Source organism: Bradyrhizobium sp. 18BD (assembly GCF_054185225.1).
Window position 1 is genome coordinate 56,551 of sequence record NZ_JAVAYL010000015.1, and the last position, 111,512, is coordinate 168,062.

General features: G+C 64.7%; 109 protein-coding genes and 2 pseudogenes (2 of these 111 only partly in view). 31 read left to right on the forward strand and 80 right to left on the reverse strand.

The features are described from left to right. Positions 1–538, forward strand: partial view of an NAD(P)/FAD-dependent oxidoreductase gene (locus RAD16_RS25525; protein WP_458160602.1) — the final stretch only. The gene continues 566 nt to the left of window position 1, outside the view; only the last 538 of its 1,104 coding nucleotides appear in the window; its start codon lies beyond the left edge, outside the window; the stop codon is at positions 536–538. 171 nt (positions 539–709) lie between these two features. On the opposite strand, the gene RAD16_RS25530 is transcribed toward RAD16_RS25525, so the two are convergent. Further along, on the reverse strand, positions 710–889 hold the full coding sequence (locus RAD16_RS25530) for a YdcH family protein (RefSeq protein ID WP_025034152.1): 180 nt from the start codon (positions 887–889) through the stop codon (positions 710–712). A 329-nt stretch (positions 890–1,218) separates the two neighbouring features. Here RAD16_RS25530 and RAD16_RS25535 point away from each other — a divergent pair, with 329 nt between their 5' ends. From RAD16_RS25535 to RAD16_RS25545, 3 genes are all read left to right on the forward strand, one after another. Next, on the forward strand, positions 1,219–1,425 hold the full coding sequence (locus tag RAD16_RS25535) for a YdcH family protein (RefSeq protein ID WP_008131174.1): 207 nt from the start codon (positions 1,219–1,221) through the stop codon (positions 1,423–1,425). A gap of 189 nt (positions 1,426–1,614) precedes the next feature. Next, entirely contained in the window at positions 1,615–1,833 is a 219-nt protein-coding gene (locus RAD16_RS25540; protein WP_458160603.1) for a hypothetical protein, read from the forward strand. 22 nt (positions 1,834–1,855) lie between these two features. Next, positions 1,856–2,107, forward strand: a complete 252-nt coding sequence (locus tag RAD16_RS25545) for a hypothetical protein (protein WP_128918215.1) — start codon at positions 1,856–1,858, stop codon at positions 2,105–2,107. Positions 2,108–2,121: 14 nt separating this feature from the next. On the opposite strand, the gene RAD16_RS25550 is transcribed toward RAD16_RS25545, so the two are convergent. Further along, the gene (locus RAD16_RS25550; protein ID WP_458160604.1) at positions 2,122–2,835 is read right to left on the reverse strand and encodes a GGDEF domain-containing protein; all 714 of its coding nucleotides are present in this window, start codon (positions 2,833–2,835) and stop codon (positions 2,122–2,124) included. 142 nt (positions 2,836–2,977) lie between these two features. Here RAD16_RS25550 and purE point away from each other — a divergent pair, with 142 nt between their 5' ends. Then, entirely contained in the window at positions 2,978–3,466 is a 489-nt protein-coding gene (gene purE, locus RAD16_RS25555) for a 5-(carboxyamino)imidazole ribonucleotide mutase (protein ID WP_458160605.1), read from the forward strand. Then, on the forward strand, positions 3,463–4,569 hold the full coding sequence (locus tag RAD16_RS25560) for a 5-(carboxyamino)imidazole ribonucleotide synthase (RefSeq protein ID WP_458160606.1): 1,107 nt from the start codon (positions 3,463–3,465) through the stop codon (positions 4,567–4,569). The genes purE and RAD16_RS25560 overlap by 4 nt, the downstream gene beginning before the upstream one ends. A gap of 66 nt (positions 4,570–4,635) precedes the next feature. Here RAD16_RS25560 and aqpZ read toward each other — a convergent pair whose 3' ends face one another. Then, the gene (gene aqpZ, locus RAD16_RS25565; protein ID WP_458160607.1) at positions 4,636–5,358 is read right to left on the reverse strand and encodes an aquaporin Z; all 723 of its coding nucleotides are present in this window, start codon (positions 5,356–5,358) and stop codon (positions 4,636–4,638) included. 260 nt (positions 5,359–5,618) lie between these two features. Here aqpZ and rpsU point away from each other — a divergent pair, with 260 nt between their 5' ends. Together rpsU and RAD16_RS25575 are read left to right on the forward strand one after the other, a co-directional pair. After that, on the forward strand, positions 5,619–5,921 hold the full coding sequence (rpsU, locus tag RAD16_RS25570; RefSeq protein ID WP_092227201.1) for a 30S ribosomal protein S21: 303 nt from the start codon (positions 5,619–5,621) through the stop codon (positions 5,919–5,921). A gap of 141 nt (positions 5,922–6,062) precedes the next feature. After that, the gene (locus RAD16_RS25575; RefSeq protein WP_458160608.1) at positions 6,063–6,716 is read left to right on the forward strand and encodes a tetratricopeptide repeat protein; all 654 of its coding nucleotides are present in this window, start codon (positions 6,063–6,065) and stop codon (positions 6,714–6,716) included. Positions 6,717–6,740: 24 nt separating this feature from the next. Here RAD16_RS25575 and RAD16_RS25580 read toward each other — a convergent pair whose 3' ends face one another. The 10 genes from RAD16_RS25580 to RAD16_RS25625 all read right to left on the reverse strand — a co-directional run bounded on the left by RAD16_RS25580 (position 6,741) and on the right by RAD16_RS25625 (position 18,717). Next, positions 6,741–7,658 (reverse strand): hypothetical protein, encoded by a 918-nt coding sequence (locus RAD16_RS25580; RefSeq protein WP_458160609.1) that lies wholly within the window; start codon positions 7,656–7,658, stop codon positions 6,741–6,743. A gap of 94 nt (positions 7,659–7,752) precedes the next feature. Then, the gene (locus RAD16_RS25585; RefSeq protein ID WP_458160610.1) at positions 7,753–8,037 is read right to left on the reverse strand and encodes a cupin domain-containing protein; all 285 of its coding nucleotides are present in this window, start codon (positions 8,035–8,037) and stop codon (positions 7,753–7,755) included. A 20-nt stretch (positions 8,038–8,057) separates the two neighbouring features. Further along, on the reverse strand, positions 8,058–9,155 hold the full coding sequence (locus RAD16_RS25590; protein ID WP_458160611.1) for a calcium:proton antiporter: 1,098 nt from the start codon (positions 9,153–9,155) through the stop codon (positions 8,058–8,060). A 60-nt stretch (positions 9,156–9,215) separates the two neighbouring features. Further along, positions 9,216–10,016 (reverse strand): alpha/beta hydrolase, encoded by an 801-nt coding sequence (locus tag RAD16_RS25595; protein ID WP_458160612.1) that lies wholly within the window; start codon positions 10,014–10,016, stop codon positions 9,216–9,218. 208 nt (positions 10,017–10,224) lie between these two features. Beyond that, positions 10,225–11,625, reverse strand: coding sequence for an NAD(P)(+) transhydrogenase (Re/Si-specific) subunit beta (locus tag RAD16_RS25600; RefSeq protein WP_458160613.1), 1,401 nt, complete (start codon positions 11,623–11,625; stop codon positions 10,225–10,227). A gap of 39 nt (positions 11,626–11,664) precedes the next feature. Then, on the reverse strand, positions 11,665–11,982 hold the full coding sequence (locus tag RAD16_RS25605) for a proton-translocating transhydrogenase family protein (protein ID WP_014492434.1): 318 nt from the start codon (positions 11,980–11,982) through the stop codon (positions 11,665–11,667). Positions 11,983–12,003: 21 nt separating this feature from the next. Beyond that, complete coding sequence (locus RAD16_RS25610) at positions 12,004–13,134, reverse strand: Re/Si-specific NAD(P)(+) transhydrogenase subunit alpha (protein ID WP_458160614.1); 1,131 nt, start codon at positions 13,132–13,134, stop codon at positions 12,004–12,006. Between the two features lie 137 nt (positions 13,135–13,271). Then, positions 13,272–13,424: an aa3-type cytochrome c oxidase subunit IV gene (locus tag RAD16_RS25615; protein WP_008136857.1), complete on the reverse strand. Its 153-nt coding sequence runs from the start codon at positions 13,422–13,424 to the stop codon at positions 13,272–13,274. A gap of 149 nt (positions 13,425–13,573) precedes the next feature. Next, entirely contained in the window at positions 13,574–16,534 is a 2,961-nt protein-coding gene (locus tag RAD16_RS25620; protein WP_458160615.1) for a cell division protein, read from the reverse strand. Positions 16,535–16,761: 227 nt separating this feature from the next. After that, positions 16,762–18,717 (reverse strand): M3 family oligoendopeptidase, encoded by a 1,956-nt coding sequence (locus tag RAD16_RS25625; protein WP_458160616.1) that lies wholly within the window; start codon positions 18,715–18,717, stop codon positions 16,762–16,764. Positions 18,718–18,844: 127 nt separating this feature from the next. Between RAD16_RS25625 and RAD16_RS25630 the strand changes: the two genes are divergently transcribed. From RAD16_RS25630 to RAD16_RS25640, 3 genes are all read left to right on the forward strand, one after another. After that, a complete protein-coding gene (locus RAD16_RS25630; protein ID WP_458160617.1) occupies positions 18,845–20,341 on the forward strand; it encodes a sigma-54-dependent transcriptional regulator in 1,497 nt (498 codons plus the stop codon). Between the two features lie 345 nt (positions 20,342–20,686). After that, complete coding sequence (locus RAD16_RS25635) at positions 20,687–22,903, forward strand: L,D-transpeptidase scaffold domain-containing protein (protein WP_458160618.1); 2,217 nt, start codon at positions 20,687–20,689, stop codon at positions 22,901–22,903. Between the two features lie 274 nt (positions 22,904–23,177). Beyond that, a complete protein-coding gene (locus RAD16_RS25640; protein WP_458160619.1) occupies positions 23,178–24,806 on the forward strand; it encodes a DUF882 domain-containing protein in 1,629 nt (542 codons plus the stop codon). A gap of 129 nt (positions 24,807–24,935) precedes the next feature. Here the strand turns inward: RAD16_RS25640 and RAD16_RS25645 are convergent, their stop codons facing one another. From RAD16_RS25645 to RAD16_RS25655, 3 genes are all read right to left on the reverse strand, one after another. Beyond that, positions 24,936–25,361, reverse strand: a complete 426-nt coding sequence (locus tag RAD16_RS25645; protein WP_458160620.1) for a DUF1801 domain-containing protein — start codon at positions 25,359–25,361, stop codon at positions 24,936–24,938. A 180-nt stretch (positions 25,362–25,541) separates the two neighbouring features. Then, a complete protein-coding gene (locus tag RAD16_RS25650) occupies positions 25,542–25,814 on the reverse strand; it encodes a DUF2312 domain-containing protein (RefSeq protein ID WP_018641571.1) in 273 nt (90 codons plus the stop codon). A gap of 196 nt (positions 25,815–26,010) precedes the next feature. Further along, on the reverse strand, positions 26,011–26,316 hold the full coding sequence (locus RAD16_RS25655) for a DUF1244 domain-containing protein (protein WP_458160621.1): 306 nt from the start codon (positions 26,314–26,316) through the stop codon (positions 26,011–26,013). 167 nt (positions 26,317–26,483) lie between these two features. Here RAD16_RS25655 and RAD16_RS25660 point away from each other — a divergent pair, with 167 nt between their 5' ends. Together RAD16_RS25660 and pyk are read left to right on the forward strand one after the other, a co-directional pair. After that, positions 26,484–27,065 carry a DUF1036 domain-containing protein gene (locus RAD16_RS25660; protein WP_458160622.1) on the forward strand — a complete coding sequence of 194 codons (582 nt, stop codon included), beginning with the start codon at positions 26,484–26,486 and terminating at the stop codon, positions 27,063–27,065. Beyond that, positions 27,062–28,498, forward strand: coding sequence for a pyruvate kinase (gene pyk / locus RAD16_RS25665; protein ID WP_458160623.1), 1,437 nt, complete (start codon positions 27,062–27,064; stop codon positions 28,496–28,498). Before RAD16_RS25660 ends, pyk begins: the two co-directional genes overlap by 4 nt. 165 nt (positions 28,499–28,663) lie before the next feature. Here the strand turns inward: pyk and RAD16_RS25670 are convergent, their stop codons facing one another. Next, entirely contained in the window at positions 28,664–29,344 is a 681-nt protein-coding gene (locus RAD16_RS25670; RefSeq protein WP_458160624.1) for a TetR family transcriptional regulator, read from the reverse strand. A gap of 278 nt (positions 29,345–29,622) precedes the next feature. On the opposite strand from RAD16_RS25670, the gene RAD16_RS25675 reads away from it, so the two are divergent. Beyond that, positions 29,623–30,600 (forward strand): phosphatase PAP2 family protein, encoded by a 978-nt coding sequence (locus RAD16_RS25675; protein WP_458160625.1) that lies wholly within the window; start codon positions 29,623–29,625, stop codon positions 30,598–30,600. 558 nt (positions 30,601–31,158) lie between these two features. On the opposite strand, the gene RAD16_RS25680 is transcribed toward RAD16_RS25675, so the two are convergent. Next, positions 31,159–31,323 (reverse strand): Flp family type IVb pilin, encoded by a 165-nt coding sequence (locus tag RAD16_RS25680; protein ID WP_130363127.1) that lies wholly within the window; start codon positions 31,321–31,323, stop codon positions 31,159–31,161. Between the two features lie 289 nt (positions 31,324–31,612). On the opposite strand from RAD16_RS25680, the gene RAD16_RS25685 reads away from it, so the two are divergent. Continuing rightward, positions 31,613–33,103 carry a hypothetical protein gene (locus tag RAD16_RS25685; protein ID WP_458160626.1) on the forward strand — a complete coding sequence of 497 codons (1,491 nt, stop codon included), beginning with the start codon at positions 31,613–31,615 and terminating at the stop codon, positions 33,101–33,103. Positions 33,104–33,198: 95 nt separating this feature from the next. On the opposite strand, the gene RAD16_RS25690 is transcribed toward RAD16_RS25685, so the two are convergent. Both RAD16_RS25690 and RAD16_RS25695 read right to left on the reverse strand, forming a co-directional pair. Further along, a complete protein-coding gene (locus RAD16_RS25690; RefSeq protein WP_458160627.1) occupies positions 33,199–34,200 on the reverse strand; it encodes a hypothetical protein in 1,002 nt (333 codons plus the stop codon). A gap of 373 nt (positions 34,201–34,573) precedes the next feature. Then, positions 34,574–34,888 (reverse strand): BA14K family protein, encoded by a 315-nt coding sequence (locus RAD16_RS25695; RefSeq protein ID WP_458160628.1) that lies wholly within the window; start codon positions 34,886–34,888, stop codon positions 34,574–34,576. 277 nt (positions 34,889–35,165) lie between these two features. Between RAD16_RS25695 and RAD16_RS25700 the strand changes: the two genes are divergently transcribed. Then, the gene (locus RAD16_RS25700; protein WP_458160629.1) at positions 35,166–36,020 is read left to right on the forward strand and encodes an alpha/beta fold hydrolase; all 855 of its coding nucleotides are present in this window, start codon (positions 35,166–35,168) and stop codon (positions 36,018–36,020) included. Between the two features lie 312 nt (positions 36,021–36,332). Here the strand turns inward: RAD16_RS25700 and RAD16_RS25705 are convergent, their stop codons facing one another. Further along, entirely contained in the window at positions 36,333–37,538 is a 1,206-nt protein-coding gene (locus tag RAD16_RS25705) for an ABC transporter substrate-binding protein (RefSeq protein WP_458160630.1), read from the reverse strand. A gap of 149 nt (positions 37,539–37,687) precedes the next feature. Here RAD16_RS25705 and RAD16_RS25710 point away from each other — a divergent pair, with 149 nt between their 5' ends. The 3 genes from RAD16_RS25710 to RAD16_RS25720 all read left to right on the forward strand — a co-directional run bounded on the left by RAD16_RS25710 (position 37,688) and on the right by RAD16_RS25720 (position 40,322). Next, positions 37,688–38,020: a hypothetical protein gene (locus RAD16_RS25710; protein ID WP_458160631.1), complete on the forward strand. Its 333-nt coding sequence runs from the start codon at positions 37,688–37,690 to the stop codon at positions 38,018–38,020. 343 nt (positions 38,021–38,363) lie between these two features. After that, the gene (locus tag RAD16_RS25715) at positions 38,364–40,016 is read left to right on the forward strand and encodes a hypothetical protein (RefSeq protein WP_458160632.1); all 1,653 of its coding nucleotides are present in this window, start codon (positions 38,364–38,366) and stop codon (positions 40,014–40,016) included. Between the two features lie 135 nt (positions 40,017–40,151). Further along, entirely contained in the window at positions 40,152–40,322 is a 171-nt protein-coding gene (locus RAD16_RS25720) for a hypothetical protein (protein WP_458160633.1), read from the forward strand. 134 nt (positions 40,323–40,456) lie between these two features. On the opposite strand, the gene ftsH is transcribed toward RAD16_RS25720, so the two are convergent. The 14 genes from ftsH to RAD16_RS25790 form a co-directional block, all read right to left on the reverse strand. Then, the gene (gene ftsH / locus RAD16_RS25725) at positions 40,457–42,379 is read right to left on the reverse strand and encodes an ATP-dependent zinc metalloprotease FtsH (protein ID WP_458160634.1); all 1,923 of its coding nucleotides are present in this window, start codon (positions 42,377–42,379) and stop codon (positions 40,457–40,459) included. A 266-nt stretch (positions 42,380–42,645) separates the two neighbouring features. Next, positions 42,646–43,716, reverse strand: coding sequence for a tRNA lysidine(34) synthetase TilS (gene tilS / locus RAD16_RS25730; RefSeq protein WP_458160635.1), 1,071 nt, complete (start codon positions 43,714–43,716; stop codon positions 42,646–42,648). Positions 43,717–43,780: 64 nt separating this feature from the next. After that, positions 43,781–44,839 carry a tol-pal system protein YbgF gene (ybgF, locus tag RAD16_RS25735; protein ID WP_458160636.1) on the reverse strand — a complete coding sequence of 353 codons (1,059 nt, stop codon included), beginning with the start codon at positions 44,837–44,839 and terminating at the stop codon, positions 43,781–43,783. A gap of 189 nt (positions 44,840–45,028) precedes the next feature. Further along, entirely contained in the window at positions 45,029–45,517 is a 489-nt protein-coding gene (pal, locus tag RAD16_RS25740; protein WP_458160637.1) for a peptidoglycan-associated lipoprotein Pal, read from the reverse strand. Between the two features lie 260 nt (positions 45,518–45,777). Continuing rightward, positions 45,778–46,503: an N-acyl amino acid synthase FeeM domain-containing protein gene (locus tag RAD16_RS25745; RefSeq protein ID WP_458160638.1), complete on the reverse strand. Its 726-nt coding sequence runs from the start codon at positions 46,501–46,503 to the stop codon at positions 45,778–45,780. A gap of 178 nt (positions 46,504–46,681) precedes the next feature. After that, positions 46,682–49,012 carry a putative bifunctional diguanylate cyclase/phosphodiesterase gene (locus RAD16_RS25750; protein WP_458160639.1) on the reverse strand — a complete coding sequence of 777 codons (2,331 nt, stop codon included), beginning with the start codon at positions 49,010–49,012 and terminating at the stop codon, positions 46,682–46,684. A gap of 235 nt (positions 49,013–49,247) precedes the next feature. Next, entirely contained in the window at positions 49,248–50,588 is a 1,341-nt protein-coding gene (gene tolB / locus RAD16_RS25755; RefSeq protein ID WP_458160746.1) for a Tol-Pal system beta propeller repeat protein TolB, read from the reverse strand. 41 nt (positions 50,589–50,629) lie between these two features. After that, positions 50,630–51,589, reverse strand: a complete 960-nt coding sequence (locus RAD16_RS25760) for a protein TolA (protein ID WP_458160640.1) — start codon at positions 51,587–51,589, stop codon at positions 50,630–50,632. 4 nt (positions 51,590–51,593) lie between these two features. Then, a complete protein-coding gene (tolR, locus tag RAD16_RS25765; protein ID WP_027545581.1) occupies positions 51,594–52,046 on the reverse strand; it encodes a protein TolR in 453 nt (150 codons plus the stop codon). 43 nt (positions 52,047–52,089) lie between these two features. Then, the gene (tolQ, locus tag RAD16_RS25770; RefSeq protein WP_018641591.1) at positions 52,090–52,806 is read right to left on the reverse strand and encodes a protein TolQ; all 717 of its coding nucleotides are present in this window, start codon (positions 52,804–52,806) and stop codon (positions 52,090–52,092) included. A gap of 602 nt (positions 52,807–53,408) precedes the next feature. Next, complete coding sequence (locus RAD16_RS25775) at positions 53,409–54,119, reverse strand: SDR family NAD(P)-dependent oxidoreductase (RefSeq protein ID WP_458160641.1); 711 nt, start codon at positions 54,117–54,119, stop codon at positions 53,409–53,411. Positions 54,120–54,146: 27 nt separating this feature from the next. Further along, the gene (locus RAD16_RS25780; protein WP_458160642.1) at positions 54,147–54,914 is read right to left on the reverse strand and encodes a serine O-acetyltransferase; all 768 of its coding nucleotides are present in this window, start codon (positions 54,912–54,914) and stop codon (positions 54,147–54,149) included. 121 nt (positions 54,915–55,035) lie between these two features. Next, on the reverse strand, positions 55,036–56,769 hold the full coding sequence (locus tag RAD16_RS25785) for an outer membrane protein (protein WP_458160643.1): 1,734 nt from the start codon (positions 56,767–56,769) through the stop codon (positions 55,036–55,038). A 165-nt stretch (positions 56,770–56,934) separates the two neighbouring features. After that, complete coding sequence (locus RAD16_RS25790) at positions 56,935–57,903, reverse strand: AraC family transcriptional regulator (protein WP_458160644.1); 969 nt, start codon at positions 57,901–57,903, stop codon at positions 56,935–56,937. 382 nt (positions 57,904–58,285) lie between these two features. On the opposite strand from RAD16_RS25790, the gene RAD16_RS25795 reads away from it, so the two are divergent. Beyond that, positions 58,286–59,449: an acyl-CoA desaturase gene (locus tag RAD16_RS25795; protein WP_458160645.1), complete on the forward strand. Its 1,164-nt coding sequence runs from the start codon at positions 58,286–58,288 to the stop codon at positions 59,447–59,449. Positions 59,450–59,526: 77 nt separating this feature from the next. On the opposite strand, the gene RAD16_RS25800 is transcribed toward RAD16_RS25795, so the two are convergent. The 7 genes from RAD16_RS25800 to RAD16_RS25830 all read right to left on the reverse strand — a co-directional run bounded on the left by RAD16_RS25800 (position 59,527) and on the right by RAD16_RS25830 (position 63,225). Continuing rightward, on the reverse strand, positions 59,527–59,694 hold the full coding sequence (locus tag RAD16_RS25800) for a hypothetical protein (protein WP_458160646.1): 168 nt from the start codon (positions 59,692–59,694) through the stop codon (positions 59,527–59,529). Positions 59,695–59,953: 259 nt separating this feature from the next. After that, positions 59,954–60,445 (reverse strand): DUF2852 domain-containing protein, encoded by a 492-nt coding sequence (locus RAD16_RS25805; RefSeq protein ID WP_008546357.1) that lies wholly within the window; start codon positions 60,443–60,445, stop codon positions 59,954–59,956. 121 nt (positions 60,446–60,566) lie between these two features. After that, a complete protein-coding gene (locus RAD16_RS25810) occupies positions 60,567–61,304 on the reverse strand; it encodes a TetR/AcrR family transcriptional regulator (protein ID WP_458160647.1) in 738 nt (245 codons plus the stop codon). A gap of 139 nt (positions 61,305–61,443) precedes the next feature. After that, positions 61,444–61,809, reverse strand: a complete 366-nt coding sequence (locus RAD16_RS25815) for a YciI family protein (RefSeq protein ID WP_458160648.1) — start codon at positions 61,807–61,809, stop codon at positions 61,444–61,446. 59 nt (positions 61,810–61,868) lie between these two features. After that, positions 61,869–62,273, reverse strand: a complete 405-nt coding sequence (locus tag RAD16_RS25820; protein ID WP_458160649.1) for a YciI family protein — start codon at positions 62,271–62,273, stop codon at positions 61,869–61,871. A 31-nt stretch (positions 62,274–62,304) separates the two neighbouring features. Beyond that, complete coding sequence (locus RAD16_RS25825) at positions 62,305–62,721, reverse strand: YciI family protein (protein ID WP_458160650.1); 417 nt, start codon at positions 62,719–62,721, stop codon at positions 62,305–62,307. Between the two features lie 138 nt (positions 62,722–62,859). Next, positions 62,860–63,225, reverse strand: coding sequence for a nuclear transport factor 2 family protein (locus RAD16_RS25830; RefSeq protein ID WP_458160651.1), 366 nt, complete (start codon positions 63,223–63,225; stop codon positions 62,860–62,862). 343 nt (positions 63,226–63,568) lie between these two features. Between RAD16_RS25830 and RAD16_RS25835 the strand changes: the two genes are divergently transcribed. The 4 genes from RAD16_RS25835 (at position 63,569) to RAD16_RS25850 (ending at position 66,352) form a co-directional block, all read left to right on the forward strand. Continuing rightward, positions 63,569–64,357, forward strand: a complete 789-nt coding sequence (locus RAD16_RS25835) for an SDR family NAD(P)-dependent oxidoreductase (RefSeq protein WP_458160652.1) — start codon at positions 63,569–63,571, stop codon at positions 64,355–64,357. Between the two features lie 128 nt (positions 64,358–64,485). After that, positions 64,486–64,923: a hypothetical protein gene (locus tag RAD16_RS25840; protein WP_458160653.1), complete on the forward strand. Its 438-nt coding sequence runs from the start codon at positions 64,486–64,488 to the stop codon at positions 64,921–64,923. Positions 64,924–65,215: 292 nt separating this feature from the next. Next, positions 65,216–65,557 (forward strand): hypothetical protein, encoded by a 342-nt coding sequence (locus tag RAD16_RS25845; protein ID WP_458160654.1) that lies wholly within the window; start codon positions 65,216–65,218, stop codon positions 65,555–65,557. A gap of 444 nt (positions 65,558–66,001) precedes the next feature. Beyond that, complete coding sequence (locus RAD16_RS25850; protein WP_458160655.1) at positions 66,002–66,352, forward strand: hypothetical protein; 351 nt, start codon at positions 66,002–66,004, stop codon at positions 66,350–66,352. An 88-nt stretch (positions 66,353–66,440) separates the two neighbouring features. Here RAD16_RS25850 and RAD16_RS25855 read toward each other — a convergent pair whose 3' ends face one another. The 4 genes from RAD16_RS25855 to RAD16_RS25870 all read right to left on the reverse strand — a co-directional run bounded on the left by RAD16_RS25855 (position 66,441) and on the right by RAD16_RS25870 (position 69,181). Further along, on the reverse strand, positions 66,441–66,854 hold the full coding sequence (locus tag RAD16_RS25855) for a VOC family protein (protein ID WP_458160656.1): 414 nt from the start codon (positions 66,852–66,854) through the stop codon (positions 66,441–66,443). 34 nt (positions 66,855–66,888) lie between these two features. After that, positions 66,889–67,425: an SRPBCC family protein gene (locus tag RAD16_RS25860; RefSeq protein WP_458160657.1), complete on the reverse strand. Its 537-nt coding sequence runs from the start codon at positions 67,423–67,425 to the stop codon at positions 66,889–66,891. 89 nt (positions 67,426–67,514) lie between these two features. Next, the gene (locus RAD16_RS25865; RefSeq protein WP_458160658.1) at positions 67,515–68,816 is read right to left on the reverse strand and encodes an RNA polymerase sigma factor; all 1,302 of its coding nucleotides are present in this window, start codon (positions 68,814–68,816) and stop codon (positions 67,515–67,517) included. Beyond that, positions 68,813–69,181 carry a YciI family protein gene (locus RAD16_RS25870; RefSeq protein WP_458160659.1) on the reverse strand — a complete coding sequence of 123 codons (369 nt, stop codon included), beginning with the start codon at positions 69,179–69,181 and terminating at the stop codon, positions 68,813–68,815. Before RAD16_RS25870 ends, RAD16_RS25865 begins: the two co-directional genes overlap by 4 nt. Positions 69,182–69,323: 142 nt before the next feature. Between RAD16_RS25870 and RAD16_RS25875 the strand changes: the two genes are divergently transcribed. Further along, positions 69,324–70,289 carry a 2-hydroxyacid dehydrogenase gene (locus RAD16_RS25875; protein WP_458160660.1) on the forward strand — a complete coding sequence of 322 codons (966 nt, stop codon included), beginning with the start codon at positions 69,324–69,326 and terminating at the stop codon, positions 70,287–70,289. A gap of 107 nt (positions 70,290–70,396) precedes the next feature. After that, a complete protein-coding gene (locus RAD16_RS25880) occupies positions 70,397–72,364 on the forward strand; it encodes a cache domain-containing protein (protein ID WP_458160662.1) in 1,968 nt (655 codons plus the stop codon). A 2-nt stretch (positions 72,365–72,366) separates the two neighbouring features. On the opposite strand, the gene RAD16_RS25885 is transcribed toward RAD16_RS25880, so the two are convergent. Beyond that, a complete protein-coding gene (locus tag RAD16_RS25885; RefSeq protein ID WP_458160663.1) occupies positions 72,367–73,029 on the reverse strand; it encodes a TetR/AcrR family transcriptional regulator in 663 nt (220 codons plus the stop codon). A gap of 129 nt (positions 73,030–73,158) precedes the next feature. Between RAD16_RS25885 and RAD16_RS25890 the strand changes: the two genes are divergently transcribed. After that, entirely contained in the window at positions 73,159–73,803 is a 645-nt protein-coding gene (locus RAD16_RS25890) for a glutathione binding-like protein (protein WP_458160664.1), read from the forward strand. Positions 73,804–73,877: 74 nt separating this feature from the next. Here RAD16_RS25890 and RAD16_RS25895 read toward each other — a convergent pair whose 3' ends face one another. From RAD16_RS25895 to RAD16_RS25945, 11 genes are all read right to left on the reverse strand, one after another. Further along, positions 73,878–74,645 (reverse strand): substrate-binding periplasmic protein, encoded by a 768-nt coding sequence (locus RAD16_RS25895; protein WP_458160665.1) that lies wholly within the window; start codon positions 74,643–74,645, stop codon positions 73,878–73,880. Between the two features lie 37 nt (positions 74,646–74,682). Next, positions 74,683–74,961: a c-type cytochrome gene (locus RAD16_RS25900; protein WP_458160747.1), complete on the reverse strand. Its 279-nt coding sequence runs from the start codon at positions 74,959–74,961 to the stop codon at positions 74,683–74,685. A 152-nt stretch (positions 74,962–75,113) separates the two neighbouring features. Next, positions 75,114–76,832 (reverse strand): outer membrane protein assembly factor BamB family protein, encoded by a 1,719-nt coding sequence (locus RAD16_RS25905; protein WP_458160666.1) that lies wholly within the window; start codon positions 76,830–76,832, stop codon positions 75,114–75,116. A gap of 307 nt (positions 76,833–77,139) precedes the next feature. After that, positions 77,140–78,444, reverse strand: coding sequence for a TRAP transporter large permease (locus tag RAD16_RS25910; protein ID WP_458160667.1), 1,305 nt, complete (start codon positions 78,442–78,444; stop codon positions 77,140–77,142). A 31-nt stretch (positions 78,445–78,475) separates the two neighbouring features. Beyond that, positions 78,476–79,069, reverse strand: a complete 594-nt coding sequence (locus RAD16_RS25915; protein ID WP_458160668.1) for a TRAP transporter small permease subunit — start codon at positions 79,067–79,069, stop codon at positions 78,476–78,478. A gap of 10 nt (positions 79,070–79,079) precedes the next feature. Next, positions 79,080–80,078 (reverse strand): TRAP transporter substrate-binding protein, encoded by a 999-nt coding sequence (locus RAD16_RS25920; RefSeq protein ID WP_458160669.1) that lies wholly within the window; start codon positions 80,076–80,078, stop codon positions 79,080–79,082. 33 nt (positions 80,079–80,111) lie between these two features. After that, the gene (locus RAD16_RS25925) at positions 80,112–81,770 is read right to left on the reverse strand and encodes a hydantoinase B/oxoprolinase family protein (protein WP_458160670.1); all 1,659 of its coding nucleotides are present in this window, start codon (positions 81,768–81,770) and stop codon (positions 80,112–80,114) included. 2 nt (positions 81,771–81,772) lie between these two features. Next, the gene (locus RAD16_RS25930; protein WP_458160671.1) at positions 81,773–83,857 is read right to left on the reverse strand and encodes a hydantoinase/oxoprolinase family protein; all 2,085 of its coding nucleotides are present in this window, start codon (positions 83,855–83,857) and stop codon (positions 81,773–81,775) included. A 141-nt stretch (positions 83,858–83,998) separates the two neighbouring features. Next, a complete protein-coding gene (locus RAD16_RS25935; RefSeq protein ID WP_458160672.1) occupies positions 83,999–84,820 on the reverse strand; it encodes an NAD-dependent protein deacetylase in 822 nt (273 codons plus the stop codon). A 130-nt stretch (positions 84,821–84,950) separates the two neighbouring features. Continuing rightward, positions 84,951–85,787 (reverse strand): SDR family oxidoreductase, encoded by an 837-nt coding sequence (locus RAD16_RS25940; RefSeq protein WP_458160673.1) that lies wholly within the window; start codon positions 85,785–85,787, stop codon positions 84,951–84,953. A 73-nt stretch (positions 85,788–85,860) separates the two neighbouring features. After that, the gene (locus RAD16_RS25945; RefSeq protein ID WP_458160674.1) at positions 85,861–87,180 is read right to left on the reverse strand and encodes a solute carrier family 23 protein; all 1,320 of its coding nucleotides are present in this window, start codon (positions 87,178–87,180) and stop codon (positions 85,861–85,863) included. Positions 87,181–87,322: 142 nt separating this feature from the next. Between RAD16_RS25945 and RAD16_RS25950 the strand changes: the two genes are divergently transcribed. After that, complete coding sequence (locus tag RAD16_RS25950) at positions 87,323–88,657, forward strand: dicarboxylate/amino acid:cation symporter (RefSeq protein ID WP_458160675.1); 1,335 nt, start codon at positions 87,323–87,325, stop codon at positions 88,655–88,657. A 176-nt stretch (positions 88,658–88,833) separates the two neighbouring features. On the opposite strand, the pseudogene RAD16_RS25955 reads toward RAD16_RS25950, so the two are convergent. From RAD16_RS25955 to RAD16_RS25965, 3 genes and pseudogenes are all read right to left on the reverse strand, one after another. Then, positions 88,834–89,107, reverse strand: a pseudogene (locus tag RAD16_RS25955) (oxidoreductase); the annotation flags it as partial. Positions 89,108–89,191: 84 nt separating this feature from the next. Further along, positions 89,192–89,386: pseudogene (locus tag RAD16_RS25960) on the reverse strand (hypothetical protein); the annotation flags it as partial. After that, positions 89,341–90,081 (reverse strand): SDR family oxidoreductase, encoded by a 741-nt coding sequence (locus tag RAD16_RS25965; protein ID WP_458160676.1) that lies wholly within the window; start codon positions 90,079–90,081, stop codon positions 89,341–89,343. The gene RAD16_RS25965 and the pseudogene RAD16_RS25960, both read right to left, overlap by 46 nt. A gap of 121 nt (positions 90,082–90,202) precedes the next feature. Here RAD16_RS25965 and RAD16_RS25970 point away from each other — a divergent pair, with 121 nt between their 5' ends. After that, complete coding sequence (locus RAD16_RS25970) at positions 90,203–91,096, forward strand: LysR family transcriptional regulator (RefSeq protein WP_458160677.1); 894 nt, start codon at positions 90,203–90,205, stop codon at positions 91,094–91,096. Here RAD16_RS25970 and RAD16_RS25975 read toward each other — a convergent pair. The 10 genes from RAD16_RS25975 to RAD16_RS26020 all read right to left on the reverse strand — a co-directional run bounded on the left by RAD16_RS25975 (position 91,091) and on the right by RAD16_RS26020 (position 101,007). Beyond that, positions 91,091–92,695 (reverse strand): ABC-F family ATP-binding cassette domain-containing protein, encoded by a 1,605-nt coding sequence (locus tag RAD16_RS25975; RefSeq protein ID WP_458160678.1) that lies wholly within the window; start codon positions 92,693–92,695, stop codon positions 91,091–91,093. The genes RAD16_RS25970 and RAD16_RS25975 overlap by 6 nt on opposite strands. A 170-nt stretch (positions 92,696–92,865) precedes the next feature. Beyond that, positions 92,866–93,213 (reverse strand): RidA family protein, encoded by a 348-nt coding sequence (locus RAD16_RS25980; protein WP_458160679.1) that lies wholly within the window; start codon positions 93,211–93,213, stop codon positions 92,866–92,868. 12 nt (positions 93,214–93,225) lie between these two features. Further along, positions 93,226–94,347, reverse strand: coding sequence for an NAD(P)/FAD-dependent oxidoreductase (locus tag RAD16_RS25985; RefSeq protein WP_458160680.1), 1,122 nt, complete (start codon positions 94,345–94,347; stop codon positions 93,226–93,228). Beyond that, on the reverse strand, positions 94,344–95,762 hold the full coding sequence (locus tag RAD16_RS25990; protein WP_458160681.1) for an FAD/NAD(P)-dependent oxidoreductase: 1,419 nt from the start codon (positions 95,760–95,762) through the stop codon (positions 94,344–94,346). Before RAD16_RS25990 ends, RAD16_RS25985 begins: the two co-directional genes overlap by 4 nt. Then, entirely contained in the window at positions 95,759–96,055 is a 297-nt protein-coding gene (locus RAD16_RS25995) for a (2Fe-2S)-binding protein (RefSeq protein ID WP_212298280.1), read from the reverse strand. Before RAD16_RS25995 ends, RAD16_RS25990 begins: the two co-directional genes overlap by 4 nt. 28 nt (positions 96,056–96,083) lie before the next feature. Next, on the reverse strand, positions 96,084–97,220 hold the full coding sequence (locus RAD16_RS26000) for an NAD(P)/FAD-dependent oxidoreductase (RefSeq protein WP_458160682.1): 1,137 nt from the start codon (positions 97,218–97,220) through the stop codon (positions 96,084–96,086). An 8-nt stretch (positions 97,221–97,228) separates the two neighbouring features. After that, entirely contained in the window at positions 97,229–98,035 is an 807-nt protein-coding gene (locus RAD16_RS26005; protein ID WP_458160683.1) for an ABC transporter permease, read from the reverse strand. Next, entirely contained in the window at positions 98,032–98,907 is an 876-nt protein-coding gene (locus RAD16_RS26010) for an ABC transporter permease (RefSeq protein ID WP_458160684.1), read from the reverse strand. The genes RAD16_RS26005 and RAD16_RS26010 overlap by 4 nt, the downstream gene beginning before the upstream one ends. Beyond that, positions 98,904–99,944, reverse strand: coding sequence for an ABC transporter ATP-binding protein (locus RAD16_RS26015; RefSeq protein WP_458160685.1), 1,041 nt, complete (start codon positions 99,942–99,944; stop codon positions 98,904–98,906). The genes RAD16_RS26010 and RAD16_RS26015 overlap by 4 nt, the downstream gene beginning before the upstream one ends. Positions 99,945–99,969: 25 nt before the next feature. After that, a complete protein-coding gene (locus RAD16_RS26020; protein ID WP_458160686.1) occupies positions 99,970–101,007 on the reverse strand; it encodes an ABC transporter substrate-binding protein in 1,038 nt (345 codons plus the stop codon). 272 nt (positions 101,008–101,279) lie between these two features. On the opposite strand from RAD16_RS26020, the gene RAD16_RS26025 reads away from it, so the two are divergent. After that, positions 101,280–102,203: a LysR substrate-binding domain-containing protein gene (locus RAD16_RS26025; protein ID WP_458160687.1), complete on the forward strand. Its 924-nt coding sequence runs from the start codon at positions 101,280–101,282 to the stop codon at positions 102,201–102,203. Here RAD16_RS26025 and RAD16_RS26030 read toward each other — a convergent pair. Genes RAD16_RS26030 through RAD16_RS26070 form a run of 9 tightly spaced genes read right to left on the reverse strand, consistent with a single transcriptional unit; the run spans position 102,193 to position 110,989 of the window. Then, positions 102,193–103,566 (reverse strand): amidohydrolase family protein, encoded by a 1,374-nt coding sequence (locus RAD16_RS26030; RefSeq protein WP_458160688.1) that lies wholly within the window; start codon positions 103,564–103,566, stop codon positions 102,193–102,195. The two genes, RAD16_RS26025 and RAD16_RS26030, sit on opposite strands and share 11 nt — an antisense overlap. Continuing rightward, positions 103,563–105,146: an ABC transporter substrate-binding protein gene (locus RAD16_RS26035; protein WP_458160689.1), complete on the reverse strand. Its 1,584-nt coding sequence runs from the start codon at positions 105,144–105,146 to the stop codon at positions 103,563–103,565. The genes RAD16_RS26030 and RAD16_RS26035 overlap by 4 nt, the downstream gene beginning before the upstream one ends. Before the next feature lie 18 nt (positions 105,147–105,164). Next, the gene (locus tag RAD16_RS26040) at positions 105,165–105,821 is read right to left on the reverse strand and encodes an aspartate/glutamate racemase family protein (protein WP_458160690.1); all 657 of its coding nucleotides are present in this window, start codon (positions 105,819–105,821) and stop codon (positions 105,165–105,167) included. 8 nt (positions 105,822–105,829) lie between these two features. Next, entirely contained in the window at positions 105,830–106,714 is an 885-nt protein-coding gene (locus RAD16_RS26045; RefSeq protein WP_458160691.1) for a polysaccharide deacetylase family protein, read from the reverse strand. Further along, on the reverse strand, positions 106,701–107,516 hold the full coding sequence (locus RAD16_RS26050) for an ABC transporter substrate-binding protein (protein WP_458160692.1): 816 nt from the start codon (positions 107,514–107,516) through the stop codon (positions 106,701–106,703). Before RAD16_RS26050 ends, RAD16_RS26045 begins: the two co-directional genes overlap by 14 nt. A 16-nt stretch (positions 107,517–107,532) precedes the next feature. Then, positions 107,533–108,297: an amino acid ABC transporter ATP-binding protein gene (locus RAD16_RS26055; protein WP_458160693.1), complete on the reverse strand. Its 765-nt coding sequence runs from the start codon at positions 108,295–108,297 to the stop codon at positions 107,533–107,535. Further along, complete coding sequence (locus tag RAD16_RS26060) at positions 108,294–109,151, reverse strand: amino acid ABC transporter permease (RefSeq protein WP_458160694.1); 858 nt, start codon at positions 109,149–109,151, stop codon at positions 108,294–108,296. Before RAD16_RS26060 ends, RAD16_RS26055 begins: the two co-directional genes overlap by 4 nt. Beyond that, positions 109,148–109,972 (reverse strand): ABC transporter substrate-binding protein, encoded by an 825-nt coding sequence (locus tag RAD16_RS26065; protein ID WP_458160695.1) that lies wholly within the window; start codon positions 109,970–109,972, stop codon positions 109,148–109,150. The genes RAD16_RS26060 and RAD16_RS26065 overlap by 4 nt, the downstream gene beginning before the upstream one ends. 60 nt (positions 109,973–110,032) lie before the next feature. After that, positions 110,033–110,989, reverse strand: coding sequence for an N-carbamoyl-D-amino-acid hydrolase (locus RAD16_RS26070; protein ID WP_458160696.1), 957 nt, complete (start codon positions 110,987–110,989; stop codon positions 110,033–110,035). A 151-nt stretch (positions 110,990–111,140) separates the two neighbouring features. On the opposite strand from RAD16_RS26070, the gene RAD16_RS26075 reads away from it, so the two are divergent. Further along, positions 111,141–111,512, forward strand: the 5' end (the start) of a protein-coding gene (locus tag RAD16_RS26075; RefSeq protein ID WP_458160697.1) for a LysR family transcriptional regulator. Its footprint extends 555 nt past the window's final position; only the first 372 of its 927 coding nucleotides appear in the window; it begins with the start codon at positions 111,141–111,143; the stop codon falls past the right edge of the window.

A 111,512-nucleotide genomic window follows, 5' to 3' on the forward strand; every position in this document is an offset into this window, starting at 1 on the left:
GGCGCCGATGACGCTGCAATGCAGCCTCCTCGTCAACGCCGCGGGGCTCGCGGCGACGACGGTGGCGCGCAACATCGACGGCATGCCGCTGGACCGGATTCCGCCGGCCTATCTCGCCAAGGGAAACTATTTCAGCTGCAACGCCAAGGCGCCGTTCTCGCGCCTGATCTATCCGGTGCCCGAGCCCGGCGGTCTCGGCGTGCATCTGACGCTGGACATGGCGGGCCAGGCGCGCTTCGGCCCGGACGTCGAATGGATCGAGACGATCAACTACGAGGTCGATCCGTCGCGCTCGGAGCGTTTCTATCCTGCGATCCGCAAATACTGGCCGACGCTGCCCGATGGCGCACTGATGCCGAGTTATTCAGGCATCCGCCCGAAGATCGTGCCGCCAGCGGTAGCCACGCAGGACTTCCTGATGCAGGGCCCGCGCGATCACGGCGTTGAAGGCCTGATCAACCTGTTCGGCATCGAATCGCCGGGACTGACGTCGTCGCTCGCGATCGCCGATCACGTCGCCGAACTCGCAGAGATCTAGAGCGTTTTCGAGCGAAGTGGATACCGGTTCGCATCAAGAAAACGCGTCAAGACAAGAAACGCCGCAGAGCCACAGCCGCGCGGCGTTCGCACCTTCCTGCAGGGACGAGCGCAACAGCTCTCATCCCTGCGTGAAAGGGTGCGGCCAAACTCTACGCTGTTACGGGGGTTACTAGTGGAGCGTGTCGCCTTGCTTCAAACGCTCGATCTGGTCCTTGACCATCAACTTGCGGCGCTTCAACTCAACAATTTGCAGGTCGTCTGTTGAAAGGTGCACGAGAGCTTCGTGCAATTCGTTTTCGAGAAGTTTGTGCTTCCGCTCCAATTCAACCAGATGTGCCTGAATTGTCATTCGAAACCTCCTCGGTAGGATTGAGCCTTAGGATTCGATCCGGACAGCGAAGTCTACATCACCGATTCGTTCTGTCGATACGTATCCGTCGTCGCAGCGGCATTTTTGAAAATTCATATGTAATTAAGCGTGACTAAGGAACCGCGCCGGAAAAATTCATGATATCAATGCGCTTGCGAACCGCCGCGGCGGCCCGCAGAAATATGTTGCGGGAGATTGGCGCGCGAGGGTCGCAGATCGCTTGCGATCACGCCGCGCAAGGACGATAATTTCCACAGGGCATCCACAGCCTTAATCTCACGCCTATCGGTTTTTCGGCCACCGCAGACATGACCAATGAAGACGAGCGTGAACTCGAATCCGAGCTCACCCGGTTGCAGCAGGAACACCGAGATCTCGATGCGGCGATCGATGCACTGCATCAATCGCCCGCCCCCGACCTATTGCGGTTACAGCGGTTGAAGAAGCGCAAGCTCTTGTTGCGCGACCGTATCGCCTTCATCGAAGACCAGATCACGCCTGACATCATCGCCTGAACGGCGAACCGTTTTTCGTGGCACCTCGCCGCGCGTGAATCCGCTTGACTCGAAAAGAACAAAGAGAGAACATTCGACCGCCCAACGGCCCAGGAAACGCCCAAGGAACGCCCTCAAAGAACGCGCCCAAGAAATATCCCGAGGAAAACTCCAAGAAGCCCCCGAGAAAAACCCGCAAGGACAACGCAGATGCCGGCAACCGCCCTTTTGGACAACAGCTATTACGAACAAGCCTGCGATCAGGCGATCGCGATGTGCGACGGCAATCTGCGCAGCACCATCAAGGCGCTGATCATGGCGAACGAATATCTGGAGGCCGAACTGGAAGAGCTGCAGGCGGCGATTTCCGCCGGCTGCATTCCCGAGACCTCGCGCAGCTGGACGCGGGGCAAGAACAGCACCGCCTAGTTTTGATCACCGGAGCAACGCCATGTCGGATGTGACCTATTACGTTGCAATGCCTTTTCTGATCGATGCCGACGGATCGCCTGTCGCGGGCGCCGCCGAGGAATGCCAGAGCTCGACGGCCGCGCTGCGACGCGCTGAGGCCTTGTCGCGCGGTGCCGGCCACATCGGCGCGGTCGCGTTCAGCCGTAGCGGCGATCCCATGACCGGCGAATTCGGTGATGCCACGCTGCTGCGCAAGTTCGGCAACGTGCCGGAAGATCTCGCCACGCTCTAACTCTAGCTGCAACTCTAGCTGCCGACGAGCCTGATCCGCGGCTCATGCCGCCGGCATGCCTTGCGCACATACATGGCGGCGTCGGCCTCCTCCAGCGCGCGGCTTGAATCAGACTGCGCGCCGAGCAGCGCGACCCCGGCGGAAGCGCCCGCGGCCACGTGCTGCCCGCGAAAGACGAAAGACAATTCGTCGATCGCCTGCTCGAAGGCCGCCGCTTTCGCCTTGGCATCGGTCTCGCTGAGATTCCACAGCAGCAGCGCGAACTCGTCGCCGCCGAGCCGGCCAACCACATCGGAGGCGCGGACCTGCCGCGTCAGCGCGGCCGCGATTGTCTTGAGCACCTCGTCGCCGGCGGCATGGCCGAAGGAATCGTTGATCGGCTTCAACCGATCGACGTCGAGCACGATCAGGGCGCCGCTGGCGCGGTAGCGCTTCATGTAGGCGATGGCGCGCGTGAGCTCGCGCTCGAAGCCGCGCCGGTTCGGGATCTCGAGCAGGAAATCGGTGTCGGCGGCGGCCTCCAGTTCCGCAACCCGCCGCTCCGCCGCCTTGAGCTTGTTGCGCAGGCCCCGGATGATGGCCTTGGTGACGTCGGCGGCTGAGGCTCCGCGCCGCGACGGCGTGGTCGGATGCTTCGACACCCGTTTGGCGGCGGGTTTGGACCGGCTGGCGCTGATTTTCCGGCCCTTTTTGGCCTTCGCAGCGCGCGCCCTTTTTGGTTTCTTCATGGGCATCCTGCTCAATTGAAGGCTTGCGGGGATTCACCAAGACAGGATAGTGCATTCCCTTCTCCTTGCCACCGCCTTGCGAGCCGCCGGCCGGAACCATTAATCTGGCCTATCTTCCTGTTTTCCGAGCACAATTGACGTCATGACCGCGCCGATCGCCATCATCATGGGAAGCCAGTCGGACTGGGAAACGATGCGGCATGCCGCCGAGACGCTTGCCGCGCTCGGCGTCGCCGCCGACACCCGCATCGTTTCGGCCCACCGCACCCCCGACAGGCTGTTTGCGTTCGCCAAAGGAGCCAAGGCGGCGGGTTACAAAGTCATCATCGCCGGCGCCGGCGGCGCGGCGCATCTGCCCGGCATGGCCGCGGCACTGACGGAACTGCCGGTGTTCGGCGTTCCCGTCGAATCGAGGACGCTCAAGGGCATCGATTCGCTCTATTCGATCGTGCAGATGCCCGCGGGCATCCCGGTCGGCACCCTCGCCATCGGCAAGGCCGGCGCGATCAATTCGGCGCTGCTTGCAGCCGCCGTCCTGGCGCTGTCCGACTCGGCCCTGTCCGACCGCCTTGCCGCCTGGCGCAAGGCGCAGACCGAGGCCGTTGCCGAGCGCCCGGAGGACAAGGCGTGACTGACGCAAAGCAGGTGACGCTGAAGCCCGGCGACACCATCGGAATTCTCGGCGGCGGACAACTCGGGCGGATGCTGGCCATGGCCGCGGCGCGGCTAGGCCTGCGCTGCCAGGTGTTCTCGCCCGATCCGGACTCGCCGGCCTTCGACGTCGTGCTGAACGCGACCTGCGCCGAATATGCCGATGTCGAAGCGCTGGAGATGTTCGCCAACGACGTCGACGTCATCACCTACGAATTCGAGAACGTGCCGTCGGCGGCCGCGATGGTGCTGAATGCGCGCCGCCCGGTGCTGCCCAACCGCAAGATCCTCGAGACCACCCAGGACCGCCTCGCCGAGAAGGACTTTGTGACGAAGCTCGGCATCGGCACGGCCGCTTACGCCGACGTCATCTCCGTCTCCTCGCTGCGCGAGGCGATCGTCAGGATCGGCCTTCCAGCGGTGCTGAAAACCCGCCGCTTCGGCTATGACGGCAAGGGCCAGGCCATCATCCGCGAGGGCGACGACATCGCCAAGGTGTGGACCAGCCTCGCCACCAAATCGGCGATCCTGGAAGCCTTCGTGCCGTACGAGCGCGAGATCTCGGTGATCGCCGCACGCTCGGCCACCGGCCAGGTCGAGTGCTTCGACGTCACCGAGAACGAGCACCGCGACCACATCCTGAAGATCTCGCGCGCGCCCGCCCAGATCCCGGACGCGCTCGCCGAGGAAGCCCGCAACATCGCCGGGAAGATCGCCAGCGCACTCGATTATGTCGGCGTGCTCGCCGTCGAGATGTTCGTGCTCGCCAACGGCACCGGACCGAAGGTGTTGGTCAACGAGATCGCCCCGCGCGTCCACAATTCCGGACACTGGACGCTCGACGGCGCCTCCGTCTCGCAGTTCGAGCAGCACATCCGCGCCATCGCCGGCTGGCCGCTCGGCAAGCCGGTGCGCCACGGCGAGATCGTCACCATGACCAATCTGATCGGCGACGAGATCCACGATTACGAGAAGTGGCTGAGCGTGCCGGGCGCGACCGTGCACATCTACGGCAAGGGTACGCCGCGCCCCGGCCGCAAGATGGGCCATGTCGTCGAAGTCAGGCCATCCAAGAGCAACTAAGCCAAGAGAACTAAGCCAAGAGCAAGTGAGGGGGACCGCAGCACGGGCTGCGATCCCGCTTGGCGATCACGCCGTCTTCGCGCCCGCGACCACGCCCGTGGGCTCCTCGCTGAGCCAGCGATAGATCACCCCGCCCAGCGCGCCGCCGATCAGCGGGGCAACCCAGAACATCCAGAGCTGCGCCATCGCCCAGCCGCCGACGAACAGTGCGGGACCCGTGCTGCGCGCAGGGTTCACCGACGTGTTGGTTACGGGGATGCTGACGAGATGGATCATCACCAGCGCAAGCCCGATCGCGAGCGGGGCGAAGCCCGCCGGTGCGCGGCCGTGGGTGGCGCCCATGATGACGAACAGGAACATCATGGTCATCACGACCTCGGTGATGAAGCACGCGACCATGCTGTACTGACCCGGCGAATGCGCATCGTACCCGTTCGACGCAAAACCTTTGCTGACGTCGAAGCCGGGGGCGCCGCTGGCGATGATGTAGAGCAGTTGCGCGGCCACGATCGCACCACAGACCTGCGCGATCACGTAAGGCAGAATCTGGCCGACCGGAAAGCGCCCGCCGGCGGCAAGGCCGACCGTGACGGCCGGATTGAGATGGCAGCCCGAGATGTGGCCGATCGCATAGGCCATGGTGACGACGCTCAATCCGAAGGCCAGGGACACGCCGACGAGGCCGATCCCGACCTGCGGAAAGCCGGCCGCGATCACGGCGCTGCCGCAGCCTGCGAATGTGAGCCAGAACGTGCCGATGGCCTCGGCTGCGTATTTCCTCATGTCCATGTGAAGTCTCCCCTGATTTCAAAGATTCCGGAACAAAAGTCCGCTACGGCCCTTCTTAGCGCCGATTCTCCCAAATCAGGGCCGCAAGGGAGCATTTTCGCCGCATTTGATGGCTGAACTTGGCCCGAAAAGCCGGTTGGCAGGTGGACATCCCAGGTTTTGTCTGATACATCCGCGCGCTCAAGGTTAAGGGCTTGCGCGTTTTGCCATCCCCTTTGACTTACCAGAATTCAAATCCGATCCACTGAAGAGGATGCCGCGTGCAGGTTCTCGTTCGCGATAACAATGTCGACCAAGCCCTCAAGGCGCTGAAGAAGAAGATGCAGCGCGAGGGTATTTTCCGCGAGATGAAGCTCCGCGGTCACTACGAAAAGCCCTCCGAGAAGAAGGCCCGCGAGAAGGCCGAAGCCGTGCGCCGCGCGCGCAAGCTGGCCCGCAAGAAGCTGCAGCGCGAAGGCCTGCTGCCGATGAAGCCGAAGCCGGTGTTCGGCGCTGGCCCCGGCGGTGATCGTGGCGGCCGTGGCGGCCCCGGCGCAGGTGCAGGTCCGCGCGGACCGCGCTGATCTTGCCGAACTTGTAAGACCTCAGTTTTCCAAGTCTTTAGTTTTCGATGACGCGGGCCCTTGGCCCGCGTTATTGTTTATGAGCGGTGCCTTTCTGGGACGGGGCACTACCGATGCGGCACCAGCGCGAGCGAACCGTAGATGGCCTCCTCCCCCTTTCCCCCGCGCGGCATGGCGCGGCGCTGCCAGATCTGGCAGCGGCCGCTCGCATTGGCTTTGATGGGGATCGCACTATGCGGCTGCTCATTCGACCTGGGATCGTTGATGCCGGAGAAGGACAAGCCGCAGGAGGCGCCCAAGGCGGCGGCCGCCACGGAGAGCGCGGTCAGCGCCGGCAGCGTCACCGAAGCCCAGACCCATACCGCCAAGGCCCAGGCCCTCGCCAAGTCAGGCGACACGGCGGCCGCGCTGGACGAGTTCAATCGCGCCGTCGCGCTCGACCCCTACAATGCGCAGGCGCTCTATGGCCGCGCGCTGATCTACCAGGGCAATAACCAGCACGATTTCGCAGTCGCCGATTTCAGCGCCGCGAGCGGGCTCAATCCGCAAAAGGCCGAGCCGCTGCTCGGCCGGGCCAACAGCTATCTCGCCCTCGGCAAGGTCAAGGAGGCCGCGGCCGATCTCGACGAAGCCTCCGAGGCCGATCCGCACAATGCCCAGGTCTGGACCGCGCGGGGACAGGTCTATGAGCGGCTGGGCGACAGGGCCAAGGCAGCAATGTCCTACAACAAAGCCGTCGCGCTTCGTCCGCGCGACGAGGCCGCCCGCAGCGGTCTCGCCCGCGTCGGCGGCTGATCCTTCAGCAGCGCGGGCGCCGCCTTAATCGGGGGTGGAGCTCTTGGGCAGGACGGAGTGGAACATCGACTTCATGCCCGAGAACATCTCGTCCGCCACGTTGGTCTTCTTCGGCCGCGGCATGGGGGCGCCGGCATCGGCACGCAAGTCGAGCGGCGGCGCGATCACCGGCACGGGAATGTCAGCCGGCGGGGTGATTCGATTCGGGTCGTCATTGCCGACCGAGGCCGTGTAGGACGGCGACGAGCCGCCATTGCCATAGGCCTCGGGTGACGGCGTGGACACCGTGATCGGCGGCGGCAGCGGACGGACCGCGGACGACTCCGTCGTCACGACACGGGGAGCTTCCGGGGTACGGGCGGCTTCGCGCACCGCAGGCTCCGGGGCTCGCTCAACGGGCTTGGTCTCGGCAGCTTTGGCCTCGGCGGCCCGGCCCTCGGGGGACTTGCGCAGGCGCTCGATGGCGGCGCGCGCCAGATCGTTGGCGTCGGGCGTCGCAGCCGGTGATACAGCAGCCGAATTGGCCTCAACCACCGGAGCGATGGCAGCGGGAGCAGCCGGGGTCGTCTTCGCGGCCGCCTTCTCACGCGCCGTCGGGCGGCCATGCGAAGCGGTCTCGGCGGGAGTAACGTCGGCAGACTTGGTCTCAGAAGCCTTGGTCTCGGAGGCCTTGGTCTCGGACTTGTCGGCAGGCTTCTCGACCGCCGCCTTCTCGGTCACGTTCTTCTCGGAGACGCCCTTGGCCTTGACGCCGGGTGCGGGAAGGTTGGCGGTGTCGGTCGGCTTGCCGTCGCTGCCGGCCTGGGTGGGGGCCACCACGGCCGCAGGGGCATCAGTCGGCGGCTTGGCGTTGATGTAGTGGTTAACAATGTACGCCCCGATGATCGTCGCGAGCACCGAGGGGAAGATATCCATCGAGATTTTAGCGAGGTATTTCAGCATTTCTCGGCCACTCCCCGCGCGACCAGATGCGGGAACTTTGGGGCATTGTAAGGGATCAACTGCGACGGATCGATGGCAAAGGGTAACGCCAGTCTTACGGCTTCAGCTCGACCTCAAGGAACACGATCTCGGTTGAGGTTTCGTTAAGTACGTCGTGTTGGACGCCGGCCTTGCGGAAGTAGGATTTGCCGGCGTTGAGCTGCGCCTTGGACCGCTCGCCACTGGGCGCTACGATGGTCATTTCGCCGGCGACGACGGGAACGATGACATAGTCCATCCCGTGGGTGTGGTGCCCGGTCGCGCTGCCCGGGGCGAGCCGCCATTCGGTCACCCGGACCTCTTCATTGTCGATCTGGACCTCGGATTTGGCGGCAAGCATCGGAACCTCTTTGGGGGGAATCAGGGCACGAAAACCATGAACACGTAGACGGCAAATACCACCATATGGACCAGCCCGAACAGGACGTTGGTCCTGCCGGTTCCGAAGGTCAGCATGCTCAGCAAGAATGTCAGGAACAGCAGCGCCGTATTCTGGGGGTTAAGGCCCAGCACCAGCGGCTGGTCGATCGCGTAGGTGGCGAGCCCGACCGCGGGAATCGTCAGCCCGATGGTCGCCAGCGACGACCCCAGCGCCAGATTGATGCTCTTCTGCAGGTCGTTCTTGCGGGCCGCCGCGATCGCCGAGACGCCTTCCGGCATCAGGATCAGGAGCGCGACCAGCAGGCCCGCAAAGGCCGGCGGGGCGCCGATCCTGACGGCGACGGCATCGACCACCAGCGAGAACTTCTTGGCGAGCAGGACGACGGCCAGCAGCGAGACCAGCAGCAATACGACGCTGAGCGCCAGCATCCTGCCCGACAGATGCGCCTCGCCCCCCTTCCCGTCCGCCCGCTCATGGACGAAGTAGTCCTTGTGGAGCACCATCTGGGTATAGAGGAACACGCCATAGAGGACGATGGTCACGAGATCGACGAAACCGAGCTGGAGCGTCGAATAGATCGGACCCGGCGTCGTCAGCGTGTAATTTGGCATGATCAGCGTCAGGGTCGCGAGCGCGACCAGCACGCTGAGATAGACGTTGGCGCCCGAGACCTGAAAGCCCTGCTCGCGGTAGCGCAAGCCACCGATGAACACACAGAGGCCGACAAGGCCGTTGCAGACGATCATCACCACCGCGAAGACGGTGTCGCGCGCGAGCTCCGGGGCCGGCTTGTCGCCGAGCATGATCGTGGTGATCAGCGCGACCTCGATGATGGTGACCGCGAGCGTGAGCAGCAGCGTGCCGTAGGGCTCGCCGATGCGCTCGGCGATCACCTCGGAGTGATGGACCGCCGCGAACACCGTGCCGAACAGAATCACCAGCAGCACGATCGCGAACAGACCACCGCCGGCCGTCAGCGTGAAGCCGTAGCCGGTCGCGGCGACGATCAGGAACAGCAGCACCGCCAGAGCGGGGAAGATCCAGGACGACCGCGGCATCGGTCCGTGTACGCTCATGCAGACGATTCCTTCAAATAGGCAGCCGATTATGCGCGAGAAGATCGCGCCCGTCAGCCCTCAGGCGCCGTTGATGAAGCCTCGGGCGATATCGGTCATGCCAAAGTTGCCGAGATCGTCATGCCCGCCGCTGGCAATGCGAACGAATCGCTTCGGCTCGTGAGCCAGCGCAAACAGCTTCTCCCCGAAGGCGATCGGAATGGTCGGGTCCTGCGCGCCATGCACGATCAGGAGTGGCGCCGTGACGCGTGCGATACGCTGATCCGAGTGGAACGGGTCACGCGTCAGCAGACGGACCGGAACGAAGCTGAAATGCGCCGCGGCGACGTCGGCGATCGACGTGTAGGGCGCCTCGAGGATCAGCTTCCCAACCGGGTGTTCTGACGCGATGGCGACGGCAACGCCGGTCCCGAGCGAGAAGCCCCAGACGACGATGCGCTGGGCCTCGTAACGCTGCGTGGCAAACGAATAGGCGACGGCAGCGTCACGCAGCAGCCCCTCCTCGCTCGGCGCGCCACTCGATCCCGCATAGCCGCGATAGGACAGCGCGACGAGGCCGGTGCCGTCAGCCGTGATGGCCTTGAAGCGCCCGGCAAGGCCGGCAAGAAAATCGCCGTTGCCGTGGAAGAACAGCACCACGGGACGGCCGGGCTTCGGCGGCACGTGCCAGATGATCACCTTCTCGCCATCCGACGTGGTGAGGATGTGCTCCTCGGCTTGCGGAAATCCTGCGGCGGCAGGTGCGGTGCGCTCAGTGGTCGGGATCGGAAACAGCATCTCCCGCTGCTTCACGAAGAGCAGGACGAGACCGGCGGCATAGCCGGCCACAAGGAGGATGGCGGTCCATTTCAGGAATGTCATCGCGGCCCCGTCATTCCGGAGTTCAGGGCTTGCGACGGCCCTTGAGCAATTTGAGGACGTCGGGCCGGATGCTCAAGGGAATCTCGCGGCAGCCGCATGCTGTGGCATGGGCGGCGTGCCATGCGACGCGCTGCTTGCGCGTCGCCTTCGTTGGCATGCGATGGGACCGGTGCCACTCCCTGTTCAGGGCCACGGTCCGCGTCCCGTCCTACATCGCCTTGACGATGTTCTCGGTGACCTTCTTGGCGTCGCCGAGCAGCATCATGGTGTTGTCGCGATAGAACAGCGGGTTGTCGATGCCGGCATAACCGGACGCCAGCGAGCGCTTGATGAACATCACGGTGCCGGCCTTCCAGACCTGGAGCACCGGCATGCCGTAGATCGGCGAGGTCTTGTCCTCTTCCGCCGCCGGGTTGGTGACGTCGTTGGCGCCGATCACGAAGGCGATGTCGGCCTGCGCGAATTCGGAGTTGATGTCCTCGAGCTCGAACACCTCGTCATAGGGTACGTTGGCTTCGGCGAGCAGCACGTTCATGTGGCCGGGCATGCGGCCCGCGACCGGGTGAATGGCGTATTTCACCTCGACGCCTTCCTTCTTCAGGATGTCGGCCATTTCGCGCAGTGCGTGCTGGGCCTGCGCCACCGCCATGCCGTAGCCGGGCACGATGATGACCTTGGAGGCGTTCTTCATGATGAAGGCCGCATCGTCGGCCGAGCCAAGCTTGGCGGGCTTCTGCTCGCCGCCTGCTCCGCCGCCGGCAGCGGCAGTCTCGCCGCCGAAGCCGCCGAGGATGACCGAGATGAAGGACCGGTTCATCGCGTGGCACATGATGTAGGACAGGATCGCGCCCGACGAGCCGACCAGCGCGCCGGTGATGATCAGCGCGGAGTTGCCCAGCGTGAAGCCGATGCCGGCCGCGGCCCAGCCGGAATAGGAGTTCAGCATCGAGATCACGACCGGCATGTCGGCGCCGCCGATCGGGATGATCATGAGCACACCGAGCGCCAGCGCGAGGATGACGATCAGCCAGAAGTCGAGCGCGCTGCCGGACATCACCAGCCCGACGATGAAGACGACGAGCAGGATGGCGAGGACGATGTTGATGACGTGGCGGAACGGCAGAATGATCGGTGCGCCGCTCATGCGCGCGGACAGCTTCAGGAACGCGATCACCGAGCCGGTGAAGGTCAGCGCGCCGATGGCGACGCCGAGCGACATCTCGACCAGGCTCTGCGGATGGATATTGCCGGGGGTGCCGATGTCGAAAGCCTCGGGCGCGTAGAACGCGCCGGCGGCGACCAGCACCGCGGCCATGCCGACCAGCGAGTGGAAGGCGGCGACCAGTTCCGGCATCGAGGTCATCGGCACGCGGCGGGCGATGACCGCACCGATCGCACCACCGATCGCGATGCCGACGATGACGAGCACCCAGGCGAGGCCGTCGGCCGGCGGATGGTTGGCCAGCGTGGTGGCGACCGCGATCGCCATGCCGATCATGCCGAACAGATTGCCTTGGCGCGACGATGCGGGGCTCGACAGCCCGCGCAGCGACAGGATGAACAGCACCCCCGCCACAAGATACAAGAATGCAGAGAGATTGGCGCTCATCTCAGGTCCCCATTGATCCCATCAGCCCGAGGTGGCCGCTTACTTCGACTTCTTCTTGTACATCGCCAGCATGCGCTGGGTGACAAGGAAGCCCCCGAAGATGTTGATGCAGGCGAAGATCAGCGCGACGAAGCCGAACGCGCGGGCCCAGCCCGAACCGCTCGAGACGTTGGCGACGCCGCCGGCCAGCAGCGCGCCGACCACGATCACCGAGGAGATCGCGTTGGTCACGCTCATCAGCGGCGTGTGCAGCGCAGGCGTCACCGACCACACCACGAAATAGCCGACGAAGACGGCGAGGACGAAGATCGACAGCCGGAAGATGAAGGGGTCGACGACCTGTGCAGCATGCTCCATGACGGATCTCCTTAGGCCCGATTAAGCTGACTTGGGCTGGAAGTTCGGGTGGATCACGGCGCCGTCCCTGGTCAGGGCGGTGGCCTTGACGAGCTCGTCGTCCCAGTTCACGGCAAGCTTCTGCTCCTTCTTGTCGACCATGGTCTCGATGAAGGAGAACAAATTGCGGGCATAGAGGCTGGAGGCCGAGGCCGCGACGCGGCCGGCGACGTTGGTGTAGCCGACGATCTTGATGCCATCGAGGTCGACGACCTCGCCCGGCTTCGCGCCCTCGACATTACCGCCGCGCTCGACGGCGAGATCGACCAGCACCGAACCCGGCTTCATCGACCTGACCATCTCTCCCGACACGAGCTTCGGCGCGGGCCGGCCCGGAATCAGCGCCGTGGTGATGACGATGTCCTGCTTCTTGATGTGCTCGGCGGTGAGCGCGGCCTGCTTGGCCTGGTACTCCTTGGACATTTCCTTGGCGTAACCACCGGCGGTCTGCGCGTTCTTGAACTCCTCGTCCTCGACGGCAAGGAACTTCGCACCGAGCGATTCGACCTGCTCCTTGGTCGCGGGGCGCACGTCGGTGGCGGTGACGACGGCGCCAAGACGGCGCGCGGTCGCGATCGCCTGCAGGCCGGCGACGCCGACGCCCATCACGAACACCTTGGCGGCGGGCACGGTGCCGGCCGCCGTCATCATCATCGGGAAGGCGCGGCCGAACGCCTCGGCGCCCTCGATCACAGCGCGATAGCCGGCAAGGTTGGCCTGCGAGGACAGCACGTCCATCACCTGCGCGCGGGTGATGCGCGGCATCAATTCCATCGCGAAGGCGGCAACGCCGGCATCGGCGATCGTCTTCAGCGCGGCCTCGTTGCCGTAAGGGTCCATGATGGCGATGACGAGCGCGCCGCGCTTGTACTGCGCGAGCTCGGACGCCTCGGGGCGCTTCACCTTGATGATGATGTCGGCGTCTTTCAGCGCATCGGCGCTGACGGTGGCACCCACCGCGGTGAACTCGGAATCGGGCAGGCCCGATTTGAGTCCGGCGCCCGGCTCAACGGCGATCTCGGCGCCCAGCGCCTTGAACTTCTTCACCGTATCTGGCGAAGCGGCAACACGCGGCTCCGACGGATCGATTTCCTTGGCAACGGCGATCTTCATAGGCCCTCCGGCGACGCGGACAAAAACGCGCACGCGAACTTAGCGTCACTCCCGCAACGTTGGATACCGGTTTTGGAACCGGCTTGTATGCAAATTTTGTGGGCACCGACCACGCTGTCGGTGCAGCAGTCGATAGATCAGGTGAGGAAGATCGCCATCAGGATCACGATGAGCGCGACCGAAGCCGTGCCGTATTTCACCAGCTTGATGAAGCCCTCATAGGTCTGCTCGTGAGCAACGTAGTCGTTGCCGTCGGCAGTGGTGTACGCCACTTCGCTATGGTCAGCCATGGATTGTCCCCAGTCGAACGTCGAAAGTCGAATTCTTCGGCTGGGATACCTTAATCCTTCGGGCAGGGCAACGGCACGAAAGCGCGGTTTTCCCGCAAATCGGCCGATTTGGAATTCCGATTGGCGGGACAGATCGGGGCGAGCGCGGCTCAGCCCTGATCGATCATCGTGGCAGTGACGGCTGCGGCCCGCAATTGGGGTATCGGAAGACCGAGCGCCTCGCGAACCGCGTCGATCGCCGGTTCGCCCGCCTCGTTGAAGCGGGCCGTCCGCGGTTCGACGCCGCAGCCGATGGCCACCGGATTGGTCCCGGACAGGAAGCCGTGGGCCATGTGGAAACCCAGCGCGCGATAGACCTCGAACTGCTCTTCGGAGAAGAACTGGTCGCCCGTGGTCTCGTGCGGGAACGTGGCATGCCGCCGCCCGTAATCGCGGATGTAGTCGTTCTCGTCGCCGGTCAGGGACGACTTGAGGTAGACGAGATAGCCGGTGTCGCCTGCCCCGTAGTCGATGGTGCCGATGGCGGCATGAACGTGATCGATCGGCTTGTCATCGCGCTGGCTCTTGGACTTGGGCGGGTCGGCATTGCACGCCATCACCGCCCGCGTACGATCGCGGATCGGCATCCAGGGCAGATCGATCCGGACACCGAGATCGATGCGGGCATAGCGCTGCAACGTCATCAGCGAGGCGAAGTTCATCGGCATGTCCGCTTCCGCATCCACGGCGATAATGACCCGGCAGCGCCGGCGCAGCAGCTCGTAGATGCCGAGATTCTCGATATGGCCGCCGTCGGTGAGATAGACGCCCTCGCTGTTCTCGTAGAGCCGGCCGGAGATTTCCGACCAGAAATAGAGCGGCGAGAAACGACGGAACCATTGCCCGTTCACGTAGCGAGGATTCCTCAGCCAGTAGCCGAGCCGGACGTTGAGCAGCGCGAGCGTCGGCGTCAATGCGCGGATCGAGTTCGAGCCCATGTTCGCCGACGCCGCGGCGCCCGAGATCGCCATGGCCGTAGCGAGGTCGAGGCTCTGCTCGGCCTTCTCGACGGCGAGTGTCGACGCGTAGCCGGTTGCCTCGCTCCCGACATTGCGCGGTGAAAACACGAAGAAGTCGGCGTTGCGGCCGCGCCGGTTGGCGAAGTCCGAGCCCTGGATGTTCAGCGCCGTGTTGATGAGGTGATAGGGCGCCAGCAACCTCGCCCCGATTTGTTGGCCGTCAGCCGCAGCGGCCGGAACGCCAAAGAGATCGCTCAGCTTCATCCGATCCAGCGGCTTGAAATCGCGGCCCTGGTCGAGGCTGGCCTCGGCACGGGCGAGATCGCTCTCCGCCGATCGGGTCGGATCGAACAGGAAGGCTTTGCTCAACCTGTCGCGATACAGCCGGTGCAGCGAGTTGGCATTTGGTGTCAAAAGCCAGGAGACCAGGAACAGCAGCAGACCCGTCAGCGCATACAGGACGATCACCGGCAGGGTGTAGGAATAGGCCGCGTCGGATCCCGTTCCCGTGAACAGATCCGGAAAGTACGGCTGGACCTTGGGCCTCAGCCATTGTGCTGCGGGTTGGAGCCACGCCGGCGCGTGCAAGGTCGCCAGCCGATCGGAGTCCATGCTGACGGGCTGCTCCGGTGGCGGCGCAGGCTTTGCCTCGGCGAATTCGATCGCCGCGTTACGGTCCAGCTGCACCTTGCCTGCGAGCGCCCCCGGCAGGGTTGCGGTCAACTTTGCCTTGGCAATGCAGTCCCTCTGCTCGGTCTGGGCCGAGCATTTCTTGAAGATATCGTTGGAGATCCCCCAATACGACAAATTGAGATAAGCGACCCAGATGATCAGCGGTAAGGCGAGGCCGGCGATCCAGAGTGCGACCTTGGCACCGATCGCAAGAAGCATCGATCCCCATTGCGAGGACACGCTGTTGCCCTTGAGCAGCTCGAGGAATTGCTGCCGGAACGCGGTCACGAAGACCCCGACAGGCGCCGCGACGGCGGCGAGCGACTGCAGCCATGTCACCGCGACGCCGCCGACCGGCCCACCGATCACGCTGCTGTCGGCAACATCGAACATCTGTCGCAACATGAAGGGCTGAAATTCGAAGAAGGCGATACCCGCCAGCAGGACCAGGAAGGTGGCCCCCACGGTTGGCAGGTGCGAGCGGAATTCCTGCCGTTTGCTCGGGCCGGCGAAGGACCGCACGATCGCCCATACGAAGAACAGCGCAAGCACGATGATCGACGTTGCCAAAGTCAGCGCGAAATTCTTCACCTGGAGCACGCGCGCGAGGTCGCACGCCACGCCGACGACAAGCACGACCACGGCCGCATAGATGCATACGATAGCAGGACCGCTCCCTCTTTCGGACCGCGAGAAGAGGTAAGCCAGCCCGGCGACGACAAGCAGGATTCCCGCACCGATGGCGCCGACCAGGGTGAACGTATGGTGATTGAAGAAGCTGACATCGTGCAGCTCGCATGTCTTGGAATCGACGAAGCTGACACCGAACAGATTGCCAACCGTCAGGCAGGTCCGGGTCGGCGTCGACCACATGGTGACCGCGGCCAGCATCAGGATGATCGGAAGGATGATCCCGATATTGGCGATCAGCCCGCGCACCACGATGGCAATTCCGGTGAGCAGATCGCGCACGCCGGCGGGGATTAGATAGTTGGAGTAGTTCCGGATGTGCCCGACGGAGGCGGTATCGCTGATCTCGTTCGCGGTCGCGGTGCCGCCTGAAGGCCGCTCGCCGAAAACGAACCGCCGCGCGACCGTCATGGTCGCGCTGAGGGAGGTGCCGATATAGCCGCCACCGGAGACGGTCGAGAGATAGTCGATCCGCCGGAACAGATTGTGGTGGTTCAACGCCTGCAGCACGCCGAGGCAAAGCGCCGAGGAGCGAATGCCGCCGCCGGACAGGGCGAGCCCGGTGACATCCAGCATCTGGCAGGATTGCAGACCATCCGTGGGGATCTGGCGCGTCTCTTCGCGCCGTGTATTGATCGCTTCGATTTCATCGCGAACGATCTGGTGATGCTTTTCGCACCAGGGCACGTCCTCAGTGGACCGTAGCGCCCGCGCCTCCGCGGGCTTCGTCGGCTGAACCTGATCGAGCATGTGTGCCTCCCCGCAGCGGCGGAGCACCGGCAATCAACGGCTGCAAAATCAATAAAAATAGCCCTATGAGGATTAGTCTCGCCGGGGATGCAAACGTTCAATGCCACATCGCAGGCGCGTGCGACCTTCGCGAGGGGCGCACGGCAAGGCCGCCGGCTGGAACTCGCGCCGGCGCCGCATCTTGTGAAAATATGTCGAGGGGCGCTGCGGGAACCCGCAGCGTCGCCTCAGCCCATCGCCTCCAGCTCGTCGATCATGCCGGCGATGACCGAGAGGCCGCCATCCCAGAATTTGGGATCCTTGGCATCGAGCCCGAACGGCCGCAGCAGCTCGGAATAATGCTTGGTGCCGCCAGCGGCGAGCATGTCGAGATAGCGCTCGGCAAAGCCCTCGGCCGCGTGCTCGTAGACGGCATAGAGCGAGTTCACGAGACAATCGCCGAACGCATAAGCGTAGACGTAGAACGGCGAGTGGATGAAGTGCGGGATGTACATCCAGTAGTTCTCGTAGCCCGCCTTGATCTCGATTGCGGGACCCAGGCTCTCGCCCTGCACCGACAGCCAGATCTCACCGAGCCGCGTCGCGGTGAGCTCGCCGTTCTTGCGCTCGGTGTGGACCGCGCGCTCGAACGAATAGAACGCGATCTGCCGCACCACGGTGTTGATCATGTCCTCGACCTTGCCTGCGAGCAGCGCCTGGCGCTGCTTCGGGCTCTTGGTCTGCGCGAGCAGCCGCCGGAAGGTCAGCATCTCGCCGAACACGCTTGCCGTTTCGGCCAGCGTCAGCGGCGTCGGCGCCATCAGCGCGCCGTTCTTCGCCGCCAGCACCTGGTGCACGCCATGGCCGAGCTCGTGCGCGAGCGTCATCACGTCGCGCGGCTTGCCCTGGTAGTTCATGAGCACATAGGGGTGCGCCGACGGCGTCGTCGGATGCGAGAACGCGCCCGGCGCCTTGCCCGGACGCACCGGCGCGTCGATCCAGCGGTCGGTGAAGAAGCGCTCGGCGATGTCGGCCATCTTGGGCGAGAAGCCGCGATAGGCCGTCAGCACCATGTTGCGCGCATCGGGCCAGCCGATCACGTCGGTCGCCGCAAACGGCAGCGGCGCGTTACGATCCCAATAGGCGAGCCGCTTCTTGCCGAACCACTTCGCCTTCAGCGCGTAATAGCGATGCGACAGTTTTGGATAGGCCGCGCGCACGGAAGCGACCAGCGCATCCACCACCTCGCGCTCGACGCGGTTGTTGAGGTGGCGGGAATCCGCGACGTCCTTGAAACCGCGCCAGCGGTCGGAGATGTCCTTGTCCTTGGCGAGCGTATTGGTGATCAGCGCAAAGGTGCGCTCATTGGCCTTGAAGGTTTTCGCCAGTGCCTCCGCCGCAGCCTTGCGCTTGGCGCCGTCACGGTCCTGCAGGAAGTTCAGCGTCGGCTCGATCGCGAGCTCTTTCGCGCCGACCTTGAAGCGCAGGCCGGAAATGGTCTGGTCGAACAGCCGGTTGAAGGCGGAATAACCGGTCTGCGCTTTCTCCAGGAAGAGCTGCTCGAGCTTGTCGTCGAGCTGATACGGCTTCTCCTTGCGCAGATCCTCGATCCACGGACGGTAATGCGCGAGCTCGGCGGCCTGCATCGCGCGGTTCAAAATATCGTCATCGACGCGGTTGAGCTCGAGCGCGAAGAACAGAAGATGCGTGGACGCAGCCGTCAACCGCTCCGAGACGTCGCCGTAAAACTTTGAAATCTTGGGATCAACGCTGTCGCCGGCATGGACGAGGCCGGCATAGGAGCCGAGACGGCCGGCGAGGTCGTCGATCGCCTCATAGCGTCGCACCGCCTCGGCGAGCCATTTTCCGCCATCTTCGTTTGCTGTCCCTGTGGCGAGCTTGCCCTTGTAGTCGGTCTCGAACGCGACGCAATCGGCATCCATCTTTTCGAGATCGCGCGCCACTTCCGGCGCATCGATCCCGGAATAGAGATCGGCCAGGTTCCATTCCGGAAGCTTGCCGGTTTTGCTCGCAGGCTTTGCGGACGAAGGCTTTACGGACGAAGGCTTGGCGAGAGAAGGCTTGGAGGGCTTTGCCTTGGCGACAGATTTCTTGACTGCAGATTTTTTGGCGGCGGTTGACTTGCGGAGAGCGGACTTCGTGAGAGCGGGCTTAGTCAGGGCAGGCTTGGAGCGCGAATTCATTGTGTGGGAAACCTGTGTTCAACAAGCGCGACGGCGGGCGGGGGCATCAAGGTTTAAGAGTGCGTTAATCGGCTTCGGCCAGAGTGCCCCGATTCGAGACAGATAGTAGTAGCGTGCGGGGAACACCATGGCTGCCTGTATTTTGATCGCCGACGACGACGCTGTAGCCCGCCGGCTGGTCGAGAACATGGTGCAGAAATGCGGCTATGAGACGGTCGTCGTGGAGTCCGGCGACGCCGCGATCGCCGCCCTCACCGCCCCCGATGCACCGGCGATCGACGCCGTCATCCTCGATCTCGTGATGCCCGGCCTCGACGGCATGGGTGTGCTGGCGCGGATCCGCGACGCCGGCCTGAGCGTACCCGTCATCGTGCAGACCGCCCATGGCGGCATCGACAATGTCATCTCGGCGATGCGCGCGGGCGCGGCCGATTTCGTCGTCAAGCCGGTCGGCGTGGAGCGGCTCCAGGTCTCGCTTCGCAACGCGCTCAACGCATCCGCGCTCAAGGGCGAATTGCAGCGCATCCGTCACAGCCGCGAGGGCCGGCTGACTTTCTCCGACATCATTACGCGCGCCGAGGCGATGGCGCCGGTCATGCGCGCCGCGCAGAAGGCGGCGAACTCCTCAATTCCCGTGCTGATCGAAGGCGAGTCCGGCGTCGGCAAGGAGATGTTCGCGCGCGCCATCCATGGCAGCGGCGAGCGCAGGGCAAAGCCGTTCGTCGCGGTCAATTGCGGCGCGATCCCCGACAATCTCGTCGAGTCCATCCTGTTCGGCCATGAGAAGGGCGCCTTCACCGGCGCCACCGAACGGCACACCGGCAAGTTCGTCGAGGCTCATGGCGGCACGCTGTTCCTCGACGAGGTCAGCGAGCTGCCGCTGACCGCGCAGGTCAAGCTGCTTCGCGCGCTGCAGGAAGGCGCAGTCGAGGCGGTCGGCGGCCGCAAGCCGTTGAAGGTCGACGTCCGCATCGTCTCGGCGACCAACCGCAAGCTGCTCGAACGGGTCAAGCAGGGCCATTTCCGCGAAGACCTGTTCTACCGCCTGCACGTGCTGCCGCTGACGATCCCCTCGCTGCGTGCCCGCCGCGAGGACATCCCGCATCTGCTGCGGCATTTCCTGGCGCGCTTCGCCGCCGAGGAGAACCGCTCCATCACCGGCATCAGCGGCGAGGCTGTTGCACACCTCGCCCAGCTCGACTGGCCCGGCAACATCCGCCAGCTCGAGAATGCCGTCTATCGCGCCGTGGTGATGAGCGAGGGCGACCAGCTCGGGCTCGGCGACTTCCCCCTGCTCACCTCGCAGCCGCATTCCGCAACGGAGATTCCGACCGCTCCGCTGATGCTCGAGCCGATCGCGGTGCCGTCCCTGGTATCGGGTAATGAAATACCCATTGCGCCGCTGCCCCTGGCAGGAAGCCTCTCGATGCTGACCCCGACCGGCGACGTTCGTCCGCTGGAGGACATGGAGAACGAGATCATCCGCTTCGCCATCTCGCATTATCGCGGACAGATGTCCGAGGTCGCCCGGCGCCTCAAAATCGGCCGCTCCACGCTCTACCGAAAACTCGACGAAGCCGGGGTTCCCGGACATGGCGGCAAAAGCGGTGAAGAGACGCATTGAGCCTCATGCGAACGGAGGTTCGCGTGCCATGACGATGCGGTCGCAACCCGTTGAATTACGGCAAAATTCGACTGCGACTTGAACCGTGACTTGGAAGTGACAGACGGAGGGAAAAGCGTGTGTTGCAAGCGCACAATCCGTTGCCAAGAGGCTCCCTTGAAGTCAGTTTGTCGTGAGTTGTCCCGGGTAGCGCTGGCTGCAAAATCGGGGCCTGTATATCGTCTGCGTAAGAATCGTTGCGTGCAGGCGTGCAACTTTCGAGAGGCCGGCGCGGTCTAGCCGAAACTCATTAGACGATAACGAACCTGTTCCACGAGGGACAGTTCACCCGAGGGGTGCGACACAATGCGTGACTGTTTGAACCACCGTGCAGGCTTTGACCGTGTCTTGATGACGGTCGCGGCGACCTTCCTCACGGTATCGGCCGGCTCGGCGCTAGCGCAGGATCAGGCGCGCAGCAGCGCCGCCGAACTCGCGATCGAAGCTGCGATCCCACGCCCCGAGCCCGCAAACGTCCCGCCCCCGACCGCAGCAGACATCAAGCTCGACACCACCGCCACGGTACAGGACTCCTCGAAGGAGCCGGCCAAGGAATCTGCGCCCGTGAAGGCCGAAGCCGTACCTGCGCCGGACAAGGTCGAGACCAAGCCGTCCGACGTCGCGACGACGCCCGCACCCGACGCACCGAAGAGCGAGACCGCCAAGACTGAACCCGCGAAGACCGAACCCGCGAACGCTGAGCCGGCCAAGGCCGACACTGCGGCCACGACGCCGGCCGCTCCCGCAGCCCCCGCCGCTGCGGCTCCCGCCGCTGAGCCGGTCAAGGCCGCGAGCAACGTGCCCGCCGCCGACCAGCCGGTCGCCGACAAGCTCAAGGACATCATCGGCGCCAAGACCTCGCGCCATTTCGACCGTAAGAACGAGCGTGCGGCGATCGAGAAGTTTTACGGTGCCCGCGATTTCGCGCCGGTCTGGACCCAAGCCGGCAGCCTGACGGCTGCGGCCAAGGGCGTGATCGCGCGGCTGAAGGACGCCGCCTCCGACGGCCTGAACCCCGCCGACTATCCGGTGCCGGATTTCGCCGCCGCGACGAACCCTGACGCGCTCGCCGACGCCGAGCTCAAGCTCACCGCCAGCATGTTCGACTATGCGCGCCAGGCGCAGAGCGGCCGCATGCACTGGTCGCAGGTCAGCGCCGACATCCTCTATCCCGAGCACCCGGTCGACCCGAGCGAAGTGCTCACCAAGGTCACGACCGCGGCCGACGCCTCCGCCGCGCTCGACAGCTACAACCCGCCGCAGAAGCTCTACAAGGAGCTGAAGGCCAAGCTCGCCGAACTGCGCGGCCAGGGCAGCGGCCCGGTGGTCGAGATCGCCGACGGTCCGGCGCTGAAATACACCCCGGCCGGCAAGAAGCAGGCTGAGGTCGTCGTCGACGATCCGCGCGTGCCGCAGCTGCGCGCCAAGCTCGGCATTGCCGAGAACGCCAGCGACACCCGCTATGACGCGACCGTCGCCGAAGCCGTGCGCAAATTCCAGGCCGGCGCCGAGCTGAAGGTCACCGGCATCCTCGACGACAAGACCGTCAAGGCGATCAACACGCCGAAGCGCGACAAGCAGATCGACACGGTGCTGGTGAACATGGAGCGCTGGCGCTGGCTGCCGCGCGACCTCGGCGTGCCTGCGCTGGGCGATGCCTATGTCATCCTCAACATTCCCGACTACACGCTGAAGGTGATGCAGCGCGGCCAGCAGGTCTGGACCACCCGCGTCGTCACCGGCAAGCCGGGCCAGCACGCCACCCCGCTGCTGACCGAGACCATGAAGTACATCACGGTCAATCCGACCTGGAACGTGCCGCCGTCGATCGTCTACAACGAATATCTACCGGCGCTGCAGCAGGACCCGACCGTGCTCCAGCGCATGGGCCTCAAGCTCGAGCAGAACCGCGACGGCTCGGTGCACATCTCGCAGCCGCCCGGTGAAGCCAACGCGCTCGGCCGCATCCGCTTCAACTTCCCGAACAAGTTCCTGGTCTATCAGCACGACACGCCGGACAAGAACCTGTTCGCCCGGGAAGATCGCGCCTTCAGCCATGGCTGCATGCGCGTGCAGAACCCGGATCAGTACGCCTCCGTGCTGCTCAACATCGCGATGCCGAACGAGAAGTACACGCCCGAGCGCGTGCGCAGCATGTACGGCAAGAGCGAGATCGACCTGAAATTCCCGACGCCGATCCCGGTCAACATCACCTATCAGACCGCGTTCGTGGATGACGGCGGCAAGCTGCAATTCCGCAAGGACGTCTATGGCCGCGACGCGACCATGCTCAACATCCTGAAGAACGGCCGCGGCAAGGATCTCGAGAACGTCGTCGCCCACTCGCAGCCGAGCTATTCGCGCCCGGCAACGACCCTGCCCTCGGGCGTGGCGGTGGCCAACAATGGCGGCGGCTTCGGCTCGTCCGGCCCGAACTTCTTCGAGCGCCTGTTCGGGGCCCCGACCCCGCCGCCGGCCCCGGTCGGCCGCCGGCCGCAGCAGCAGCGGGTGTTCACCCGCTGAGCCCAGCCCGGCACCGGCGCCTCATTTCCTGAAATTCTGCAATAAAATCAGCGACCTCATCCCCTGGATGGGGTCGCTTTGACCATTATCCACCCGAGCCCCGGGCACAGGGCGTTTTTTTGCCACACTCAAGCGTTTAGGATTGTAGTCTGACTTGGTTTGGGGGCGGGAAGGTCAACCTCGAATTAACCTTCTTGCTTTAAGAAAGCGTTCATCCTCTTTCGCGTGCTAACGGGGTTGGCGGGAGAGTCCATTTTGAACGCACGTCGACTGGGTGGGCTCATTCGTGCTGACTGGTATCGCACGCCAATTTGCTGTGCTGTCGTTGTCCCATGCGGGAGTGAAGGTCGGTTCCCGGATCGGCCTTGCTTCCGTACTGCTGCTTGCTGCCGCCGGTTCAGTCCATAACGCCGCCGCGCTGAACGAGACTAAGACCCTCTCCTTCCACCACACCCATTCCGGCGAAGACCTCACCGTCACCTTCAAGCGCGATGGCCGCTACGACGAAGCCGCGCTGAAGCAGCTCAACCACTTCCTGCGCGACTGGCGCACCCAGGACGAGACGGTGATGGACCGTCACCTGTTCGACATCCTCTGGGAAGTCTATCGCGACGTCGACGGCAAACAGCCGATCCAGATCATCTCCTCCTATCGCTCCCCCGCCACCAACGCCATGCTCCGCCGCCGCTCCTCGGGTGTGGCGCGCTTCAGCCAGCACATGCTGGGGCATGCGATGGACTTCTACATTCCCGGCATACCGCTGGAGCAGATCCGCTTCGCCGGCCTCCGTCTGCAGCGCGGCGGCGTCGGCTTCTATCCGACCTCCGGCTCGCCCTTCGTGCATCTGGACACCGGCAGCATCCGGCACTGGCCGCGCATGACGCATGACCAGCTCGCCCGCGTCTTCCCGGACGGAAAGACGGTGCATCTGCCGACCGACGGCGTGCCGCTGAAGGGCTATGAGCTCGCAAGGGCCGAGATCGAGCGCCGCGGCAGTGACGACGGCCCCAGCAAGCCGGGCTTCTTCGCCGCTTTGTTCAAGAGCAAGTCGGCTCCGGCCGCCGCCAGCAGCGACGAGGATGACGAGGGCACGCCCGCTCCGGCCGCCAAGCCGACCGTGGTCGCCGCCGCAGCCAAGCCTGCCGAAGCTAAGTCTGCCGAAACCAAGCCTGCCGAACCGGTGCCGACGCCGCGCGCCAAGCCATCCGTCGCCGCCGCGATTCAGCTCGCCTCGGCCGATGCGCAGCTCGTTGCGCCGCCCAAGCCGAAGCCCGCGCCCGTAGCTGACAAGCCGGCGGCCGGCAAGCTCGAGACCCCCGCCGACATCATCAATGCCCGCGGCTTCTGGGATGGCCCAGCCACGCCGCAGCAGGCGACGCCCGCACAGATCGCCGCGCTGAAGGCGCGCCAGGCCCTCGCCGCCGCCACCGATCCGCAGCCGACCGCGAGCGTCTCCAACGCAACCCTTCAGGCGCTGGCTTACGCGCCGGCCGCCTCCCCGGTCGACCGCGCCAACGTCGTCGCCGCCTCCGCGCCGATCCCGCGCTCCGCCCGTCCGGCTGCGCGCAACGGCGCGCCCGCGACCGAGATCAACACGGTGGTCGGCAAGAACACCGACGGCGTGATCGCGACCGCGACCCGACTGTCCGCGGCCAAGGGCGAAAACATCTGGCTCAAGATCGTGATGCTGTCGCCGAGCGCCAGCAATTCGATGTCGGTCACGCTGATGGGCGAGCTCGATATGGCGGCGCTGCGCGGCTATTTCGTCAAGCCGCAGGCCGTGGTCGCGATGGGCTTCACCGACGATCCGATGCGGGGCCTGGCCTGCGATAGCTTCTCGGGCAGCGCGACCGCGAAGATCGAGACGACGGCGTTCGTCGTGCGGACCGCGGCGCTGCGCTGAGGCGGGTAGCCCTCGCCCTTTCCAAGCACTCAATCCCGTAGCCCGGATGAGCGAAGCGACATCCGTGACTATGCCGCGCGTTGCGTTCCCGGATGTCGCTTCGCTCATCCGGGCTACAAGTCCGCCAGCTTACCGCGCCCTCTTCCCCCGCCGGTCCAGATGATACGTCAGCGCCAGCGACAGGCAGACCGATAGCTCCCGCTTCGGCAATTTGCCCGCCACCGGCAACAGCAACGCGCGCGTCTGCCGATACTCGAACTGATCGGGAAAGCGCTCACGAAACGTGTCGACCAGCGTCGTCTTACAGTTGAAGAGGATGGCGGCGTGGTCGGAGTCCTTGAGGCGGCCGAGCCGGATCGTCGAACCGCTGCCGGACTCATCGGTGAGATAAGCGGGCTCGCCCCATTTCAGCGTTTCGGTGAGCTTGCCGACATCGTCATGCGCCGCGGCAATGGCGAAGATCAGCTCGCGCACCTGGAGCAGCCGCGTGCCGATCGGCGCCGGAAGGGCGCCGAAGGCACGGTTCACCTCACGCGGCAGCAGCGGCGCAGTCATTCGCGTCTCCGTTTCCAAACGAAACACGCGCAATTTGTAACCCGGATGGAGCGCCTTGTCCGCCGTAGCTCGAAGAGCGAAGGCGGAAGCGTAATCCGGAAATGCCGCCTGCATTGCGAGACCCGGATTTCGCTTTCGCTCCATCCGGGCTACGGCAGCACTGCTCAAGGCACTAACGCCTCAGAGCATCCCCAGCGCCTGCATGTAGGTCTCGAGAATGGTCTCGGCCTCGGCGCGCTCATTCGGGTCCTGCTTGCGCAGGCGCACGATGGTGCGCAGCGCCTTGACGTCGTAGCCGTTGCCCTTGCTCTCGGCATAGACGTCGCGGATGTCGTCGGAGATCGCCTTCTTCTCTTCCTCCAGCCGCTCGATGCGCTCGATGATGGATTTGAGCTGGTCCTTGGCAAATTTCGTCGCGGGCTCGTCGTCGCGGACGGCGGCGGAGGTGGCCATCTTGATACTCCCAATGGAACTGGCAAAACGAAGTGACGCCGGCATCCACCGCGCGTGCTGGCAGAACCCTTAGGGTTCGTACCCCCTGCGTTCAAGCAAGCATCGCGCTCGTCCACAGCGCGCCCACATCTTCCTGCGGGGGTGCAAAGAAAGCTGTTGTGTGATGCGACTCAGAGCGCGCCTCGGATCATCCCCCTCAGTGGCTGTGGGGATGGATCTTCTTCATCGCCTCGATCTGCTCGGGCGTGGCCGTGCCCTGGTACTTCGACTTCCAGGTCTCGTAGGGCATGCCGTAGACCGCTTCCCGGCTCTCGTCCTTGCTTAAGGGCACGCCTTGCGCGTCCGCGGCGTCCTTGAGCCAGTTGGACAGGCAGTTGCGGCAGAAGCCCGCCAGATTCATCAGGTCAACGTTCTGGACGTCGGTCCGCGTCTTCAGGTGCTCGACCAGGCGGCGGAAAGCGGCCGCCTCGAGCTCCGTTCTGGTTTTGTCGTCGATGGCCATCGTTCTTATCCCTGGCAGTGGCGTGTCCAGCCAAACCCTTACGGGATCAGGTGGGGTCCTGTCACAGATTTTGCCATATCGCGGGGCAAACGGGCCAAGGCCACCTTTGGGGCGGTTCCCCGGGCCCTACGCCAAATCGTCAATCATCTGGTATACGTTCCGCGACAATGATCGCCGAATCTCCCCGCCTCCCCCTTCGCCTGCTCGCCCGGTTGGTCCCGGTACTGGCGGTTGCCCTGCTATGCCTCTGGAGCAGCCCGGCCGCCGCCGATTTCCGGCTCTGCAACAATACCTCGAGCCGGGTCGGCATTGCGCTCGGCTACAAGGACGCCGAGGGCTGGACCACCGAGGGCTGGTGGAACATCTCGTCCCGGTCCTGCGAGACCCTGCTGCGGGGAACGCTGGTCGCCCGTTACTATTACATCTACGCGATCGACTATGACCGCGGCGGCGAATGGTCGGGCCAAGCCTTCATGTGCTCGCGCGACAAGGAATTCACCATCCGCGGCACCGAGGATTGCCTCGCGCGCGGCTATGACCGGACCGGCTATTTCGAGGTCGATACCGGCGAGCAGCGCGCCTGGACCGTCCAGCTCACCGATGCCAACGAACAGCCGGCGCAGCAACGCGTGCCTGGCCTGCCCGGCCCGGTTGGCCCGGGCGGCGTTCCAGGTTTGCCCAATGGCCCGCCCGGTGCTACGCCCCCGGGCTCGCCCGGCCTCCCACCCCCGCCTGGAAATAAGCCATGAGGCGTCTTCGCCGTATCAAGATTCTCGCGACGCTCGGACCTGCTTCTTCGGACCTCGCGATGATCCGCCGCCTGTTCGAGGCCGGCGCCGACCTGTTCCGCATCAACATGAGCCACACCCCGCATGACAAGATGCGGGAGCTGGTGGCGACGATCCGCAATGTCGAGAGCAGCTACGGCCGCCCGATCGGCATCCTGGTCGACCTCCAGGGACCGAAGCTCCGGCTCGGCGCCTTCGCTGAAGGTGCGGTGCAGCTGCAGAACGGCCAGATCTTCACACTGGATTCCGACAAGACGCCGGGCGATGCCACGCGCGTCAATCTTCCCCATCCCGAGATCCTGGCGGCGCTGCGGCCCGGCCATGCGCTGCTGCTCGACGACGGCAAGGTCCGCCTGATCGCGGAAGAGACCACGAAGGAGCACGCGGTGACGCGTGTCGTGGTCGGCGGCCGGATGTCCGACCGCAAGGGCGTCAGCCTGCCCGACACCGATCTGCCGGTCTCGGCAATGACCCCGAAGGACCGCGCCGACCTCGAGGCCGCGTTGGTCACCGGCGTCGACTGGATCGCGCTGTCCTTCGTGCAGCGCGCCGACGACGTGATCGAGGCCAAGAAGATGATCCGCGGCCGCGCCGCCGTGATGGCCAAGATCGAGAAGCCGCAGGCGATCGACCGGCTCGCCGACATCATCGAGGCCTCCGACGCGCTGATGGTGGCGCGCGGTGACCTCGGCGTCGAATTACCGCTCGAGCGCGTGCCGGGCCTGCAAAAGCAGATGACGCGCATGGCGCGCCGCGCCGGCAAGCCGGTGGTGATCGCAACGCAGATGCTGGAATCGATGATCCAGTCGCCGGTGCCGACCCGCGCCGAAGTCTCCGACGTCGCCACCGCCGTCTATGAGGGCGCCGACGCCATCATGCTGTCGGCGGAATCGGCAGCCGGCAAATTCCCGGTCGAGGCGGTCTCGACCATGAACCGCATCGGCGAGGAGGTCGAACGCGACCCGACTTACCGGTCGGTGATCACGGCGCAGCGCCCCGCGCCCGAGGCCACCGCGGGCGATGCCATCGCCGACGCCGCCCGGCAGGTCGCCGAGACGCTGGATCTGCCTGCGCTGATCTGCTGGACCAGCTCGGGCTCGACTGCCGTGCGCGTGGCACGCGAGCGGCCGAAGCCGCCGGTCGTGGCGATCACACCCAACATGGCTGCTGGCCGCCGGCTCGCGGTGGTCTGGGGCGTGCATTGCGTGGTGGCGGAGGATGCGCGCGACCAGGACGACATGGTGAGCCGCGCCGGCCAGATCGCCTTCCGCGACGGCTTCGTCCGCGCCGGCCAGCGCGTGATCATCGTCGCCGGCGTGCCGCTCGGCATTCCCGGCACCACCAACATGGTGCGCATCGCCTCGGTCGGCCCCGAGGGCGAGGCGAATATGTAGGCCCGCCCAGGCGGCCAAAACAAAGGCGGCCAAAACAAAAAGTGCGAAAACAACCCCATGCACAGTAGCCGGCACGTCCGGCAACCTCGCGCGGGTTTTGCGAAAAGACGCGCTCGGACAACGGCCTGAGCGTGATCAGGCCGCAACCCCGGCCGCAGCCTCGATTTAAGCCCCAACCAGCGCCTTGGTGGTCGGCAGCAGCGTCTGCTGCACCACGAGGCCACGGGCGCGGGCGTCCATGACGCCGACGGCGCGCAGCGCCAGCAGGGTCACGGTCTGGACTGCGTCACGCATCTTGACGGGATCTTCGAGATTGTCGGGCGCGAGCGGGCCGACCAGGGCTTCATGCAGCGCCCCGAGCAGCGCGGTCGCGGCCAGCGCGGTGTCCTGCGCCGGCAAATGACCGGCACGCACGGCGGCATCGATCCGCGCGGCGATCTCGCCGGCGATCTCGCGCCGGCTGGCAAGCCGGGAGGCGCTGACATCGACATCGACGGGCTCGGCCAGAATGCCCCACGCCAGGCGGCGCTGCGACAGCGTATGGACCGCCACGGTGGTGACGGCCGCCGCCAGCGCCGAGGACGGGCCCGGCGCGGCATCGGCGGCCCTGCGGATCGCCGCGAGCTCGTCGCGCGAGACTTCGGCGATCAATTCGGAGATCAGCTCGGCCTTGGAGGGGAAGTAGCGGTAGACCGTCCCCGCCGCCACACTGGCGCGGACCGCGACCGGCGCGATCTGCACCGCCGCCATCCCGCCTTCCGCCGCCGCCTCGCGCGCTGCCGCCAAAATCGCGCTGCGCCGGGCTGCCAGGCGCTTAACCACTTGATGCGTCCGCCGATAAACCATGGCGCGCTTCCTGTCCCACACGCCTGCCGCACGCCCGCGGCCGAACGCTTCGTCACTGCAAAGATGCAAATCGCCCCGCAAGGACTGAACAACTATTCACGGGGGATGACAAGATGCATTTGCGTAAAGCGTCATGTCATGCGGTGGGAGGCGACTCTTCGCAAATGCACAACGCCGGTTCGTAAACAACTAACCACGCTCGTTACCGCCATCTTAAACCTGCTCCGCGACTGTGCCGCGGTACTGCGATTCCACTTGTGCGTTTCCTTGGGTGCAGCATGCGCGACACCGACGCCCGGACCGCCTGGCAGCTCTACCAGCTGAACTGGCTTCCCATCGTTGCCATGGGCAGCCTGCTCGCGTTCGGCCTGCCTGCGACCGGTCTGAGCCTCGAGCCCGTCGCCTACGGCATCACGCTGGCGATCGCGGCCGTCCTCGTCGCAGTCGCCTATCACCACCGGCTCGCCAAGGGCGATCTCGCCGATCCGAAGCTGGTGTTCTCGCTCGGCACGATCGGACAGGTCATTCTCACCTGCGCCATCGTCGGTCCGCTGAGCTACGTCGCGGGCAAGCTGAACTGGCCGCTCCAGGACGACGCGCTGCTGGCGATCGATCGCGCGCTCGGCCTCGATCCCGAACCAATCGCGCGCTACATCAACGATCATCCCTGGCTCGCCGATATCCTGGCGCGCGGCTACGGGCTGATCAAATGGCCGCTGCTCGGCATCCCCGTCGTGCTGACGCTGACGGTGCGCTATGTGCGGCTGCAGGTGTTCATGCTGGCGATGAGTCTTGCGCTCACGGTCACCATCGCGATCTCCGCCGTGGTGCCGGCGATCGGCACCTATTACGCCCTGCAATTGCCGGCCGCGCATTTCCCCGAGATCAATACCGCGGTCTATGCCGGCCAGCTGCGCGACATCCTCGCGCTTCGCGACGGCAGCCTGCAGGAGCTGCGGCTGTTCTTCCTGTCCGGCATCGTCTCGTTTCCGAGCTTCCACGCCGCATCCGCCGTGCTCTACATGTGGGCGCTGTGGCCGGTGCGCTATATCGGCGGCATCGCGGCCGCGCTCAACATGCTGATGATCGCGGCAACGCCCGCGATCGGCGCGCATTATCTCATCGACGTCGCTGGCGGCATTGCGGTTGCCGCAGCCTCGATCTGGGCGACGAAGTTTTGTGTCGAGCGGCTCGGCCATACCTCGCGTGTCTCCGCCGCGCCTGTGGCGGTGTGGCAGCCCAGCCTCGCGGAGTAACGGGGCGCTCGTCGCTACCACAAGCAAGCTGCCGTAGGGTGGGCAAAGGCGCGCAGCGCCGTGCCCACGGATTTTTCCGCGACAACAATCATGGCGGCGGCACGCTGACGCTTCCGCGTCATTGCGAGCGCAGCGAAGCAATCCAGGGTCTCTCGGCGGAAGCAGCCTGGATTGCTTCGCTGCGCTCGCAATGACGGTGCAGGTGCGGCGTGCCGCATCATTTGCAGTTGGTGGGCACGCTTCCGCCTTCGCTCTTCGAGCTACGGCGAGACAAGGCGCTTTGCCCACGCTACGGGACGGCACTTCCGTCATCCCCGCGCAACGGCGAAGCCGTTGTCGCTGGAGGTGCGAGCCGCGCGGCGCAACGCGGCGCGCGGAGAGCCTCGAAGGATGAACGGCCGAGATGCAGCCGGGCCGTCGCCCTTCGAGGGCCGCTGAAGAGGCGGCCACCTCAGGGTGACGGTGATGGATGGACGGGCCTTGGAAGGATGTCGTGCCGCCCAAACGAAAAGAGCCCCGTCGAGGACGGGGCTCTCAAAACTCTCAGGTCGTCCAGTCTTACTTGAGGCTGGTCGAGATCGAGCCGAACTTGGTGTTCAGCGTGCTGCCGAGGTTGTTGACGACGGTGATGATGGCCAGCGCGATGCCGGCAGCGATCAGACCGTATTCAATGGCGGTGGCGCCGGATTCATCCTTCACGAAACGCGCAACGAGGTTCTTCATAGAGTGCTCCCAAAAAGTACACAAGGCTACAAGTGGTCTGGTCTCTTCGGCTTCCCAGCGCCGCCCGACCATGGAACCGAACGTAGAGGTAAAGAATTGCGCCGCAGTTAATTCGACTGCGTAAACACTGAGCGGTTTGCGTGTATTGGGCGATGGTAAACCGGAATTGAAAACAATCCGTTAAATTGTAACGACGTCACACGGGCCCGCCGTCGATTTACTCGAAGTTATGAACGCTGTGGTTCAATGCTCCTCAACTCCAGAAGAAAAAGCAGGACGACGAGGCGGCATGTCCCTTTCCTTTGCCAACAGCATCGCGGTGCAGAGCCGCGCGCGGGCGCTGGTGCCGCTCTGTGTCGGCGCGGGCGCCTATCTCTTCTTCCTCTATGTCGGCGACACGCTGCTTCAGGACTCCGACTCGTTCTGGCAGATCAAGATCGGGCAGTGGATCCTCGATCACCGCGCCCTTCCCTACACCGACTTCTATTCCTTCACGCGGCCGGGTGCGCCCTGGGTTTCGACCTCGTGGCTGTCGCAGGTCGCGTTCGCGCTGTCTTATGCGCAATGGGACTGGGCGGGACCTGTGATCCTCACCGCGCTCGCGGTCGCATTGTCGGCGGCGATCCTGGTCGATCTGCTCGACGCGCACATGGAGATGCCGCGCTCGGTGCTGTTCGCGATGCTGGCGGTCGTGCTGTCGCTGCATCACATCCTGGCGCGGCCGCACATCCTGGCGCTGCCCGTGATGATCGCGTGGGTCGGCATGCTGATGAATGCCGCCGATCGCCGGGGCACGCCGTCATGGGCCCATCTACCGCTGATATCGCTGTGGGCGAACCTGCATGGCGGCTTCGTGCTGGGCCTCGCGCTGATCGGTCCGATGGCGTTCGTGGCGCTGTGGGGGCTCGAATCCGACAAGCAGGTCCGGCTGCTGCTGCGCTGGTTCCTGTTCGGCGTCGCGGCGCTGGCCGCGTGCTGCGTCACGCCCTATGGCTGGCGCACGCTGCTGGGGGCGACCAACATCCTCAATCTCGGCGAGCTGCTGACGGTCATCTCCGAATGGTCGCCGGTGAATTTCGCATCCTTCAACGCGTTCGAAGGCGCGCTGTTCGGCCTGATCGCGCTCGGGCTCTATTGCGGCCTGACGCTGTCGCCGCCGCGCATCCTGCTGATCCTGCTGCTGACCTGGATGGCGCTGACCCATGTCAGGAGCATCGAGGCCTTCGCCTTCCTGGTGCCGCTGGTGCTGGCCAAGCCGCTCAGCGAAAAATCGCCGTTGCAGCAAGCCGACGCGCAAGGCGGGCAGAGCTCGCTCGCCCGCTACATCACCGCAGCGGGCGCGCTGATGATCGTGGCTGCGGCCTGGACCTCGACCTCGCTCTTCATGTCGCATCACCGCTTCAACTTCACGATGGACCAGACGCCGGTTGCGGCGGTCGACCTGCTCGAGAAGCGCGGGGCGCAGCGCATCTTCAACGCCTACAAGTTCGGCGGCTATCTGATCGCGCGCGACGTTCCGGTGTTCGTCGACGGCCGCGCCGAGCTCTATGGCGAAAAATTCGTGATGGACTTCTTCAACGCGACGGAGGGACGCAAGCCCGCGCTGCTTCCCGGCCTGCTCGACGAACACAAGATCGACGGGACGCTGCTGGTCGCCGATTCTCCGGGCCCCCAGATCCTCGATCATCTCAAGGGCTGGAAGCGGATCTATACGGACGGCATCGCGGTGGTCCATGTGCGGGACGACGCGAGCGGCGCAGCGGCGGCGACGGCGAAATAAGGGTGTCGCTTCAGGCGAGCGGCAGTCGGACTCCAATTCGGCTGACGGCGCGACCTCGCGGAATCATTGCGGTGGCGCCATCCGAATCCATTCGCCTAATATTTCGACCAATGCTTCAATTTCATATTGTCGCTGGAGTAGATAAACGTCCTCTCCAGGTGATCCATACCCCGCTGCTTCACGACCATCGTTACGTTGAAATCGCAACGCCGGTCATTCAGGCTGCGCGCTAGCGTAAAACAGTGCTCGTCGACGGTCTGCTTTTCGGGCCCATCGATGTTCGCAGCCGCCAATATGGCGGTGCGCCCGTGCGTACGGTCGAACTTCACGCATCGGTACTCATCTTCGTCAAATCTAAAACAGGCCATCCCTCCTGCTGTACGAATCTTCTGACCGACCTGTGCTTCGCGAGCCAATCCTTGCGTCAAATGCCAGGCAACTACTTCGGTCGCGTCGTCGTCCGGCGCTTTCCTCGGCTCACTGGTAGGCCGCGGCCGGCTGACCGATCCAAGTCCGAATGTTGAGCCGAGTTGAACAAGCCTTGCCTCCCCCTCCTTCATTTTTCGCGCAGCTTCTCCCACAATGTCTGACGAGGGCGAGGGGCACAAATCGTTCGCCGTCCGAACCAATCTGTCAGCTTCTGCAAACCCCAAATTGAGGGGATCGACCCCGCGATCCTTCACGGCGATCCATTTATTGCCGCGATAGACCGAGAGGTAATTGTCGCTGGCCGATTGCCGAGCAATGCCGTTCAGAGCAACAAATTCTCCTCCGGCCTCTCCGATTCCCAAGAACGGATAATCTGCGGCGCAAATAACGTTGTCGCGGACGCGAATGTCGGTAAAAAGGCCTTGTTCGACCCGGATCGCCGTGACCCGAACAGATGCCGCTGGGGAAGCTTCTTTATTTATTCCTTCAGCCGGTTGCGAGGACTCCGTCCTCGACGCCGAGGTAGCGGGCAATGGAGTCGTCGTCGCGCTACTGTTCGCCGAAGGCTTCTCTGTCGCGCGCTTCACCGGATCGGATTCGATTGAAGCAAGCACCCGCGCATCATCCCTGACCGAAGCGCCAGAATGATCGAGGGCGTAACGGATCAATCCTGTCGCGACGAGGATGACTAGAACAGTGGGCGCAAAGAGTTTGCCGGAGCCACTCGCTCCACGGCCTGTTCGGTGCATGCGGGATTTCAACAGACGGGATGGATACCTTGATTGTGTACGAACAGGCTTAATTGGCGGACATCCGCATCGTCAATACGACCAATGGAGACAACCTCGCCAACCCGGCGCACGGATCCGAAACTAACTTTTGCTAGTGAAATGGATCCCGCCTGAACACGCAATCCATCGTCGACAACTATCACCCTCTCCTGGGCCACCCCTCGCCCTCCCCCGCATCAGCCTTCGCCGAGGCTCCAGCGGACAAGAGGGGGAGGGAACAGACCGCCATCGCCGCACCAGGCGCGTCTCGTTACCTGCAGAGGTAACGGACGCCGTTCCGAGCGAGATAGGTGCCCGTCGCCGGATCGAAGGAGCGATAGCGCTCGGAGCAGGCCCGCGACACGCGCGCCATCGCATTGTCCACGCCCCCCGCGGCGGCTCCGCCGTCGGGCAATTCGAGGCCGAGCCGGCCGGCCGGCGTCAATGTGCCATTGAGGTTGCGATCGGGATTCTCGGCCTCGTACGCATCCGGATGGCTGCTCGCAAAGCCGGATTGCGCGTAAGCGGTGGTTGCGGTCAAGGCCGACAACAAAGCCACGGCAGCGAGGGTTTTAAGTCCAGTCATGGTCGATCTCCTTCATGCGCCGGTGCGTCCTGCGGCCGGTGCGGCAGGACGTGGGTCGACATGGTGCGCTGGACAAGCTCGCCGCGAGCCAAACCCGCCATCAGGCGAAATCCGGCCGTTCAAATCCGGAAAGAGTCGTTTGTTTGCAGAATGCGACCGCGCATACGCGCCCTTGCCCACCCTGCATCCACTTCACGTCTCAGTGCGGCACTGCCTTGAGACGTGACTCGTCGGCGTTGCCATGCGGTAATATCCGTCGTCGAACAGGAAGGGCATCATGATGTTTCGCAATTTTTTCGCCGCGCTTCTCATCACGGTGTCCATCGGCGCATCCCATGCCGCGCCGCAATGGCTGAACCTGCCGCCAACGCCGACCTTGCCGAAGGCGACGCAGAGCGGGTTCGCACCCGTCAACGGCATCAAGGTCTGGTACGCAACGTTCGGCCGCGGCGATCCCGTCATCCTGCTGCATGGCGGCCTCGCCAACGCCAATTACTGGGGTCACCAGGTCCGCGCGCTGCAACGGCATTATCAGGTCATCGTCATGGAGAGCCGCGGACATGGCCGCAGCAGCCGCAATCAGGAACCCTATGGCTACGATCTGATGGCCTCCGACGTGGTCGCCCTGCTCGATCACCTCAAGATCAGGAAGGCGGCGATCGTCGGCTGGAGCGACGGCGCGATCATCGGCCTCGACATCGCCATGAAGCACCCCGAACGGGTCAGCAAGCTGTTCGCCTTCGCGGCGAACTCGGACCCGTCAGGCGTTGCGGATATCGCGAACAGCGACGTCTTCAACGCCTACATCGCGAGGGCCGGCGAGGAGTACAAACGGCTGTCGCCGACGCCGACGGAGTACAAGGGCTTTGTCGCCGACATCACCAAGATGTGGGAGAGCCAGCCGAAATGGACGGCCTCGGATCTCGCGGCGATCAAGGTGCCGACCTGGATCGTCGACGGCGACCACGACGAGGCGATCAAGCGCGAGAACACCGAGTTCATGGCGGCGAACATTCCGGGCGCCGGCCTGCTGATCCAGCCGCAGGTCAGCCACTTCTCGTTCCTGCAGGATCCCGAGCAGTTCAACGACGATTTGCTGCGGTTTCTCGGGCGTGGAGCCGCGGCGAAGTGAGCTGTCGCAGGGTGGGCAAAGCGCAGCGTGCCCACGACACTGTCGCGATTGCAAAGAGATCGTGAGCACGGCGCTTGCGCGCCTTTGCCCACCCTACGAGACTGTCGTTGTTGCGAGAGCAACTGCATCCACATCGTCATTGCGAGCGCAGCGAAGCAATCCAGAATCCCTCCGCGGTAACAGCCTGGATTGCTTCGCTGCGCTCGCAATGACGGAGTGCGCGGCGACACTTGCCCGCAATCATGTCGGGCGGGGGCAGCGCGCTGATACGGCTTTGCCCAACCTGATGCTGAAGCTACCCTCGTCTGATCATCAATTCCCGGTCTGCAATTCGCCAAAACGTTCCCAGCTCTTGCCATTGAAGCGCATGAACTGCATCTGGTCGACCGGGACGTGATCGGTCGGGCTGGTGTTGACCTTGATGCCGGGCAGCAGCATCGGCAGTTCGAGGTCGCGGATCGCGTAGGCCTGCTTCAGGATGTTCTCGGTGGAGAGGTCGTCGCCGCAGGCTTTCAGCACGGCCTCGAGCGCCATCGCGCTGTTGTAGGAATTGACGTAGTTTGTGTCGTGCTGGTCGGCCTCCGGCACATACCTTGTCATGAATTCGCGCCAGCCCTTCACGCCGGGATCGTCCTTCCAGGCGGGGTCATCCGGGTCCTTCACATAGGCGGTGGAGAGAATGCCGGTGCCGGCCTCCAGGCCTGCGGGCTCCATCACGGTCGAGACCCACACCGCGACGTTGGAGAGGAACGTCATCGGACGCCAGCCGATCTCGAAGGATTTGCGGATCGCTTGCGCGGCGAATTTCGGCGTCGCCGCGATCACGAACACGTCGGCGCCTGACGCCTTCAATTTCACGATCTGGGAATCGATGGTCGGGTCCTGGATCTCGTAGGTGGCATTGGTGACCACGGACTCGTATTTCTCGCCGAGCACGTCCTTGAGGCCGGCGAGATAGTCGCGGCCGTAATCGTCGTTCTGCGAAATCACGGCGAACTTCGCATTCGGGTTCTTCGCCAGCGCATAGCGCGCATAGAGCCGCGCCTCGTAGCGGAACGGCGCCTGCACGCCCATGCTCGCCTGCGGATATTGCGCGATGTCGGCGAATTTCGAGGCGCCGGAGCCGATGAAGAGCTGCGGCACGTTCTTGCTCTGCAGATATTTCGCGATCGCCGTGTTGTGGGCGGTGCCGATCGAGGAGAAGATCAGCGCGACCTCGTTGCTCTCCACCAGCCTGCGGGTCTGCTCGACCGATTTCGGCGGCGCATAGCTGTCGTCGAGCGAGATCAGATTGACCTTGCGGCCGTTGATGCCGCCCTTCTCGTTCAGCATCTTGAAATAGCCGACCTCGCCCTTGCCGAGCGCGCCGAAGGCGGAGACCGGTCCGCTATAGGGCATGGTCTGGCCGATTTTGATTTCAGTGGCGGTGATGCCGCGCATCTCGGCGGCCATGGCGCGCGTGGGCAGTATCAGGCACCAGGCGATGCCGAAAGCACAGCAGGCCGTTGCAAGGCGCATCGGTCCCTCCCCATTTGCCTGCCCGCTCTTGCGGCGGGCCGATCGGCCGGGCTAAGGCTGCCACGACGCCCCGCCGGACGACAACCCCTGATTCAGCAGTAGTGTTAAAATCCGACGCAGGCGAGTCCGGAGGCCGGCTCGCTTGACAGTTGCGGGCGGCGGTCGCGGCGGCGACGTTCCAGAGCAATCTGCAAACGATGCTCTCGAACCTCGGGAGCCCTTCCGGCGCCTCCTCCGAAAAGATCCTGTGCGAGCCGCATCCGACTAACCCGGCGACCGGAACGGCCTATGACATCCCGGCATCCTACAGGACGGCCATCAGAACCGTGGCAACTTCGAATGGCCTCATGCCGCCGTTGAACTTCTCCAATGCAGGCCTCATGCTGGCGGACTATTTCGACACCATCCACGATGTCAACACTGGCACGGCTAAGGAGGCGGCGATGGCATTTCCGATCCTTCGGCAGCAGTTGGGGTTCTGAGAATCCGTCCTCATATATATATATATATCGATCTTTGGGCGGGTTGATCGATACACGCATGACGTGTTATTTGGCCCCCTTTCGGAGGGGCCATATGTTCCACGTAGGCCAGTTTAGCGACGTTTTTAACCCCGCAATTCTGCGTACGCAGCTGCGTTGGTGGTGGCTGATCCTCGGCGGCGCCGCGTTGGCCTCCCTTACGGTTTTTATCATCAATCCGTCTTCATCAGGATCATATCGCGGTTCCGCTGTCCTCCGTCTGACGCCTGTCCAAGAGGCACACTTGCGAGCCTGGCTGAGACCAGGTCCAGGGGTGCTCCCAGACCGCGTCCAGCAGGATCGGATGAGGATCAATTTCAGGGAGCTTATAGGACCCGACGCCGACGGTTCGCGAGTGCTCTCCATCGAGGCGCTCGGTGACACGCCCGAGCGCGCGACCGCCTGGGTGGCTGATACTCTGGATCAATGGCTGAGGGATACCCCTTTCAGCCGGCGCAAAGTAATCCTCTCAGAGGCGGACGAGCTTCCGCCACAGATGGTCCATGCGGGGCGCGGCGCGGCGAGCGTTCTTGCGGGCCTCGCAGCGTTGCCGCTGATGGCCGTCATCAGCCTGGCGCTTTCCTATCGGCCCGTGCGCACGCGGCTTGCAGTCCTCGCCAGCCCCATGGTTGGCGCTGTACTGCTGATCTTCGTTGTGACCGACTTGGCTCTGGGCGGAAATGGATACCTTGCCAAGCTCGGCAGCTTCAGGCTCCGGGATCTACTGTTCGTATTATGCATGCTCTGGGCCGTCGCGAGCGTTGTGGCGCGGCCAGAATGCCGGCCGCCGCGGGCGATCTGGTGGCTGTTCGCAATGTTCTTCGGTGTGACGAGCTTCGGGTTCGTCTACGGTTATCTCGCCGGCAATTTTGATACCGGGTACGTCCTGAGCTCCGGGTCAGATATGGTTGCCGATGCGAGCCCCGCCGCGGCCGTCATGCTCGAGCTGAAGCCGCTCCTGTATTTCCCGATGCTGCTGTTTTTCGTTGTCGCCATCCGGTCTCGGATCGACGTGACGACAGTGGTCTCGATCCTCGTGGCCTCTGGGGTGCTGCTCGCGGCCTGCTATTTGCTATTGCTCCTCAGCGCCAGCCTCGGCCTTGTCAGCTACGCCGGAATTCATGATGCCTTGTTCGTGAGCGACGAGTTCATCTTCCGGCAGACCGTCGACAAGCACGCGCCGTTCGTCGGTTTCTTCTACAAGGGCATGTTCTACGTTTGCATTGCGGCTGTCCTGCTGTCGCTCGACCCTTTCAAGATGACCAAGATTGCCGGCGCCATCGCTGCCGCTGCGGTTGCCCTCACGCTGACGCGGAGCCTCACGTTCGCACTGGCTGCATGCTTGGTTGTCGGCTTCGTCATGACGCGTGATCGCCGCGCCCTCCAGCTTGCCGGTCAATTAGCGGTCCTCATCGCCGTCATGCTGTTCGCGCACCAGGCCGACACCAATCTTCGTGCGGAATTCGAGCGGAGCTCTGTTGAGCATCCGCGGAACAAACCTCCCGCGGGCGAGTCCATCGTGAAAAACTTCGAGCGGCCGACGGATTCCTATCGCTCTGGCGACATCCGCTTCGTTGCCGACCGTCTCGATTTCCGGACGCTGCTGATCGGCCGTGGCTTTGGCGCAAAGATCGATCAGCGCAGCAGGATCGAACTGAACTACCTGGAAGTTTTCTATAAGCAGGGACTGTTGGGACTCGCTACGTGGTTCATTCTGTTCGGCGCGATTTGCTGGCTCTACCGTCGAATACCTGCCTGCAACAAGACCCTGGCTCTGGCCCTGTTACTGGCGAGCCTTTTCGTGTTCGTTTCGACGGCCGCAACCACGTTCCTGACGGGTTCGATCGGGATGGGGATGGCCTTCATCGCGATTTCGTCGCTGTCGGTCCTATCGCGGGAAACCAAGCCGGTGGCGTGGTATCCGAACTGGGCGGCTCGTCGGGTGGCCAACGCTTAAGACGAGATCAGTCGTGATGGCGGCTTTACCATAGCTGTTCCAGGCTCGACGCCGCGCAGCGCCCGCAGCATCGTGTTCCGCGCGGGTCAATCCGCCGGCGACTCGGTCCAGGACTTTGACGGCGGCGGTGCGGCCGTGGGCGATTCCTTCGAGTTCATCGGCTTCGGCACCGTTGCCCAGGGCGCGACCTTCACCCAGATCAGCGCCAGCCAGTGGCAGATCCATTCCGGGCTCGACGCCCACAACGAGATCATCACGCTGACCAACAACGCGACGGTTCATCCGACCGACATCCTGTTCGCGTGATCGCGGTCGGTTCACCGATGATGCCGCCATAGACGGTGCCGAGCGGCAGTCCGCGAAAACACAAAAGCCCGGCTTGAAGCCGGGCTTTTGCGCAACTGGTCTGCCGGTATGGCCGACGATGACGACGCTAAGCGTTACGCCTGCGGCTGCGGCTCCAGGCCGGGATCCGGATCGGGCCGCGGGCGCGACTTGCCGGCCGGGGGCACGGCGGAGGCGCGCGGCGTGGCCGGCTCAAGCACGGACTCGCGGTTCGGCTTCTTGCCCTTGAGCAGGTCGACGATCTCGTCACCGGAGAGCGTTTCGAACTCGAGCAGGCCCTTGGCCAGCGCTTCGAGGTCGCCATGCTTCTCGGTGAGGATGCGGGTCGCTTCCTTGTAGCCTTCCTCGACCAGACGGCGGATCTCGGAGTCGATCTTCTGGACCGTCGCTTCAGAAGCGTTCTGCGTCCGCGAGACCGACATGCCCAAGAAGACCTCGTCCTGGTTCTCGCCGTAGGAGACGGTGCCGAGCTCTTCCGACAGGCCCCAGCGCGTCACCATCATCCGGGCAAGGCGGGTGGCCTGCTCGATGTCGGAGGCGGCGCCGGAGGTGACCTTCTCGCGGCCGAAGATCAGCTCTTCGGCGACGCGGCCGCCCATCATGATGGCGAGGCGCGAGGTCATCTGCTCCAGAGACATCGACAGCTTGTCGCGCTCCGGGAGCTGCATCACCATGCCCAGCGCTCGGCCGCGCGGGATGATGGTCGCCTTGTGGATCGGATCGGTCGCGGGAACGTTGAGGCCGACGATGGCGTGGCCGCCCTCGTGATAGGCCGTCAACAGCTTCTCTTCCTCGGTCATGACGAGCGACTTGCGCTCGGCGCCCATCATCACCTTGTCCTTGGCTTCCTCGAACTCGGCCTGGGTCACCATGCGCTTGTTGCGGCGCGCGGCGGTGAGGGCTGCTTCGTTGACGAGGTTCATCAGGTCGGCGCCGGAGAAGCCCGGGGTGCCGCGCGCGATGGTCTTGAGGTTGATATCCGGGGCCAGCGGCACCTTGCGGACGTGCACCTTGAGGATCTGCTCGCGGCCGACGACGTCGGGATTGGGCACCACGACCTGACGGTCGAAGCGGCCCGGACGCAGCAGCGCGGGATCGAGCACGTCGGGACGGTTGGTGGCAGCGATCAGGATCACGCCCTCGTTCGCCTCGAAGCCATCCATCTCGACCAGCAACTGATTCAGCGTCTGCTCGCGCTCGTCATTGCCGCCGCCGAGACCGGCGCCACGGTGACGACCGACCGCGTCGATTTCGTCGATGAAGATGATGCAGGGCGCATTCTTCTTGGCCTGCTCGAACATGTCGCGGACGCGGCTGGCGCCGACGCCGACGAACATCTCGACGAAGTCCGAACCCGAAATGGTGAAGAACGGCACGTTGGCTTCGCCCGCGACCGCACGCGCGATCAGGGTTTTGCCGGTGCCGGGAGGCCCGACCAGCAGCACGCCGCGCGGAATGCGGCCGCCGAGGCGCTGGAATTTACCGGGGTCGCGGAGGAATTCGACGATCTCCTGGAGGTCCTGCTTGGCCTCATCGACGCCCGCGACGTCCTCGAAGGTGACGCGGCCATGAGCCTCGGTCAGCATCTTGGCGCGCGACTTGCCGAAGCCCATCGCCTTGCCGGCGCCGCCCTGCATCTGCCGCGACAGGAAGATCCAGACGCCGATCAGCGCGATGAAGGGCAGCCAGGAGACCAGCAGCGAGACGAACCACGGCACGTTGTCGCCGGGCGGCTTCGCGGTGATCTGGACCTTGCTGTCATAGAGGCGCTTCACCAGCGTCGGGTCGTTCGGCGCATAGGTCTGGAAGCTTGAGCCATTGGTGAAGGTGCCGTGGATGTCCGGCCCCTGGATCACGACGTCGCGCACATTGCCGCGGTCAACTTCGCTCAGGAGCTGGGAGAAGGCGATGTCCTGCGAGGAGGCGCGCTGACCCGGATTCTGGAAGAGCGTGAACAACGCCAATAGCAGCAACACTATGATGACCCAGAGGGCGAAATTGCGCAGATTGGCGTTCATCGATCTTCCTTCGTGGTCGCGCGGATCGCGGCCCTAATCCTTGGGCAATGCGAGGAAATCCCCAAGGAATCCTCTCGGTTGGACGCATACAATTTAGGTGCCGCCCCGGTCGCTGCCAAGGGAACGAGATGGGACTATTTATCCCATCTTAGAGCGATTCCCGCTGAAATAATGGCGACCTAGCCGGGGTTTTTCCTGCCTGGTTCCTGCCTGGTTAAGGTGTCCTGACGCCGTACGGCGGAAACGAGCGGTGTCATGATCCGCCCTCATCCGCCTTTCAAGTCCCTTTGCGGCCGCCGGGCCGGCGCAGGCGCGACGTGGATACGCCCCCCGGCAAGGCTGATCAAGGCTCCCGCAAGGGTCTGCTTCAGGATCGCACGGCCATTTGCGGCTGCGCGGGGATTTTGCACCATGGCGCGCTCGAGCGCGGCCAGCAGGGCTTCGACCTTGCCGAGTTCCGCCGGCCCCTCATGGCCGAGGGCATTGACGGCCCGCAGCAGCAGCCGCAGCCGGACCTCCTCCGGCAGGAGGGCAAAGGATTCGGCTTCGAAACTGCGTCCTGCCGCCTGCGGCGCATCGCAGCGCGAGCGGAGCTGGAGGAAGCGCTCGGCGCCATCGACCAGCACCTCGACGGCCGCATTGGCGCGCGAGAGGCGCGCAGCCAGCCGCGCAAGGCTCCTGCTGTCGCCGCCCTCGGCGGCAAGCTGAGGCAGCAGCGCGCGCAGCCGCGGCCGGGTGAATGTCGTGTCGTGGTTGGTGGGATCGTCGGCAAAGCCGATCTTCGCCCGCTTCAAGGTCGCGATGAGCTGCGACTTCGGGACGTCGAGCAGCGGGCGCGCCAGCACGATGCCGTCGCGCGCCGTGAGGCGAGCCATCGCCGACAAGCCGGCAAGCCCGCTGCCGCGGAGCATGCGCATCAGCAGGGTCTCGGCCTGGTCGTCGCGGGTGTGGGCGGTCAGCACATGGCTGGCACCGGTCTTGCGTGCGGCCTCCGCGAGCAGACGGTAGCGGGCCTCGCGCGCAGCGGCAGGCAATCCCGTCTTCGGCTTGGCGCCGCGCCAGCGCAGGGTCCGGTGCGTCAGGCCGAGCTCCGTGGCCAGCCGCTTGACCTCGCGCGCCTCGCGCGCCGCTTCCGGGCGCAGGCCATGATCGACGGTGACGACGGTGAGGCGCGGGCCGCGCGCAAGGCTGCGCTGCCAGCGTGCGGCGAGCCACATCAGCGCGACCGAGTCGGGCCCGCCGGAGACGGCGAGCACCAATGCGGGTGCGTTTTTAAGCTCGGCGAAGAGCTGCTTCGCCGCGCGCGCTGTGATCGGTGAATTGTCGTCGTCTGACATGACGCTGCAATCGTCCGTGGATGGACCGACTGTTTAGCGCAGCACTGTCCGCCTTGTCAGCGGTTCAGCACTTCACCCGCTTCTGCTCGCGATCGACCGCGGCTTTGACGCCGGCGGAGGCGCGCGGATATTTGCGGCCGACTTCGCCGAAGGCGGCGCAGGCGGCTTCCTTCTCCTTCAGCGCGGCCAGCGACTGGCCGAGCCGCAGCAGCGCATCGGGCGCCTTACCGGACTTGTCGTATTTGGTGGTGACGGCGAGGAAGGCTTCCGCGGAATCGCGATATTGCTGGCGCTGGAAGTAGCTCTCACCGAGCCAGTATTGCGCGTCGCCGAGCAGCGGGTCGCTCGGATATTTCTGCGCAAAATTCTTCATGGTCTGCTCGGCCAGCGCATAGTCCTTGCGCTGCATGTAGCCGATGCCGAGATCGAACTCGTCGCGCGGCGTCGCCGAAGGCGGCAGCGTCGTCAGGCCGGCGCCGCCTGATGGTGCCGGATAGCCCTGCGGCTGTTGCGCCGGCGGATAGCCGGGCTGGGCTGCCGGCGGGACGCCCTGCTGATAGCGCGGGCTGGTGTTGGCGAGATCGAGCGGCTCGCCGGCGTTGCGCCCGCCGGGCGCGCCGACCTGACCGCTCGACGGCATCGGCTGCTGTCCGCCGCCAAGGGCGCGCGGCGCGCCGGGGGCATTCGGGCTCTGGCTCGGGTCGAACGCATCGCCGCGACGGCGCGAGCCGGGTGCGCCGGGCCCCGGCTGCTCCTGAACGATCGGCGCGGGCGCGGCGATCTGCGGCTGCTCGTAATTCGGCTGGACCTGCTGCTGTTGCGGCTGCTGGCGATAGGCCGGCGCCACCTGGGCAGGCGGCACCGCGGCGACATTGGGCTGCTGGACCGGCGGCTGGCCGGGCACGGCCTGCGCACCGCCTTCGAGCGCCCGCAGCCGCTCCTCGAGCTGGCGGTTGCGATATTGCAACTCCTCGTTCTGGCCGGTGAGCTGGCGCAGCTGGTTCTCCAGCCGCTCGATCCGCATCTCGGGGTCATCATCCGACTGGGCGAAGACGGGCGCGCACAAGGAGAGCAGCGCGGCGGTGGCCACGGTGCCGGTTAAAACCTTAAATCTGGATGACATCTTGCCCTGACGACGAAAGCGAAATGGCCTGCGACGGAACATTCGACGCGCCACACATTGAAGCTGAGTACGCCAAAACTGTGACTGGCACCACGGGGTTCCTGTCACAGAATGCTGAAACGAAACCGGCGCCCATGAGGGCGCCGGCATGATCGATTCCTGAAGATGAACGGCGCCTGACTGAGAGCGTCAGGAGCTCGCGTTCAGCACGGTCACAGCACGACGGTTCTGCGACCAGCAGGAGATATCGTTACAGACCGCGACGGGGCGCTCCTTGCCGTAGGAGATCGTGCGCATGCGGTTCGGATCGATACCGCGCGAGGCGAGGAACGAACGCACCGACTGGGCGCGGCGGGCGCCGAGAGCGATGTTGTATTCGCGGGTGCCGCGCTCGTCGGCATGACCTTCGATGGTGAAGGAGTAGCGCGGATAGGTCTGCAGCCACTGCGCCTGCTTCTCCAGGGTCACGATCGCCTGCGGGGTCAGATCGGTCTGGTCGCTCTCGAAGAACACGCGGTCGCCCACGTTCACGACGAAGTCCTGCTGGCTGCCCGGCGTCGCCGCATTGGCCATCGCATCGGTCGGCCCGTTCTGCTTGGCGCACGCACCCATCGACAGCGCGATTGCAACCACCGCAGCCAGCTTCAATCCCTGGAGGATACGCATAGGATAATTCATTCCGGAGCCTCCACGCTCACGTTCGTCCACTGCTGTCCGGTCTACAGGGGGTTGGTTAAGCGAACGTTCCGTCAACCTTGACGGAACCTTGCCTCAGCCGGTCAAATGCCCCCAACCAGCGAAAAGCAACCATCATGGTTAATGGGTTGTAAATGTGGCGCGAGGGTGAAGGCAAGCTGCGTTAACCGGCAAAAGCGCCGGTATTGCTTGAATTTTGAGCCTGGGACCGGAGCGCCTTCCGTGAGGCGTCCCCGCCGGACTCAGGCGTGGACGGCGTCCGCCACCAGCACCGGCCGTTGCGGGACCTGGCGCTGGCCGCCGCGCCCGAACAACATTCGCCGCTCGAAGGCGGTGGAGCGCATGATCGGATAACGCTCGAACACCTTCTTGCGGAAGGTCGGGAAGTCCGCCGCCATCAGGCCGAACGCCTTGGTGAGACCGGGCACGAGCCGCGGCTCGGCAATGGTCTCGTGCAGAAACACCCGGCGGTAGAAGGCTTGATGCTCCGGGCGCACGATCGCAAGGCCGAGATCGGCGTTGAAGTGCTCGCAGGCCATGTAGGCCAGCCGTGTCGTCAGATAGGGCAATTCCGGAACGCGCTTGACCTGATCGGGGTCGGCGACGAAGCGGGTCGGGTCGATCATGACCTCGCCGCGATCGAGCCGCGGCAGCAGGATGTCCGGAAAGACGTCGGCCGAAGTGGATTCGCGCCATTCCGAGGTGAGCACGCTGATGCGCACCGAGCTCCAGAGCTGGCCACGGAGATAGACGCCGAAAGTCCAGGCGTTCGGCAGTTCGTCATAGCGGTCGGTGACGCGGGCTTCCGCCGATTCCTTGACGGCGCCCTCGCGCAGATAGGCGCGGTAGCGGAGATTGTAGATCTCCTCCTTCTCAGCGGCCGTTTCCGCAAGATGATAATCGACGTCTGTCAGGAGTTCGGCACCCCGTCCAACAGCCGAAATGATCGCTCTGGCTGAGGACTGCATTCCAACTCCTTACCCACCACCGCTCACCGCAAGCCGCGAGGACAACTTCCACGCGCGTGATGAATTATTAACAGCTTCTTAATAGCGAGGCAAAGCAATCGAATGGTTAGGGTTAACCCCCCGTAGGACTACGTGCCCAGCAACAAACTGAAACGACAGGAAAATCCCGGGGGTGGATTCAGGCGAAGGAGCGCGAGCCGACGACCTGGAGCAGGCTCTCGCCGCGCCGTCCATGGGAGGCGTTGAGGAGCTGGCGCATCCGCACGGCAGGCACCGGACGGCTGAACAGGTAGCCTTGCGCCTCCGAGACGGTGCCGTCGGCGCTGATCAATTCGAGCTGCTCGTTGGTCTCGATACCTTCGACCACGACCGCCATGCCGAGGTCGGCGGACAGGCGTGCGACGCCGCGGAGCAGCGTCAACGGCCGGTCGGTGTCGATGCCTTCGAGGAAGGAGCGGTCGATCTTGACCTTCTGCATCGGGAAATTGTGCAGATAGCTGAGGCTCGAATAGCCGGTGCCGAAATCGTCCAGCGAGATGCGCACGCCGAGCGCATGCAACTGCGACAGGATATCGTGGGTGAGCTGGGTGTTACGCAGCAGCGAGGATTCGGTGATCTCGATCTCAAGGCGATGCGCCGGCAGGCCTGAAACCTCCAGCGCGTAGCGGATTTCACTGAGCACGTCGCGCTGGTGGAATTGCTGCGGCGAGAAGTTGACGGCGACGCTGACGCTCTCCGGCCACTTCATGCACTCCATGCAGGCGCGGCGCAGGATCCAGCGGCCGAGATCGACGATCAGGCCCATGTCCTCGGCGACGGGAATGATGTCGACCGGCGAGACCGTGCCGCGCACCGGATGATTCCAGCGCAGCAGCGCCTCGCAGGTGGTGATCTTGCCGGACTTGAGGTTGACCAGCGGCTGGTAGAACAGCTCGAACTCTTCGTTGGCCAGCGCCTTGCGCAGGTCGAGCTCGAGGATGCGCCGGGCCTCGACGGTCGCCGCCATCTCGTCGCGGAAGAAGCAGAAGGTGCCGCGGCCGTCGGCCTTGGCGCGGTATAGCGCCATGTCGGCATTCTTGAGCAGCGTGTCGGCGCTGGCGCCGTTCGGCGAGGTCAGCGCGATGCCGACGCTGGCGCCGATCTCGACGAGGTGATTGTCGATGCGATAGCGCTCGCTCAGACGTTCGACGATGCGGCGGGCAAGGCTCGCAGCGTCTTCGGCCGTGCTGATGTTCTGCTGGAACACGACGAACTCGTCGCCGCCGAAGCGGGCCACGAAATCCTCGGGGCGCAGCATCTCGCGCAGGCGGTTGGCGACCGCACACAGAAGCTGGTCGCCGCAGGGATGACCGAGCGTGTCGTTGACCTGCTTGAATTGATCGAGGTCGACGAACAGCAGCGCGGAGAGCCGTTCGGCATGCTGCGCGTTCGCCAGTAGCCGCTCGATCTCGTCGCGGAACGAGACCCGGTTGGGCAACGCCGTGAGCTCGTCATAGCGGGCGAGATGACTGATGCGGGCTTCGGCGTTGGTGCGCTCGGTGATGTCTTCCAGCAGCAGTACAGTGCCGCCGCCGGTCATCGGCTGGAACGTCCAGGCCAGCGCGCGGCTGCGCGATGAATCCGGATCGCCGGTGACGATCTCGCAGATCCGCGCATGCTCGATCTCGGCCAGGATCTGGTTGCCGCTCTCAGCCGAGATGGAGCCTGCGGCGACGCAGGCCGAGACGATGTCAGCGGCAGTGGCGCCGCGCTTGACGAGGTCCTCCGGCAGGCTCATCAGCGCGCCGAAGCGATGGTTCATCACCGCAAGGCGTCCGTCGGCGCGAAACATGCACAGGCCGTGCGGCATGTTGTTGAGTGCGGTATCGAACTGGCTCGCCAGCGCGGATTCGCGGAAGCTCGACGTCAGCGCCTTGACGAAGATCGCATGCAAAGTGAGGTTGATGTTCTTCAACCCGACGAAGAAGAACACGAGCAGGATGGCGAGCCCGATATGGTAGAAGCCGCCGTGCAGCACGAGCGCAAGCGACATCGGGAAGCACGCGAGCGCGACGTGCCACTGGATCATCCGCGGCTGGCCGTAATTACGAGCAGCGCCGCCGGCGGTGTAGCCGATGCCGATGGCGACACAGAGCATGTCGGCGACCGGGTCCTCGTTGAGATAGATGACGACGAAAGCCCAGACGCCGAGCACCGCGGCATAACTGATCGCACCGAGCCAGTAGCGCGGCTCCAGATGCTTGGCTTCGTCGAATGACAGTGGCTGCGTACGGTTCTCGTATCCGCGCATCTGGAACGCACGCGCGGTGCCGATGGCGATCAGCAGGAACGCAAGCGGCCACAGCCGGGCATCACCGGTCTTGAGCGCAGTCATGACCGCGGCTACGGCCGCAGAGGCCGAGCCCAGAAAGATCGCCCAGAAATTCTGAACCATAGAGTTGATGAGAGCGGCGTAGAGTATGGGCTCCAGCTCGTCCCGATCGCTCTGCTTCTGGTCAGCCAGCTGCATTGCCTGTTACGCGTCCTGTTTGGCGCGTAGTTTTACCCAGCCGAGATGAAGTCTTTCTGAGGGAATATCGTTAAAGTCGGGTTGTTTTTCGGCAATAGCGAACCTGTTTCCGCTGAAATATCAAGCAACTAGGCAAGCGTTGCCGGGCACAAGGTGAAGGAAAGCTTGCTTTCCCCACCGAACCCGAAAAAATCGGCGCGTTTTTTCGAAAAGATCGCGCGGCTGAATGCGCGATCTATTGACCCGCCGTGGAGGACAACAGCGGCGACCATGCCGGGTCGGAGGCGAAGCCCGGCGTCGGCACCTTCAATTCGTTGCGACCGGAGATGTCGACCGAGTACAGCGACGGTCCGCCGTTGCCGCCGGGATCGCGGAAGAACATCAGCACGCGGCCATTCGGCGAGAAGGTCGGGCCTTCGTTGTGATAGCCGGAGGTGAGCAGACGCTCGCCGGAGCCGTCCGGCTTCATGACGCCGATCGAGAATTGCCCGCCGCCCTGCCGGGTGAAGGCGATGTAATCGCCGCGCGGCGACCACACCGGCGTCGAATAGGTCGCGTTGGTATCGTCCTTGGAGAAGGAGATGCGCTGCGCCTGTCCACCGCCAGCCGCCATCACGTAGATCTGCGACCTGCCGCCGCGATCGGACTCAAAACAGATGCGGGTGCCGTCCGGCGAGTAGGACGGCGAGGTGTCGATCGCCGGCGTGTCGGTGAGACGCGTGGTCGAGCGCGAGCGCAGATCCATCACGAACAGGTTGGAATTGCCGCCCTGCTGCAGGCTCATGATGACGCGCTGGCCGTCCGGCGAGAACCGCGGCGCAAAGGTCATGCCCGGGAAGTTGCCGACGATCTCGCGCTGGCCAGTCTCGATGTTGAAGAGATAGACCTTCGGATCGCCCTGACCGAACTCCATGTAGGTGATCTCTTGCGAGTTCGGCGAGAAGCGCGGCGTCAGCACGAGGTCGGAGCCGCGGGTCAGATAGCGCACATTGGCGCCGTCCTGGTCCATCATGGCGAGCCGCTTGACGCGGCGCTCCTTCGGCCCGGTCTCATCGACGAACACGACGCGGCTGTCGAAATAACCCTTTTCGCCGGTCATCTGCTCGTAGATCTGGTCGGAGATGATGTGGGCGATGCGGCGCCAATATTCCGGCGAGGTGAAATATTGCTGTCCGGCGAGCTGCTGGCCGGTGACCACGTCCCACAGGCGGAATTCGGCCTTGAGCCTACCGTCCGGCTGCCGTGTCATGCGGCCGGTGACGAGGGCCTGCGCGTTGAGGGTCTTCCAGTTCTGGAATTGCGGCGCGACGTCGATGTTGCTGATGCGCTCGATGAAGGCGGCCTGGTCGATCGGGGCAAACAGTCCCGAGCGTTTCAGATTGTTGGTGATGACCTGCGTGACGCCGTTGCTGACCTCGCCGTCGGCGGGCGAGCCCGGCACGAAGTTCGAGATCGCGATCGGGATCGGCCGAAACTCCGTGGGATCGATGCGAAGCCGTCCCTGGGCGAAGCTGCGTTCGCTCCCGAGCAGCGCGAGGGTCGATCCCGTCAGGGTCAGGAAACGGCGGCGGTTCATCGATCGGACGTCATTCATCGCAAAATTCTTTTGTTCGGATGTCACAACATGTCTTTCAGGCCGAAAGTCATTTCGATCTTCTTCCAGCCTTCATATTGCTGCTTCGGCATGAACGAATAGACCTGACATTGCACGATGGCGCGCTTGGCGCTCTCGGCCACGGCCTGGGCAATGGACCTGGACGGGCCCCGCACCTCGACGATGATCGGCTCGGCTGCAAGCGAGCCATCGATCTTCATCGGGATATCGATGTCGGCCTCGTATTGATCGGCGTCCTGCCCGTTATAGGTGGGCGTGAAGCAGCGCCGGACCGCAGTCGTGAACGCGCCACGCCAGGTCGCGATGTTGTTAGCTGCAGTCCCGGTCGTCGATCCCAGCGAGGCCGATGCGTTCAGCGCCGAGCCGGCGAGCTCGTGCCGGGTCGCGGCGCGCTTGTCGAGGTCGCGCTGAATCTGCGCGGGGTCGAAGCTGCGCTCCTTGGGCTTCGGCTGCTGCTGCGGCTGCACCGCCGCGACCTTCTGCTCCACCGGCTTGGGCGGCGGCTTCTTGGTCTCCAGCTTCTTCTGCAGCTCGGCGATCGGATCTTCCTTGGCCGGGTCAGGCTTCTTTTCCTGCGGCTTCGGTTCTTCCTTCGGCTTGGCCTCGGCGACGGGCTTGGGCGGTTCGGGCTTCTTCTCGACCGACTTCTCGACGGGCTTCGGCGGCGGCTCGGGCGTCGCGTTGGTCTTGATCAGCTCCTTCTTCTCGGTGACCTTGCCGACGGCGTCTTCCTCGGGCTTGGCTTCCGCGATCTTCTCGACCTTGGGCTTCGGCTCTTTCTTGTCGCCAGTCTTCTGTCCCGCCATCATCTTTGCGAGCTGGTCGGAGGAGATGATGTCGACCGGGAGCGACTCCTCCGGCGCGATGAAGGCCTTGCTGCTAAAGGTGACCAGTCCCCATCCAAGCACGAGGACGTGGAGGGTAATCGACGCAACGAGTGTCTTGTCGACCTTCACCTTCACCGGCTTAGGACCCCTGATCCGCTTCGGTGACGAGCGCCAGCTTCTTGAAGCCGGCGCCGGACAGCAGGCCCATCACCCTGGCGACCGTGCCGTAATCCGCCTTCTTGTCGGCGCGCAGATAGATGCGCTCCTCGAGCCCGCCGCGCGCGTCGGTGATCGCCTTCAGCTTCGGCACCAGCTCGTTGATCGCAACCTCGGCGTCGTTGATGAAGACCTTGCCCTTGATGTCGACGGACATCTGCAGCGGCTTCTGGTCGTTGTTTTCGAGGCTCTTGGCCTGGGTCTGCGGCAGGTCGAGCGGCACGCCGACCGTCAACATCGGCGCCGACACCATGAAGATGATGAGCAGCACCAGCATCACGTCGACCATCGGCGTGACGTTGATCTCGGCCACGACCGGCTTGCGCCGGCCGCGGCGGCCGCCGCCTCCGGACGAACTGGCTACGTTCATCGCCATGATCGAGTGCCCAAATTGCCCTTCACACTATACATGCCGTCCCTCAGCCCCGCTCGTCGATCTGACGGGACAGGATGGCTGAAAATTCATCGGCGAAGCCCTCGAGCCGCTGGGCCTGCCGGTTCACCTCGGAAGTGAACTTATTATAGAAAATAGTGGCAGGAATGGCGGCGATAAGGCCGACGGCGGTCGCAAACAGCGCCTCCGCGATGCCGGGCGCCACCACCGCCAGAGAGGTATTTTTCGACGCCGCGATCGACTGGAAGCTCGACATGATGCCCCAGACCGTGCCGAACAGGCCGACGAAGGGGCCGGCGGAGCCGACGGTGGCGAGCACCAGCAGGCGGCGCTCCAGCCGCTCGACCTCGCGGGCGATCGAGACGTTCATCACCTTGTCGATGCGCATCTGCAGGCCCGCGACCGAGCGGGCGTGGCTCTCGAACGAGCGCTTCCACTCGCGCATCGCCGCCACGAAGCAGGCCGCCATCGAATGCGTCGGCTTGGCCGAGAGGGTGCGATAGAGTTCCTCGATCGACTCGCCGGACCAGAACGCCTGCTCGAAACGGTCCATCGAGCGGCGGGTGCGGGCAAACAGGAAGATCTTGTCGATGGCGATCGCCCAGACCCAGACCGAGCAGGACAGAAGTCCCAGCATCACCGCTTTCACGATCCAGTGAGCCTGCCAGAACAGCGCGATCAGCGACACGTCCGCGGAAGCGGCAACCGGAAGGGCTGACTGAGCCACGTCGGCCGGATTCATAAGCAGTATCCTCTCAAGGCGATCGTTACCTGATGTCCGTGACAGCAAATGGCTGCCAGTTCCCCCAACTGCCGCGCCACCAACCGGCGCGGCCGGCAAGCCCGCTCAAAGCCTTGTCTTTCTGGGGTGCAGGGGGCTCGTCCAAAGCCGCCGCCTGCATTCCCTGCCAAGATGTCAAAACTATGGGCCTTGACCCCCGGCCTTGACGTCGGGCTCCGGGCACGCCTGTCCACCCTTACCAGAGCCCGGCGATGGTTAATGCGGGGTTACCAGGGCCGAATTTGGCTGCGGGAAAGGTAGGCGGCGCAGGGGGATGGGGGCGCGGGGGCCGAAACGGGATGTCGCGTGGCGCGGCCGGGGTGGGAGGCTGTCGGCCACAGGCAAGGTCGGTTCCCTCCCCCCTTGCGGGGGAGGGTTAGGGAGAGGGGTTTCCACGGGGACTCCCTCTGGGGCAAAGAAATCGGAGGCGTTCGAAGGGCACCTTTTTCTGGGCTACCCCTCTCCCCCGCCCTCCCCCGCAAGGGCCCCGCAAGGGGGGAGGGAGCGCAGGGGTGCGCCTGGGCGAATGTCGCGACTCAAGGCGAAGGCCGAAGCACCTCCCCTCACCACTTCTCCTTCGAGGTCCGCACGTCGAGCTCGAACGACCAGGCGCGTTCGGGCTGGCGGTAGAGGAAGGCGAAGGCATCGACGATGCCTTCGATGTCGATCAGGCTGTCCTCCCGGCCGGCGGCGTCCGGAAAGCGCGAGAAGATCTTGTCGCCGGCGATGGCGCCGTCGACCACGACATGGCCGACATGGATGCCGTCGCCCGCATATTCCTTGGCCATGGCCTGCGCCAGCGTGCGTACGCCTGCCTTGGCCGAGTTGAAGGCACCGTAGCCGGAGCGTCCGCGCAGCGAGGCGCTGGCACCGGTGAAGAGCAGCGTTCCCGTCTTCGTCGGTACCATGCGGCGCACCGCCTCGCGGCCGAACAGGAAACCGCCGAAGCAGACTACGCGCCAGGCCTGCTCGAAATAGTCGGCATCCATCTCGATGATTTTTCCGGGCGTGTTGTTGCCGGCGTTGTAGATCGCGAGATCGAGATCTTCGCCGGCGGCGTCGAACAGGGCGACGATGTCGCTTTCTTTCGTCGCGTCCGCGACGAAAGGCACGGCCGTCCCGCCCGCCTTGGCGATGTCACCGGCGACGGCCTGCAACGCAGACAGCGTCCGGCCCGCGACGATCACCTTGAGCCCCTCGCCTGCAAAGCGCTTGCAGAGCCGGGCTCCGAGCCCGCGGTCCGGGCCGACGCCGATCACGATTGCCGTCTTCATTGCTGCTCTCCGAAACAGTGATGGGGATCAGGCCGCCGAGGCGGGCTCCGTGCAGTTGGTCAGCCGCGCGGGATTGCCGACTGCGGTGCAACCGGCGGGAATGTCCGACGTCACCACCGTATCGGCGCCGATCTTGGCGAAATCGCCGACGCTGATGTCGCCGAAAATGGTGGCACCACCGCCGATGAAGACGCCGCGGCCGATCCGCGGCGAGCGCGCCGGCAGTTCGTTGCTCCGGCCAATGCTGACATGCTGCAGGATCGTGACGTCGTCGCCGATCACCACATTCGCGCCGATCACGATGCCGGTGGCGTGGTCGAGATAGACCGACGATCCCACGCGCGCCGCCGGATGGATGCTGACCTGCAGGGCATTCGACGCCTCGTTCTGGAACAGCAGCGCCGCATCGCGATGGTCGCGGCGCCAGAGCCAGTTCGAGACGCGCCAGGCCTGCAGCGCGATATAGCCCTTGTAATGCAGCAGCGGCGGCAGCAGATCGGCGATGGCGGGATCGCGGCGCGCGATGGCCAGCAAATCCTGGCTGGCGGCTTCGATCAGGTCCGGCTCGCTACGAAAGGCCTCGCGGGAATAGGACGTGAAGCGCGCACGCTCGATGGCGCCGCGGCCGAGCCGCTGCCCGATCAGATCAGCCAAGGCGCCGGCAAAATCGTCATGCGCGAGAATGCTGCCGGCGAAGGCCTTGCCGAACACCGGATCGGCCGCGACCGCGCGCTGCGCCTCGCCGCGGATCTTGTGCCAGAGGCTGTCGCTCACCCTGCCCGCAACTTCCGCCATTGTCGCCTCCGGTCCGCCCGCATGTGTGAAGGCGAATATAGGCGGTCCGGATCGGGGCGCCAGTCACGAAGCCAAGCGATCACGTCTGCCGCCGGTCGGAGGGCCGCCCCTCGCGGCGCGATCAGTTGAACCTGTAAGCGATGCCGAAGGTGGCCATGTGGCTTTGCAGCCGCACCGAATTGGTCGTCGACTGGGGCCCGAAGCAATTGACCGTCAGCGAGCCGAAGCTGGGGTCATTGATCGTGGCGCTGCTGCTGCCATTGCAATCGCGGTTCTGCGAAAAGCGCGCCGTCCCGAAATCGGCATAACGGTACTCGCCGCGCAGAATCCAGTTTTCCGTGAGCTTCATCTCGCCGCCGCCGCCGACCGTGAAGCCGGAGCGGATTGCGGACTGCTTGATCACCGCCGGCGAGAGTAGACCGGGGGTGCAGCTACCGACCTCCGCTCCGGTGTAGCCCGGGGCCGTGAACAGCAGCTTCAGGGCCGTATCGCAGTTCGACGTCTGCTCCAGGCTCATCCAGGCCGCGCCGCCAGTGAGATAGGCCAGGAAGGCGGGATTGACGACGTAGCCGATCCGCGCGCGGATGCTCGCGTCCCATTTGGTGCGGACGCTGAAGCTGTCGTTGAGCCCACCGCTTCCGCCGACCATGCCGCCGGGCATATACCTGCCGGACACCGTGCTCTGGCGATCGGCCCAGCCGAAATCGCCTTCGACGCCGAGCAGCCATTTTGGATTGACCTGCCAGTTGTAGCCGACATAGGGGCTGATCCGGGCCGAGCTCGTATCGAACCGATCGCCCATGAAGCACTCGCCGCACAGAGCCAGCACATCGAACGGCGGGAAGCCGGGTTGCGCGATCGAGAACTTATCGGTGCTGGAGCTGACCTGGTTGGCGCGAATGCCGGCGCCGACGCCGAGATAGGCGCCGCTCCACGAGCTAGCTGCCGGCACCGCCGCATAGGCCGCCAGCGCCGACACGCCCGGCGCATTGGCATCGCCGAACTTGTAGGCCAGTCCGAACGTCGCGGTGTGGGTCTTCAACGAGGCGTCGTAGTTGACCGTCTGCACGCCCGTGGCGGCAGTCCGGATGTCCGTGCTGGAGAAATGACCGTAGTCGGCGAAGCGATACTCGGCCCGGACCAGCCAGTTCGGCCACAGCATCGCTTCGATGCCGGCGCCGACCGTGTAGCCAAGCTGGGTCTTGCTATTGGTGATGCTCGCGGGCGCAAGTCCGAGGCCGGGCACGCAGCGACCGTCGGCACTGAGCAGCGTGCTGCAGTTCGACGTGGTCTCGACATGGATCCAGGAGGGCCCGGCCGTTCCGTACAGCAGCACGGCGGGATCGACGAGATAGCCGGCGCGGCCGCGAATGCTCGCGTCCCACGTCGTCTTGACCGCAAACGAATTGGACGGGGAGGCGCCGGCGTCGAACGGCCTTGCCGGATAGGCGGCGCCGAAGATCGTCGTGGTCTGATCGGCATAGGCCGCGTCGCCCTCGATACCGAGGACCGTGCGTCCGATCTGCCAGTTGTAGCCGAGATAAGGATTGATGCGGAACGCCGTGCCGTTGAAGGACCGGCCCGTCACGCAAGGAAGGCCGGCAACGCAATCGGCTGCGACGAACATGTTCTGAAGCACCGCGGGTGCCGTCGTATCGGTCGCGGAATTGACGTTGACGCTGGACTCGCTGGCGCGAAACCCGAGGCCCGCGCCGACATAGAAGCCGCCCCAGGCTTCGACCGTCGCAGGCGCCTTGAAGGCCGGCGCCTTGACCGGCAAATCCGCGGCGCCCGCTGCGGAAACCACCAGCAGCCCGGCAGCAGCAGACAAGGGCAGGCACAGAAGTCTTGTCATCGCATTCCCATTCCGGCGCGGCTCGCAGAGGCGAGATCGGCATCGAATCTGTACATGGGGGAGGCAAGCGCGACTTGGAGCGGACAGGACTGCGCGCTGGGACTGGACGCGACTCCGCCTGCTATTTTCACGCGTGTTGCGCAGCTGCCACAGCCGAATGCCCGCCTATTCGGCCGACGGGCGCGCCCTGCGATGCTCAGAAGGCGACAGGCCGTAACGACGGCGGAAGCAGCGATTGAAATAGGAGATGTCGCCGAAACCCGCCGCGAGCGCGAGACGGGCGATGCTTTCATGCGCCCTCAGTGGATCGACGAGGCTCGCATGCGCTTCCGCGAGCCGCTGCTCCAGCACGAAGTCGTGGAACGAGGTCCCGGCGTCGCGGAAGAGCTTGCGGATATAGTCGGCCGAAACCCGCTGCAGCGCTCCGATGCTTTCCGCCGACAGATCGCCATGCCCGAGCCGCGATTTGACGGCCAGCTTGGCAAGCTTCAGGCGCGCCGCGCGTGGACCGTCGCCCTGGGCGGCCACCTCGTGCTCCGGCACCCCGCAGATCAAGGCGATGAGATCGCGCAGATGCTGCGCTGCCATCCGCTGCATCTCCGCGTTGGCGACCTCGCCCATGGCCATGGCCCCGAGGACATAGCCGCGCAGCAGCTTCAGCGCCGGCGCGCCTGGATCGATCGGCTGCAGCAATCGGTCCTCGAAATTACGGATAAACGGTGCAAGCGCCTGTCGGGGCAGCTGAACGCTGAGATGACGGCCGCGATCGAGCAGCGTGTGGCGGCCGACATCGCAGGTGGTCATCAGCACGGCGCCGCCTTGCGGCACATGCAGCTCGCGCCCGAGCTGAGACGCCTCAGCGCGGCCGCGCAGCACCACCGCGAGGACAACGTTGTCGGAGGCCGTCGCGAGCAACGGGCGCGTGATGCGGAAATGCGCCGGCGTACGCCAGCCTGACGACAATCCCGCAGCCGGCAGGCGGCGCAATTCGGTTCTTGCCTCGAAGGGAAAGCCCTGGATCGGATCGATCTCGATGTTGAACAGCAGCCGCCCATAGACCTCGCGCCAAACGGCAAGGCGGTCGCGGTCGGGCAGTTCGGCGGTGTCGAGCGAAAGGTACTGGGGCTGGGACATCGCAAAAGGCATTCACGGGAAGAGACACAAGCCTCTTGGTCGCAAGTGGCCACAAAGCGGTTCAACCCGTCAAGGTTGTCCGCCAGTTTGTTGCGCGAAGCCGAAGCCACGGCGCTCCATGCGGTCGCGTGCGCCGCGCCCGCGCCGACGGCACGCGGGGCCTCCCAAGATGCCGCAGTTCCCCGTGAGGCTACGAGCTTGCATGCCAGACACCCGGGACCATATAGTCCGTCGACTTTCGGCCGACGAGCGTTGGCCAGAGACAAGACCCGCGGTGGTCCGCCATCCGCGGGTTTTTCGTACCCGGCAGCCGTCGGCGCTACCGAAACGAATTCTGGATCCCCCTCACCCAAGGTTACGCCAAGAAAGGTTACGCCAAGACATGTCGCCCAACGCGCCCGCCGACGACCAACACGACGACGTCATGTACCCCTCCGCCGTGCCGTTCGTGCTGGTCCATCTCGGCTGCTTTGCGGCCATCTGGTCGGGCGTCACCTGGCAGGCCCTCGCGATCTGCGGGTCACTGTATGTCGTGCGCATGTTTGCGATCGGAGCAGGTTACCATCGCTATTTCTCGCACAAGGCTTTTGCGACCGGCCGGGTGTTTCAATTCATCCTGGCCTGGCTTGCGCAAAGCACCGCGCAGAAGAGCGTGTTGTGGTGGGCGGCCAAGCATCGGCACCATCATCTGCATTCCGATACCGAATTGGACGTGCATTCGCCGCGTCAGCGCGGCTTCCTGTACAGCCATGTCGGCTGGATCTTTTACCGGCAGCACGATGCCACCGACCTCGTGAAGGTGGGCGATCTCGCGGTCTATCCGGAGCTGATGTGGCTGCATCGGCTGGAGCTTCTGCCGGCCGTGACGCTTGCGTTGCTCTGCTTCCTGGTTGCGGGGTGGTCTGGTCTGGTCGTCGGCTTCCTGTGGAGCACGGTGCTGGTCTATCACGCGACCTTCTGCATCAACTCGCTCGCCCATGTGCATGGACGCAAGCGCTACGTGACGGGCGATGATTCCCGCAACAACTGGCTGCTGGCTCTGCTCACCATGGGCGAAGGCTGGCACAACAATCACCACGCCTACCAGAGCAGCGTGCGACAGGGCTTTCGCTGGTGGGAAATCGACGTGACCTATTACGTCCTGAAGGTCCTGTCCTGGTTCGGTATCGTCTGGAACATGAAGGCGCCGCCTGAGCTCGTGCTGCGCAACGAGCAGCAGCTCGGCGCACGGGTCATCAACCGCGCGGCCCGCCAGCTCGCTGGACGGTTCGATGCTCACGCTCTGGCGCACGCGATCTCGACGACGCTGCAGCGGGCCGATCTGGCTCATTTGCAACTGCCGACGCTGCACGACATCCTCAATCGCGCCCATGACGGCGTCGATGCACTGACGCATCTGCATCTGCCGAAGATTCCGACTCGCGACGAGTTTCTCGCCGAGGCCAGGGCAATGTTCGCGAGAACGCGATCTCTCAACGAGATCGTGGACCACGCCTACGAACACTTCCTGACGTCGGTTCGCGCGCAGCTCGTGACGGTGCGCTGAATTCGACCATGCGGCTTGTGCAGGCTGAGCGCGAGAGGCGCGCTCAGGACTTGGTCGGACCTCGTGGGAAGCGGGTTCTACCGGTCCTGCACATGAGCGTGATCGACGCCGCATAACGAGCGGCCGCCGGCGCAGAGACGAAAATGGCAGTCGGGATCGGAGGCGCAACTGCCGTAGACGAGACCGATATAGCCGAGCACCGTGAACGCGGTCAGGCAAAGCAGCAGGCGGGTCCAGAGATCCATGCGCTTAGTTGGTGTCAGTGAGCCGGGCGCCGGTTCACAAGCGTGAACGTCAAGGCACCTGTACCCCCTCACCCGGATTGCGTCTGCAATGCAATCCGACCTCTCCCCGCAAGCGGGGGCAAGGTAAAAAGCCAAACCGCCCGCCTGCGGGTTGCGCAGACGGGCGGCTCGGGGCCATCAGGACTTTGGAGGCATGCGCCTGAAGGCTTTGAGAGTGTTCGGCTCCCGGATCAGCCCTTCAAGATCAGCCGTAGTCAGATCAGCCCTGGGGCTGGTCGTTCGGCGGCGGGGTCGGGCGCGTCTTGTGCTGCGCCATGAACTGGTCGAACTCTTCCTTGTCCTTGGCGTGACGCAGACGGTCGAGGAAGTTCTTGAACTCGACCTGCTCTTCCTCGAGCCGGCGCAGCGTCTCGCTGCGATATTCGTCGAAGGCGCGGTTGCCGGAGGACGGCGGGCCGAAACCGAAGCCGAAGCCACGGCGCTCCATGCGGTCGCGCATGCGGTCCATCTTGTACTGCATCCGCTCCATCTTGTTCTGCCAGCGATCCTGGTTGCTCCAGCACGACATTCTTCTGCTCCCGAGAGTGAAAAAGAGAAGGGCAAGTCCGATCGGCCACCAGATGATGAAGCCGAGAATGGTCACGGCGATCCAGCCGGGATGCCAGGGCGTGTCCAGCATGCGGGGTCGCTCGTACTGTTGGTATTGGTCCGAAGGGCCGCGCCATCGATTGACATCAGCGGTGTAGGCCATTTCCCATCTCCATCACGGCACCAGCGCCGTTGTGAATGTAAATAACATTTACATAGCTAGACCATCCCGCGATTTTGTCAAGCTGGCCGCCTGACACGACCGCGTAATAATTTGCGCAACTTTATTTCGGCTTGCCCCAGGGCCCGCCCGGCGGCACGCCAGAACCGGAGGACGCCTCCGGTGGCACCGGCGGCGGCTCGGCGCTTTTCGCCTGCGGACGGCGGTCGGTCGGGAAGCCGAGGCCGCGCAGATAAATCAGCACCTCGGCCTCGAGCAGTTCGTCCGGCGACATCGGCAGCTTTCGTCGCGCGGCATCGCCGCGCGAGAACAGCGAGGCGACGCCATGCGCCATCGACCAGATGTGAAGCGCCATCATCATCGCCGGCGGACGCGGCGTGCCTGGCGGTGCCAGTGCTGCAAGCCGCTCGGCGGCTGCGCGAATGACGTTGAAAGCACGCTCGCTCGCGGCCTGCAGCGCCGGATTGGCATCGACCGGCAGGCCGGATTCGAACATCGCGTTGTAGAACGCCGGCTCCTCGCGGGCGAAAGCGAGATAGGCCCGGCCGACGCGCTCGAACGCCGTGACGGTGTCGGGCCGGCCGTCGTCCCAGGCCGCGGTGAGCCGCGATTCGAACTGCTCAAAGCCGCGCTGGGCAATCGAGGACAACAGCTCGTCGCGATCGCGAAAATGCCGGTAAGGCGCCGCAGCGCTGACGCCGGCCATGCGCGCGGCATCGGCAAAGGTGAAGCCGGCCGCACCCTTCTCGGCGATCAAACCGAGGGCGGCCTGCAACAGGGCTTCCTTCAGATTGCCGTGGTGATAGCCGCGCTCGGCGCGGCGCTCCTTGCGCCAGCTCATGTGAACGACTTTTACATGAGCTGTGCGTGAAGGTCACTAGCGGCGACGAGGCTTGATTAACCCCGTACTTCCACGGGTGGCGCTGGGCCGATGCGCCAGCATCGCGCCCGGAACGACCTCGCCCAAGGCACATCCAGGGCTACATTTGCGGAATGGCCAGCACGGGCATGACCTCGACCGCCTCGCCCGGGAAGATCGCAAAGTGCGGATGGTTCTCGAACAGCTTTGCAGCCTCCTCCTGCGAGGCGGCGCGCACCACCGTGAAGCCGGTCAGCGCGTTGGTGATCTCGGTGATGCCGCGACCGTCGATCCTGCGGGTCTTGCCGAGCGGGCCGCCCAGCTCGATGATGACGTCCTTGTGCTTCTCGACCCAGCCGTGCCAGGCGGCCATGCCTTCCCGCTCCTTCGCTTTCCGCTCGGCCTCGGGCATCGCCTGCCAGGCCTTCATTTTCTCGCCGCCCATGCTGCCGAGATAGACAGCCAGGAATTTGTGTTCGGTGCTCATCGGTACTCTCCCTTGTTGATTGATGGACGACGGCCGCGATGTCTTCGCGGCCGCTGTGACTATTTCTTGAGGTCGTCGAAGCCGGCGGCGGCCGCCTGGACCTCCGGCGGAAAGTCGGACATTTCCTGCACCTGCCGGATCTCGATGATCTCGTTGGCCGAGGCCGGGCACTTCCTGGCCCAGGCGATCGCTTCCTCGCGCGAGCCCACCTCGATCATCCAGTAACCGCCCAGGACTTCCTTGGCTTCCGCAAAGGGACCGTCGGTGACGATGGGCTCGCCGGTCGCAAACGAGACGCGCGCGCCCATCGAGAGTGGGTGCAAGCCGTCGAGCGTGATCAGGATGCCGGCATCCTTCAGCGCCTCGTTGTAGCGCATCATCGCGGCGACGCGTTCGGGATCGAGTTGCACGTCCGGCGGCGCGGTCTCGTAGCCGAGCGGAATCATCAACATCATGAATCGCATGGGGTTCCTCGTTACTCTCGTCGGCGGAAAGCTATTTCTTCGCCGCGTAGGCGCGGGTGCGCTCTTCCTGCTCACGCAGCTCGGGCGTAAAGGCTTCGCCAAAATCCTCGGCCGAAAGCACCTGGCGGATCTCGATCTCGGAGCCGGGATCGAACGGCGCGCGCTTCATCCAGGCGATCGCCTCGTGCAGCGAAGCGGTCTTGATCAGCCAGAAACCGGCGATCAGGTCGGGGGAGATGTTGAACGGACCGCGGGTCACGCTCGCCTCCGGCACGCCGTACTTGACGCGGGCGCCCTTCACCGTCGGATGCAGGCCCTCGCCCGCCTCGATCACGCCGGCCTTGGCCATCTCCTCGTTGAACTTGCCCATCGCCGCCAGCATCTCAGTGGACGGCATCTTGCCGGCCTCGCTGTCCGGGTTCGCCTTGACGATCACCATGAAACGCATCGACCTGCTCCCTGAATTCGCTGCGGCAGCGAGCCGATCCGGCCCATGCTCCCCTGTAAGACGAACGAGGTTTTAAGATACCGACAGGGGCACGAAAATTATTTCGGAGGTCATTGTTCCCGAGAATCGGGCCGCGCATCAGCGCGGTTGCGGCACGAACCGGCCATCCTGGAACGCCGCGCCGAAATAGACCTCAATGCGGCGGACCTTGCCGGCCTGAAAGATGAAGAATTCGGTGTTGCGGAAGCTCCTGCCATCCCTTGCCAGGCAGCGATAGGTGACGAAAGCCTCATTGCCGGCAACGAAGATGCGCTCGATCTCGTGACGCGCGATCCAGCCGGTGTCGCGCCAGCAGCGCTCGAAATAGTCGACCTTGTTGATGTTGTCATCGAACGGGCTAGTGAAGTGGAAATCATCAGCGAGCGCGTCGCTGACCTGCTGCCGGTCGTTGGCAAGATAGGCAGCGAACAGATTTCGAATCACGCGTTCGATGTCATCGGGCATCACGCAATCTCCAGAGCGCCAATCCTCTGCAAGACGATTCACGTGCGACGATACCGACAATCTGTCGCAAATGTTCCGCCGCGTCATTGCGAGCGCGGCGAAGCAATCCAGAATCCTTCCGCGAAGAGACTTTCTGGATTGCTTCGCTGCGCTCGCAATGACGGAGCAAGGGGCAATGCCGGCGTTCTCCAACTCGCATATCGGCTTGCAGACACGGGTTCCTCGTCCTCATGGTGCGCCACCGCTCGGCTCGATCAGCATAGGCCCTTCCTCGCCGCCACCAAAGCGCAGTAGAAGGAGCGCGTTCAAGCATGCCCCTTTTCTGATCTAGGACAAATCGCCCATGCCCGCCTCCCCGCAGAAAGTCGCCCTCGTCACTGGAGCCGCACGCGGCATCGGGCTTGCGACTGCCAGGAAGTTTCTGACCGAGGGCTGGCGCGTGGCGCTGCTCGACATCGAGGGCGAGCTGCTCGGCCGGGCGGTCGCCGAGATCGGCCAGAGCGAGACGACGCTGGCGCTGACCTGTGACGTCTCGGACGCGGCCGCGGTCGGCGCCGCGATGACGGCGGTCGAGCAGCGCTTCGGCCGGCTCGACGCGCTGGTCAACAATGCCGGCATCGCAGTGTTCGCGCCGCTGATGGAGACCTCGGACGCCGACTGGCGCCGCGTGCTCGAGGTCAACCTCACCGGCCCGTTTCTCTGCACCAAGGCGGCAGTGCCGCTGATGCGCGACAGCGATGGCGGCGCCATCGTCAACATCACCTCGATCTCGGCGGTGCGCGCCTCGACACTGCGCTCGGCCTACGGCACCAGCAAGGCCGGCCTCGCGCACCTGACAAAGCAGCTTGCGGTCGAGCTCGCCTCGCTCAACATCCGTGTCAACGCGGTCGCGCCGGGGCCGGTCGACACCGCGATGGCCAAGCAGGTGCACACCAAGGAGATCCGCGCCGATTATCACGACGCCATTCCGCTGAACCGCTACGGCCTCGAAGAGGAACTCGCCGAGGCCATTTATTTCCTGTGCTCGGGAAACGCGAGCTACATCACCGGCCAAATTTTGGCCGTCGATGGCGGCTTCGATGCGGCTGGCATCGGCCTGCCGACGCTGCGCGGCGAGCGGCGCAACGGGTAGGCACTGGATTCGCAGGGTGGGCAAAGGCGCAGGCGCGCCGTGCCCATCACCTCCTCCGGATTTGCGATGCCGATGGTGGGCACGCTACGCTTTGCCCACCCTACGATATCGAGTGCTCGGAGAGTGCCATGCGACGCGTCATCTTCCTCAAAGTCCTGGTGCTCGCATCCGCCATGCTCGCCGCCGCTCCTGCCGCGGCCGAAATCCGCATCATCCAGTCGCCCGGCGGACAGGTCGGGCCGTTCCTCGATCTGTTCGAGAAGGTGCGCGACAGCGGCGACCGCGTGGTGATCGACGGTCCGTGCCTGTCGGCCTGCACACTGGTGCTCAGCATCGTGCCGGGTGAGCGCATCTGCGTCACTAAGCGCGCCGTGCTCGGCTTCCATGCGGCGCGCTCGGTGGACCGGCGCGGGCGCTTCTATGCCGAGCCGGAGGCTTCCGAAGCAGTGCTTGAGGCCTATCCCGGCCCGGTGCGCGACTGGATCAGCCGCCACGGCGGCCTATCGTCCCGATTGCTCTTGCTGAAGGGCCGCGACCTCGCCGCGATCTATCCGCGCTGCAGGTAGGGACCGCTCGGCCGCGCGCGATGTGACTGCGCGACATCCGCTGCTGTCCGGCGAATAGGCAATTTTGCACAATTCCGGCTTTCGGCGTGCGGAATCCGCTCAAGCGCTTCGCAATGCCTGCCCAATTTACGCGGTTCCCGACTTCTCCCGAGCGTCTATAATGGAGCCGTCCAGATTGAGGCCGCTTCGGGCTCGCGATGGCCGGAGGCCGTCACAATCCGAGCAGTGGTCGCAGACTAGAATGGTTCCGCTTTTTCAAGATTACTCATTTTCTTCATACGGGTCGCAGGCTGTGCAGCCCCTCGATTTTCACTACCGCCTGTCGGACCATGGACGCATCGTCCTTGGCCAGCTGAGCTCCGAAGAGACCGTCGAATTCGAGCTGCTGTCGCGGCGCGACCGCGAGGGCTTGATGGACCTGCCGTCCGAGCTGCGGCTGCTCGAGCTCTACGTGAAATATGTCCGCTCGGGCGCTGAGGCCACGCGCGCACCGCCAGAGCCTGCCTGGGAGGCGAGCGAGCTGCCGAGACCGCGGCGGCCGCCCGTGCGCACGGCGCGACCGCGCAACTACATCCTGTCGATGGTCGTGATCGCGAGCGTCAGCTTCACGCTCATCGCCTTGCTCATCGGTTAGCAGACGAACGCCGCGGCACGATCACGCCGCTCGCACGCTTCGCCGGGCCTGGTTTCGCCAGGCCTAAAAGAGCCTCTGGATCGTCTGCGCCAATTCAAGGCTCGCGCAGATGAGCATACCCCATAGTGCAAAATTGATTTGCAGCGCCGCCGCCATCGGTCGCTCCCTTCCAAGTTGCGCCCACCCAGTTTGTAGAATTTATGAAGAAATTATTTAGCGATTCTGTCGCGGAGTGCACAGCCTATTATTGCGCCAGTTGTTGTGCGATGCGATCCGCATCATTTCACGAAGCGGCCGCACTGATCTCGCAAAGTGATGCGATTCGAGTCACTCCCTATTCGGCCGTGCCGGCTGCATCATTTCTCTTAAGTTCCATTTGGTCGGGGCAACGCAGAACTTCGCGCGCGGAGACTTGCGTGTCGCCGTCCGCAAAAAAGGTCCGGCATGGTACGACACGGTTTGGTCTTGCTCACTTTTTGCGCAGCGCTCACGGGGTGCACAGTCGCGCCGGCGCAGGAGCGTCGTCCGATCGCATGGGACGGCCTCGGTCGCGATCCGAACCGGCCTCCCGTCACAAAGCGGCGCGCAGCGAATCCTGCACCCGCGCAGGACAACCCTAATCAGGAGCGGGAGAGAGTGCTCGGCACCTTGCGCCCGTATTCCGAGGCGTGGTGGGCAGTCCAGGACGAGATCGAAGCGGAGAATGACAGGCAGCTCGGCAGCAAGCTCGTGATTTGCCCCCGCTGCGTTCGATCGTCCCCGCCAGGCGAGGACGTGACCGGATCGATCCGTTGAGCGAGCACCCGGCTCGCTGATGCGCGCCCCTCTCCCAGCATAATAAGGAGAGGGGCGGCCAGTTGGTGAATCAGGCGGTCCGCGCCTGTCACATTCCTTCAGCCGGGCAGTTCACCATCCAGGGAATGCCGAACTTGTCGACGCACATGCCGAAGCCCTTGGCCCAGAACGTCTTGCTGAAGGGCATGGTGACGGATCCGCCTTCGGCAAGCGCGTTGAACCTGCGCTCGCCATCCGCGGGATCGGTGACCGTGAACGAGATCGAAAAGCCCTGCGGCTTGCTGAAATGCTCGGGCGGCACGTCGGAGGCCATCAGTACGCTGCCGTCGGGCAACGACATCCGCGCATGCATGATCATCTTCTCGCGGCCGGGCGCGGCGGGCATGTCCGGCGGCGCGTCCGATGACCGCATCATGGCGTCGATCTTGCCGCCCAACACCTTGGCGTAGAAGTTGAACGCCGCTTCGCAGGTGTCCTGATAGAACAAATAGGCATTGAGCATCGTTTCTCTCCTCTTCTTCGCTTGCTTGAGGGCGCTACTTCTCGGTGAGCTTCTTCAGGCTGGCGAGGCCGGCCTCGAAGTCCTTGCCGATCATGGTGTCCATGTTGATGAACACCTGCATGACCTTGGACATGAACGGAGCCGGGCCGTACATCGCCCACGTGACCAGTGTGGCATCGCCTTGCGGCACAAAGGTGAACTCGGCGGTGTTGTGGCCCTCGAACGGCCGCTCGAAATCGAGCTTGATGCGGAGCTTTGAAGGCGTGCTCGCCTCGAGGATCTCCATGTTGCCGGCACCGACATTGTTATTGCCGTCCCAGGCATAGGTCGCGCCCTTTCCGGCCGTGGTTCCACCGTAAGTGCGCTTCATGGCGGGATCGCGGTTCTCATAGGGCGACCACCCGGTCCAGAAGTGGAAATCCGAGACGAGCGGATAGATCGCGGCGGCCGGCGCCTTCACGGCGAGCGAGCGCTCGACTCGGAAGCTGTCGGGCTTCGTCAGGGCAAAAACGAGGATGCCGGCAATGCCGACGGCGAGCACGATGGCGATGATGGCAATGGCTTTCAGCATGAATAGCTCCCTGGATACGGGCTTAGGACGAATGGGGAACGGCGCGGCCGACAATTGACGTAATGAAATTTTTGGCCGTCACCGGACCATCATTTGGCCTTCGCGCCCTGCCGGGCGCCGCCGTTGGCGCCCTTGGGCTGGCTGTCCCGGATCAGGCGATCGAGGTGCATGCGGATGTGGGCGGCTTCGGCCGAAGTGTTGGCGAGCGCGATGGCGCGGTCGAAGGCGATCCGGGCTTCATCATTGCGGCCCAGCTGCATCAGGAAGGCGCCGCGCACGCCGTAGAAATTGAAATAGTTGGCGAGCTTCGGCGCCAGCGGCTCGATCAGGTCGAGGGCGGCCTGCGGCCCACGCACCTTCGAGACCGCGACCCCGCGGTTGAGCGTCACCACCGGCGAGGGCTGCACCACTTCGAGCGCGCCATAGAGCAGATCGATCTGGGTCCAGTCGGTCTCTTCCGGCGTCGACGCGCGGGCATGCAGCGCCGCGATCGCCGCCTGGATCTGGTAGGGCCCGCTGCGACGGTGGCGCATCGCCTTGTCGATCAGCGCGAGGCCCTCCGCGATCATGGTGCCGTTCCACAGCGAACGGTCCTGATCGTCGAGCAGGATCAGCGAGCCGTCCGCGGCAAAGCGCGCGGCACTGCGGGCATGCTGTAGCAGGATCAGAGCTGTCAGCCCCATGATCTCCGGCTCGCTCTGGAACAGGCGCAGCAGCAACCGTGCCAGCCGGATCGCCTCCTCGCACAGCGGCTTTCGGATCTCGGCAGTGTCGCCGCTCGCCGAATAGCCCTCGTTGAAGATCAGGTAGATCATTGCGGCGACGCCGGCGAGCCGCTCCGAACGCTCGATCGCGCCCGGTGCCTCGAACGGCGTACCGGCCTCCGCGACCTTGGCCTTCGCGCGCGTGATGCGCTGCTCCATCGCGGCTTCCGAAACCAGGAAGGCGCGCGCGATCTGCTTCACGGTGAGGCCGGAGACGATGCGCAAGGCAAGTGCGATCTGCTGCGTCGCCGGCAGTTGCGGATGGCAACAGATGAACATCAGCCGCAGGATGTCGTCGCGATAGTGCGAGCCGTCGAGCCGCTCGGCGAGCGCGCCTTCGGCATCATCGAGATCGGAGATCGCCTGGTCGTCCTCCGGCAGCGGTTGCTGCCTGCGCGCGCGGCGCACCTCGTCGATCGCGACATTGCGGCCGACCATGATCAGCCAGGCCGCGGGATCGCGCGGCGGCCCGTTCTGCGGCCAGGTTTTCAGCGCGCGCAGGCAGGCGTTCTGAAAGGCCTCCTCGGCGGTATCGAGATCGCGGAAATAGCGCAGCAGCGCGCCTACCGCCTGGGGTCGCGCCGACGTCAGCGCGGTCTCGATCCAGGCGGTGTCGGTGTCGCTCACGCCGAAAGTCCTCCGGGCCGGAATACGCCGACGGGACGCACCTCATAGGCGCCGCCGGGATTGGCCGCACCAAGGTCGCGCGCGACGTCGAGCGCTTCGTCGAGGTTCTTGCAGTCGACGATGTAGAAGCCGAGCAGCTGCTCCTTGGTCTCGGCATAGGGACCATCCAGCACCAGCGGCGGGTCTTCCTTGCGCAGCGTCGCCGCCGCCGTGGTCGGCAGCAGCCGCGCCACCGGGCCGAGCCGGCCTTGGTTCGTGAGCTTCTCCTGCACCACGGCGAGCTTCTTCATCACGGCTTCGTCCTGGTCCTTGCTCCAGGAGCCGACGAAGTCCTCGTCGTGATAGCAAAGGATCGCATAAAGCATGGGCAGCCTCTTCCCTGAACGCTTGTTTTGAAGACGATCCACTATGCCCCGCCCCGACAGGGCTGCGGAAAAAATTTGCGAGAAAAATCCGGCAGATCGTGCCAAGGAGGGTCTTCAAGCGGAACTTTATGAGGCACTTCGAATGACCTTGGGCATACTGGCCGTCCTGATCAACAGCACGCAGCAGAACTGGCTGCCGGAGCGCTGGAAGGCCCGGTTCGACGCGGTCTGCGGCGGCCGCCGCGTGGTGCTGCTGCCGGATGCCGGACTCGATCCGGCCGAGGTGCATTATGCGGCGGTGTGGAGGCCGGTGCCGGGCGACCTCGGCTCCTTCCCCAATCTGCGGGCGATCTTCAATCTCGGCGCCGGCGTCGACGCGCTGATGGCGGACAAGAGCCTGCCCAACGTACCGCTGGTGCGCGTCGCGGTGCCCGATCTCACCAACCGCATGACCGAATATGTCGTGCTGCACGTGCTGATGCACCACCGCCAGGAGCTCTACCTGCGCGACTCGCAGCGCGCCAAGCGCTGGGCGCCGCTCTATCAGTGGCCGGCGAGCGCGGTGACGGTTGGCGTCATGGGCCTCGGCACGCTCGGTGCGGACGCTGCCGACGTGCTGCGGCGGCTCGGCTTCCGTGTCGCCGGCTGGAGCCGCAGCCCGCGCGCCATCGAGGGCGTCGAATGCTTCAGCGGCACAGCCGGCATGGATGCGTTCCTGCGCAAGACCGACATCCTGGTCTCGCTGCTCCCGCTGACGCCTGACACCCACGGCATCCTCAACCGCGACGCTTTCGCAAAACTCAACCGCACCAGCCCGCTCGGCGCGCCAGTGCTGATCAATGCCGGCCGCGGCGGCCTGCAGAACGAAGCGGATATTTTGGCCTGCCTCGACGACGGCACGCTGGGCGCAGCCTCGCTCGACGTTTTCGTGCAGGAGCCGCAGCCGGCCGACAGCCGGTTCTGGACCCACCCCAAGGTGGTGCTGACGCCCCACAACGCCGCCGACACCGACGCGGACGCGATCTCGGCCTATGTCGCCGAGCAGATCGCAAGGTTCGAAGCGGGCGGTGCATTGGAGAATGTGGTGGATCGGACGCGGGGGTACTGAGACGCCTCGGCGTCCCCCACAACCACTCCGCGCTCCCGGCTCGTTCACCCTCTCTTAGCGAGAAGTTGATAGGCGTTGTTAATCAACGCTGAAACAACGAGCCGGACATGCGGGCGAGCCTCGGCCTCAGGATGCGGATCACGGTTGCGCTGGCGATGACGGCGGCGGCGACCGCGCTGATTGCCCTGCTCGGCGCGATGTGGATCATCGCGGGGATCATCGACCGCGCCGACCAGCGCGAGCTGCGCAGCCATTATGATGCGCTGCTGTCGCGGATCGCCGAAGAATCCCGCCGCGCCGCCGCCATGAGCACGGTGGTGGCCGCGATGCCGGCGACGCAGGAGGCGATGGCGAAGCAGGACCGCAACGCGCTGGTCGGCCTGTTCGGGCCGGTGTTTGCCGCGACCAAATCGGAATACGGCGTCGAGCAGTTCCAGTTCCACGTCGCGCCGGCGACGTCGTTCCTGCGCGTGCATCAGCCCGCCAAGTTCAGCGACGACCTCTCCGGCTTCCGCAAGACGGTTCTGGTCGCCAACCAGGATCGCAAGGTCGTGGTCGGCCTCGAAGGCGGCGTCGCCGGGCTCGGCATCCGCGGCGTGGTGCCGATCGCGCAAGGGACCAATCATCTCGGCTCGGTGGAGTTCGGCCTGAGCTTCGGCCAGTCCTTCCTCGACGACTTCAAGGCCAACCGCCATGTCGACGTCGCCTTCCATCTCGCCGACGGCGCGAGCTTCAGGCTGTTCGGCGGCACGCTGAAGGGCAAGAGCTTCTTCGATGCGGCCGATTACGGCCGCGCCACCGGCGGCGATTTCACGGTGCGGCAGGCCAAGCTCGACAATATGCCGGTCGCCGCCCTGCTCGGCCCGATCAAGGATTTTTCCGGGAGGCCGCTCGGCGCCGTCGAGCTGGTGATGGACAATGCCGATTACGAGGCTTCCGCCGACCGCGCCTGGATGCTGGCGATCGCGATCGCCGCGCTCGGCCTCGTGCTCGCCGCCGTCGTCGGCTATCTGATCGCCCGCAGCATCTCGCGCCCGATCCTGTCGATCACGAACGTGATGCGCGAGCTCGCGGACGGACGGCTCGACGTCGACGTTCCCGAAAACCGGGCGAATGACGAGGTCGGCGCGATGGTGAGGGCGGTCGCGGTGTTCCGCGACAACGCCGTGAATTTCAACAAGCTGCAGGCCGATCAGCTCGAGGCCAAGGCACAGTCCGAAGCGGAGAAGCGCCGCACCTTCGCGGCGCTTGCCGACAATTTCGAAGCGTCCATCCGCGACGTCGTCACCACGGTGTCCTCGGCCGCGGTCGAGATGGAGCACACCGCGCGCTCGATGTCGTTCATCGTCGAGCAGTCGCGGCAGCAGACGCGCACGGTGTCATCTGCCTCGGCGCTCGCCTCGGAGAACGTGCAGACGGTCGCTGCTGCAGCGGAAGAACTGTCCTCTTCGATGACCGAGATCAGCCGCCGGCTTGCGCATGCGACCGAAGTGGTCGGCAAGGCCGCGAGCGACGGCCGGGCGTCGAATGCGCGGGTGCAGAGCCTGGCCGATGCCGCGCAGAAAATCGGCGATGTCGTCTCCTTCATCAACGGCATCGCGGGGCAGACCAACCTGCTGGCGCTCAACGCGACGATCGAAGCGGCGCGCGCGGGCGAAGCCGGCCGCGGCTTTGCCGTGGTCGCCTCGGAAGTGAAGCAATTGGCGACCCAGACCGCGAAGGCGACGGAAGAGATCGGCGCACAGGTGACGGCCGTGCAGGGCGAGACGAGCGGCGCGGTGGACGGCATCCAGTCGATCTGCGCGACGATCCAGCAAGTCGATGAAATCTCCGCCGCGATTGCGGCGGCCGTCGGCCAGCAGGGCACGGCGACGCAGGAGATCGCGCAGAACGTCCAGCAGGCCGCCGCCCGCACCGGCGAAGTCTCGCAGAACATCGCCGGCGTCACCGACGGCATCGCGGCGACAGGCACGGCTGCAGAGGAAGTGCTGGGCTCGGCGATCGAGCTGTCAAAGCAGTCGCAGCGGCTGCGGGACGAGGTGGATCGGTTCCTGGCGCATATCCGCGCGGCGTAACGCTACCCTTTGAAGCCCACCATCACGTCGATCGCGCCCTTCACGATCGCCTCCAGATCCTTGCGCGACACGCGCGCGCGGGAGCGGATCGCAATCGAATGCACCGTCGACGATGCGAGTTGGGCCAGCACGACCGGGTCGGCGCTCTCCGGCAACTCGCCCTTTTCCCTGGCGCGCCGGAAGCAGTTCGCAAAAGCCTTGTCGAGCTCGCTGAGACCGTCGAGCACCATGGCGCGGATGTCGGGATCGCTCACCGCCTCGGACGCCGCCGTCACCACCGTGAAACAGCCGCGCGGGCCGGTCTCGCCCGAGAGATAGATGTTCAGCGCGGCGGCGAAGATGCGCTCGAGCCGCTGGCGCACCGGCATCTCCTCGCGAAAGATCTCGACCATCGATGCACGCGCTTCCTCGCGGTAGCGCCGATAGCTCTTGATGTAGAGCTCGCGCTTGTCGCCGAAAGCGCCGTAGAGGCTCGGCCGGTTCATGCCGGTCGCTTCGCTCAAATCGTCGAGCGAGGTCGATGCAAAACCCTGCCTGCGGAACAGGTCGAGCGCCTTGCCGAGCGCAACATCCGGCTCATAGGCGCGCGGGCGGCCGCGGCGCTTTGGTTCGCTGCGGCGCTCGGGTTCAGTGGCAGCAGCTGGCGGCTTCGATTTTTGTACCATTTCGCAAATTAATCCTTGACCGTCGATATATTATGCAAGATGGTACAAAAATCAATCTGGCCAGGTTGAGCGACACTCCAAGAGTCACGTGAAGAGTCACACCCGAGGAATTGCCCAAGGAGGCCCAAGATGGATCTTTATTTCTCGCCGCTCGCCTGCTCGATGGCGACCCGCGTTGCGCTGTATGAAGCCGGCGCAGAAGCGAATTATCTCGAAGTCGATCCGCCGACCAAGAAGGTGCTGAACGACGGCACCGACTTCCGCACCGTGAACCCGATCGGCCTGGTGCCGACGCTGCGCACCGACGAGGGCATGGTGCTGACCGAGAACGCGGCAATCCTGCAATATGTCGCCGATCGCTTCCCGCAATCGGGCCTCGGCGCGACGCAGGGCATCGATCGCACGCGCCTGCATCAATGGCTCTGCTTCATCGGCACCGAGCTGCACAAGGGTCTGTTCATCCCCGTGCTCGACCGCAAGGCGCCGCAGGAGACCAAGGCCTACGCGCTGGAGAAGAACCTGTCGCGGCTCGACTATCTCGACAATTACCTGAAGGGCCGCGATTTCCTGCTCGACCATTTCAGCGTGGCCGACGCCTATCTCGTCACGGTCATCAACTGGACCATGGCGACGCCGCCGATCGAGCTGGCGAAATGGCCGAACGTGAAGGCCTATTACGAGCGTCTGCGCCAGCGGCCGTCGGTGGCGAAGGCGATCGCGGAGGAGTTCGAGCTGTACAAGGCCGAGCAGGCGCGAAAGAAGGCCGCGGCGTAAGGCCAAAGCGATATCTTCGCATAGCGACGCCGTCCCGGCCAAACCGGGACGGCGTCACTCATTGAGCGTTTCAGCTACCTCGGCGCTTGCAGCACGATCCCATAGCGACCGTATATCCGATCGATCGTGCCGTCGTTGCGCAGCCGCTCCACCGTTCCGTCGATCGCCTCGCGCAACGCATCATCCGGGCGGACCATGCCGACGGCGACATTCCAGTTGAGGTCGGCCACGCCCTCGTCGCGATCCAAAATCCGGAGTGCCTTGTCCGGATGCATCAAATTGAAATAGCTGGCCGCGGCAGGCGTGACCGCAGCCGCATCGATCTCATGGTTTGAGACGGCGTCGAGGCTGTCGGTCTCGAAGCCGAAGGTCGAGGTGGGCACATGCCGTTGACCGATGATCATGGCGGCAACGGAGCCGACCTGCACGCCCACCTTGGTCTGCTCACTGAGGCCCTTGAACGATGTGAGCGCGCTGGATGACGGCACCGCGAGCGCGACACCCGTGCGATAGTACGGTTTCGAGATCCTCAAGCGGGTTTCGCCCTGCGCTTCGCGGTCGGCGATGACATCCAGAAGAATGTCGCAACCGGCGCTGCGCATTTGGTACTGCGTGATGATCCAGTCGAGCCGCAGCGAGACACCAAGCTCGCGTGCCAGCAACTGTCCCAACTCGACCTGAAAGCCGGGCGGATTGCCGGCCTTGCTCGCGAAAGGAAGCGAGTTGGGATGCGCGCATAGTCCGAGCGCGCCGCTCGCGCGGATCGCGTCCAGGGTTCGCGCCTGAGTCGGTCCCGACAGCCCGATGGCCGCACCGACGATGACCAGGACAATTGCCTTCATTCCACGTCCTCGTCTGGATGTGTCAGGTCCGGGCGGGTCAGCCCTCGCGCGGCTTCAAGGCGCGGATATATTTGATGATCTGGTCGATCTGCGCGTCACTGAAACTCTCGCCGAATGCCGGCATCGCACCTTGCTTCCCGCTCTTGATGCGATTGTGCAGAAATTCGTCGTCTCGTTGCGAATTCATCAGTTGCGGTCCCCTGCCGGCAGCCCGGCCGCCGTCGGAGTGGCAAAAGCCGCAGGTCCCCGCGAACAACTGCTCGACGTCCAACGAGCCGTTGTCCGGCGCAGGCGTGGCAGATTGTGCTTGAGCCATCACGACGCACAGCAACGAAGCGCCCAACACCGCCGGAAGCGACTGCAAATGCAGTTTCAACACGTCCGCTCCATTCCTGAATCACACGCGGCCGCTGCAATCGACCGATGAGCGGGCTTGCACCCGCTCCTCGGCAGATCGTTTGAGGCAGACTATTTCAAGCTGAAGACGACGAGGGCGCCGTCGTCGCGCGGCATGCTCTTGTAGACGCCTCCGAAGTTTGGCGCGTACTCGTCCGCCAACATGCCGCCAAAGCCCGCGACCACGGCGATGTATTGCTTGCCGCCGGCGGAGTAGCTGACGATGCCGCCCTGGTGGCCGGTGCCGTTGTTGTGCTTCCACAGCTCGGCCCCGGTTTCGGCGTCGTAAGCGTGAAGGATGCCGCGGGAGTCGGGCACGAACACGAGATTACCCGCGGTCGACAAGACGCTCCCAAGCGGCGGCTCGGGATAGCGAACCTCCCATTTCTTTGCTCCCGTGATCGGATCGCGCGCGTCGAGATGTCCGTAGATCTCGCCGCCCGGAGGAGGCGCCATCTTGAAGTCGGCGCCGATGTTGAGCTGGACCTGGGGCGAGGTGACCGGCGTCGTCTTCTGGACATCCAGTGTCATGCACCATTCCTGGCCGATCTTGTAGTAGAGACCGGTCTTCGGATTGTACGACCCGGCATTCCAGCTGACGCCGCCGCCAATGAACGGACACAGCGGTGGTTCGGTGACTTTCCCCGCGGAGAAATCGCGACGACCGATCAGAGCACCCGTCTTGGGATCAATATCCTTGACGAAGTTGATGTTCTCAACCAGCCGCCAAACGTTCTTCACGCCAAGATTGCGGTCGTAGACGAAGACGAAGCCGCCCTTGTTCGGATGAACCACGTATTTCTGGCCGTCGCGCTCGAGCATCACGAACTCGCCGACGGCGCTGTCGAAGTCCCAGGCGTCGTGCGGCAGTTCCTGGTGATAGGATTTCAGCTTGCCGGTATCGATGTCGAGTGCGATCACGGAACTCGTATAGAGATTGTCGCCCGGACGCGCGCCCTGCGTCTTGTAGTCTGCGCCCGACCAGTCGTAGAGCGGGGCCGGATTCGCGGTGCCCCACAGGATGGAGTTGGTCTCGGAGTCATAGGTGCCCGGCATCCATCCACCGCCGCCGCCCGTGCGCCAGGAATCGTTGCCCCACGTCTTCATGGCCTCGTCGGTGCCTGCGACCGTCAGGAACTCCCACTTCTTCTTGCCGGTGGTGGCATCGACGGCGAAGATCGGGCCACGGCCCGGCCATTCACCCCCCTGCGAGCCGATGATCACGCTGCCCTTCGCGTAGAGCGGCGCGCCGGTGAAACCGACCGTGAGTTTCTGCGAGTCGATCAGCCTGGTTTCCCAGAGGACCTTTCCCGACTTCGCATCCAGCCCGAACAGACGGCCGTCCATCGTACCGACGAAGACCTTGCCTTCGCCGAGAGCTACGCCGCGGTTGTAGGGCGAGTGGGTTTGTCGGCTGATGAGTGCCTCGTCCAGCTCCGGGGTGAATGACCAGAGCACCTCGCCCGTCGCGCCGTTCAGCGAAAAGACCCGGCTATAGGAACCCGAATAATAGAGCACGCCGTCGGCCACCAGCGGCATTGACTGCAGGCCACGCGTCGATCGTCCGGGAATGTGCATCCAGGCCACGCCCAGATTTCCGACGTTGTTCGCGTTGATCTGCGCCAGTGGGCTGTAGTGGTGGGATTTGTATGAACCGTGATAGGTGAGCCAATCGTTCTGCCCGGCGGACTCGATCCGGGCCGTATCCACGGATTGAGCTAGCGTCGCCGACGTCGCAAGTGTCGTAGCGACGAGAACAGGTAAGCCCGAGTTAAGCCATTGCTTCCTCATCTGCACTTCCTCCCGCTTGATGCTTATTGATTGCGTCTTGTAGGCGCCGCTGCGAGGGGAGTTTGCAGTTCAGTACGTGTCGATCGTTCTCCATCGGCACGGGCTGCCAACAGATGTCCCCTCTCTCTCGGCGCATATCGCCAAAGGAGCCACGTTCACTGGAATGGTCGTTGTTGCACTTCTGCGCGCGTCAAAGACTACGCCGGATCACAAGGAGTGCAAAGATGGAATGCGCGCGCGGGCAAATTTGAAACGGCAGCGACGTTGACCGTTTCGTCTCCATTGACAAACTCTTGACTGACGCGGGCTACCCGAACAGCACCCGCGGCAGGATCGTGACGATGCCGGGCCAGAGCGTCAGCAGCAGCACGAAGCCGACCATGATCACCAGATACGGCAGCGTAACGCGCGCGATGTAGCCGAGGCCATCCTCGGTCAGGCCCTGGATCACGAACAGGTTGAAGCCGACCGGCGGGGTGATCTGCGCCATCTCGACGGCGAGCACCAGGAAGATACCGAACCAGATCTCGTCGAAGCCCGCCCCCTTCACGATCGGCAGCACGATCGGCAGCGTCATCACGATCATCGAGAAGCCGTCGAGGAAGCAGCCGAGGATCAGGTAGAAGATGATCAGCACCACGATCAGCATGAAAGGCGACAGGCCGAGCCCCTTCACGAAGGCCGCAACCGCCTGAGGGATGCCGAGAAAGGCCGCGGCATTGCCGAGGATCGAGGCGCCGAGCACGATCAGCGCGATCATCGAGCAGGTCACGACCGAGCCGATCAGCACGTCACGCATCACCTGCTGCGACATCGAGCCCTGCGCCCAGGCGACCAACCCTGCCCCGAGCACCCCGACGGCGGCGGCCTCCGACGGCGTCGCGAGCCCGCCATACATCGAGCCGAGCACGCAGGCGATCAGGAACAGTGCCGGCGCGAGATCCTTCAGCGCGGCGAAGCGCTCGCCCCAAGGCACCTGCGAGAGCTTGGCTTCCGTCTCCGGCACCATCGCGGGCTTGAGCGTGGTGTGCAGCATCACCCAGCCCATGAAGGTGGCGGCGAGCAGCAGGCCGGGCAGCACGCCGGCGGTAAAAAGCTTGAGAATGGAAACGTCGCCGAGCACGCCATAGATGATCATGATGTTGGACGGCGGGATCAGGAAGCCGAGCGTGCCGGCGCCGGCGAGCGAGCCGATCGCGATGTCGCGGGAATAGCCGCGGCGCAAGAGCTCATTGAGCGACATGCGGCCGATCACCTGCGTGGTCGCCGCCGACGAGCCCGAGATCGCCGCGAAGATGGTGCAGCCGATCACGTTCACATGCAGCAGGCGGCCCGGCAGAAGCCCGGCCCAGGGCGCAAGTCCCTGGAAAAGCGAGCGCGACAGGCGGGTGCGAAACAGCAATTCACCCATCAGGATGAACAGCGGTAGCGCCAGCAGCTCCTGCGTGGTCAGGATGTTCCAGGCGTATTGCGGCAGCAGCTTGTCGAGCGGGATCGAGCGGAACATCGCGAGCAGCAGCGTCGCGGTGAGCGCAAGCGTGAGGCCGATCCAGACGCCGCCAGCCAGCAGCGCGAACAGGATCACGAAGAGAGCGACGACTTCGATGGTCATGGAATCCTGAATCCGGAAGCGAGCAAAACGGTCATTCGACGGGAGAGGCCTTCATGCGGTGATCCTCGAGCGGCAGGCCGAGCACCGCCTGGATCGCACGCGCCAGGAACTGGAGCGTAAGCAGCAGCATGCCGAAGGTGACGACGGCTTCCGGAAACCACAGCGGCGTGTCGCTCGAGGTCGAGACCTGGCCGCGCACATAGGCGCCGAACGCGAACTTCGCCATCGACGACGTCAGGAAGGCCATGAAGGCGAAGCCGGCTGCCGCCGAAAGGATCTCGATCGCGCGCTGCAGGGGCGGCGGCACGTTCTTGAGCAACAGCACGACGCGGATGTGGCCGCCGACGCGCAGCGTCATGGCGGCGCCGAAGGTGAAGGACGCCGCCATCAGGTAGGATGAGTATTCCCAGGCGATCGAGATCGTCGGCGGAAAGAACGACAGGAAGTTCGAGAGGAAGCGGGTTGCGACCTCGCACAGCATCAGCAGCGTCAGCGTCAGCAGGCAACCGCCGCCGATCCAGCCGTCGAGCCGGCCGAGACGGTCGATGCCGTCGAGCAGGATTCGCAGCGGCGCCGGCGCCGCCGCGTTGAGACTTTGCGGAACCGCCGGTGAAACGCTGGTCATGAGCTCGACCTCAGCGCTTCATTTCGGCGAGATAGGCCCGCACCGGCTTGTCGGCCGCCGGCACGCGCTTGAGGAAGGCATCGAGCTGCGGCGCGGTCTTGGCCCGGATCTCCGTCATCATGGCATCCGAGACCGGCACCACCTCCATGCCGCCTTCCTTGAGGCGGTTGAGGCTGTCCACGTCCGCCTTGAGCGAGTTGGCCCAGAAGCCAGGCTCCATCTTGGCGGCGACGCCGGTGACCAGTTGCTGCTGATCGGCCGAGAGCGCCTTCCAGGAATCGAGGTTGACGGTAAGCATCTGCGACGACCAGACGTGATTAGTCGGGTAGATGTATTTGAGGAATTCCCAGAACTTTCCGTCAACGCCCGAGACCGCCGAGGTGGAGACGCCGGACACCGCCCCGGAGGCCAGTGCCGGGATCGTCTCGCCCCAGGGGATCATCACGGGCGCCATGCCGACCACGGCCAGCATGTCGACGGCGTTCTTGTCGGGGACCCGGATCTTGATGTTCTTCAAGCCCTCGACGTCGGCGACCTTGGTCTTGAGATGCAGATACTGCGTCGGCCACGGCACGATGTAGAGGATCTTCTGGTTGTTGCGCGCGGCGACCTTCTCGTATTCGGGCCGCACATATTTGTGCAGCACCTTCAACTCGTCCATCGAGCTGCAAAGGAACGGAATGCTCTCGACGCCCATGAAGGGCTCGTCGCCGACCTGCTGGATGTTGAGGACGTCGGCGAGCGGCACGAGGCCGTCGCGCACGGCGCGCAGATGCTCCGGCCCCTTGAAGCCGAGCTGGCCGCCGGCCTTCACGGTGATGGCAACCGAGCCATTGCTCTGCTTCTTCACTTCGTCGGCGAATGCCATCGCGTTCTGGGTGTGGAAATTGCCGTCGGGCCAAACCGTCGACATGTCCCAGCTCACGGTCGCGGCCCGCGCGCGGGTCGAGATGTGGCCGGCGGCAAGCAGCGTGGCTGCGCCCGTGGCGAAGCTTCGTCGCGTGATCATTGAGCCCCTCCGTTTACCAAGCGCGATGAAGCATCACCGCGCGTACCCATAAACCTCAATCGCGTTCTCTGAAGACACGAGGCCGCTGTCGATGTCGTCCTTGACGGCCGCACGATCGCGCTCGGCGGGGGCACCGATGCCGGCACCCCCCGGTGTGAGCACCACCAGACGGTCATCCGGCGGCACCTGCTGGAAGCCTTTGCCACGCAGCTTCTTGCCGGACTTCAGGCCGACATAGCCGGCCTCGCCGTTCTTTCCGCCATCGCGGCCGCGCGGCGGATGGTCGATGCGGTCGAACGCCGCCAGGATGTCGAAGGGGGCATCGACGCCGCTGCCGACCTCGATGATCTGGCCGAGGCCGCCGCGGGTGCGCCCTGCTCCGCCGGAATCCGGACGCAGCTCCTTGCGCCAGAAGATCAACGGAGTCTGCGTCTCCGCGATCTCGACCGGCGTGCCGCGCACGCCGCTGGGATAGGCGGTCGCCGACAAGCCATCCTTGCCGAAGCGCGCGCCGGTGCCGCCGTTGGACGTCACCGCCATCGAGAACCCGTAATTGCCGCCGACGCCCGAGCGGGTCTGGCCGCGGACGTTGAGATTCCACAGGCACGAGGTGCCTTCCGCGGGCACGCGCTCGGGAATGATCTGGCGCAGGCAGCCGAACACGACGTCGGGCAGCATCTGGCCGATGATGTGGCGCGAGGCGACGGGTGCCGGCTTCGGCGCGTTGAGGATCGCACCTGATGGCGCCGACACCGTCAGCGGCGAGAGCGAGCCGGCATTGTTCGGGATCTGCGAGGCGACGACGCAGCCGAGGCCGAACACGGTATAGGCCGTGGTGTAGGACAGCGGCACGTTGATGCCGAACTTCGAAGCGGCGGACGTGCCGTCGAAATCGACGTGAATGCCTTCGTCCGAGATCGTCAGCGTTGCCGCCAGCGTGACCGGCGCATCGTAGCCGTCGACGACCATGCTGTTGCGCCAGCTCCCCTTCGGCAGCTTGGCAATCTCGGCCAGCACGGCCTCGCGCGAGCGGTCGCAGATGTAATCGCCGAGCTCATCGAGCGTATCGATGCCGAACTCGGTCATCATCTCGACCAAGCGCTCGCAGCCGACATCGTTGCAGCCAGCCAGCGAATAGGTGTCGCCCTCGGTGTCGATCGGCAGCCGCGTGTTGGTGCGGATCATCGCCATCAACGTCTCGTTGACGACGCCCTGGTCGATCAGCTTCAGCATGGGGATGTAGAGCCCCTCCATGAACACATCGGTGGCGTCAGGTCCGAAGCCGATGCCGCCGATGTCCATGAGATGGCTGGTGCAGGAGAACAGCGCGACGACCTTGCCATCCTTGAAGCAGGGCGTGGTGACGACGAAGTCGTTGAGATGGCCGGTGCCCATCCAGGGATCATTGGTGATATAGGCGTCACCTTCCTTCATCGTCTCGAGCGGAAAATGGTTGATGAAGTGCTTGACCGATTCCGCCATCGAGTTGACGTGGCCGGGCGTGCCGGTCACCGCCTGCGCCAGCATGCGTCCCCTGAGGTCGAACACACCGGCCGAGAGGTCGCCGCATTCGCGCACGATCGGGCTGAACGCGGTGCGCAGCAGCACCTGCGCCTGTTCCTCGACCACGGCGATCAGCCGGTGCCACATGATCTGGAGGTCGATCAGGCTCGCGCCATTTGCCTTGCTCATGATCAAGCTGCCTTCCGTTCCATGACGATGCTGCCGGCACCGTCGATATGGGCATCAAAACTGGTGGAGACGAAGGTGGAGGTCTCGTCCTCCGCGATCACGGCAGGGCCCGCAATCGTCGCGCCGGGCGCCATGTCCTCGCGGCGATAGAGCGGGATCTCGATTACCTCTCCTGCCCTTCCGTCGAAGAACTTTCGGCTGCCGGAGGCCTTCGCCGCGGGCTTCCGCGTAACGGCCGCAACCGTGGCCGGATTGCGCGCGTCCGTAGTTGCGAGCACCGACCAGCTCAACACCTCGATCGCCGCACCCGGGATCGGCCGCTCGAACATCGCGGAATAGTCCGCCTCGAATTTCTGGCGCAGGCCGGCGAGATCAGCCGTGGTCAGCGGCCGGTTCGGCAGCTCGACGGTGATCTCGTGGCCCTGGCCGACATAGCGCATGAAGGCCGCGCGACGTTCGCGCACCGGCGCACCGGCAGCACCCGGCTCGACCAGCGCACGCGCCTCGGTCACCATCTCCTGCAGGAGATCGGAGACCGCCGCAGTGTCGAAATCGTCGAGCCGGACGTGACGGCTGCGCACCAGTTCATAGGCGATGGGAGCCGCGAGGAATCCGACCGCAGAACCGACGCCGGCATTCGACGGCACGATCACGCGCGACACGCCGATCTTCTCGGCGACACGCGCGGCATGCAGCGGCGCCGCGCCGCCGAAGGCGATCAGCGTATGCTGGCCGACGATTTCGCCGCGCTCGACCGCGTGCACGCGCGCGGCACTCGCCATGTTCTCGCAGACGACCTCGTGCACGGCATAGGCCGCTGTTTCCGCCGACAGGCCCAGCGGTTCGCCGACGCTGCTCAGCAGGGCCTTCTTCGAAAGCTCCGGATCGAGCTTGATCGTGCCGCCGGCAAAGGCGTCGGGATCAATCATGCCGAGGGCGACGTCCGCATCCGTGACCGCCGGACGCTGGCCGCCGCGACCATAGCAAGCTGGACCAGGTTCGGACGAGGCGCTCTCAGGACCGACAGTGACGCGCTTCATCGCATCGACATGGGCGATCGAGCCTCCGCCGGCGCCGATCTCGACCATCTCGATCACGGGGATACGCACCGGCAGACCGGAGCCCTTCAGGAAGCGTGCGGCCCGATCGACCTCGAAGACGCGCGAAGTCTCGGGCTGGTATTTTTCGATCAGGCAGATCTTTGCGGTGGTGCCGCCCATGTCGAAGGACAGCACCTTGCTCTCGCCGAGCCGCGCTGCAATCTGCGCCGCGAAGATCGCGCCGCCGGCCGGGCCGGATTCGACGAGACGCACCGGAAACCGCCGCGCCGTCTCGATCGAGGTGACACCGCCGCCTGATGTGACGAGATAGATGGCGCCGCGGAACTGCTCGACCTGCAAGGCGTCGGCCATGCGGGCGAGATAGCCGTCGATCAGCGGCTGCACATAGGCGTTGGCGACCGCCGTCGAGGTGCGCTCATATTCGCGGATCTCCGGACACACCGCCGACGACACCGTCACGGAGATGCCCGGCAATTCCTCACCGATGATCGCAGCCGCGCGGCGCTCATGCTCGGGATTGGCATAGGAGTGCAGGAACGCGATCGCGACGCTCTCGACCTTCAGCTCGCGCAATTTCCGCACGAGTGCGCGGACCGCTGCTTCGTCCAGCGGGAGACGAACGGCGCCGTGCGCGTCGATACGCTCGGGCACGGTGAAGCGCAGGCTGCGCGGCGCCAGCGGCTTCGGCTTGTCGATGCTGAGATCGTACTGGTCGTAGCGGCTCTCGGTGCCGATGTCGAGCACGTCGCGAAAGCCGTCGGTCGCGATCAGTGCCGTTTTTGCGCCGCGCCGCTCGATGATCGCATTGGTCGCGAGCGTCGTGCCATGAATGAAGACGTCGATGTCGCTGATATGCGCACGCGCATCGGTGAGAATGAGACGCATTCCATCCAGCACCGCCTGCTCGGGCCGCTGCGGTGTCGTCAGCACCTTGCGCGTTTTGCGATCCTGCCCCACGTCCAGCACGATGTCGGTGAACGTACCACCGATATCCACGGCAAGCCGCACCTCGGCTCCTTCAAGCATTCCAAAATTCTCCGGCTGATCGTCAGAACTCAGGGTGAAAATGCAGCAATTTCCATGCCATCGAGCATGCCGAAAGCGCCGCGCCCGGCTATTCTGCTTGGCACCTATGCAATAGGCAAGACGTGTTCGTGTCGCGCCTGATCAGAGCAGGAATGCAAGCGCCGCTTCGCAGCGCTCCTCGACCTTCAGCGTGAGGAGATCATCGGCGCGGGTGCGGCCGAGATTGACGGCGGCAATCGGAATGTTGCGCTGCGCGGCCGCCTGCACGAAGCGGAATCCGGAATAGACCATCAGCGATGAGCCGACGATCAGCATGGCATCGGCCTGCGCCAGATGATCCTGCGCGGTGGCGACGACATCGCGCGGCACGTTCTCGCCGAAGAACACGACGTCGGGCTTGAGGATGCCGCCGCAGGCCTCGCAAGGAGGTACCTTGAACAAGGAGAAATCCGCATGATCGAGATCGGCGTCGCCATCAGGCGCGTCCGCGGCATCGAGCGCCAGCCACTCGGCATTGGCGTGGCCGAGTGCGTGCTGGAATTCATTCCGCGGCGTCCTGGCGCCACAGCCCATGCAGCGAACCAGATCGAGCCGGCCATGCAGATCGATCACCTGGCGGTGGCCGGCGGATTGATGCAGCCTATCGACATTCTGGGTCAGCAGCATCTCGCAGCGGCCGCTCGCCTCGAGCCGGGCCAGCGCGCGGTGCGCATCGTTCGGCTTCGCCTGGCCGAACCGACGCCAGCCGATCAGGCTGCGCGCCCAGTAGCGCTGGCGGGTATGCTCTTCGGACATGAAAGCCTGGAAATTGACCGGCTGGGTCCGCTTCCAATTGCCGTGGCTGTCGCGATAGTCGGGAATGCCGGAATTGGTGCTGCAGCCGGCGCCGGTCAGCACGAACAGCTTTTCGTGCCGGCCTACGAATTCTTCGAGCGAGGAGGTTGCCACCGGAGGGTTTGCCATGGCGCAGATGTAGTCTGTGCCGGCCCGTTTTGCCAGATCAGGGCCGTGCCGGCGGTTCGAACCCCGCAATCAGCTTGACGAGCTCGCTCTGCCGCGCCGTCCCTTGTGCGTGCTGTTGGCTGCGCGCCATCTAGCTCGCCCAGTTCTCACGGAACTCGGGGAATAGCGTCAGGCCCCCGCAGGCGTAGATCGTCTGCCCGGTGATATAGCTCGCATCATCGGATGCGAGGAAGGCAAAGACAGCGGCGATCTCTTCCGGCGTGCCGACGCGGCCGAGCGGAATGTGGCTGGTGACAACGCCGCGCTTCTCGGCGTCACCGGTCCAGGCCGCATTGATCGGCGTGTCGATCGCGCCGGGACCGACCGCATTGACGCGAATGCCACGGCCGGCGAACTCCAGCGCCAGCGTGCGCGTCAGATTGGCTATGCCGCCCTTGCTGATCGAATAAGCGAGATAGCCGGGCTTCGGGATGATCTGGTGGACGCTGGAGCAGTTGATGATGCTGCCGCCTCCGGCGCGCGCGACGAAATGCGCGAGCGCCTTCTGCGCGCAGAGCACGGCGCCATTGAGATTGACGTCGATGATGCGGCGGTAGGTTTCGATGTCGAGCGCCTCGCTCGCAGATTCCCGCTGAAAGCCTGCGTTGTTGACGAGACAATCGAGGCGTTTCCAGCGCGCCAGGACCGTCTCGAACATCGCAGCGACCTCCTGCTCATTGCTGACGTCGGCCTTGACGATGACATGATCGAGCTTGCCGTGGCCACGATCGCCCGACGCCGTGCGTGCCAGTGCGAGCGACTCCTCCGCCTTCTCGGGGTGATCAACATAGTTGATGGCGACGGTCGCGCCTTCCTGGGCGAGCCTGATGGCAACGGCGCGGCCGATGCCCTGTGACGCACCGGTCACCAGCGCATATCGGCCGACAAGGCGAGAGGGAAAGGCGGTCGAGAGATCGGTCTGTGGCATGAAGCTTTCTCCGGGATGCCTGATCATGGATGGAACCGTAGTTTTGTTCCATCCGCCAGCGCATCCCTGGGATTCATTCTTCGCGGCGCGCGATCGGCGAGGTCAGGATCTGGTAGAGAATGATGGCGCCGAAGGTGGCCGTACCGATTCCACCGATCGTGAACGCGCCGAATTTGAGCGTGAGGTCGCCTGCTCCCGCGGTCAACGCCACGGCGACGGTGATCAGGTTTGCAGGGATCGCGAAATCGACCTTGTTCTCGACCCAGATCCGGCCCGCCATTGCGGCGATCAATCCGAACAGCACGATCGAGAGGCCACCGATGACGGGCCCCGGGATCGACAGGATCAGCGCGCCGAATTTCGGCGAGAAGCCGAGCAGGATCGACACCGTGGCGGCGAACGCAAACAGCAAGGTCGAATAGACTTTGGTCGCCGCCATGACGCCGATGTTCTCGGCATAGGTGGTGACGCCGGTGCCGCCGCCGCAAGCCGCCACGATGGTCGCAAGGCTGTCGGCAAACAGGGCGCGGCCGAGATATGCATCGAGACTGCGGCCTGTCATGGCGCCGACGGCCTTGATGTGCCCGAGGTTCTCGGCAACGAGAATGACCGCAACCGGCGCGATCAGGAAGATCGCATCGGCATGAAAGGTCGGCGTCGTGAAGTTCGGCAGGCCGAACCACGGCGCGGCCGAGAGCTGCGCGAAGTCGATCGGCGTGCCGAAGCCGAGACCGTTCGCGAACAGCAGGTAAAACAGATATCCGCCGATCGCGCCGAGAATGATCGGCAGCCGGCGCCACAGGCCGGGAGCGGCAACCGCAACCACCCCGATCATCAGGACGGTCGCGAGCCCGATCCAGGTCTCGAACGCGTTGGCGCTCACCGCCTTGATCGCGACGGGTGCGAGGTTGAGGCCGATCGCGGCGACCACGGCGCCGGTGACTGCCGGCGGCATCAGCCGCTCGACCCAGCCGACGCCTGCCCACATCACGATCAGCGCGATCACCCCATAGAGCACCCCGGCTCCGACGATGCCGCCGAGCGCAACGGAGAGATTCGGGTTCGGCCCCTGCCCGGCATAGCCGGTGGCGGCGATGACGACGGCGATGAAGGCGAAGCTGGAGCCGAGATAACTCGGCACGCGCCCTGCGACGATGACAAAGAAGATCAGCGTGCCGATACCGGAGAACAGGACCGCCACATTGGGATCGAACCCCATCAGCAGCGGCGCGATGATCGTCGACCCCGACATGGCGACGCAATGCTGGAGACCGGAGACGATGGTCTGGCCCCATGACAGCCGTTCCTCCGGCATGATCACGCCCGAGGTCTTGAGTTTCCAACGCGGAAAATAGCTCTGTGATTGCTCGTCCGAGCCGGTTGCGATCGTCATGTTCCCCCCGTTGCGGTGCAGCGATTGATCTTCGTGCGATCCGACAAAAATGTGATTGTCGCTTCTGCGGCGGCCATCACATGATGCAAAACATACAAGATTCAAAATCTTGCAAGATCAATACGTTCCGGGGCCCCACAAGATGACACAAGTCGCGATCCAGCCAGCCGTCCATCGCCGGCATCAGCCCTGGTACAAGATCCTCTACGTCCAGGTTCTGATCGCGATCGTGCTCGGGGTGCTCATCGGCTATTTCTATCCCGATCTCGGCAAGTCGCTGAAGCCGCTCGGCGACGGCTTCATCGCGCTGATCAAGATGATGATCGCGCCGGTGATCTTCTGCACCGTGGTTCACGGCATCTCCTCGATGGGTGACCTCAAGCGCGTCGGCCGGGTCGGGCTGAAGTCGCTGATCTATTTCGAAACGGTCTCGACTGTCGCGCTCGCGGTCGGCCTCCTGGTCGGCGAGATCCTCCAGCCCGGGCACGGCTTCAACATTGACCCCGCCACGATCGATCCGAAATCGGTCGCGACCTACGTCACCAAGGCCAAGGAAGAAGGCATCGTCGCCCATCTGATGGCGATCATCCCCGACAGCTATGTGGGTGCGATCGCGCGCGGCGACCTGCTCCAGGTGCTGCTGATCTCGATCCTGTCGGGCTTCGCCATCGCCTTCCTCGGCAAGGCTGGAGAGCCGATCGCGGAGGCGATCGACAAGGCCGCAAAGATGTTCTTCGGCATCATCCGCATCATCGTGCGCGTGGCGCCGATCGGCGCGTTCGGCGCGATGGCCTTCACCGTCGGCGCCTACGGACTCGGCTCGCTGCTGAACCTCGCCGCCCTGATCGGCACGTTCTACCTGACCAGCATGCTGTTCGTGCTGATCGTGCTGGGCTCGATCGCCCGCCTCGCCGGCTTCTCGATCCTGCGCTTCATCGCCTACATCAAGGACGAGCTCCTGATCGTGCTCGGCACCTCGTCGTCGGAGACCGTGCTGCCGCAGATGATCCAGAAGATGGAGCATCTCGGCGCCTCGCGCTCGGTGGTCGGCCTCGTGATCCCGACCGGCTACAGCTTCAACCTCGACGGCACCAACATCTACATGACGCTTGCGACGCTGTTCCTGGCGCAGGCTACCAACACGAATCTAACGATCTGGCAGGAGCTCGGCATTCTCGGCATCGCCATGATCACGTCGAAGGGCGCCTCGGGCGTGACCGGTGCCGGCTTCATCACGCTGGCGGCCACGCTCTCAATCGTGCCTGACATTCCGATCCAGTCGATCGCGATTCTGGTCGGCATCGACAAGTTCATGAGCGAATGCCGCGCGCTGACCAATCTGATCGGCAATGGCGTCGCCTGCGTCGTCATCAGTATGTCCGAAGGCGAGCTCGACCGCGAGGCGCTGCACGAAACCATGGCCCATCCGCTGGAGATCGGCGAATCGCTGGAACCTGGTGGCGGCGCGACGTCGTAGGCCGCAGCGCGGGAAGCGCAGCTGAGTCCCGACGCGGTAGTTTCCCGGAATAGTCAATTGCCGCGGCAGGCGTCACAACAGCGATGTTGGGATCACGGATCGATACTCATTCATTCCACCCGACGCGCTGGGGGCAGAGCGTCGGGTTTTTGTAGATTCTCGCGAGCGCAGACGCATCAGGCCAGCACTTTGGGCTTCAGCAGATCGCTGAGGCCCACCCGGTGCAGCATCTCGGCGCGGACGCGGTCGAGCACGGTGAAGCCGACATCGGCGCCGTCTTCCGAGGGATCGATGTGGACGCGGAACGGCCGCTTTCCGAACGGTGCGCCGATTCACGACCGCCTCGGCCACCAGACCAACATCGGCATCCTCAGGCACGATTGCCGCAAACGCCTTCTGCACCTGCTCGCCAAAGCCCTGATACGGACCGGCCTCGTATTCCGCGGCGCGCAGATCAGCACCGTTGTCGCGCGAAAATGCCGCCATCTGCTCCACGACGGCCGCGTTGCGGGATTTCGTCTGACGCATCGAGCCGTAGACGGTGTGGCCAGCCTTGGCCAGGGCTTCAGCCGTGAGACGGCCGAAGCCGCTGGATGCGCCGGTGATCAGGACGATCTTGGTCATGGGATATCTCCTTCGATTTTCGTGGTTGATGTCTGGTCTTGATGTCTGGTCTTGCGGGATCAGATGATCCCGCCATTGGTGCGCAGCACCTGACCGTTGATCCATGCGCCATCGGGGCCGGCGAGGAACGCGACCGCGGCAGCGACGTCGGTGGGCTGGCCGAGCCGCTCCAGCGGCGCGAGCTTGGCGAGATGGTCGATCACCTCTTTGGTCTTGCCGTCGAGGAACAGCTTCGTCGCGGTCGGGCCCGGCGCTACCGCGTTCACGGTGATGTTGCGGCCGCGCAGCTCCTTGGAGAGCACATGCGTCATGGCTTCGACCGCCGCCTTGGTGGCGGCATAGACGCCGTAGCTCGGAGACAGCAGTCCGGTCTGGCTCGAGGACAGGTTGACGATGCGGCCGCCATTGCGCAGCCGACGCGCGGCCTCGCGCAGCGTATTGAAGGTGCCCTTCAGGTTGATCGCCATCTGGCTGTCGAACAGGGCGTCGTCGGCCTCGGCGATCGTGGCGAGCCGCATGATGCCGGCATTGTTGACGATGACGTCGACACCACCGAACGCGGCGTCCGCCATGTCGAACATGCGCGCGACCGCAGCGGGGTCGCTGACGTCGGCCTGCGCGGTGACGGCACGGCCACCGGCCTTCTCGATCTTGCCGGCCAGCGCTTCCGCGTCGGCGGCGCCGCCCGCATAGTTGATGACGACCGTGAAGCCGTCGCCCGCGAGCCGTTCGGCAATCGCCGCGCCAATGCCGCGCGAGCCACCGGTGACGATTGCGACTTTTCCGTTTGCGTTGGACATTTGCCTTCTCCGTGGTTCCGAGCCGCTCCTTGCGGCTGACACGGAGGAAATTGCCCTTTGCGGGATCAAAGATAATCTGGCATAAGTGGGCATCATTGTTCTGACTTAGCGAACAATTGCCATGGACCGTCTGGACGCGATGCGGCTGTTCACCCGCGTGGTCGAGCGCCGCAGCTTCACCCAAGCCGCGAACGACATCGGCCTGCCGCGCTCGAGCGCAACGCAGGTGATCCACCAGCTCGAGCGCCGGCTCGGCGTACGACTGCTCCAGCGCACGACGCGGGTGGTTCGCCCAACGCTCGACGGCGAGGCCTATTACCGCCGTTGCCTTGCCATTCTCCAGGATGTCGAGGATGCCGAGGGCGCGTTCTCGGGGACCAAGCCGAAGGGCATGCTGCGCATCGAGGTGCAGGGCACGCTGGCGCGCCATTTCCTGATGCCGAACCTGCCGAAGTTCTTCGCGCAATATCCCGACGTCGAGATCGCGATGAGCGAAAGCGACCGCTGGGTCGATCTGGTCCAGGAGGGCGTCGACTGCGCACTGCGCTGGGGCGAGCTCGCCGACAGCGGGCTGATTGCGCGTCGGATGGCGGTGCTCGATCGCGTCACCTGCGCCGCGCCCGCCTATCTGAAACGCATCGGACGGCCGAAATCGATCGAGGATCTCGCGCGTCACCACATGGTCGGGCTGCGGCGGCTGTCCAGCGGCGACCTCGAGCCGTTGCGGTTTGCCGTCGACGGCAAGCTGCACGACCTTACGCTATCCGCGCCATTCTCGGTCACGGGACCGGAGAGCTATCTGCTGGGAACGCGGCTGGGCCTTGGCATCGCCCAGATGCCGCGTTTCCACATTGCCGACGATCTCGCACGCGGAAGCCTGGTGGCCCTGCTTCCGGATAACCCGCCGCCCTCGGCGCCGGTCTCGCTGATGTATGCGCAGAATCGCCAGCTCACGCCGCGCGTGCGCGCCTTCAGCGATTGGTTGGCGCAGGAGTTTCGCAAAGACGGCTCATGACGTTGGCGTGGTGTCGATCGCAGAGAGATCGAGCCGGCGCGTCACGCCAATCGCCTCCAGGAACGCCTCGTCGTGACTGACGACGAGCAGCGCGCCGTCATAGGCCCGCAAGCCCGCTTCGACGGCTTCGATGGACCCGATGTCGAGATGATTGGTCGGCTCGTCCAGGATCAGCAGCGAGGGCGGCCTCGCTCCTCCGAACACGCAGGCAAGGCCCGCGCGAAGCAGTTGCCCACCGCTCAGGCTGCCGACGTCCTGCATGGCTGCATCGGCGCGAAACATGAACCGGGCCAGGGCGGCATGGCACTCATTGGTGCCCGCCTTTGGATTGAGACGCCGAAAATTGTCCAGGATGGAGATCGTCGGATCGAGCAGGCTGACCTTCTGGTCGAACAGCGCGAAGTCGGGCGTGACCCGCACCGTGCCCGCCAGAGGCGACATCTCGCCGGCAATGAGCTTGAGCAGCGTCGTTTTGCCGGAGCCGTTCGGCCCGGCAATCGCGACACGTTCCGGACCGACGATGGCGAGCGACAGGTCGCGCAAGACCGGCCGCTCCGGCTGATAGCCGGCACTGACCCGATCGAGCCAAACCACCTCCCTCCCCGCCGGCAGCTGGGTCGAAGGCAGTTTTACGGTGAGCGGCTGAAGGATCTCGATGCGCCGGCGCGCGCTGTCGACCGCATCGAGCGCCTCGGCGCGGCGCCGCTCGGTGATCCCCGCGGTCTTGCCGCCGCTATCCTCGCTGCGATCCTTGCGCGCGCCAGCCAGGATGCGCGGCATGTCGCCCTTGGCGCGCCTCTTCTTCCCAACGCTGTCCTTGCGCGCCTTCCGTTCGGCCGCCTCCTGCGCCTTGCCATCAATCTCGGACAGGTGCTTCTCGGCATGCGCGAGGTCGTGCCTGACGGCGGCGAGCTCGACGGCCTTCTGCGCGCGATAGCTGCTCCAGTTGCCACCATATCGGGTCGCGCCGAGCGAGGTCAGATCCACGATGGCGTCCATCGTCTCGAGCAGGGCCCGATCATGGCTGACGACGATCGCGCCGCCGCGCCAGGCGGCCAGCAGATCGATCACGGCCTGGCGCCCGTCGCGATCGAGATTGTTGGTTGGCTCGTCCAGCAGTAGGAAGTCCGGTTCGGTAAACAGCAGCGCGGCAAGACGAACGCGCGTGAGCTGTCCGCCGGACAAGCGGTCCAGCATGGTATCGGGCGCGACATCGAACCCGACACGGGCCAAGGCCGATCCGAGCCGGGTCTCCAGCATCCAGTCGGCGTCGGCGACATCCTCGGCCGAGGCATCGCCGCGCTCGGCCCGGCGAAGCAGGTCCAGGGCATCGCGCGCACCGAAGAGATCAACAACCGTCGCACCGGCGTCGAGCCGGGCGTCCTGGCGCAGCAGCCCGACGGTTCCGTTGACGATCACGCGCCCCGACTGCGGAACGTGCTCGTCCGTGATCGCGGCGAGCAACGTCGTCTTGCCGACGCCGTTACGGCCGACGAGGCCGGCGCGTTCCGCGCCGAAGGTCAGATCGATGTTGGAGAGAAGCGAACGGCCGTCAGGCGTGGACAGCGACAGGCGTGACAGGATGATTGAAGCAGGCATGGAATTCCCCGTGAGCAATGCGGATCGGCGTTGCGGTCGGGGTGAAATCCATGGCTGCGAATATCCTTGTTGATGGGGCTCTCTTACTAGTCCCGCAAGAGGGCGAGATCAAGCCGCGGTACGGAGGACGACGGCCTGGTGAGCGCCGACGTCCCTCGCGGTCTATACGCTCAGCCCTTGAACGCGGTGACGACGACCTCGATCAGCGCGCCGCCGCCGAGATCGGCGACGCCGACGGTGGCGCGGGTCGGCAGATTGTCGCCGAAGAACTCGGTCCAGGCCGCGTCCATCTCCTTCTTCTTGGAGAGATCGGTGACGAAGATCGACGCGCTGACGACGCGGCTCTTGTCGGTGCCGGCTTCCTTCAGATAGCCGGCGATCTTGCCGAGGATGTTGCGGGTCTGGTCACCCATCGAGACCGAGGTGTCGTCGGCGATGGTGCCACCCACGAAGACGAAGCCGTTGGCTCCGACGGCGCGGTGCATGATGGGGGTGCGGATGCTGCGGGTGATGCTCATGATGTCCTCTTCTTAGAGCGTGGAAGGATGGAAGCGGTCGATGCCGAGATCGCTGACGCGGGTCTGGCTGCCGCCATTGACGATCAGCTCCGCCATCACCGCGCCCGCGCCGGGGCCGAGCTGAAAGCCGTGCAGCGAGAAACCGAACTGGTGGTAGAGCCCCCTATGGCGGCTGCTCGGCCCGAACACGGGAATGTCGTCCTTCATCTTGGCCTCGATGCCGGCCCAGGCGCGGACGATCGTGGCGCTACGCATCACCGGGAACAGCTCGAACACGGTGCGCGCGCTGGTCGCAAGGCTCTTCCAGTCCAGCACCGTCTCGTTGCGATCCTGATAGGGCGTCGCCAGATGGCCGCCGCCGATCAGCACGGTGCCGTTGGAGAACTGCTTGAAGGAGAGTTTTCGGCCGCGAAGGATCACGACGGGATCGATGAAGTGCGGCACGCGCGAGGTGATCATCAGCATCGGCGCCACGGTCTCGACCGGCACGGGCTCGCCGAGAGCGGCCGCGATCTTGCCGGCCCAGGCGCCGGCGGCATTGACGAGCACCGGCGCGGCAAAGGTCTCCGTGCCGACATCGACATGCCAGAGGCCGTCGTTGTAGCGGATGTTGCTGGCGGCCACACCTTCGCGCACGGTGGCACCTAACTGCTCGGCCTTGCGACGGAACGCCGTCGTCGTCTGCGCCGGATTGGCCGCGCCGTCGCGGCGCGAGACTACGCCGCCGGGGCAGGTCTCGGCGACCGCGGGCACGAGCCGCCGCAGCTCAGCGGCGTCGATCAGCTCCTCATGGGTGAAGCCGAGCGCATTGAGCTCGGCGACGCGCGCGCGGCAGACCGCGAGCTCTTCCTCGTTCTCCGCGACCAGCACCTGGCCATGGCTCTCGAAGCTGCAATCGTCATCGAGGAGATCCTTGATCTTCTCCCAGATTCCCATCGAGCGAATCGAGAGCGGGATTTCAGGGATGTGCCGCGCGAGCTGACGCACGCCGCCGGCATTGACGCCGGAGGCGTGGCGGCCGGCATAATCCTTCTCGATCAGCACCGGCTTCAGGCCGGCGAGGCACAGATGCAGCGTCGTCGAGCATCCATGGATGCCGCCGCCAATGACGATCGCATCCACGTTTATCGTCATCCGCGCACCACGGCCTTGATATCGGTCTCGCTCTTCGGGACGGCGGCAAGCTCGGCGAGCGTAATCGGCTTCACCGGCGCGCGCAGCCGGTAATAGCCGATCTCCTGCGGAGTCTTGCCGCGCGCCTGCGCCATCAGCTCGGTGACGGTGAGGCCGCAGAGCCGGCCCTGGCACGGGCCCATGCCGGTGCGGCGATAGGCCTTGAGCTGGTTCGGCCCGGTCGCGCCGATCGCGACGGAATCAAGAACGTCCTTTGCGGTGACCTCCTCGCAGCGGCAGACGATGGTGTCGCCCGAGGGAATGCGGAACTGCGGCGCAGGACGGAACAGCGTATCGAGGAAGACCCGGCCGCGTTCGGCCTTGGCGAGATCGGAACGGAGCGTTGCCATCGGCGCAAGCTTCGCGGCAGATGCAGGCGCCAGCGCTTCGACCGCGGCGCGGGCCGCGGTGCGGCCGCGCACCACAGCGGCATTGGCGCCACCAATGCCGGCACCGTCACCGGCAATCGCGATTCCGGCGACGGACGAATTGCCGCTCGCGTCCAGCACCGGCGACCAGCACAGTTGCAGATCGTCCCAGCGATGCTCGATACCGGCGGACATCGCCAGATTGACGTTGGGTACGACGCCCTGATGCAGCAGCAGCAGATCCGCAGGGATGGTCTCGCGCTTGCCGCCGGCGACGTAGCTCACGCTCGCGAGCTGGCCATCACCGGACGCCGCAAGCTCGGTGACACCGGAGACGACCTGCACTTTGGCTTTCACCTCGCGCATCATCAACAGGCCCTTGGCGAAATAGGGCGAGGTCAGGAAGGCAAAAGCGTGCGGCAGCGCGGCGAAATAATTGCCGCGCTCGGTGGTGTCGAGGATGCGGTCGATGCGGCCGCCGAGGCGCAGGATCTGCGCAGCGAGCAGCCAGAGCAGCGGTCCCTGCCCGGCGATCACGGTACGGCCATCGGGCACCAGCGCCGAGGATTTCAGCATCGTCTGTGCGGCGCCTGCGGTCATCACGCCCGGCAGGGTCCAGCCGGGAATCGGGAACGGCCGCTCCAGCGCGCCGGTCGCAAGGATCACGCGCTTCGCCTTGACGAAGGCGGACGCGCCGCCGATCGAGATGGCGATGTCGAGGTTGCGGTCGAGACTCCAGACGGTGGCCCGATGAATCACTTCGGCGCTGCTCGCGCGCAGCGACTGCACGAGATCGGCGCCCACCCAATAGTCGGCGCCGAGCTGGTTGCGGTCGGTCACGGGCGTGGACGAGATGGCGCGGAACACCTGGCCGCCGGGGCCGATGTTCTCGTCGAGCAGCAGCGTCGTGAGACCTGCTTCGGCTGAGGTCGTAGCGGCGGCAAGGCCGGCGGGACCGGCGCCGATCACCACCAGGTCGTAGTCTTCGCGCTTGGGAGCCATAGTCATTTTCCGATCTCCCGCTTGCCCTTCTGAATCTCGATCTGCATGCCCTCGGCGACGGGCACGAGGCAGCCCTGGCGATTGCCGACACCGTCGATGGTGACGAGGCAATCGAAGCACACGCCCATCATGCAATAGGGCAGACGCGGCGCGCCGCTCACTGCCGTCGACCGCCGTGCGTCCTGGCCGGATGCCAATAGCGCAGCGGAGACGGTGTCGCCCTGGCGCGCAGCGACGGCCACGCCGTCGACGAAGATCTGCACTTGCGGACGCTTGTCCTGTTCGGATCGTCTAAACATGGGATGCCTCTTGGCTCCTTCAGTATCTCTAGTAACCGCTGTTGTTCGCCGCGCCCGCGCGGCCAAAGCGGCTGGCGGAGAACGCGCCAACCAGCTCCGGCTCGAGCGCGCCCCGCGCGACCATGCGCGCAATCTCGAAAGCGTGGTTGGAAGCCAGCGTCACCCCGGAATGGCAGCAGGCGACGAAGGCGCCGGGATGCGTCTCCGACTGGTCGTAGATCGGGAAGCCGTCCTGCGGCATGACGCGGATGCCGGCCCAGCTTCTGACGACATTGAGCCGCGACAAATGCGGGAACATGCGCTGCGCGCGATCGGTCATGACAGCGCTGATCGAGTGTTTCAGCGCGCGATCGTCGAGCTCGTCTTCCTTGCTGTCGCCGATCATCACCGTACCTTCGTCGGTCTGGCGGATCGTGGTCAGCGGATGCGGCAGGAACGGCATGGTGCGCTCGGTCACCACGATCTGGCCGCGGGTCGGGCCCATCGGCGCATAGAGGCCGACCATCGGCGCCAGCGTCTGGTTGGCGTTGCCGGCGGCGAGCACGATTTTGGCAGCGCGCAGCTCGCCCTTGGGCGTGGTCAGGTGGAATTCACCGCCGCTCTTGCTGATCGCCGAAACCGGCTGCTCCGGGAAATAGTCGATGCCAAACGCCTTGAAGCCGGTGTGGAAGGCGCGGAAGGTGCGCAGCGAATTGACGTGGCCGTCGAGCGGGCAATAGCTGCCGCCGGACACTTCCGGGCCGATCAGCGGCAGCGACTTCTTCACCTCGGATGCCGAGAGCATCTCCATCTTGTAGTCGGCCGCACCCGTCTGGTTGTGCATGCGCTTGACGAGCTCGGTGCGCTGGCCGAATTCATCGTCGCCGAGCGTCAGATGGAAGCCGCCGTTCTGCTGCAAAGAAACATCGAGGCCCGTCTGCTGCTTCAACTCGGACGCAAGACGGCCCCAGGCCTCCGACGCCCGCACGGTCCAGACCGTATAAGCGGGCATGCCGAGCCCCTTGCTCTGCACCCACACCAGCGCAAAGTTCGCGCGCGAGGCGCGCTTGGTGATGTCGCCTTCGTCGAGCACGGCCACGCTCTTGCCGACCCTTCCGAGGCCCCAGGCAATGGCGGAGCCGAGCAATCCGCCGCCGACGACGGCGACGTCATAATCTTTGGACATAGGTTCTCCTATCGTCCCGTATCGCCCTTGCCGGCGAGCACACGGTCGAGCCCGTAGAAGCGGTCGAGCAGAATGAGGGCGGTCATGGTTACAGCGATCACGCAGGCCGAGACCGACGTCACCAGCGGATCGATGTTGTCCTGGATATAAAGGAACATGCGCACGGGCAACGTCTCGGTGCCGGGTGCCGCAAGGAAGACGGTCATGGTGAGATCGTCGAAGGACTGGATGAAGGCGAGCGCCCAGCCGCTGATGACGCCGGGCAGGATCAGCGGCAGGGTCACGCGGCGAAACAGCGTCCAGCCGCCGGCGCCGAGCGAGACGGCAGCCATCTCGACCGTGCGGTCCATGCCGGTCGCGGCCGCCAGCGTCAGCCGCAGCGCGAACGGAAACACGATGATGACATGCGCGATGATCAGCGCGGCAAAGCTGCCGCCGAGGTCGGCCGATGTGAAGAAGCGCAGGAAGGCGATGCCGAGCACGACATGCGGGATCATCAGCGGCGACAGGAACAGCGCCGCCAGCGCATCACGCCCGCGGAAGCGATAGCGCGCGATCGCCAGCGCCGCCGGCACCGCGAACAGCAGCGCGACCAAGGACGACAGCGCGCCGAGCCCGAGGCTCACCCAGAAGGCGTGGATGAATTCAGGATAATTGCCGATCGCCCTGAACCAGCGCAGCGAAAACCCGTTGGTCGGCAGCGACAAGAAGCCTTCGGGCGTGAAGGCGACGAGGCAAACCACCAGGATCGGCGCCACCATGACGATGACGAAGATGGTGTGGAAGATCAGCGCGAGCGGACCATTCTGCCTCATCGGAACACCTCCGCATAACGGCGTTCGATCAGGGCATTGCTGCCGACGACGATCAGCACCAGCGCGACCAGCAGGAGCGTTGCGACAGCGGCGCCGAGCGGCCAGTTCAGCGTATTCAGGAACTCGTCATAGGCGAGAGTTGCCGCGACCTTGAGCCGGCGGCCGCCGATGATCGCGGGCGTCGCGAAGGCGCTGGCCGAGAGCGAGAACACGATGATTGCGCCCGACAGCACGCCCGGCATGATCTGCGGCATGATGATGCGGCGGATGATGGTTACGGGCCCCGCGCCGAGCGACATCGCCGCATTCTCGATCTGCGGATCGAGCCGCTGCAGCGCCGCCCACACCGACAGCACCATGAACGGCATCATCACATGCGCGAGCGCGACCACCATGCCGGTTTCGGTGAACATGAAGGGGATGGGCGAACGGATCGCGCCAAGCGACATCAGGAGCTTGTTGACGAGGCCGTTGTTGCCGCCGAACAGCAGCGCCCAGCCGAGCGTGCGCGCCACCACCGAGATCAGCAGCGGCCCGAGAATGATCAGCAGGAAAAAGCTCTTCCAGCGGCCGCTCATGCGGTTGAGGATATAGGCTTCGGGCGCGCCTAGCAGCGCGGTGAGCAGCGTGGTCAGGATCGCGATCCGAAATGTCCGCCAGAACATCTCGGCGTAGTAGGGATCGGTCGCGATCTCATGCCAGTTCTTGAGAATGAAGACCGGCTCGATGCCCTTGTACTGGCCCCAATCGTGGAACGACAGCATCACGGTCATCGCCAGCGGAATCAGCAGCACGCCGACGAACAGCATCAAGGCGGGCGCCGTCAGCGCCCAGGGCGCACGCGCACGGCGTTCCTCGGCGGCCGCGCTCATGCGCCGGCCCTCGCGCGCACGCTCATGTCCTCGGGCCGCCATGCGAGACGAACCGCCTCGCCCTCGGCCGGCTGCGCCGTGCCGTCATTCTGGCGGATCACGATCGCAGGGCCGCATTCGCTGTCGCACTGGAACAGCCAGTGATTGCCCTGGAAGATGCGCGTGACGATTTTTGCGCTGAGGCCGGCATCGCCGAAGCCGATGCGTTCGGGGCGAATGCTGACAGTGACCGGGCCATTGAGGCCGGCTGGCGCCGGTGCACGCCAGGAGCCTGCCACGAGTTGTGTGGGCGTAACGGTCCGGTCAATGGTCCCGGCGAAATCGTTAGTCTTGCCCAAGAACTGCGAGACGAAGGCCGAGGCCGGCTTCTCGTAGGTTTCCTGCGGGGTGCCGATCTGCTCGATCTTGCCCTGGCTCATCACCACGATGCGGTCGGACAGCGACATTGCCTCGTTCTGGTCGTGCGTGACCAGGATCGTCGTGGTGCCGATGGTGCGCTGGATCTGGCGCAGCTCGATCTGCATCTCCTCGCGCAACTTGGCGTCGAGGTTCGAGAGCGGCTCGTCGAGCAGCAGCACGCTCGGCTTGATGACCAGCGCGCGCGCCAGTGCGACGCGCTGCTGCTGACCACCGGACATGCGGCGGGGGTGGCGGTCCTCGTAACCGGCGAGGCCCACCATCGCAAGCGCGGAGCGGACGCGCTCGGCTCGCTCACTGCGCGGGACGTTGCGCATCTCGAGGCCGAACGCGACGTTCTCCGCCGCCGTCATGTGCGGAAACAGCGCGTAGCTCTGGAACACGATGCCGAGCCCACGTTTCGCGGGATGGATCGCGGTCAGGTCCTTGTCCTCCAGGCGGATCGCGCCGCGCGTGGGATCGAGGAAGCCCGCGATCATCTGCAAGGTCGTGGTCTTGCCGCAGCCGGACGGGCCAAGGAAGGAGATGAACTCCCCCTTGCCCACCGCGAGACTGAAGTCGTCGACCACAGTCTGCGCGCCGAACTGTTTGGCGACCCGATCGAGCTCGAGAAAGGCCATGACGCTGTCTCCGCGAACGTTCAGATCAGCGCTCGACCTCGCGATTCCAGCGCTTGGTCCACTCCTCGCGCTTCTCGTTGATGACGGTCCAGTCCGGATTATAGAGCTTTGCCGCGCGCTCGCCGATCGGCGCCATCTTGCCGAGCTCCGGCGGCACCTTCAGCGATTTCAGCACCGGGCCGTAGCCATAGTCCTTCAGCATCACGAGCTGGATCTTGGGATCGAGCAGCATCTTCACGAAGCTGGATGCCAGCGGCGAAGCGTTCGGCTTGGTGATCGGACACGCCGTCGTCAGCAGCGTCGCCGCGCCTTCCTTCGGATAGACGAAGTCGACGGGGAAGCCGGTGTTGGCAAAGCTCTGCACGCGACCCGTGCCCCACACCGCGATCACGGCCTGACCGGACTGGAACAGCTCGGTCATCTTGCCCGGGGACGGCTCATAGGCGAGCACGTTCGGATTGATCTGCTCCTTGAAGATCTTGAAGCCGGAATCGACGTTGGACTCGCCGCCGCCGTTCATCTTCGACAGCATCACCAGTGCTTCGAGACCATAGGTGTTGTTGATCGGCGGGATCACGAGCTGTTTTGCGTATTTCGTGTCCTTCAGATCGTTCCATGAGGTCGGTGGCGCCCAGCCTTTCTCGGCGAACACCTTGGTGTTGTACATCAGGCCGGTCGCGACGATGCCGATCGCAACCGCGCGATCGTCCTTGAAGCGCGCGGTGTCGTAGAGATCAGCAGCCGGCAGCCCGTCGAGCTTGCCGCAGAAGCCAAGCTGGATCGCCTGGTACATCGGGCCGTCGTCGACGATGGCGACGTCGATCTGCTGGTTGCCCTTCTGCGCCTGAAGCTTGGCCAACGTGTCGGTGGAGTTGCCGGCGACGTACTCGACCTTGACGCCGTTCTCCTTCTCGAAGGCCGGGATCACCTCGTCGCGGATCGTCTTCTCGAACGAGCCGCCGTAGCCGGCGACATAGAGCGTCTTTTGCTGGGCCGAGGCGGCCGACGGGACGGCAATGAGCGCCGCGATGCTGGCCGCTGTCAGAAGGCGAAGAGTCTTCATGTGGTCCGATCTCCATACCGGAATGAGGTGACGTGCCGACAAATCTCCGACTGAGGCGCCTTCCGCATTTCCTTCCGCGCAAATCCGTATCCGGTCAGGGCTCCGGCCCCTGTTCGGCGGGTTTTGGCGCGATTTGGAGGCTTGAACCCCTCCAATCTGCCGAAAAAGCGGGCTGCCTCCAGTCCTGATGAAAAAGATCGCAACCTATACCTCCATCGTCCAATGAATAATGGCACCATCTGCATGCCAAAATGTTATGAATGGAAATCGGGATGGCGCGGATCAATTCGCGGCAGGTGGAGGCCTTCCGCGCGACGATGCTGACCGGCAGCGTCACCGAGGCGGCGAAGCTGATGGTGGTGACGCAACCGGCGGTCAGCCGTCTGCTGCGGGACCTTCAGGCGCTGTTGAAAATGGAGCTGTTCGAGCGGCGCGGCACCGGCCTCGTGCCGACCGCCGCAGCGATGGCGCTTTATACCGAGGTGGAGCGCTCCTTCGTCGGCCTCGAACGCATTACCGCGGCGGCGGAAGAAATCCGCGGCCGCCGCACCGGCTCGCTGCGGATCGCGGCATTGCCGGCGCTGTCGAACGGCTATTTGCCGCGGCTCACAGGTCACTTCCTGAAGGAACGGCCGAACCTCAATCTCGCCTTCTTCGGCGTGATCTCGCCGATCGTGGTCGATTGGGTGCTGAATAATCAGTGCGACGTCGGCTTTGCCGAGGTGCCGATCGCCCATTCCGGCCTGCCGAGCCAAAGGCTGCCGGCACCCGCGCGCGTCGCAGTGCTGCCGACAGGTCATCGCCTCACCGAAAAGGAAGTGCTGGAGCCAAGCGACTTTGAGGGCGAGACGTTCATCTCGCTGTCTTCGGGCACGTCGAGCCGGCATCTCGTCGACCAGGTCTTCCATCGCCACGATGTCCGCCGCGTGCTGCGCGTGGAGACCACGTTGTCGGAGATCATGTGCGGCATGGTGTCGTCGGGCCTCGGCGTCGCAATCTGCGATCCCTTCACCGCGCAGGAGTTTTCGACCCGCGGCGTCGTCGTGCGCCGCTTCCTGCCGCGCATCGACTTCGAATTCTCCGCGGTGTTTCCAGCACAGCGCAGCGCCTCGCCGATGGCGCTGGATTTCGTCGAGACCGTGCGCAAGGCGCTGGTCGAATTCGACGACCTGCCCGAGGCGGCCGTCAGCCGTTGAACGCGGCCTGCGCCTCCGGCAGGTCCCAGATCTTGCCGATCGCAGCGGTGCCTGCCGCCATGATCGCGGCTTCGTCGGCGCCGAGATAGCGGCTGGCATCAATCAACATACGGCCATCGACCATGACCTGATCGATATTGGCCCGGTTGGCGAGCGCGATCAGCGCGCGACGCGGATCGAACAGCGGCTGGAGATGCGGATGGGTGAGATCGACAACGGTGAGGTCGGCGGTGGCGCCCGGCTCGATCCGGCCGAGGTCCGGCCGCTTGATGACATCGGCGGCGACAGCCGTATTCGCCTCGATCAACTCCGGCGAGTTCGCGACATCGGCGCGCTGCGACGTGACCTTGGAGATCAGCGAGGCCGCATTGAGCTCGCCGAGCAGGTCCATGTTGTAGCCGTCGGTGCCCACAACCGTGCGGACACCGTGCTCGGCGAACCGGCTGAACGCGGCGGTGACGCCGGCGCGTGCGAACACGCGCGGGCAATTGAGCACCGTCATACCCCGTGCGGCCATCAGCTTAAGATCATCATCGCTGCTGAACATGCAGTGCGCCGCCATCAAGTCGGGCGCGAGCAGTCCGAGCCAATCCAGATACTCCGCCGGCGTGCGGCCGCCATAACGCTTGCCGATGGTCTCGACCTCGGCGCGGCTCTGCGCCATGTGCGTCGTGATGGGCACACCGAGCTCGCGCGCCCGCATGGCGCAGGCCTTTAGCAAATCGGGACCGCAGGTGTCGGTGGCATGCGGGCTCATGGCGAGGCTGATGCGGCCGTCACCGCGATTGTTCCAGCGCTGGTAGAGCGCGTCCCACGTCGCCATGTCCGCGGTACCGTCATCGCCGGAATAGCGCACTACGCCGTCGGGGCCGGCCTTGGCGTCCGACGTCGAGAACAGGTAGGGCGCGCCGTAGAAGCGGATGCCCATCTCTTCGGCCGCATCGAACATCTCGGGGATCGAATTGCGGAACGGCTCCATCACCGTGGTGGCGCCGCCCTTGAGGAGCTGGAGAATGCCGAGCCGCGCCACGGCGAGCCGTTCCTCCGCCGACAGGATTTCGGCGCCGCGCTTGGTGAGCGGCAGCAGCACCGTATAGACGATGCTCTGGTTGTTCTTGCGGCCGTTGCCGTCCTCGCTGTGGCTGCGTGCCACCGCTTCGGAGAAGCAGTGATTGTGCAGGTTGAGGAGGCCTGGAAGAACAAAACGGCCGGGCCGGTCGTAGACCTCATCCGCACGCGGCTTGTCGCGCGTGATCGCGGCAATCTTCTTGCCTTCGACCAGGACCCACTGGTCGCGCAGCACATCCTGCGCGCCGTCTTTGCGTGACAGCACATAGCTGCCGAAGATTGCTGTGGTGCTCATGCGGGGCGCACGTTCCAGAAGACGGCGGTGCCGTCGAGAATGCCGGTGATCTCTTTGCGATAGGCGGTCGGCTGCTTGTACAGGCCGATCGGAATATAGGGGATTTCCTGGAATGCGACTGCCTGGATCTCGCGGCAGATGCGCTGCTGCTCGGCGAGCTCGGAGGCGGCCAGCCACTGGCTGCGCAGCACGCCCATTTTTTCGCTCGCATACCAGCCGGCGACCTTGCCTTCGCCGCGGATATTGGTGTTGCCGGCGGGATTAAGCCAGTCGATACCCTGCCAGTTGCCGACCGCCGCGCTCCAGCCGCCCTGCCCGATCGGATCCTTCTTGAGCTGGCGCTGCAGGATGACGGCGAAATCGAGCCCGGCATATTCGACGTTCATGCCAGCCTTGCGCAGGCTGTCCACCGCGATCTCGCCGAGCGGCTTCTGCGCCAGCGAGTTGGTGGGAACGAGCACCACGATCTTCTCGCCATTGTAGCCGGCGGCCTTCAGATCGGCCTTGACCTTGTCGTAGTTGCGCGGGCCGCGGAAGACGTCGAGGCCAACGTCGCTTGCCATCGGCGTGCCGGGCGCGAAGAATCCGATCGGCAAGACCTGGAAAGCCGGATCGGTGCCGGCCACCGCCGTCATGAACGCGGCCTGGTCGATCGCGCCCAGCAGCGCGCGGCGGATCGCGGGATTGTCGAACGGCGGCTGCAGATGGTTGAGACGCAGCATGCAGGCGTAGCCGCGGGGGTCGAGGATGCGCGTCTCGATGTCGCCGGCGGCCTTGATGATCGGCAGCAAATCGTGCGGCGTGGTCTCCTGCCAGTCCTGCTCGCCGGTCTGGAGTGCGGCGACGCCGGTGCCGGCATCAGGCGTGGTGGTCCAGACCACGCGGTCGTAGTGCACGATCTTCGGACCTGCGGTCCAGTCCGGCTTGCCGTCGGTGCGCGGCTGATAGCGGTCGAACTTGGCATAGGCGTTGCGGGCGCCCTGCACGCGCTCGTCGGCGAGGTAGCGGAACGGACCGCTGCCGATGACTTCGGTCAGCGGCTTGAACGGGTCCTGGCTCGCCAGCCGCTCCGGCATCATGAAGCAGGGATTGATCGCGGCCTTGCCGAGCGCCTGCGGCAGCAGCGGGAACGGCCGCTTGAGACGGAAGCGGATGGTGCGGTCGTCAGCCGCCGACAACTCGGCGGTCGCCTCCAACAGCTCGCCGCCAAAGCCATCGCGCGCCGCCCAGCGGCGGATGCTGGCGACGCAGTCGCGCGCGAGCACGCGCTCGCCATCGTGCCAGAACAGCCCGTCGCGCAGCGTGAGGTCCCACTGGAGCTGGTCGCCCGAGATCGCGTGGCCCGACAGCATCTGCGGTGAGACCTGCAGCGCAGAGCTCATGCCGTAGAGCGTGTCGTAGACCATGAAGCCATGGTTTCGCGACACCTGCGCGGTCGAATAGATGGGATCGACGAAGGCGAGGTCGATGACTGGGATGAAGCGCAGAGTGCGCTGCGCCTCGGCGCGGACGATGCCGGGCAGCGACAGCGCCGGCACTGCTGCGGCGGCCTTGAGGAGCGAGCGGCGGGAGATAGGCATTAAGAGGCTCCTGAAGATTTAGGTATTCAACAAGACCGCGCCGATCGCGGCAGCGACGGCCTGTTGCGCCGGCTCGATGACCGGCACACCGATCGCTTCCGCAATCGCCGCGCGATGCGAGGCCATACCGGCGCAGCCCATCACCACGACATCGGCGCGGCATTGCGTGACCAGCGCGCGGCCGGCCTCGATCAACCGTCCACGGATGTCCGTTCCGGCCGTCTCGGCTGCGCTCGCGCCGACCGACCAGCTTCCGGCATAGCGGCTGTCCACGCCCATCACCCGCGCCATGCGCTGCTGGCGGCGGATGCTGGAGGGCGAGAGCGCGATGACGCCAAAGCGTTCGCCCAGCATCAGCGCGCGAAAGATGCCGCATTCGGCGATGCCGAGCACCGGCCGGCCGCCGGCCGCCTCACGCACCGCATGCAGGCCGGGATCGCTGAAGCAGGCGAGCACGAAGGCATCCGCATCCTCGCGCGTGACGCGATTGACCAGCGGCATCACGACGCTGTCGGCGTCGCGCTGCGAGCTGATACCCGGCGGGCCCTCGGCAAGGCCGACCACCTCGATCTCAGGCCCGCCGGCGATCCGCAGCGGCGCGACCGCGTCGTCGATCGCCGCCGTCACCGACGCCGAGGAGTTGGGATTGATGACGAGGATGCGGCGGCGGGTCATGGTTTGGCTCAACGGTTGGCCGCCTCGTGGCGCAGGAAGTTCTCCGCGATCTTCTCGCCGGTGGTGATCCAGACATCCGGGCACGACTTGGCGTAGGTCAGGAACTCGCGCAGCAGCCGCAGCCGCATCGGACGGCCGCTGCATTGCGGGTGCAGCACCGTCGTCACCATCGCGCCCCAGTCGCGGACCTCATCCAGCTCGTCCTTCCACATCGAGAGCACGTGCTCCTTGGGGAAGATCGAACGCGGGCTGAAGCGCGCCGAGAGCCCATGCATCCAGTCGTCATAGCTCGCGGTGACCGGCAGCTCAATCGTGCCGGGCTTGCCGTCGGCGAGGCGATGGCGATAGGGCCTGACGTCGTCGCGGAACGAGGACGTGTAGACGATGCCATGACGCACCAGGGCGACACGCAGCTCCTCGGTGAACTCACCATAGGGCGCGCGATAACCGGTCGGCTTGACGCCGAGCCGGCGCTTCAATGCCTCGAAGCCGCGCTCCAGCTCCTCCTCGATCCAGGGATCGCCGGGATCGGGCAGCAGATGGTGATAGCCGTGATGGCCGATCTCGTGGCCGGCCTTGAGGATGGATTCGGCCATGGCCGGATGCGCATCGACCGACCATCCCGTGACGAAGAACGTCGCCTTGAGATCGAGCTGATCGAGCAGCTCCAGCAGTTTCGGCGTGCCGACGCGGGCCTCATAGCCGCCATAGCTCATGGTGATGAGCCGCTGCGCGTGCACCGCGTCCTTGCTGGTCCACGCGCTCTCCGCGTCCACGTCGAACGACAGGAACATCGCCGCCTTGTACGGCTTCGGCCAGGGATAGTCCGGCGCGGGATCTGCGGTGTTGGCTGGGGTGAGCGGGATGCTCTGAAGTGCCTTACTGTCCAGCATTGATGGTCGCCTTCTCTATTGCGTTATCGCTGAGTTTCCACTTGGCGAGCAGGGTCTTGTAGGTGCCGTCGGCGATCAGCGCATCGACGGCCTCCAGCATCGCCTGGTGAAGCGCCTTTTCCTTGACCGGCAGCGCGATGCCGGTGAATTGCTGCGCAAGGGTCTGGCCAACCGGCACGTAAGCGCCGGGCTCCTGATCCATGATGTAGGGCAGCGTCTCATCGCCCTGCACAGCGGCGTCGATACGGCCCTGCCTGAGCTGGGTGCGGGCATCCGCCGAGCCGTCGGTGCCGACGAAGACGATCGCATTGCCGCCGCAGTTCTTCTCGCTCCAGGCCGCGATCTGCGCCGGGAACATGGTGCGGCGGCTGGCACCCACCTTCTTGCCGCAGAGCGAGACGGCGTCCTTGAACTCCGCTGCGCGCGACTGCTGAACGAAGAAGCGCGGACCGCTGCGAAGATAATCGACGAAGGTCGCGGTCTCATGCCGGCTCGCATAGTCGGTGAAGCCCGACAGGATCGCGTCCGCCCGCCCCGTCGCAATCGACGGCATGAACTCGGCGAAGCTGGTTTCCTGCCATTCGATCTTGACGCCGAGCTTGCGGCCGATCGCTTCGCCGAGCTCGACATCGAAGCCCGTGAGCGCATTGGTGGCGGGATCGCGGAACTCCATCGGCGGATAGTTCGGCACCAGCGCCACCTTGAGGCTTCCGCGCTTGGCGATCTCTGCCGGCAGCTCGATCGCCAACGCCGATACGGTCATGGTGCCCAGGAATGCCGCCGCAACGAAAAGTCTCTTCATCAACTCGCCCCCACTGCTAGATCACTGCTGAAAGAAATGCTTTTGTCCGCTCCTCGCGCGGCGCGCCCAGCACGTCGGACGCCTGCCCCTGCTCGACGATCGCGCCCTGGTCCATGTAGACGACGCGGTCGGCGACCTCGCGGGCGAAGCCGAGCTCGTGCGTCACCACCATCATGGTCATGCCGCTCTTCGCCAGCTCCTTCATGACGGCGAGCACCTCGCCGACGAGCTCCGGATCGAGCGCACTGGTCGGCTCATCGAACAACATTAGCATCGGCTTCATCGCCAGCGCGCGCGCAATGGCGACGCGCTGCTGCTGGCCGCCGGAGAGCTGTGCGGGATACCAATCGGCCTTCGCCGACAATCCGACGCGCCGGAGCAGCTCGAGCCCCTCGCTGCGCACCTCGTCGGATTTGCGCCCCTGGACCTGAAGCGGCCCCTCGGTGATGTTCTCCAGCGCCGTCTTGTGCGGAAACAGGTTGAAGCGCTGGAACACCATGCCGGTCTTCAGCCGCTGCCGTCCGATCTCCCGCTCGCTGAGACGGTGGAGTTTGCCGCCCTGCTCGCGCACACCGAGAAGCTCACCGTCGAGCCAGATGCCGCCGCTATCGATCACGGCGAGCTGGTTGATGCAGCGAAGCAGCGTGGTCTTGCCGGAGCCGGAGGCGCCAATCAGGCACATCACCTCGCCGGACCAGACGTCGAGCGAGACGTTTCTGAGAGCCTGAAACTCTCCAAAATTCTTGCTGACGGAGCGGATCGCGACGAGGGGTTTTGTCATCGCGCAAGCCGCAATGTGCCGCGCGCAAAGCGGCGTTCGAGCAGCATCTGGAGCGGGGTCAGGATCGAGACCACGAGCAGGTACCAGAGCCCGGCGACGATCAGGAGCTCGATCACGCGGGAATTGGCGTAGTAGATGTTCTCGGCGTTGTGCAGCAACTCCGGATATTGGATGACGCTCGCAAGCGAGGTCGCCTTCACCATGCTGATGAACTCGTTTCCGAGCGGCGGAATCACGACGCGCATCGCCTGCGGCAGCACGATCCGCCGCAGCGCGCGGAGCCGTCCCATGCCGATCGCCTGCGCCGCCTCATATTGCCCGATATCGACCGACAGCATGCCGGCGCGCATCACTTCGGACGTATAGGCACCCTGGTTGATACCGAGCCCAAGCAGTGCGGCGAGGAACGGCGTCATGACGTCGACGGCACGCGCGCTCCACAGGCCGGGAATGCCGATGGTCGGAAACACCAGCGCGAGATTGAACCACAGCAAGAGCTGCAGGATCAGCGGCGTGCCGCGGAACAGCCAAGTGTAGCCTGCGGCCACCGTCTTCAGCACCGGGTTGGGCGACAGACGCATGATCGCGACGACGATGCCGAGGACAATGCCGAGCGCCATCGCCAGCACCGCCATCGCCATGGTGTTGACGATGCCTTCGAGGATGACCTTTGCGGTCAGGAAGCGGCTGACATAGGACCATTCGATCTGGCCGCCGGCAAAGGCGCGCACGATCGACGCCAGCACGAGGACGATCAGCGCGGCGCTGAGCCAGCGAAACCAGTGCGGCTCACGCGCGATTCGCAGTCCCGACAAATCGGGAAAACCCTCCGCGAGGGCCGGAGCCGGCTTCATTGCAGCGCCGCGTTCAGCATGGGCTGCGCGACCGCGTTGGCGCCGAGGCCCCATTTGTCGAGGACAGCCTTGTAGGAGCCGTCGGCGATCATCGCGGTGAGCTTCTCCGTCACGACCTCGCGCAAGGCCGCATCGTCCTTGCGGAACATGATGCCTTGATAGCCCTTGGCAAAGGGCTCGCCGACGACGCGGTATTTGCCCGGCTCTTGCGTCTGCGCATAAGGCAGCGTCTCGCTGCCCTGGACGGCGGCGTCGATGCGACCCTGCTTGAGCTGGTTGCGGACGTCGATCGAGTTCTCGCCCGGCACGTACTGGATCGCAGGCTTGCCGGCCGTCTCGCAATACTGCTTGCTCCACTTCTCGATCTCGACCGGGAAGCTGGTGCTGCGCGTGGTGCCGACTTTCTTGCCGCAGAGATCGGTCGCGTCCTTGGCCGCGCTGTCCGCCATCACGAAGAACTGCGGGCCGGTCCCGAGATAATCGACGAAATCGGCGGTCTCGCGCCGCGAGGCGCGGTCGGAGATGCCGGAGATGATGAAGTCGGCCCGCTTGGTCTGGAGCGAGGGGATCAGCTCGGCGAACGGCGTCTCGCTCCAGACGATCTTGACGCCCAGCCGCTTGGCAAGCTCGTTGGCAAGATCGATGTCGAGCCCGACCAGCTCGTTGCTGGCGGGATCACGGTATTCCATCGGCGCGTAGGTGGAATTGACGGTCAGCTTCAGCGTGCCCGCCTGCTTGATCTCCGCCGGAAGCTCGGCCGCGTGCGCCGACGTGGCGGCAGCCAATGCTGCAAGAGCGAGGAAATGCGAGAGGCGTGTCATGTCAGCTCCTTTGCTAACGCTTTCCTTTGCTGGCCCCATTGCTAACGCCGTGCCATTTGGTCAGTCCGCGTCGAGAACGGCCGGCTCGATGACGCCGGCGCGCTCGGTGATCACCCGGTATTGCTCCGGCCGCCGGTGGGCGGCGAAATTGAACATCTTGTCCTTGCCCTGGCGGCAGAGATCGAGATCGATGTCGGCGACGATGACTTCGTCAGCGAGCGTCTGCGCCTGTGCGACAATTCGTCCATTGGGATCGACGATGCAGGACCCCCCGATCAGGCCGGAACCATCTTCTTCGCCGGCCTTCGCAACCGAGATCGCCCAGGTCGCATTCATATAGGCGTTGGCCTGCGTCACCAGCGTCGAGTGGAAGGTGCGGAGCGCGCCGTCTTCCGTCGTGCCGCCATTGGGATCATAGGCCGCCGAATTGTAGCCGATGCAGACCAGCTCAACGCCCTGCAGGCCGAGCACGCGCCAGGATTCCGGCCAGCGGCGATCATTGCAGATCATCATGCCCATGATGGCGTGGCCCCAGGCTGAGCCGGCGCGGAAGGCGGGGAAGCCGAGATCGCCATATTCGAAATAGCGCTTTTCGAGCTGCTGATAGCGCGCGCCCTCGCGCGGTTCGACCGAGCCGGGCAGATGCACCTTGCGATAACGGCCGAGAATCTCGCCGTCGCGATCGACCAGGATAGCGCAATTGTAGCGCCGGCCATCCGGCGTCAGCTCGGCATAGCCGACATAGAAGCCGACGCGCAGCGCGCGCGCCCGATCGAACAGCTTTGCCACCGCCGGGTTCGGCATGCCGCGTTCGAAATAATGGTCGAGCGCGTCGCCTTCGAGCAGCCAGCGCGGGAAGAAGGTGGTGAAGGCAAGTTCGGGGAACACCACGAGGCTGGCGCCGCGGCCGGCCGCCTCCTCCAGCATGGCGAGCATTCGCGAGAGCGTGTGCTCGCGGCTATCGGCTTTTTGCGTCGGCCCCATTTGAGCGGCGGCGGCGCGAAGGACACGAACCAAGATTGCCTCCAATCTGTGCGCAGTGCTGCCTCAATGGGCGAATGAACCCTTTGATGCGACGTGCAAATCCGTCGCCATTACGCGGAAGCGGGGCTGCAAAATCAATTCGTTCTGCTATGATGTTTTGGCCCAGAGTATAAATGGCAGTGATATGAACCTGCGTCAGCTCGAGATCCTGCGTGCCGTCATCCGCCACCGCACCACCGTGGCGGCGGCGGACGAGCTGGCGCTATCGCAGCCCGCGGTGAGCAATGCGCTGAAGACGATGGAGGCGCAGGCCGGCTTTGCGCTGTTCGAGCGCGTCAACAACCGGCTGTTTCCGACCGCCGAAGCGATGGCGCTCTACAAGGAGAGCGAAGCCATCTTCGCGCTGCACGCAAAGCTCGAGAGCCGCGTGCGCGATCTGCGCGAGAACCGATCGGGGCATCTCGCCATCGTGGCGACACCGCCCCTCGCCTACAGCATCATCCCGTCCGCACTGTCTGGCTTCCTGCGCCGCCGCCCGGAGACACGCGTCTTCTTC

What these genes read in the sequence shown, in the direction of transcription:
- pyk (WP_458160623.1), top strand. Translation starts at nt 27,062, where the DNA reads ATGAGGCGTCTTCGCCGTATCAAGATTCTCGCGACGCTCGGACCTGCT.
- RAD16_RS25595 (WP_458160612.1), bottom strand. Translation starts at nt 10,016, where the DNA reads ATGACATTCCTGAAATGGACCGCCATCCTCCTTGTGGCCGGCTATGCC.
- RAD16_RS25680 (WP_130363127.1), bottom strand. Translation starts at nt 31,323, where the DNA reads ATGAAGAACCTCGTTGCGCGTTTCGTGAAGGATGAATCCGGCGCCACC.
- RAD16_RS25750 (WP_458160639.1), bottom strand. Translation starts at nt 49,012, where the DNA reads ATGCAGCTGGCTGACCAGAAGCAGAGCGATCGGGACGAGCTGGAGCCC.
- RAD16_RS25915 (WP_458160668.1), bottom strand. Translation starts at nt 79,069, where the DNA reads ATGACCAGCGTTTCACCGGCGGTTCCGCAAAGTCTCAACGCGGCGGCG.
- RAD16_RS25785 (WP_458160643.1), bottom strand. Translation starts at nt 56,769, where the DNA reads ATGACAAGACTTCTGTGCCTGCCCTTGTCTGCTGCTGCCGGGCTGCTG.
- RAD16_RS25625 (WP_458160616.1), bottom strand. Translation starts at nt 18,717, where the DNA reads ATGAATTCGCGCTCCAAGCCTGCCCTGACTAAGCCCGCTCTCACGAAG.
- RAD16_RS25980 (WP_458160679.1), bottom strand. Translation starts at nt 93,213, where the DNA reads ATGAGCATCACCCGCAGCATCCGCACCCCCATCATGCACCGCGCCGTC.
- RAD16_RS25550 (WP_458160604.1), bottom strand. Translation starts at nt 2,835, where the DNA reads ATGAAGAAACCAAAAAGGGCGCGCGCTGCGAAGGCCAAAAAGGGCCGG.
- RAD16_RS25635 (WP_458160618.1), top strand. Translation starts at nt 20,687, where the DNA reads ATGCGTGACTGTTTGAACCACCGTGCAGGCTTTGACCGTGTCTTGATG.
- ftsH (WP_458160634.1), bottom strand. Translation starts at nt 42,379, where the DNA reads ATGAACGCCAATCTGCGCAATTTCGCCCTCTGGGTCATCATAGTGTTG.
- RAD16_RS25605 (WP_014492434.1), bottom strand. Translation starts at nt 11,982, where the DNA reads ATGGAGCATGCTGCACAGGTCGTCGACCCCTTCATCTTCCGGCTGTCG.
- RAD16_RS25745 (WP_458160638.1), bottom strand. Translation starts at nt 46,503, where the DNA reads ATGCAGTCCTCAGCCAGAGCGATCATTTCGGCTGTTGGACGGGGTGCC.
- RAD16_RS25875 (WP_458160660.1), top strand. Translation starts at nt 69,324, where the DNA reads ATGACCTTGGGCATACTGGCCGTCCTGATCAACAGCACGCAGCAGAAC.
- tilS (WP_458160635.1), bottom strand. Translation starts at nt 43,716, where the DNA reads ATGTCAGACGACGACAATTCACCGATCACAGCGCGCGCGGCGAAGCAG.
- RAD16_RS25905 (WP_458160666.1), bottom strand. Translation starts at nt 76,832, where the DNA reads ATGAGGAAGCAATGGCTTAACTCGGGCTTACCTGTTCTCGTCGCTACG.
- RAD16_RS25940 (WP_458160673.1), bottom strand. Translation starts at nt 85,787, where the DNA reads ATGCCACAGACCGATCTCTCGACCGCCTTTCCCTCTCGCCTTGTCGGC.
- RAD16_RS25585 (WP_458160610.1), bottom strand. Translation starts at nt 8,037, where the DNA reads ATGCTTGCCGCCAAATCCGAGGTCCAGATCGACAATGAAGAGGTCCGG.
- RAD16_RS26040 (WP_458160690.1), bottom strand. Translation starts at nt 105,821, where the DNA reads ATGACCCGCCGCCGCATCCTCGTCATCAATCCCAACTCCTCGGCGTCG.
- RAD16_RS25645 (WP_458160620.1), bottom strand. Translation starts at nt 25,361, where the DNA reads ATGACTGCGCCGCTGCTGCCGCGTGAGGTGAACCGTGCCTTCGGCGCC.
- RAD16_RS26005 (WP_458160683.1), bottom strand. Translation starts at nt 98,035, where the DNA reads ATGAGGCAGAATGGTCCGCTCGCGCTGATCTTCCACACCATCTTCGTC.
- RAD16_RS26060 (WP_458160694.1), bottom strand. Translation starts at nt 109,151, where the DNA reads ATGAAGCCGGCTCCGGCCCTCGCGGAGGGTTTTCCCGATTTGTCGGGA.
- tolR (WP_027545581.1), bottom strand. Translation starts at nt 52,046, where the DNA reads ATGGCGATGAACGTAGCCAGTTCGTCCGGAGGCGGCGGCCGCCGCGGC.
- purE (WP_458160605.1), top strand. Translation starts at nt 2,978, where the DNA reads ATGACCGCGCCGATCGCCATCATCATGGGAAGCCAGTCGGACTGGGAA.
- RAD16_RS25830 (WP_458160651.1), bottom strand. Translation starts at nt 63,225, where the DNA reads ATGCCCGATGACATCGAACGCGTGATTCGAAATCTGTTCGCTGCCTAT.
- RAD16_RS25590 (WP_458160611.1), bottom strand. Translation starts at nt 9,155, where the DNA reads ATGAGCGTACACGGACCGATGCCGCGGTCGTCCTGGATCTTCCCCGCT.
- RAD16_RS25900 (WP_458160747.1), bottom strand. Translation starts at nt 74,961, where the DNA reads ATGGCTCAAGCACAATCTGCCACGCCTGCGCCGGACAACGGCTCGTTG.
- RAD16_RS26025 (WP_458160687.1), top strand. Translation starts at nt 101,280, where the DNA reads ATGGCGCGGATCAATTCGCGGCAGGTGGAGGCCTTCCGCGCGACGATG.
- RAD16_RS26045 (WP_458160691.1), bottom strand. Translation starts at nt 106,714, where the DNA reads ATGCTGGACAGTAAGGCACTTCAGAGCATCCCGCTCACCCCAGCCAAC.
- RAD16_RS25975 (WP_458160678.1), bottom strand. Translation starts at nt 92,695, where the DNA reads ATGCCTGCTTCAATCATCCTGTCACGCCTGTCGCTGTCCACGCCTGAC.
- RAD16_RS25825 (WP_458160650.1), bottom strand. Translation starts at nt 62,721, where the DNA reads ATGCGTTTCATGGTGATCGTCAAGGCGAACCCGGACAGCGAGGCCGGC.
- RAD16_RS25685 (WP_458160626.1), top strand. Translation starts at nt 31,613, where the DNA reads ATGTCCCTTTCCTTTGCCAACAGCATCGCGGTGCAGAGCCGCGCGCGG.
- RAD16_RS25945 (WP_458160674.1), bottom strand. Translation starts at nt 87,180, where the DNA reads ATGACGATCGCAACCGGCTCGGACGAGCAATCACAGAGCTATTTTCCG.
- RAD16_RS25650 (WP_018641571.1), bottom strand. Translation starts at nt 25,814, where the DNA reads ATGGCCACCTCCGCCGCCGTCCGCGACGACGAGCCCGCGACGAAATTT.
- aqpZ (WP_458160607.1), bottom strand. Translation starts at nt 5,358, where the DNA reads ATGGACATGAGGAAATACGCAGCCGAGGCCATCGGCACGTTCTGGCTC.
- RAD16_RS25895 (WP_458160665.1), bottom strand. Translation starts at nt 74,645, where the DNA reads ATGAAGGCAATTGTCCTGGTCATCGTCGGTGCGGCCATCGGGCTGTCG.
- ybgF (WP_458160636.1), bottom strand. Translation starts at nt 44,839, where the DNA reads ATGTCATCCAGATTTAAGGTTTTAACCGGCACCGTGGCCACCGCCGCG.
- RAD16_RS26010 (WP_458160684.1), bottom strand. Translation starts at nt 98,907, where the DNA reads ATGAGCGCGGCCGCCGAGGAACGCCGTGCGCGTGCGCCCTGGGCGCTG.
- RAD16_RS25815 (WP_458160648.1), bottom strand. Translation starts at nt 61,809, where the DNA reads ATGAGCACCGAACACAAATTCCTGGCTGTCTATCTCGGCAGCATGGGC.
- RAD16_RS25880 (WP_458160662.1), top strand. Translation starts at nt 70,397, where the DNA reads ATGCGGGCGAGCCTCGGCCTCAGGATGCGGATCACGGTTGCGCTGGCG.
- RAD16_RS25965 (WP_458160676.1), bottom strand. Translation starts at nt 90,081, where the DNA reads ATGTCCAACGCAAACGGAAAAGTCGCAATCGTCACCGGTGGCTCGCGC.
- RAD16_RS25545 (WP_128918215.1), top strand. Translation starts at nt 1,856, where the DNA reads ATGTCGGATGTGACCTATTACGTTGCAATGCCTTTTCTGATCGATGCC.
- RAD16_RS25795 (WP_458160645.1), top strand. Translation starts at nt 58,286, where the DNA reads ATGTCGCCCAACGCGCCCGCCGACGACCAACACGACGACGTCATGTAC.
- RAD16_RS25855 (WP_458160656.1), bottom strand. Translation starts at nt 66,854, where the DNA reads ATGCTCAATGCCTATTTGTTCTATCAGGACACCTGCGAAGCGGCGTTC.
- RAD16_RS26065 (WP_458160695.1), bottom strand. Translation starts at nt 109,972, where the DNA reads ATGACACGCCTCTCGCATTTCCTCGCTCTTGCAGCATTGGCTGCCGCC.
- RAD16_RS25695 (WP_458160628.1), bottom strand. Translation starts at nt 34,888, where the DNA reads ATGACTGGACTTAAAACCCTCGCTGCCGTGGCTTTGTTGTCGGCCTTG.
- RAD16_RS26000 (WP_458160682.1), bottom strand. Translation starts at nt 97,220, where the DNA reads ATGTCCAAAGATTATGACGTCGCCGTCGTCGGCGGCGGATTGCTCGGC.
- pal (WP_458160637.1), bottom strand. Translation starts at nt 45,517, where the DNA reads ATGAATTATCCTATGCGTATCCTCCAGGGATTGAAGCTGGCTGCGGTG.
- RAD16_RS25970 (WP_458160677.1), top strand. Translation starts at nt 90,203, where the DNA reads ATGGACCGTCTGGACGCGATGCGGCTGTTCACCCGCGTGGTCGAGCGC.
- RAD16_RS25575 (WP_458160608.1), top strand. Translation starts at nt 6,063, where the DNA reads ATGGCCTCCTCCCCCTTTCCCCCGCGCGGCATGGCGCGGCGCTGCCAG.
- RAD16_RS25780 (WP_458160642.1), bottom strand. Translation starts at nt 54,914, where the DNA reads ATGGCGGAAGTTGCGGGCAGGGTGAGCGACAGCCTCTGGCACAAGATC.
- RAD16_RS25660 (WP_458160622.1), top strand. Translation starts at nt 26,484, where the DNA reads ATGATCGCCGAATCTCCCCGCCTCCCCCTTCGCCTGCTCGCCCGGTTG.
- RAD16_RS26015 (WP_458160685.1), bottom strand. Translation starts at nt 99,944, where the DNA reads ATGGCCTTTCTCGAGCTCGATCGGGTCGCCAAACAGTTCGGCGCGCAG.
- RAD16_RS25950 (WP_458160675.1), top strand. Translation starts at nt 87,323, where the DNA reads ATGACACAAGTCGCGATCCAGCCAGCCGTCCATCGCCGGCATCAGCCC.
- RAD16_RS25835 (WP_458160652.1), top strand. Translation starts at nt 63,569, where the DNA reads ATGCCCGCCTCCCCGCAGAAAGTCGCCCTCGTCACTGGAGCCGCACGC.
- RAD16_RS25810 (WP_458160647.1), bottom strand. Translation starts at nt 61,304, where the DNA reads ATGAGCTGGCGCAAGGAGCGCCGCGCCGAGCGCGGCTATCACCACGGC.
- RAD16_RS25925 (WP_458160670.1), bottom strand. Translation starts at nt 81,770, where the DNA reads ATGAGCAAGGCAAATGGCGCGAGCCTGATCGACCTCCAGATCATGTGG.
- RAD16_RS25860 (WP_458160657.1), bottom strand. Translation starts at nt 67,425, where the DNA reads ATGCTGAAAGCCATTGCCATCATCGCCATCGTGCTCGCCGTCGGCATT.
- RAD16_RS26050 (WP_458160692.1), bottom strand. Translation starts at nt 107,516, where the DNA reads ATGAAGAGACTTTTCGTTGCGGCGGCATTCCTGGGCACCATGACCGTA.
- RAD16_RS25540 (WP_458160603.1), top strand. Translation starts at nt 1,615, where the DNA reads ATGCCGGCAACCGCCCTTTTGGACAACAGCTATTACGAACAAGCCTGC.
- RAD16_RS26055 (WP_458160693.1), bottom strand. Translation starts at nt 108,297, where the DNA reads ATGACAAAACCCCTCGTCGCGATCCGCTCCGTCAGCAAGAATTTTGGA.
- RAD16_RS25985 (WP_458160680.1), bottom strand. Translation starts at nt 94,347, where the DNA reads ATGACGATAAACGTGGATGCGATCGTCATTGGCGGCGGCATCCATGGA.
- RAD16_RS25620 (WP_458160615.1), bottom strand. Translation starts at nt 16,534, where the DNA reads ATGCTCGATCAGGTTCAGCCGACGAAGCCCGCGGAGGCGCGGGCGCTA.
- RAD16_RS25700 (WP_458160629.1), top strand. Translation starts at nt 35,166, where the DNA reads ATGATGTTTCGCAATTTTTTCGCCGCGCTTCTCATCACGGTGTCCATC.
- RAD16_RS25610 (WP_458160614.1), bottom strand. Translation starts at nt 13,134, where the DNA reads ATGAAGATCGCCGTTGCCAAGGAAATCGATCCGTCGGAGCCGCGTGTT.
- RAD16_RS25535 (WP_008131174.1), top strand. Translation starts at nt 1,219, where the DNA reads ATGACCAATGAAGACGAGCGTGAACTCGAATCCGAGCTCACCCGGTTG.
- RAD16_RS26020 (WP_458160686.1), bottom strand. Translation starts at nt 101,007, where the DNA reads ATGAAGACTCTTCGCCTTCTGACAGCGGCCAGCATCGCGGCGCTCATT.
- RAD16_RS25990 (WP_458160681.1), bottom strand. Translation starts at nt 95,762, where the DNA reads ATGACTATGGCTCCCAAGCGCGAAGACTACGACCTGGTGGTGATCGGC.
- tolQ (WP_018641591.1), bottom strand. Translation starts at nt 52,806, where the DNA reads ATGAATCCGGCCGACGTGGCTCAGTCAGCCCTTCCGGTTGCCGCTTCC.
- RAD16_RS25630 (WP_458160617.1), top strand. Translation starts at nt 18,845, where the DNA reads ATGGCTGCCTGTATTTTGATCGCCGACGACGACGCTGTAGCCCGCCGG.
- RAD16_RS25580 (WP_458160609.1), bottom strand. Translation starts at nt 7,658, where the DNA reads ATGCTGAAATACCTCGCTAAAATCTCGATGGATATCTTCCCCTCGGTG.
- RAD16_RS25800 (WP_458160646.1), bottom strand. Translation starts at nt 59,694, where the DNA reads ATGGATCTCTGGACCCGCCTGCTGCTTTGCCTGACCGCGTTCACGGTG.
- tolB (WP_458160746.1), bottom strand. Translation starts at nt 50,588, where the DNA reads ATGAACCGCCGCCGTTTCCTGACCCTGACGGGATCGACCCTCGCGCTG.
- RAD16_RS25530 (WP_025034152.1), bottom strand. Translation starts at nt 889, where the DNA reads ATGACAATTCAGGCACATCTGGTTGAATTGGAGCGGAAGCACAAACTT.
- RAD16_RS25675 (WP_458160625.1), top strand. Translation starts at nt 29,623, where the DNA reads ATGCGCGACACCGACGCCCGGACCGCCTGGCAGCTCTACCAGCTGAAC.
- RAD16_RS25935 (WP_458160672.1), bottom strand. Translation starts at nt 84,820, where the DNA reads ATGGCAAACCCTCCGGTGGCAACCTCCTCGCTCGAAGAATTCGTAGGC.
- RAD16_RS25820 (WP_458160649.1), bottom strand. Translation starts at nt 62,273, where the DNA reads ATGCGATTCATGATGTTGATGATTCCGCTCGGCTACGAGACCGCGCCG.
- RAD16_RS25600 (WP_458160613.1), bottom strand. Translation starts at nt 11,625, where the DNA reads ATGAGCGCCAATCTCTCTGCATTCTTGTATCTTGTGGCGGGGGTGCTG.
- RAD16_RS25670 (WP_458160624.1), bottom strand. Translation starts at nt 29,344, where the DNA reads ATGGTTTATCGGCGGACGCATCAAGTGGTTAAGCGCCTGGCAGCCCGG.
- RAD16_RS25655 (WP_458160621.1), bottom strand. Translation starts at nt 26,316, where the DNA reads ATGGCCATCGACGACAAAACCAGAACGGAGCTCGAGGCGGCCGCTTTC.
- RAD16_RS25885 (WP_458160663.1), bottom strand. Translation starts at nt 73,029, where the DNA reads ATGGTACAAAAATCGAAGCCGCCAGCTGCTGCCACTGAACCCGAGCGC.
- RAD16_RS25930 (WP_458160671.1), bottom strand. Translation starts at nt 83,857, where the DNA reads ATGCTTGAAGGAGCCGAGGTGCGGCTTGCCGTGGATATCGGTGGTACG.
- RAD16_RS25705 (WP_458160630.1), bottom strand. Translation starts at nt 37,538, where the DNA reads ATGCGCCTTGCAACGGCCTGCTGTGCTTTCGGCATCGCCTGGTGCCTG.
- RAD16_RS25850 (WP_458160655.1), top strand. Translation starts at nt 66,002, where the DNA reads ATGGTACGACACGGTTTGGTCTTGCTCACTTTTTGCGCAGCGCTCACG.
- RAD16_RS25920 (WP_458160669.1), bottom strand. Translation starts at nt 80,078, where the DNA reads ATGATCACGCGACGAAGCTTCGCCACGGGCGCAGCCACGCTGCTTGCC.
- RAD16_RS25870 (WP_458160659.1), bottom strand. Translation starts at nt 69,181, where the DNA reads ATGCTTTATGCGATCCTTTGCTATCACGACGAGGACTTCGTCGGCTCC.
- RAD16_RS26035 (WP_458160689.1), bottom strand. Translation starts at nt 105,146, where the DNA reads ATGCCTATCTCCCGCCGCTCGCTCCTCAAGGCCGCCGCAGCAGTGCCG.
- RAD16_RS25775 (WP_458160641.1), bottom strand. Translation starts at nt 54,119, where the DNA reads ATGAAGACGGCAATCGTGATCGGCGTCGGCCCGGACCGCGGGCTCGGA.
- RAD16_RS25615 (WP_008136857.1), bottom strand. Translation starts at nt 13,424, where the DNA reads ATGGCTGACCATAGCGAAGTGGCGTACACCACTGCCGACGGCAACGAC.
- RAD16_RS26030 (WP_458160688.1), bottom strand. Translation starts at nt 103,566, where the DNA reads ATGAGCACCACAGCAATCTTCGGCAGCTATGTGCTGTCACGCAAAGAC.
- RAD16_RS25805 (WP_008546357.1), bottom strand. Translation starts at nt 60,445, where the DNA reads ATGGCCTACACCGCTGATGTCAATCGATGGCGCGGCCCTTCGGACCAA.
- RAD16_RS25890 (WP_458160664.1), top strand. Translation starts at nt 73,159, where the DNA reads ATGGATCTTTATTTCTCGCCGCTCGCCTGCTCGATGGCGACCCGCGTT.
- RAD16_RS25910 (WP_458160667.1), bottom strand. Translation starts at nt 78,444, where the DNA reads ATGACCATCGAAGTCGTCGCTCTCTTCGTGATCCTGTTCGCGCTGCTG.
- RAD16_RS25715 (WP_458160632.1), top strand. Translation starts at nt 38,364, where the DNA reads ATGAGGATCAATTTCAGGGAGCTTATAGGACCCGACGCCGACGGTTCG.
- RAD16_RS25840 (WP_458160653.1), top strand. Translation starts at nt 64,486, where the DNA reads ATGCGACGCGTCATCTTCCTCAAAGTCCTGGTGCTCGCATCCGCCATG.
- RAD16_RS25995 (WP_212298280.1), bottom strand. Translation starts at nt 96,055, where the DNA reads ATGTTTAGACGATCCGAACAGGACAAGCGTCCGCAAGTGCAGATCTTC.
- RAD16_RS25790 (WP_458160644.1), bottom strand. Translation starts at nt 57,903, where the DNA reads ATGTCCCAGCCCCAGTACCTTTCGCTCGACACCGCCGAACTGCCCGAC.